Below are 86,519 nucleotides of genomic sequence, written 5' to 3'. Positions count from 1 at the left end.
CTCCTTCGGAGTCAAACACTTTTTTCAGCGTTTTCATCCGGCGGGATGAATTTCTTCACTCCCTGCTGAGCCGTCTGCGTTGCCGCTTTGCCGTCTCAGTGGTGGCGCATTATAGGGAGTTCATTTCAACTGACAAGCGCTAATTTGCAGTTTTCTTTCAACCGCTCACTTTCCAGGCGATGCGTGGTAAAAAGCAGCAAATTCTTACGTAGCGAGCATAAAAAACGGGCCCGAAGGCCCGTTTTAAGCAGAACGCATTACTGATGAGCAACGATCACATCGTCCTTCACATCCATTTCGATGGTTTTTCCCGGAACTAAAGCACCAGAAAGAATTTGCTGTGCCAGCGGGTTCTCTATCTGCTGCTGAATAGCACGCTTCAAAGGTCGTGCGCCATAAACCGGGTCGTAACCATTTGCGCCAAGTAGCTTGAGCGCCGTATCGGAGATATGCAGTTTGTAACCGCGCTCCTCCAAACGTTGATACAAACGCTGCAACTGAATCTGCGCAATAGAAGCAATATGCTTCTCGCCAAGCGGGTGGAACACCACCATGTCATCAATACGGTTAATAAACTCAGGGCGGAAATGCTGCCCAACAACCGACATCACGACCTCTTTCATTTCCGGATAATCCAGCGAACCAAAACGTTCCTGAATCAAATCGGAACCGAGGTTCGAGGTCATGATGACCACCGTATTGCGGAAATCAACGGTACGGCCTTGACCATCGGTTAAGCGCCCATCATCCAACACCTGCAAAAGAATGTTGAACACATCAGGATGCGCTTTCTCGACTTCGTCCAGCAAAATCACTGAATAAGGACGACGGCGCACCGCTTCCGTCAAATAGCCACCCTCTTCATAGCCGACATAACCCGGAGGCGCACCGACCAAGCGAGATACCGAGTGTTTTTCCATAAACTCGGACATATCTATGCGCACCATCGCGTCATCGCTATCGAACAAGAAGTTAGCCAGCGCTTTGCACAGCTCGGTTTTACCTACGCCAGTTGGTCCGAGGAACAAGAACGAACCAATCGGACGATTGGGATCCGACAAACCAGCACGACTACGACGAATCGCGTTGGATACCGCTTCCACCGCTTCATTCTGGCCGATAACGCGCGCATGCAATTCTTGCTCCATGCGCAGTAACTTCTCGCGCTCACCTTCCATCATGCGGGCAACAGGAATACCGGTCCAACGCGCCAGCACATCCGCAATCTCCACATCCGTTACACGATTGCGTAACAGCTTCATGGTTTTGCCTTCAGACTGCGTGGCGATCGCCAATTGCTTTTCGAGCTCCGGAATTTTGCCGTACTGCAACTCAGACATCTGACCAAGATCGCCAACACGACGCGCTTGCTCCATGGCCAAGCGTGCTTGCTCAAGTTCAGCCTTGATATTCTGCGTGCCGGTTAAAGAGGCTTTTTCCGCTTTCCACTCTTCTTCCAGCTCCGCATATTCGCGCTCTTTCTGGTCGAGCTCGCTCTCCAGCATTTCCAGACGCTTCAAGCTGGCATCGTCAGCTTCTTTCTTCAACGCCTGCTGCTCCAGTTTTAACTGGATGATGCGACGCTCAAGGCGATCAAGCGACTCAGGTTTGGAATCCATCTGCAAACGAATGCTGGATGCCGCCTCATCAATCAGGTCAATCGCCTTATCCGGCAACTGGCGATCGGAGATGTAACGATGCGACAGCGTTGCCGCAGCGACGATCGCCGGATCGGTAATTTGCACATGATGATGCAATTCATAGCGCTCTTTCAGCCCACGCAAAATCGCAATGGTGTCTTCAACGCTCGGCTCGGCAACAAACACTTTTTGGAAACGACGTTCAAGCGCCGCATCTTTCTCGATGAACTGACGATACTCATTTAACGTAGTCGCACCAACGCAATGTAGTTCACCGCGCGCCAATGCAGGCTTGAGCATGTTGCCAGCATCCATGGCGCCGTCAGCTTTACCCGCACCGACCATGGTATGCAATTCATCGATAAACAGAATGACGTTGCCCTCCTGTTTCGCCAAATCGCTGAGCACACCTTTTAGACGCTCTTCAAACTCACCACGATATTTAGCACCCGCCACCAGCGCACCCATATCCAGCGCCAGCACACGACGGCCTTTCAGCCCTTCCGGTACTTCGCCATTGATAATGCGCTGTGCCAAACCTTCGGCGATGGCTGTTTTACCCACGCCTGGTTCACCAATCAGCACCGGATTGTTTTTGGTACGGCGCTGCAGCACCTGAATGGTGCGGCGAATTTCTTCATCACGACCAATTACCGGATCGAGCTTGCCTAGCTCTGCACGCTCCGTCAGATCGATGGTGTATTTTTTCAAAGCCTGACGCTGATCTTCAGCCCCTTGATCGTTCACGCTATCTCCTCCCCGGATTTGCTCGATGGCCTTAGAGAGTTTTTCCGCTGTCGCTCCCGCTGATTTCAAGAGATCAGCAAGCGAGCCACGTGAATCGAGGGCCGCCAAAACAAATAATTCTGATGATATAAAGTTGTCGCCGCGCTTTTGCGCCAGCTTGTCGCACAGATTGAGTACCCGAATGAGATCGGCGGATGGCTGCACATCACCATCTGTACCTTCAACTTGCGGCAGACGATTGATCGCTTGTTCGATACTGGTACGCAGACCAGCAACATCGGCTCCCGCTGCGCTGAGCAACGGACGCACCGATCCGCCTTCCTGATTGAGCAATGCGCTCATCAAATGAAGGGGTTCAATGAATTGATTATCTTGTCCCAGAGCAAGGGACTGTGCATCGGCAAGTGCCAGTTGAAATTTATTAGTAAGACGATCCAGACGCATAATTCCTCCCATTACAGGTCAAAATGCTACTGGAGATTAAATGAGGTCATCCCTCAAATTTTTCAAGGTTAATGACCTGAGTTGTGAGCAAAAAATACGCTAACTGGACCGTCTTGTGGCGTAAGGTTATCTCAGCCAAACCAAAGTTGCCATACGCCCGGTGATTCCGTCGCGTCGGAAGGAGAAAAAATCAGCAGATTGCTGGAAGGTACAACGTGAGGATGCCGTGATGGAATGAACGCCTGCGGCCTGAAGACGTTGGCGCGCTAAAAGCCAAATATCAGCAAAGTATTTTTCACCCACAGGGTGAAAAGCCGCTTTTGCCTGCGCATCAACCGCCATAAATGCCGATCTGACTTCTGCCCCAACCTCAAATGCTTGTGGACCAATGGCCGGCCCCAGCCATGCATGGATATCTGCTGGCGGGCAATGAAATTGCGCCAATGTCTGTTCCAGCACACCATTGCACAGACCACGCCAACCAGCATGCGCAGCGGCGACTTCACTGCCGTCTTTGCTGCAAAACAGTACCGGCAAGCAGTCCGCCGTCATCACCGCACAAACCACGCCGCTTTCACGCGTGATGGCGGCGTCAGCACGAGGAACCCGCTCATTAGCAGGCAAACGCACAACGTCCTGACCATGAACTTGGTCGAGCCATTGTGGCATTGCCGCTAATGCCAGCTGTTCAACTACAAGTTGGCGATTCTGCACAACGTGCGCTTCAACATCACCGACATGCGTGCCGAGATTCAATGAATCCCATGGCACAGCACTCACTCCACCTAAGCGCGTGGTGGAACATGCCCGAACACGCTGCGGTGCAGGCCAGTTCGGGATGATCCATTCACTCATAGCCAATCCATCTGATCGCGGAATTCGTGAGTATCGGCTTTCAGCGCATCAATCAAATCGACCATATCTTGCGGCAACGGCGCATGCCATTCCATCTCGATACCGGTAATCGGATGATAGAGACGTAACATCGTGGCATGCAGCGCCTGACGATCAAAGCCACGTAACGTGTTGATGAACGCTTCAGATGCGCCTTTAGGTGGACGTGGACGGCCGCCGTACAGCGGATCACCCACTAGCGGATGGTTGATATGCGCCATATGCACACGAATCTGGTGCGTACGACCGGTTTCCAAACGCAGACGCAAACGCGTATGAGCGCGGAAATGCTCCATGATGCGATAGTGCGTGGTTGCCGGTTTGCCCATCGGATGCACCGCCATATGCGTGCGTTTAGTCGAGTGGCGCGCCATCGGCTGATCCACGGTTCCGCCCGCCGTCATGGTACCAATCGCGACTGCTTCATATTCACGCGTAATTTCGCGCAGTTGCAGCGATTCAACCAAATGCGTTTGTGCTGGCACGGTTTTCGCCACCACCATTAGGCCGGTGGTATCTTTATCCAGGCGATGGACGATACCAGCACGTGGCACATCCATGATCGGTGGAAAATGATAGAGCAGCGCGTTAAGCACTGTGCCATCAGGATTGCCGGCACCTGGATGTACCACCAAGCCGCGCGGTTTGTTGATCACTAAGATATCGTCATCTTCATAAACGATATCCAGTGGGATATCTTGCGCTTCCCAGCGTTGCTCTTCTTCGATTTCAGCATCAATCGAAACCTGCTCACCGCCAAAAACTTTTTCTTTTGGTTTGTCGATGATGGTGCCGTTGACGCTGACGCGACGCTCAAGAATCCATTCTTTTATGCGAGAACGTGAATAATCAGGGAACAATTCTGCCAAAGTCTGATCTAAGCGTTGTCCAAGTTGTGCTTCGGACACCGTTGCGGTGAGTTGAACTTGTTGTGCCATATACAGCTTCTTCGTTAACGTTGGGTTTTCACGGCGATGCCGTTTAATATAATGTGCTATCGTACCTGGTCATAACCGGGAGCTATACGGACAGCTTCTGCTACAACACTTTGAGGATAATCATTTCGTCATGACGCGTATGAAACATCTGGTGGCTGCTGCCACACTGAGCCTGAGCCTGGCGCTTGTGGGTTGTTCCAGCTCATCGGATCCAGTCCCAGACAGCCCGCCGTCTGAAATTTATGCCACGGCCCAGCAAAAGCTGCAGGACGGTAACTTTAAAGCGGCGATTAAGCAACTGGAAGCATTGGATAACCGCTATCCGTTTGGTCCTTATTCGCAGCAAGTACAACTGGATTTGATCTACGCGTATTACAAAAATGCCGATCTGCCACTGGCGCAAGCCGCTATCTCGCGCTTTATGCGTCTGAATCCAACCCATCCAAACATCGACTATGTCATCTATATGAAAGGTCTGACGGATATGGCGTTGGATGATTCTGCGCTACAGGGCTTCTTCGGTATCGATCGTTCTGATCGTGATCCGACGCACGCTCGTGATGCTTTCCGTGACTTCTCGCAATTACTGCGCGGCTATCCGAACAGCCAATATGCTGCGGATGCGCAGAAACGTTTGGCATTCCTGAAAGAGCGCCTGGCGAAGTATGAACTCTCGGTGGCGCAATTCTATACCAAGCGCGGTGCCTATGTCGCTGTTGTTAACCGCGTGGAAAGTATGATGAAGGATTATCCGGATACCGCAGCGACTCATGAAGCGCTGCCATTGATGGAAAATGCTTACCGCCAACTGCAGTTGACGGCTGAAGCAGACAAAGTGGCAAAAATCATTGCGGCTAATAGTCAGTCCTGATTTTACAGCCACAAAAAAGCAGCCCAAGTGGCTGCTTTTTTTATGTCTGCTAAGCGAGAAATCGTTAGAAACGAGCTTTCATCGCTCCGGTTATCCAGTCGATAGTGCGCCCTTCTCTCATATCCTTCAAGCAATTCCCGCCACTTTCCCGGCCTTTCTCACAATTCCCTGGCATTGACAAAAAGTGACATTTCTATGTGATCTTGATCACACATTTTCTTAATATCCACGGTATGCTGGACCTACCCACACGGAAATGACAGAGAGGTTTAACTATGATTCTGAACATTACCAGCAAACAAATGGAAATCACCGAGGCCATCCGCAATCACGTTGAAGAACGCCTCGCCAAGCTGGAAAAATGGCAAACACATCTGATAAACCCTCACATAGTGTTATCGAAAGAGCCGAAAGAATTTGTGGCAGATGCCACCATCAATACGCCGAACGGCACGCTGGTCGCCAGCGCTAAACACGATGATATGTATACGGCCATCAATGACTTGATCGCCAAGCTGGAGCGACAACTTAATAAAGCGCAGCACAAACCCGAAGCCCGTCGCGCCAACAGCAGTGTTAAAGATTTTCTTCCAACGGAATAAACAGACATCTTCAGTAACGCGCCTGCGGGCGCGTTTTTTATTGACAGCTTTTAATCTCAGCGGTTACTCTCAAGCCACTTTAGTTTTGGAAACAACCATGAAACATATCCCGTTCTTCTTCGCATTCTTTTTTACCTTCCCCTGATTGGGAGGCGATTCGTCATGTGAAAATGAATGCGAAGACGAACAACAAAGCCTCCCAAATGGGAGGCTTTTTTATTGGACATTTTACAGGTGAGCCTTATGAATCCCGAAAATCCGCTGCTGGCATTACGCGATAAAATCAGCGCTGTTGATGAAAAGTTGTTAACGCTGTTGTCGGAGCGCCGCACCTTGGCTGTTGAAGTCGCTCAAGCCAAACTGGCTACTCATCGCCCGATACGTGATGTTGAACGTGAACGTGCCCTGCTGGAAAATCTGATCTCATTAGGCAAGAAGCACCAGTTGGATGCGCACTACATCACGCGCCTATTCCAGTTGGTGATTGAGGATTCGGTGCTCACTCAGCAAGCGCTATTGCAAAAGAACCTCAATCATCCTCATGCGCACACACCTCGCATTGCGTTTCTCGGCCCGAAAGGTTCTTACTCACATCTGGCCGCGCGCAAGTATGCCACGCGTCATTTCGATTCTATGGTTGAGATGGGTTGCCTGAAATTTCACGACATTATTCATCAGGTGGAAAGCGGCCAGGCGGATTACGCAGTCATGCCGATTGAAAACACTAGCTCCGGCTCAATCAATGACGTTTACGATCTGCTGCAGCAAACCACGCTTTCGATTGTCGGCGAGCTAACCATTCCGATTGAGCATTGTGTCCTGGTGAATGGCAGCACCGATCTCCAGCAGATTGAAACGGTTTACAGCCATCCACAGCCTTTCCAGCAATGCAGCCAATTTATCAATCGCTTCCCGCAATGGAAAATTGAGTACACCGAAAGCACTGCGGCGGCGATGGAAAAAGTAGCCGCGATGAATTCGCCAAAAGTGGCCGCCTTGGGCAGTGAAGCGGGCGGTGAGCTATATGGATTGCAGGTGTTGGAACGTAATCTGGCGAATCAGCAGCAGAACCACACGCGCTTTATTGTGCTGGCGCGTAAAGCGATTGAAGTTTCAACTCAGGTCCCGGCTAAAACCACATTAATCATGGCAACCGGCCAGCAAGCGGGCGCACTGGTTGAAGCGCTGATGGTATTGCGCAATCACAATTTGATCATGAGCAAACTGGAAAACCGCCCAATCAACGGCAATCCGTGGGAAGAGATGTTTTACATTGATGTGCAGGGCAATCTGCAATCCGAAAACATGCAGTTGGCGTTGGCAGAACTCAGCGGCTTAACCCGTTCGTTGAAAGTGCTCGGCTGCTATCCTGGCGAGAATGTGGTACCGGTTGAACCGCGCCTGTAACAAAAAAGGCATCCTCACGGATGCCTTTCTATTTATTGCCGACTATCGTTGGCCGAACGCAGCATGCTTCTGCTTTCTAGCAAGAAGCGTTTCGCATAATCACCGAACCAATGTTCGACGCGCTCAAAACTATCAATGAACGCCTGCTTATTGCCCTGCTCCAGCAACTTAATCGCATCACCAAAACGTTGATAATAACGTTTAATCAGCGCCAGATTACTCTCGGATGACATGATGATGTCAGCATAGAGCTGAGGATCCTGCGCAAACAGCCGCCCAACCATCGCCAGTTCGAGGCGATAAATGGGTGACGACAACGCCAACAGTTGATCAAGATTGACGTTCTCTTCTGCCAGATGCAGACCATAGGCAAAAGTGGCAAAGTGGCGCAGCGCCTGAATAAAGGCCATGTTCTGGTCGTGCTCAACCGCGCTGATGCGATGCAAACGCGCGCCCCAAACCTGAATCTGCTCAAGGAACCACTGATAGGCTTCTGGCTGACGGCCATCACACCAAACCACGACTTGCTTCGCCAGGCTGCCGCTATCCGGTCCGAACATTGGGTGCAGACCCAAAACCGGCCCCGTATGCGCAGCCAACATCGCTTGCAACGGGCGATTCTTGACGGATGCCAAATCAACCAAGATGCAATCATCCGGCAGCTTTGGTAGCTCGCCGATGATCTGCTCAGTCAAATGGATCGGCACGCTGATGATTACCATGCCAGCATCTTTCAGCAGTTCATCGGAACGATCCCAGTCGCCTTTATCCAGAATGCGGACTTGATAACCTGACAGCGTGAGCATCTTTTCAAACAGACGCCCCATCTGCCCGCTACCACCGACGATCACTACCGGACGTAAGGTTGGGCAAAGCGTTTTGAAGCCTTTATCGTTTTCGTGTGCGTAGGATTCACGCATCAACCGACGCAGAACATCCTCAATCAAATCCGGTGAAACGCCGAGCGCTTCCGCTTCCTGACGACGCGAAGCCAGCATGCTGGCCTCGCGTTCAGGCACATAAATCGGCAAACCGTAGCGGCTTTTCACTTCCCCCACTTCGGCTACCAGCTCCAATCTTTTCGCCAGTAACCCAAGCAGTGCTTTATCTACTTCATCTATTTGATCGCGTAGCGCGGTCAGTTCAGCCACCATGACTCATTACACCTCGTGTGACAGACGCGCCGACAGCACTCCCTGCAGATCCTGATGGATTTCACGCAGCAAGGTTTCGGTGGTTTCCCAGTTGATGCAAGCATCGGTCACGGAGACACCGTATTTCATTTCGCTACGTGGCTGTTCAGAAGACTGGTTGCCTTCATGAATGTTGCTTTCCAACATCAGGCCAATGATGGAACGGTTTCCATCTTTAATCTGCGCAATAGCCGATTCGGCTACGCCAGGCTGACGACGATAGTCTTTGTTAGAATTACCATGGCTGCAATCTATCATTAAGGCCGGACGCAGTCCCGCTTTCAGCATCTCTTTTTCACACTGCGCAACATCTTCAGGGCCGTAGTTTGGCGCTTTACCACCGCGCAAAATCACGTGTCCATCTGGATTGCCTTGAGTTTGCAGCAGGCAAACCTGACCCGCCTGATTGATGCCGACAAAGCGATGTGGCATCGCCGCGGCGCGCATCGCATTGATCGCGGTACCCAGGCTGCCATCAGTGCCGTTCTTAAAGCCAACCGGCATGGAAAGACCAGAGGCCATTTCACGGTGGGTTTGTGATTCAGTGGTACGCGCACCGATTGCAGACCAGCTGAACAGATCGCCAAGATATTGCGGGCTGTTTGGATCCAGCGCTTCGGTGGCCAGCGGCAAGCCCATTTCCACCAAATTGACCAGCAACTGACGCGCGATGTGCAGACCCGCTTCCATATCAAACGAGTTATTCATGTAAGGATCGTTGATTAGCCCCTTCCAGCCGACGGTGGTACGAGGTTTTTCAAAATAAACGCGCATAACGATGTACAGCTGATCCTTCAACTGTTCAGAGATAGATTGCAACTGACGAGCGTATTCAAGTGCCGCTTCGGTATCGTGAATAGAACAAGGACCACAAACCACCAGCAGGCGTGGATCGCGGCCCGCAATAATGTCGGCGATAGTTTGGCGAGAAGATGCAATCTGCGCTTCCTGCGCCGCAGTGAGCGGGAATTTGGCTTTCAGCTCTTGCGGAGTGATCAGAATTTGTTCGTCGGCGATATGCACATTGTTCAGCGCGTCTTTTTGCATGATAGCGATCCTTTTTACTCGTTTATGCGGTTTGGGATCCTCACTGAGGATTGCGCTTACTTTATCACAGGATGTAAATCATGCAATCCATACATGTACACTTTTATTACCATGAATAAAAATACCCCACATAAAAATAAATATTTTGTTATTATTCAATACATTAACAACCAGAAGGCACCCCTTTAACGTAAACTTAAGTTTACATCTAATTTGTTTTTTAGCACGCTTTATGACAGTCGCCACGCTAACATTCTGTTATTAGATAATTTTCAGGAATAGGATGGTGGGTATTCTGATGGCCTCCATAGGCCCTTTTATCTGCAAGTGAACATGAGGTGTGGAGCAGTCAATACCGTAATCTACCCATTAAAAAGTCCATAAAAAAAGGGGCTGGCCCTTAGGCCAACCCCTTGTTTGCTATTAACTTTGAGAAGTCGCTTACGCGCCAAGACGCTCTTTGATACGAGCTGACTTACCGGTACGCTCACGCAGGTAGTACAGTTTGGCTTTACGCACAGCACCACGACGTTTAACAGCAATGCTGTCAATTACTGGAGAGTGAGTCTGGAAGACACGCTCAACACCTTCGCCGTTAGAAATTTTGCGAACAGTGAATGCAGAATGCAGACCGCGGTTACGAATAGCGATAACCACGCCCTCGAATGCCTGCAGACGCTTCTTAGAACCTTCTACGACCCATACTTTCACTTCCACGGAATCACCCGGACGGAATGAAGGTACGTCCTGCTTCATCTGCTCTTGTTCAAGTTGCTTGATAATGTTGCTCATAATTAAATCTCTTATCCTGGGTAAACTGATAGTGAGGGAAGATTACTCTCCCGCCTCATCGTTTTGTTGCTGCTGATGTTCCCGTTGGAACTCATTTAGCAACCGTGCTTGCTCTTCAGTCAGAGCCAGGTTTTCCAGAAGTTCAGGTCTTCTTAGCCAGGTACGGCCCAACGACTGTTTCAGGCGCCAGCGGCGAATATCAGCATGGTTGCCCGACAGTAACACTGGCGGAACTTCCATCCCTTCTAACACTTCAGGTCGGGTGTAGTGCGGGCAATCCAGCAAACCATCCGAGAACGAATCCTCATCGGCTGACGCTTGCTTCCCCAACACGCCAGGAATAAACCGGGCAACTGAGTCGATCAACGTCATTGCTGGCAGCTCACCGCCACTGAGTACGTAATCACCAATTGACCATTCTTCATCAATTTCAGTGTGAATCACGCGCTCATCTATCCCTTCGTAGCGACCGCACACCAGAATCAACTTCTGGTTGGTCGCCAGTTCGCAAACGCCCTGTTGGTCCAGTTTGCGCCCCTGAGGTGAAAGATAAATCACCTTAGCACCTTCTCCCGCCGCCGCTTTCGCTGCGGAGATGGCGTCCCGTAAGGGTTGCACCATCATCAACATTCCCGGTCCGCCGCCGTAAGGACGATCATCCACGGTACGGTGCCGGTCGTGCGTGAAGTCACGAGGACTCCAGCTTTGAATGTTGAGCAGGCCATTTTTTACTGCCCGGCCAGTTACCCCGTACTCGGTAATAGCGCGAAACATCTCTGGAAACAGGCTAATAACACCAATCCACATCGCGTTCGCCGTTACGTTACCGGATTGTCCGGAGATCAAAAACCAGGATCCCAATCTACTTCAATAAGGCCAGTAGAGAGATCGACTTTCTTGATAACCTGTTCATCAAGAAACGGAATTAACCGCTCTTGCGCACCGAATGCATCCTTCAGGTTTGCCTTAACGACGAGAACGTCGTTCGATCCGGTTTCCATCAAATCAATGACTTTGCCCATCTCGTAGCCTTCAAGGTTCACTACTTTCATACCCATAAGGTCTTTCCAGTAGTAATCACCATTTTCCAGCACTGGCAGCTGCGTGGAGTCAACCGTGATTTCGCAATTGGTTAACTGTGCCGCAGCGTCCCGATCGTCAATGCCTTTGACTTTGATGATCAGGTCCTGATTGTGGTGCTTCCAGCCCTCGAGTTCGACCTGCTGCCATTTACCGGCGCGCTGGATGAACCAAGGTTGGTAGTCGAAGATGCTTTCAGCGTCTTCAGTGGAGGAAAACACTTTGAGCCAACCTCGAATTCCGTAAGCTGCGCCCATTTTGCCCAATACGATTGGGTTAACGGGAGGCTGCCCGGCAGGTTTAATGCTCATGCTCACCACCGTGACAGATTAAGCTGCTTTTTTTGCTTCTTTGATCAGCGCGTTAACGCGATCAGAAAGCGTTGCGCCCTGGCCAACCCAGTGCTCAATACGGTCCAGATCCAGACGCAGACCTTCAGCCTGACCAGACGCGATCGGGTTGAAGAAACCTACGCGCTCGATGAAACGACCGTTACGAGCATTGCGGCTGTCAGTTACGACGACCTGATAGAACGGACGCTTTTTCGCGCNACCTTCAGCCTGACCAGACGCGATCGGGTTGAAGAAACCTACGCGCTCGATGAAACGACCGTTACGAGCATTGCGGCTGTCAGTTACGACGACCTGATAGAACGGACGCTTTTTCGCGCCGTGACGTGCCAAACGAATTGTTACCATAACATCCTCATTAGTTAATAAAGCGCTCGGGCCCCATCGAGGAACGGGGCCCGAGCGCGATATAAAAAGCCCGAAAATTTTACTCATTTTGGCGCAAAAAGCAACCTGAGTGTGTTAAATATCCGGCTTTATCGGCGGTCGCCTTAGCGACCAGGGAATCCAGGTGGCATCATGCCTTTCATGCCACGCATCATTTTTGCCATGCCACCTTTCTTCATTTTCTTCATCATGCGCTGCATATCATCGAACTGTTTCAGCAGTCGATTGACGTCCTGCACCTGCATGCCTGAGCCCAGCGCAATACGACGTTTACGCGAACCCTTAATAATCTCTGGCTTCTCACGCTCTTTGCGTGTCATCGAATTGATGATGGCTTCCATGCGTACAAGTACTTTGTCATCCATCTGCGACTTCACGTTATCCGGCAGTTGGCCCATGCCCGGCAGCTTGCCCATAAGACTTGCCATGCCGCCCATGTTGCGCATCTGCTTTAACTGCTCAAGGAAATCGTTGAGATCAAAACCGTCGCCGGTTTTCAGTTTCTTCGCCAGCTTCTCAGCCTGGTCGCGGTCAACTTTGCTCTCGATATCTTCGATCAGCGACAGGACATCGCCCATGCCGAGAATACGCGAGGCGATGCGCTCTGGATAAAAAGCTTCCAGCGCTTCGGTCTTCTCGCCCATCCCCATAAACTTGATCGGTTTGCCGGTGATATGACGAATTGACAGCGCCGCACCACCACGCGCATCACCATCGACTTTGGTCAGAATCACACCGGTCAGCGGCAGCGCTTCGTTGAAGGCTTTCGCGGTATTGGCGGCATCCTGACCAGTCATGGCGTCGACTACAAACAGGGTTTCTACCGGATTAATCGCGGCGTGCACCTGTTTGATTTCATCCATCATCGCTTCATCGACGTGCAAACGGCCGGCTGTATCCACCAGCAGCACATCGTAGAATTGCAGTTTGGCTTCTTTCAGCGCGTTCTGCACAATGTCGACCGGCTTTTGGCTGAGATCGGATGGGCAGAAATCAACGCCAACCTGCTGAGCCAACGTTTCCAACTGTTTGATCGCCGCAGGGCGATAGACGTCAGCAGAAACGACTAACACTTTCTTCTTGTGCTTCTCGCGCAAGAATTTACCCAGCTTGGCAACACTGGTGGTTTTACCGGCACCTTGCAGGCCCGCCATCAGCACTACCGCCGGCGGCTGCGCGTTCAGATTGAGCGCATTATTTTCCGCGCCCATCGCTGCAACCAATTCGTTGCGCACGATTTTGATGAACTCCTGGCCTGGCGTCAGGCTTTTGTTCACATCGTGGCCAACCGCGGCTTCTTTAACGCGGTTAATAAATTCACGCACTACCGGCAGCGCAACGTCCGCTTCCAGCAATGCCATGCGCACTTCGCGCAGTGTGTCTTTGATGTTGTCTTCGGTCAGCCTTCCGCGGCCGCTGATATTGCGCAGGGTTTGCGACAAACGATCGGTTAAATTATCAAACATGCTCTCTCACTTAGAACCGTAGCGAGGCCGCCCTTGGCGACACAATGCGGCGGATTATAACACGAAGACACGGCGATCTCTGCAATTGACCTTCAGATCGTTTGGAGCCTGCTGCTGCTGGCGCTATACTGCTTTTTTCCTTATCTGACCGATACCTGAAAGGATCTATGTTCGTTTTCGCGATCGTGGCGCTGTTCGCCTACTCCCTCAGTCTTGCATTGATCATTCCTAGCCTGCTTAAACGCAACGGCGGCTGGCGTCGCTTTGCTGTGCTCTCCGCCTGCGTGGCGTTGATTGCCCACGCGGTTGCCTTACAACAGCGCATTTTTGCAGTTGATAATGGGCAAAACCTCAGTTTACTGAATATTGGTTCGCTGGTGAGCTTGCTGATCTGCGCCATCATGACCATTGTGGCTTCACGTAATCGCGGCTGGTTGTTACTGCCCATTGTTTATGGCTTTGCCTTGATTAACCTGGCCTTTGCCACTTTTGTGCCAAACGCCTTTATTACCCATCTGGAAACCACGCCAGGCATGATGATTCACATCGGCCTGTCGCTGTTTGCCTATGCCACGCTGATTATTGCTGCGCTCTACGCGTTGCAACTGGCGTGGATTGATTATCAGCTCAAACATAAGAAGCTGGCGTTTACTCAGGACATGCCGCCGTTGCTCAGCATTGAGCGCAAAATGTTTCACATTACGCAAATTGGTGTGGTGCTACTGACGCTGGTGCTGTGCACCGGCCTGTTCTTTATGCACAACCTGTTTAGCGCTGAAAATGTGGATAAAGCGGTTCTCTCCATCATTGCCTGGTTTGTTTATATTGTTCTGCTCTGGGGGCACTATCACGAAGGCTGGCGCGGACGCCGTGTTGTCTGGTTTAACTGCGGCGGTGCGCTGCTGCTAACCATGGCCTACTTTGGCAGTCGCGTGCTGCAGCACCTGCTCACCTCTCACTAAGGATTTTGTGTTGGAACACGTTTCAACCACCACGCTGATCATTACGCTGGTCATCATGGTGCTGGTCTCTGCCTATTTCTCCGGTTCAGAGACTGGCATGATGACGCTCAATCGTTACAAACTGCGCCACAAAGCGAAAAGCGGCAATCGCGCTGCTCGCCGCGTAGAACGCCTGCTGCGTCGTCCCGATCGTTTAATTAGCCTGGTTTTAATCGGTAATAACCTCGTCAACATCCTCGCTTCTGCACTCGGCACCATTGTTGGCATGCGCTTATATGGCGATGCAGGTGTAGCAATCGCCACCGGTATTTTGACTTTTGTGGTGCTGGTATTTGCCGAAGTACTGCCAAAAACCGTGGCCGCGCTTTATCCCGAAAAAGTCGCTTATCCCAGCAGCGTGTTATTAGCGCCACTGCAATATGTGATGCTGCCGCTGGTATGGCTGCTGAACACCATTACGCGCATTTTGATGCGTATGGTTGGCATCAAAACCGATGGCTCAATCAGTTCGGCGCTAAGTAAAGAAGAGCTGCGCACCATCGTGCATGAGTCACGTTCGCTGATGTCGCGGCGTAATCAGGACATGTTGCTGTCAGTGCTTGACCTCGAAAAAGTCAGCGTGGATGACATCATGGTGCCGCGCAATGAAATCGTCGGCATCAACGTCAATGACGATTGGAAGTCGATCGTGCGTCAACTCAGTAACTCGCCACACGGACGCATCGTGTTGTTCCGTGATTCGCTGGATGATTGCGTCGGGATGCTGCGCGTGCGTGAAGCGTGGCGCATGATGACCGAGAAGAAAGAGTTCAACAAAGATCGCCTGCTGCGTGCCGCCGATGAAATCTACTACGTGCCTGAAGGCACGCCGCTGAATGTGCAGCTGGTGAAGTTTCAGCGCAACAAGAAGAAGGTTGGCTTGGTGGTCGATGAATATGGCGATGTGAAAGGCCTTGTCACCATCGAAGATATTCTCGAAGAGATCGTCGGCGATTTCACCACTTCAATGTCACCGTCGTTGGCTGAAGAAGTGATGCCGCAAAATGATGGTTCAGTGCTGATTGAAGGCAGTGCCAATGTGCGAGAAATCAATAAAGCCTTTAACTGGATGTTGCCAGAAGAGGACGCGCGCACCATCAACGGCATGCTGCTGGAAGCATTAGAAGAGATTCCGCTGGTTGATACCCGCGTTACCGTTGGCGCTTACGATATCGATATTCTCGACGTACAGGACAATATGGTAAAGCAGGTGCGCATTACGCCGCATCAGGCACTGAAATCTTCGATTGGGTCTTAATCTTCACCAACAAAAACGCCGCGATATTCGCGGCGTTTTTCATGGTGTCATGCAAACTAGATGTGCAGCTCTTTCAGCTTCTCAGCAGGCAGCTTCAGATCTTCATTGCGGTTAACGCCAATGTCATGCGCCAACACATTGCGGGCGATCTGCTGTGCTTCGTCCAGCGAGTGCAGCTTGTAGCTACCGCACTGATATTCATTCAGTTCTGGAATCTGGCTCTGCTCTTTCACTTTCAGAACATCTTCCATCGCGCCTTTCCAGGCCTTCGCAACGCGCTGCTCATCAGGCGTACCAATCAGGCTCATGTAGAAGCCAGTGCGGCAACCCATTGGTGAGATATCCACGATTTCTACGCCATCACCATTTAGGTGATTACGCATGAAGCCTGCAAACAGGTGCTCCAGCGTATGAATGCCACGCTCAGTCAGAATTTCGATATTCGGACGGCAGAAACGCAGGTCAAAAACGGTGATGGTATCGCCATGCGGAGTATTCATGGTTTTTGCTACGCGCACGGCAGGCGCGCCCATGATGGTGTGATCAACAGTAAAACTATCCAGTAGTGGCATACGTCACCTCCTGTTTTGAGATTTTTTTTGAAACGATGAAACTTTTCTAATCGCCCAACGTCTGAATATATGAAAGACGCGCATTTGTTATCATCATCCCTGACAACAGAGATGTTAATTTTGGCCACATTGATGTGGCCATTTTCTTTTCTAGCCTTCGCGACCGTCAAGGTAACTTTCGAAATCCAGCGTGTCGCTCTGTTCCAGCTTCTCTTGCGCTTGTACCGATTCCAACGCCTGACGACTGAAATCATCTTCAGTCAGAATCTCTAATGGTTCTTCACACAACAGATGACGATACTGTTCCGCCAACGCCACGCCCGCTCCGGTCAAACCATTTTCTTTGATGGCATGAAGAATGCGCGCCGAATAGGTTAGCTCAGGATCGTCGAATGACGCTACCAGTTGATCGCAAACCTGTTGATATTGCGTGTCACCATGATTGCTGTCGAGCACTTCCGCGACGCGACGTAGGTCGGCAAACAGCGCTTTACCCACTTCTACCAGCGTATGCTCCGTCTCGCTACAACCGACCGCGATAACCTGGCCCGGCTTACGCCCTTCCATCACCACGCGATTCCAGTTCTTACGGGTACACAGCAGCTCATCGGCGCTCATCTCTGGCGCATCCGCTAAAGTACACCAAATCAGGAACAGATCGAGGAAGCGCGCCTGATTAGCATCAACGCCAATCGCCGAGAATGGGTTGATATCCAGCGAACGCACTTCAATGTATTCAATACCGCCGCGCAACAGCGCATCAGATGGGGCTTCGCCTGAACGCGTAACGCGTTTCGGACGAATCGGCGCGTACAGCTCATTTTCAATTTGCAGTACGTTGGTATTCAGTTGCAGCCAGTTGCCATCGGCATCTTTGGTGCCCATCGCCGCGTACTCTTCCGACGGCGTTTTGATCGCCGCTTTGAGAGCCGCCACATAACCTTCTAACGAGTTGAAAGTAATGCCCAAGCCGCTCTGTGATTTATTGGTATAACCGAGATCGCTCAAGCGCAGTGAGGTGGCGTGCGGCAGCCACAGCGTACCTTTGCCATCCGTTTCAAATGGCAATTTAGTCTCGCGGCCCTGCAAGAAGGAAGAACAGATCGCCGGCGATGCGCCAAACAGATACGGAATCACCCAACCGAAGCGGTAATAGTTGCGGATCAAACGCAGATAGCCGGCAGAGATAGTTTCCTTGCCGCTCTCCAAATCTTTTACATCCGCCCATTCCTGCCAAAACGACAGCGGCAGCGAGAAGTTGTAGTGCACGCCAGAAATAATCTGCATCAACGCGCTATAGCGGTTCTTCAGGCCCTGACGATACAGCGTTTTCATTTTGCCAATATTCGAGCTGCCGTATTGCGCCAGCTCAATGCTATCGACGTCATCAACGTAACCCGGCATGCTGAACGGCCACAGGCGCTCCTCGCCCAACTCACGCGCCACGTGGCGGTGAATATCGCGCAGGAAAGCCAATGAGCGATCAATGTCTTGATCAACTGGCGTGATGAACTCCATCAGCGTTTCGGCAAAATCGGTGGTGATCCAGTCGTGCTTAAGCGCTGAACCGAGTGATTCAGGGTGACCTGTGGTTGCAAGGTGACCATCGGGTTTTACGCGCAGTGATTCGCGCTCAATACCACGGCCGATACCCTTCAACGCGTCAGGATGCGCTTCCAACCAGGAAAGTGCTTTAGATACGTCCGGGATCACATTAACCTCCCGCTGTGCGAATAATTTATTTTTGTTCAGCATAATGTTAACCGTAGCCTCGAATCTGTGCGAATCAATGCCACCATTGCATTGTTTGTAATGTGGCGGTCGCGATAACGATATAACGCAGCGTTTTACCGATGGCGAGAAACAGCACCGCAGGTAGCCAGGCAAAGCGCAACCAACCTGCGAGCACGCAGAGTAAGTCGCCCACTACCGGCAGCCAGCTAAGTAACAGTGCTGCGGGTCCCAATCGGTGTAACCACGTCATTGCTGTGTTGTGCCATCGCCCTTGCTCTTTAAGCGGCATCAGGCGACCAAGAAGAATGTTGGTCAGGCCACCCAGCGTGTTTCCCACTGATGCGGCCAATAACAATCCATAAACTGAACCCTTCTGGGCGATCAGCAGTGCAACCAGCACCGCTTCCGAGCTTCCCGGCAACAGGGTTGCGCTCAGAAAGCTGCTGCCGAATAACGATCCATAGGTCAGAAATTCATTCACAGTAAACGGACATCAACGACATCCATGCCTGCTGCTTTTGCGGCTTGTACGCCAAAGTCAGCATCCTCAAACACCACACAGCGCTCGGGCGCGATGCCCATTAATTCAGCGCAGCGTAAAAAGGTATCAGGTTGCGGTTTATGGCGTTGAACATCATCAGCGCCGACTACCGCATCAAACAGATGATAAACACCCAACTCTTCGAGCAAGGCTTTTGCCAGACCGTGTTCACTGCCGGTGCCAACCGCCATCGGGCGACGACCATGATAGGCTTTGACCACCTCCATCAGCGGAAGCGGGCGCACGTCATCCAATAGCATTGCCTTGAGGGCCGCGGTTTTTTCCGCTGCCAGCAGATGGGGATCGTGCGTGGCGTTGTTCTGCTCAAGAATGAACTCCGCCAGTTGCCAGGTTGGAGCGCCATTAAAACTCACCATTTTGTCTTCATCCATGGTGAAACCGTAGCGGCTCAGCACCTGCTGCCAGGCTTTTCGATGTGTCGGCTCAGTATCCAGAATTGTGCCGTCCATATCGAAAATCAAGGCGTCATATTGGTCGTACATTGTCACTCCGTCCAGCACCACAAAATGAGCCATTACTTTAGCGTAATGCGCTCAGGTTGTCGCCAGGCGCGCTTAACCGCAAATGCTTTGAAAGCATTAGTAATTTTCGTTTTCGGAAAAAGGTCAGAGGGCAATACCGAGGATAAACGACGGTTAATTCAGTGGTTTTTGAGAATGCCGAGGTAATTGTTTTAGAGATCTGGAAAGGAGAAGCTAAAGATGGTGCATCCAGGAGGATTCGAACCTCCGACCGCTCGGTTCGTAGCCGAGTACTCTATCCAGCTGAGCTATGGATGCATTGAGATTTGTTGCAAGGAACTATCAGAAATAATCTTGAGGATGATACAAAGAATGGTGCATCCAGGAGGATTCGAACCTCCGACCGCTCGGTTCGTAGCCGAGTACTCTATCCAGCTGAGCTATGGATGCATTGAGATTTGTTTCACGGAACTATCAGAGATAATCTTGAGGATGATACGAAGAATGGTGCATCCAGGAGGATTCGAACCTCCGACCGCTCGGTTCGTAGCCGAGTACTCTATCCAGCTGAGCTATGGATGCATTGAGATTTTCTTACGATGGACTAACTGAAACAACCTGAGGATGATACGAAGAATGGTGCATCCAGGAGGATTCGAACCTCCGACCGCTCGGTTCGTAGCCGAGTACTCTATCCAGCTGAGCTATGGATGCATCGAGATAATTCTTGTACAACGCAGGGTGCTAACAACTCACCATGAAAGGAACTGCTCGTTCACTCTTACTTCATCTTTCCGAATGGTGCATCCAGGAGGATTCGAACCTCCGACCGCTCGGTTCGTAGCCGAGTACTCTATCCAGCTGAGCTATGGATGCATCGGAAATGGCGGTGAGGCGGGGATTCGAACCCCGGATGCAGCTTTTGACCGCATACTCCCTTAGCAGGGGAGCGCCTTCAGCCTCTCGGCCACCTCACCTTACGCGTTCTTCCGAACCGTGCTTCTGAACTTGTTTCTGCTCATCGGCACTGCGTGGCGCACATATTACTTTCCCGGACTTATAAGTCAAACATTTATTTCCAGCCATTTGCTTGATTGCACAAATGACACTCAATTTGGATGCTTTGACGACAAAAAGAGTGATTAATCAACAAAGAAAGTCGGTTGCAGCAGACAAAATAGAGAGAAAGAAGCTGAGGGGAAGAGAGAAATATTGGAGAAGAAAAGCAGAGAAAAGTCAGATTGAAGACTGAAAAGCGGTAGCGCCTCGCTTTATAGCGAGGCGCTGAATCCGTTAGTAACTCGTTTGCTGAGTTTTTTCGGCCTGGATGCGCTGATAAATCTCTTCGCGATGGACCGAAACTTCTTTAGGTGCGTTAACACCAATGCGGACCTGGTTACCTTTAACACCCAGCACCGTTACAGTCACCTCATCGCCAATCATGAGGGTTTCACCAACTCGACGAGTTAGAATAAGCATTCTTTGCTCCTTGAAAGATTAAAAGAGTCGGGCTTGTTCGGTCTCCCGGCCGTATCCATCATATAACGCTGAACAATGCCTATGACAAATACACCATTGTGCTTCGCCATGCCAATACATTCTGCTGATAGTTAGTTTAGCCGAAATACACTACATCAACCGGACTTTGTCATTACCTGGTGTGCATTGTGTTAAAAAAGCGCCAGAATTCGGGCTTCTGGCGCTTATCACAATACGAAGTTTTATGCGTTACAGTCGGTTACTAACCCATTCCTGCACGCCAGCTAGCGCGCCAGCCAGTGCCTGCGGCTCTGTTCCGCCGGCCTGTGCCATATCAGGGCGACCACCGCCTTTACCGCCAACCTGAGAGGCAAGTTCGCCAACCAGCTCACCGGCTTTAACACGGTCAGTAAGATCTTTGGTCACACCAGCAATCAGCGATACTTTGCCAGCATCCACTGTTGCCAACACGATAATGGCGGAACCCAACTGGTTCTTTAAATCATCGACCATGGTACGTAACATTTTTGGCTCAACGTTGCTTAATTCACTTACCAGCAACTTGGTGCCTTTAACGTCAACCGCTTTACTACTCAGTGAAGCGCTTTCCTGCGCTGCTTGCTGATCGCGAAGTTGTTGCAGTTCTTTTTCCAGCGCGCGAACGTGATCAACCAAGCCACGCACTTTTTCATTCAGATTACTGCTGTTGGCTTTCACCAGACCGGCCACGTCTTGCAGCTGTTGGCTCTGCGCATTGACTTGCGCCAGTGCACCTTCACCCGTTACCGCTTCAATACGGCGAACGCCTGCCGCGGTGCCTGATTCCGATTGAATGCGGAACAAACCGATATCACCGGTGCGCGCAGCATGTGTGCCACCACACAGCTCAACCGAAAAGTCGCCCATGCTAACTACTCGCACGCGTTGATCATATTTTTCGCCAAACAGCGCCGTTGCACCACATGCCTTCGCCTCATCCAAATCCATTTCTTTGGTTTGAATGAGCAAGTTGCGGCGAATTTGTGTGTTAACGATATCTTCAACATCACGGATTTGCTGCGGCTTCATCGCTTCGGTGTGCGAGAAGTCGAAACGCAAATATTTGTCATTGTTCAGTGAACCCTTCTGGCCCACATGATCACCTAACACTTCACGCAATGCTGAATGCATAAGGTGTGTTGCGGAGTGATTCAGAATAATGCGCGCGCGACGCACTTCATCGACTCGCGCATTCAGGCGATCGCCAATGCGTAATTGACCGCTGCTCAGCTTACCGATATGTCCAATGGCTTTGCCATACTTCTGAGTATCCAGCACGCTAAATTCAGCATTCTGCCCAGACAACACACCGGTATCGCCAACCTGTCCACCCGATTCGCCGTAGAATGGCGTTTTGTCGAGTACTACTACCGCATCCTGACCCGCGCTAATCTGCTCAACTTGCTGACCGTCAACGAACAGCGCTTCGACTACACCATCCAGTTGCAGATGGTCATAACCCTTAAATTCAGTGACGGCATCGATACGAATCACGTTGTTGTAGTCGGTACCAAAGCCGCTGGCTTCACGCGCACGCTGGCGCTGCTGCTCCATTGCCGCTTCGAAACCCGCCTCATCAATTTTTAGATTACGTTCGCGACACACGTCGGCAGTCAAATCCGCCGGGAAACCGAAGGTGTCGTACAGACGGAAGACGGTTTCGCCATCAAGCGTGTCGCCTTGCAGTTTCGCTAGCTCATCATCCAGTAGCGCAAGTCCACGCTCAAGCGTTTTAGCAAACTGCTCTTCTTCGTTTTTCAGTGCATTTTCAACATGCTTCTGCTGACGCTTCAGGTCTTCACCCGCTGCGCCCATTACCTCGATCAACGGAGCAACCAGCTTATAGAAGAAGGCTTCTTTAGCTCCCAACATATTGCCATGGCGCACCGCGCGACGAATGATGCGGCGCAATACATAGCCACGGTTCTCATTCGAAGGGATCACACCATCAGCGATCAGGAAAGCACATGAACGGATGTGGTCAGCAATCACGCGCAGCGACTTGTTGTCCAAATCGGTTGCACCTGTTACTTGCGCCACTGATTTGATCAGTTTGGCAAACAGGTCGATTTCGTAGTTGGAGTTGACGTGTTGCAACACCGCGGCAATACGCTCCAGCCCCATACCCGTATCAACCGACGGTTTTGGCAACGGTTGCATGGTACCGTCAGCCTGACGGTTGAATTGCATGAAGACGATGTTCCAGATCTCAATGTAGCGATCGCCATCTTCTTCCGGGCTGCCCGGTGGGCCTCCCCAGATATGATCACCGTGATCGAAGAAAATTTCGGTACATGGACCGCAAGGACCGGTATCACCCATTTGCCAGAAATTATCTGACGCATAAGCGCTGCCTTTGTTGTCGCCAATACGGATAATGCGCTCACGTGGCACACCAATATCGTTGGCCCAAATTTCAAAAGCTTCATCGTCAGTTTCGTAGACGGTTACCCACAGGCGCTCTTTCGGCAGCTTGAACCACTGCTCACCGGTCAGCAGTTCCCAGGCATAAGCAATCGCTTCTTTCTTGAAGTAATCGCCAAAGCTGAAGTTGCCCAACATTTCAAAGAAGGTGTGGTGACGCGCTGTATAGCCCACGTTTTCCAGATCGTTATGCTTGCCACCGGCACGTACACAACGCTGTGAAGTGGTCGCACGCGCATAGTCGCGTTTATCCTGACCAAGGAAAACGTCTTTAAACTGGACCATGCCGGCATTGGTAAACAGCAATGTCGGATCGTTGTTTGGTACGAGGGAGCTGCTAGCTACAACCTCGTGCCCCTTGCTATGAAAAAAGTCGAGAAACGCTTGACGGATCTCAGCAGTGCTCTTGCTCATAAAATTCCTGGAATCACGCTAACGAACGTTCCCTTTCGCTGGCAAACCATATCCATCCGGCCTACCGCTGACTGAGGAACAAAAAGTGGGAATAAGATAAATTTTCTTCAGTGGGAAGTAAAATCACATTGCCTTTCAGTCGTCAAAATTTCTGAAAACGGCCTGAATATCTTCCATCATAAAGCCTTTCGACATTAAAAAACGCTGTACCTTGCTTTTCTCGGCCCAGGTTTGTGGCAATGGATCGCCAAACTTTCGTTTGGCAAGGTCTGCAGCAGTTTGGCTCCAGTGTACTTCGGTATCAAACAGCGCCTGATTAATTTCATCTCGGCTAATGCCTTTTTGTTGCAACTCCATGCGCACACGCTGTGGGCCATAGCCTTTGCGAGCGCGGCTCTGGATAAAACGCTCGGTAAACCGTTGATCGTTAAGCCAACCACTTTCCTGGCACCAGTCGAGGACTTTTTCCAGCAACTCATCTGGAATTGGTGTGCTCTCCTGTTGCTTCAAATAAGCTGCACGTTGGGAAGAGAGTTGCAGCTTGCGCTTTAACTCTTCACGACTGTGATCGCGCTGAGAGAGGATACGCATAGCGCGATCCAGCAAACGCGAATATGTTGGCACCGGTGCCGCAGATGGTGATGATGACATGAGATCAACCTTGTTCTAACAGTCGTGCAGTGGCGCAGGGTAAAGCAAGAAGACGGCGAGGGAAAGTGCTGGCGGGGAAAAGCAAAACGGGAGCATCTCTGCTCCCGTCTATATTTTAGAAATCTTCGTTGGTTTCGCTGGCTTCTTCGTGGTCTGCAGCAAAGGCTTTTGAAGTCTCTTCCGCCACCGCATCGCCGCTCAACAGCAAGTCGCGCAGTTTCTTGTCAATTTCATTGGCGATGGCCGGGTTCTCTTTGAGGAAGTTGGTTGAGTTCGCTTTACCCTGACCAATTTTCTCACCGTTATAGCTGTACCACGCACCGGCCTTCTCAACCAGCTTGTGCTTCACACCCAGATCCACCAGTTCGCCAAAGGTGTTGATGCCTTCACCGTACATAATCTGGAATTCAGCTTGTTTAAATGGCGCAGCGATTTTGTTCTTCACCACTTTAACGCGGGTTTCGCTGCCCACCACTTCATCGCCCTCTTTAATCGCGCCAATACGACGGATATCCAGACGAACAGAAGCATAGAATTTCAGCGCGTTACCGCCGGTTGTGGTTTCTGGGTTACCGAACATCACACCAATTTTCATACGAATCTGGTTGATGAAGATCAGCAGCGTATTTGACTGCTTCAGGTTGCCCGCCAACTTACGCATTGCCTGGCTCATCATACGAGCGGCCAAGCCCATGTGCGAATCACCGATTTCGCCTTCAATTTCTGCTTTCGGCGTCAATGCAGCAACGGAGTCAACGATGATGACGTCAACAGCGCCTGAACGCGCCAGCGCATCACAAATTTCCAGCGCTTGCTCACCGGTATCCGGCTGAGAACACAGCAGGTTATCAATATCAACGCCCAGTTTTTTTGCATACACCGGATCCAGCGCGTGCTCGGCATCAATAAAGGCACAGGTTTTACCTTTACGCTGTGCTGCGGCAATAACTTGCAGCGTTAACGTGGTTTTACCTGAAGATTCGGGGCCGTAAATCTCAACGATACGTCCCATCGGCAAACCACCCGCGCCCAGAGCGATATCCAGGGACAGTGAACCGGTAGAGATGGTTTCGACATCCATTGAGCGGTCTTCACCCAAGCGCATGATGGAGCCTTTACCAAATTGCTTCTCAATCTGGCCCAGTGCGGCAGCTAAAGCCTTCTGTTTGTTCTCGTCGATCGCCATTTCCACTCCTAATCATGCTGGGTGAGCCGACATTATATATGTCGCTCGTTCTGTTGCCGCTAATTATACTGTACGCTCATACAGTATCAAGTTTTAATTTATCAGAAATTCATCAAGCAGCGTTTGTAGCGCAAAGGCTACTGATTGGCGGCGGACTGCGTCGCGGTCACCGGCAAAAATCTCGCGCTGAGTGAATACACGATTCTCAGGGCCGACAATCGCAAACCAAACCGTACCAACCGGCTTATCCGGTGTTCCACCATCGGGTCCGGCAATGCCACTCACAGCAATCGCGTATTCTGCCGTCGCCGCTTTACTGGCACCGCGCGCCATTTCACGCACAGTTTGCTCACTTACCGCGCCAAATTGCGCCAGCGTTTCGCCCTGAACCCCCACCATCTGCTGCTTGGCTTCATTGCTGTAAGTCACGAAACCACGTTCAAACCACGCTGAGCTACCGCTGATATCGGTAAAGACCTTAGCAATCCAGCCGCCAGTGCAGGATTCTGCGGCAGTCACTGTTGCTTCTTTTGCTTTGAGTTGTTCACCGATACGATGGCTCAACTGCTGTAACTGTTCATCGTTCATCGCCTTCTCCCGTTGTGGCGCTTCACGTTAGCAGTAAATGGAGCGCTGGAAAGCCCTTTTCAACCGCCAACAACCATTTCTGCGCACCAGATTCCAGTTATCTCAGCGCGTTTTCACAGCAACCATAAACAGACGCGGGAACGCTAGCAAAACCTGGCCGTCGCGGCGAATTGGATAAGCCGGGATCAATGCCTGATAATAATCATGCAAAAAAGCCGACTGCTGTGATTCATCTAAGCTGGCGAGGAAAGGACGCAATCCGGTGGCACGTAACCAAGTGATAATGCCTTGAGCATCGGCCATTGGGTGATAGTAAGTGGTGCGCCAGACATCAACCTCGCATCCTGCATCACTCAGCAAATCGTAGTATTGATCCGTGGTGAGTAGACGTTTGCGATCTGCCGCCTGCGGCGAAATCAGCGCCTGCCATCTTTCATTTGCCGCCACTTCTCGCATCAAACGGTGCGACGGTTCTTCAAGATTATCCGGCATCTGAATGGCTAACGCGCCACCTACTGCCAACTGCTGCACGAGATGTGGCAACAATGTGTGGTGCTCAGTCAACCATTGCAGCGAAGCGTTAGCATAAATGACGTGTTGAGGCTGCTCGGCTTGCCAATTGCGAATATCTGCCTGCTGAAAAAGGCAGGAAGGCAACCGTTCACGCGCCTGCACCAGCATAGCTTCAGAGCTATCAATACCGGTTATTTGCGCGTCAGGCCATGCTTGTGCCAGCAATTCTGTGCTGTTGCCAGGCCCGCAGCCAAGATCGGTGGCAAAGCGCACATCGGTAAGCGGGATACGCTGCAAGAGCTCGCGCGCCGGTCGGGTGCGTTCCGATTCAAACTGACGATACAGCTGTGGATTCCAATCTTGCATGGCAATGCTCCTGTCTTGGCTGAAGAGCCACACACTACCTTTTTTTCACAGATTGTTAGAAAGAGAAAAGTGCGAAATCTGACTTTTTATTTACGCCGGGGAGATGAGTGAATTGATATAAGAAGGCGTGAAATGTTGGGGTATTACGTGAAAAAAAACAGGACGGCGTGGTGCCGTCCCGCTATCAATTCTTTTTCACAAACTCAGACTTGAGTTTCATCGGGCCAAAACCGTCGATCTTACAATCGATATTATGATCGCCTTCAACCAGACGAATGCTTTTAACTTTGGTGCCGATCTTCAATGTGGAAGAGCTGCCTTTAACCTTAAGATCCTTGATAACAGTAACACTATCGCCATCAACCAGCAGATTTCCGTTGGCATCACGTACCACTAAATCATCAGAAGAATCATTGCCATTCATTGTCCAGATATGGCCGCATGAAGGGCAGTTTAGGTTATCGCCATCTTGCCAAGTGTAATCGGCCTGGCATACCGGGCAAGCAGGTAAGGTACTCATAAGCGCTCCTCAGAAGTCGGATGCGGCAAAGATAGCACCGCAAAAGGGGCGCTATCTTATACCCTTACACTTTGCAAGGACAGCATTAAAGCATGTTGCCCTGGCGCGCTTTCGCTACGGCCTCACCCAATTGCCATACCGCCATGGCATAGTGCGTGCTGTGGTTGTAGCGCGTAATCGCGTAGAAATTTGGCAAGCCATACCAATATTGATAGCTGGTGCCCAAATCCAGACGCAGCAAACTAGCCTGGTTATTTCCGTCTAGCGATCCTTGCGGCGTTAAACCACTTGCTGCCAGAGTGCTCACCGGATATTGAGTTTTGAATCCGTTCTCCAATCCCGGCGCCTGACCACTTGCAGGTACAGCGACATTTTCACCTGCACGCCAGCCATGTTCTTTAAAGTAATTGGCGACACTGCCAATCGCATCAACTGGATCCCATAAGTTAATGTGTCCATCGCCATTGAAATCAACGGCGTACTGTTTGTAGGAGGACGGCATAAATTGCCCATAGCCCATCGCACCCGCAAACGAGCCGCGCAGATCCAGCGGATCATCCTGTTCAGTACGAGCCATCAGCAGGAAGGTTTCTAACTCACCGCTGAAGTACGCAGCACGACGTGGATAGCTAAATGACAAGGTTGCCAACGCATCCAGCAAGCGGGTTTTACCCATTACTCGGCCCCAACGGGTTTCAACGCCGATAATGCCCACGATAATCTCCGGCGGCACACCGTAAACCTGCTGCGCACGTTGCAGCGCATCCTGATATTGGTTCCAGAATGCCACGCCATTTTGCACGTTATCTGGCGTGATAAACTTATTGCGATAGCGAATCCACGCGCCATTCGGACCTGTTGGTGGCGTGTAACTCGGCGCTTGCTGATCCATTAGGCGCAACACGTAATCCAGACGCTTCGCCTGACCAATCACCGCATGCAGTTGCTCACGGTTAAATCCATGTTTTGCCACCATCTGATCAATAAACTGCTCAGCCGCCGGATTACCGGCAAAATCGCCAAACATCGGCTGAACCGCATGGGAAGGCTCAAGCAAAAAACCGCCTTTCGGTGCAGGGACAACATCGGGTTGTTGATGAGTGGCAGGCTTACTGCTGCATGCAGCAAGCAGAGTGATAAGCGGAAGAAGAGCAACCTTAAAACGCATTAGATATCCATAAGCCAGGTGAAACCGGAAGCACTTATGGTAATCGTTCATCGAAGTGACATACAGAGCAATATCTTAAAATTTAACCATTTCAGGTTCGTTTCAGCCGATTGCAACGTGAATTTGCGAGACGGCTCCACGCTTTAACTTTTTCACCAAATATTGCTTTTTACGGCTTCACGCAATTTGTTATGGTCGGCAGCCAGAAAGCCCCTACTGGCGGATGAAGGTCATGCAGCAAAAATGGTAACATCGCGCTTTCGTTATCGCTTGAACGATAACGGTACATCCAGGCTGCGCCAGTCCAGCCTTGGTAATTAAAAGAATGAACGTTGAGTGAGAATGAGATGAAAGGAGCAGAGCAAATGGACTTTAGTGGCCATACGCCGATGATGCAGCAATACCTGCGCCTGAAGGCCGATCATCCTGACATCCTGCTGTTTTATCGCATGGGCGATTTCTACGAGCTGTTTTACGATGACGCGAAACGTGCCTCACAACTGCTCGAGATCTCTTTAACTAAACGCGGCGCATCTGCGGGCGAGCCGATTCCAATGGCTGGTGTGCCTTACCACGCCGTAGAAGGTTATCTGGCGAAACTGGTTCAACTTGGCGAATCGGTAGCGATCTGCGAGCAAATTGGCGATCCCGCTTTAAGCAAGGGGCCGGTTGAGCGCAAAGTGGTGCGCATTGTTACGCCGGGCACCATCAGCGATGAAGCCCTGTTGCAAGAACGTCAGGACAATCTGCTCGCCGCCATTTTCCAGAGCCAACGTGGATTTGGTTACGCGACGCTGGATATCAGCTCTGGACGTTTCCGCCTAAGTGAACCTGCTGACCTGGAAACCATGGCTGCTGAGTTGCAGCGTACCAATCCGGCAGAACTACTCTACGCTGAAGATTTCCAGGCAATGACGCTGATCGATCAACGTCGTGGCCTGCGCCGCCGTCCGCTGTGGGAATACGAAATTGATACCGCTCGCCAACAGCTAAATCTGCAATTTGGCACTCGCGACTTAAGTGGCTTTGGCGTCGAACAAGCGCATCTGGCTTTACGCGCCGCCGGATGCCTGTTGCAATACGTCAAAGATACACAACGTACTTCCCTGCCACACATCCGCTCGCTGAGCATGGAACGCCAGCAAGATAGCGTGATTATGGATGCCGCTACGCGTCGTAATCTGGAGATTACCCAGAATCTGGCTGGCGGAATTGAGAATACGCTGGCAGCGATACTCGACAAAACTGTCACGCCGATGGGCAGCCGCATGCTGAAGCGCTGGCTGCACATGCCACTGCGTGATGTCACGACGATTGCGCGTCGCCAGGAATCGATTGCGGAATTGCAATCGCTCAGCCAGGAATTGCAGCCGGTACTGCGCCAGGTAGGCGATCTGGAGCGCATTCTGGCGCGTCTGGCACTGCGTACAGCACGCCCGCGCGATTTGGCGCGTATGCGACATGCCTTCCAGCAGCTGCCAGAGTTGAACCAACAGCTTGCAGGCGTTGAATCCACCCAATTGATTAATCTACGTTCGCTGATGGGTGAATTTAACGAACTGCGCGAGTTACTGGAGCAGGCGATTATCGAATCACCGCCCGTTTTGGTGCGCGACGGCGGTGTGATTGCTCCGGGCTACAACGCTGAGTTAGATGAATGGCGAGCGCTGGCAGATGGCGCGACTGATTATCTCGACCGCCTTGAAATCCGTGAACGTGAAAAACTCGGGCTGGATACGCTCAAAGTTGGCTTTAATGCGATTCATGGTTATTACATTCAGGTCAGCCGTGGCCAAAGTCATTTGGTACCGATCCATTACGTCCGCCGCCAGACACTGAAAAATGCTGAGCGCTATATCATCCCTGAGCTGAAAGAGTATGAAGACAAAGTTCTGACCTCAAAAGGCAAAGCGTTGGCGCTGGAAAAAGGCCTCTACGATGAGCTTTTTGATCGCTTGCTGCCACATCTGGAAGCGCTACAAATCAGCGCAGCCGCGTTGTCAGAATTGGATGTGCTGGCTAACCTCGCCGAACGCGCCTGGACGCTGAACTATTGCCGTCCGGTGTTGCAAGGAAAAGCAGGGATACGGATCACCGCAGGTCGCCATCCGGTGGTTGAGCAGGTACTGAAAGAACCATTTATTGCTAACCCGCTATCGCTATCACCGCAACGACGCATGTTGATCATTACCGGTCCAAATATGGGCGGCAAAAGTACCTACATGCGTCAGACTGCATTAATTGCATTGATGGCGTGGATTGGCAGCTATGTGCCAGCTGAAGAAGCTGTGCTTGGCCCAATCGATCGCATCTTTACTCGCGTTGGCGCGGCAGATGATTTGGCTTCTGGACGCTCGACTTTCATGGTTGAGATGACGGAAACCGCCAACATTCTGCATAACGCCACCGAGAACAGTTTGGTGTTGATGGATGAAATTGGCCGCGGTACCTCGACCTATGATGGCCTCTCATTAGCCTGGGCATGCGCTGAAAGTCTGGCCAATCGCATCAAAGCCATGACTCTTTTCGCCACCCACTATTTCGAGCTGACGACATTGCCAGAAAAAATGGAAGGTGTGGTGAATGTGCATCTGGATGCGGTTGAGCATGGTGACACTATCGCCTTTATGCACAGCGTGCAGGATGGCGCTGCGAGTAAAAGCTATGGCCTAGCGGTTGCAGCACTCGCTGGTGTGCCGAAAGAAGTGATTAAACGCGCACGTAACAAGCTTAAAGAACTCGAAGCGTTATCGGGCAGTTCAGCCGCCTCAACCGTGGAAGGTTCTCAGATGCAACTACTGGTGGCAGAAACGTCTCCGGCGGTTGATGCCCTTGAAGCGTTGGATCCTGACAGCCTGACACCGAAGCAAGCGCTTGAGTGGATTTATCGCTTAAAGACGCTGGTTTAATGCTCGTCCCGCACAGAAGTTATGTTCTGTGCGGGTCATTCTCTCTTGTTGAAATTCATCCCACGGCGTTGAACGATATCGAAGCCAGCCGCGTTTTTAAATCACGCTATACCCGCCATCAACCACTAAGTTTTCGCCATTCACCATCGCCGCCTCTTTGCTGCTCAGATAGAGCACGGCCCCCGCGATCTCATCAGTTGTAGCGAAACGTCGCGCAGGGATTTTCTGTTTCATCTGCTCTGCCCTGTCGCCATGCCAGTAACGTTTACCCAATTCGGTTTCAACAACGGTAGGCGAAATAGCATTGGCCGTAATGCCAAACGGCCCCAGCTCGGCTGCCAGTACACGGGTGAAAGAAGCCATCCCTGACTTACTGGCGCAATAGGCCGCATGCTCGTTGAGTGCGATCACACTGGCTTGTGAGGAGATGTTGATCAGGCGACCAAATCCCTGCATTTTCATAAAGCGTGAACAATGCTGCGCAAGAAAGAACGGTGCGGTCATGTTAATCAGCATCGTGGCGTTCCAACTGGTGAGTTGTACTTCACCCACCGCTTCCAGCATGCCAATACCTGCATTATTGACCAAGACATCAATCCGCCCGAAGTCATGGTGAATTTGCTCAACCAACTCGCCTAGTGCATCGACGTTGGCTAAATCAAAAATATAACCTCGTGCAGAATTTCCCAGATTTTGGGCAGCAGATTTTATTTCTTCGGCACGATCGACCATCGCCACCTTTGCACCCGCTTCACTTAAGCAGCGAGCGATGGCATAGCCAATTCCCGATGCGGCACCAGTCACGATGGCAACCTGATTGTTCAATGAAAATAATGTCGTCATATTTTTATCCTTAAAGAGTGAAGTAATTATTTCGATTCAACAACTGCATTATTTAAAACGGTCTCGCTTTCTATTTTCGGTTGTGGATTACGAATAAAGAATGTCATTACTCCACCAATAAAATAGAGTGCAGAAAAAGTAATAATGACGTGTTCGATTTCGAATGAAAGACCAAACATCAGCGCCGCCACCGCAGGGCCAATAAGATTGCCAAATCCACCACCAAGATTTTGCACCGAAACCGCAGCACCTTTATGTTGTGGTGCCAGCATAGGAAAAATAGCGCCCATGGGTACAAAAGAAGTGAGAGTAAATGCTAATAGTAATGCGCAGACAATGGCCAAAGCTAGATTACCTGGAAAGAGCGAAGGTAAATAATAGAAAGCAGCCGTCGTTAAGGTGCAACCGAAGAAACCAAACCAGCGCATTTGGAAAATCCAGCCAATCCGATCGCCAATAATCCCCCAGAGAACATTAGTCACCGGTTGAACCAGGAAAAACACGCCCCAGATCGTTGCCCATTGTTGCGCTGAAAAGCCTAATTCACGTGTGAAATATATAGGCATGAATACCGGTAATCCAAATAGCGCAACATTACATAATATGCGTGTGATTAATGCCAAGAACATACTACGGTCTTCAAAGATCAAAGTGATACCACGCGAGACTTCGCGTAGTTTATCCTTGCGACTCACGTTGCCAATTCCAGCTTGCTGATCGCCTTGATTTTTAACCGTGAAGAAAATAATCGCCCCGCCCGCTGCCGCAAACAACAGAGAAAGCCATAAGGTGCTGATAAAGCCAATCTCAGGTACCAACACACCGGAAAGGAAGGACGCCGTGATGCCATAACCAATGGTGAACATCGACCATATCCAACCCGTAGCGGAAGCAAGCCGATGTGCCGGCGTACGTTGTACCACTAAAACATAAAACCCATAAAAGAACAGCGGATAGGCAAACCCACGTAATGTGTAACTGATTAGCATCCAGGTAAAGTTATTCTCGCTCACACCAAAATAAACAAATACCGCATGCAAAACGATCCACCAAACCGCGCCAGTCAGCATAATCTTTTTAGGACCATAAATTTCACTTACCGCGCCCGACAGCCAACTCGAAACTGCTGCGGTTAATGCATAAACAGTAAAAACCAGTGAGACTTGTTTTTCTCCATAGCCGAGATCGTAGAGATAGCGGGAAAGATGCGCGAGTTCGATGCCATCACCGGTCATAAATATGGCCATTGCGATGTAGCCCCACAATAGCGATATTGGCATGCCAAATATTACTCTGGAGTATTGTGATTCGACATTATTGCTTTGCACACTCATTATTATTTCTCCATGTTAAGTTCGTCACCTGAAAGCCCTGGTATTACAACGAGAAAAAACATGGCATAGCTTCAGGACGAAAACTTTTACAGGAGTGACACAGAAAGAGTAAACACGGCAATAATACGAAGAAAGTCATGCGTAATATTACAGTTATAGAAAAAGGAATCGTTAAAAATCATCATTATTAGATGGTTAATTAATATTATTTCGTTTGTATATTGTTGAGATTTGTAGCGCTCAATTTAACGGTTGCCGTTAAGAATGATGCCGACAAAGTGATAAAAGGGGACTTTAATAGAGGCATAAAAAAAGCGGTGGTTTTCACCACCGCCTTCTGTATCAACAACGTCGATATTTATTCGCGAAACAGTGCTTCAATGTTCAGGCCCTGAGTCTGCAGAATCTCACGCAGACGACGCAGACCTTCCACTTGAATCTGACGTACACGTTCACGGGTCAACCCGATTTCACGACCTACGTCTTCCAGCGTTGCCGCTTCATAACCTAACAGGCCGAAACGACGCGCCAGCACTTCACGCTGCTTAGCATTCAATTCAAACAACCACTTAACGATGCTTTGTTTCATATCATCGTCCTGCGTGGTGTCTTCCGGGCCGTTGTCTTTTTCATCGGCCAGGATATCCAGCAGCGCTTTTTCGGAATCTCCACCCAAAGGTGTATCAACCGAGGTAATACGCTCGTTGAGACGCAGCATACGGCTAACATCATCAACTGGCTTGTCCAACTGCTCGGCGATCTCTTCTGCGCTCGGCTCATGATCAAGCTTGTGCGAAAGTTCACGCGCGGTACGCAGGTAAACATTTAACTCTTTAACGATGTGAATCGGCAGACGGATGGTACGGGTTTGATTCATGATCGCCCGTTCAATTGTCTGACGAATCCACCACGTGGCGTAAGTTGAGAAACGGAACCCACGTTCTGGGTCAAACTTCTCTACGGCGCGAATCAAGCCGAGATTACCCTCTTCAATCAGATCCAGCAACGCCAGACCACGATTGCTATAACGGCGGGCAATCTTTACCACCAAGCGTAAGTTACTTTCAATCATGCGGCGACGAGAAGGAATGTCACCTCGCAATGCACGGCGCGCAAAGAAGACTTCTTCTTCTGCCGTCAGCAGCGGTGAATAACCAATCTCGCCAAGGTAAAGCTGCGTCGCATCCAAAACGCGTTGCGTCGCACCCTGTGACAACAGCTCTTCTTCCGCTACGTCGTTGTTATCACCAGGTTCGTTCTCAACGAGAGCCTTCTCATCAAAAACCTCAGCTCCGTTGTTTTCCTCGAATTCCGCATCTTCATGTAAATCGTTAACTTTCAGCGTATTCTGGTTCATTAGCGGCTCCTACCCGTGATCCAAGGGCAGAACCAAGGTTCTGCCGGATTATCGTTGCGGTAAATAACGCAACGGGTTTACGGATTTCCCCTTGTAACGAATTTCAAAGTGCAATCTTACTGAACTGGTTCCGGTACTACCCATGGTAGCGATTTTCTGCCCCGCCTTAACTTCCTGTTGTTCCCGGACCAGCATAGAGTCGTTGTGGGCGTAGGCGCTCAGGTAGTCATCATTGTGTTTGATGATGATTAAATTACCGTACCCACGGAGCGCGTTGCCTGCGTACACCACTCTTCCCGAAGCTGTGGCGACAACAGGTTGTCCACGCGAACCGGCGATATCGATACCTTTGTTTCCGCCTTCCGCAGCGGAGAAGTTATCGATGATCTTCCCATCAGTCGGCCAACGCCAGCTTCCCACTGGAGTTGTGCTGTTTGTCGTGCTGCTGACTGTAGGTGGTGCGACAACCGGAGCTGTGGTCGTTGCCACATTATTTGCTCCTTTCGACGGCAGCAATTTGCTACCCGACGAATTACCCGAATCATCAGAATACGTAATAACAGGTTGCTGTGCAACAGGGGTGGATTTAATTTGCGATTGGTTTGGCGTCGCCGGCACACCGCCCTGCGTTGCATCCGCTGCGGTTATCGCGTTGCCACCGGTAATGGTTTGACCGTTACCGTTGCCGACCTGCAAAGTTTGCCCGGCATTCAAGCCATACGGGGCTGCGATGTTATTGCGCTGTGCCAGATCGCGGAAATCGTTGCCGGTAATCCAGGCAATATAGAACAGCGTATCACCGCGTTTTACGGTATAAGTTTCGCCACCGTAACTGCCTTTAGGAATATTCCCATAATTGCGATTGTACACAATATGACCATTTTCTGTGGTCACATTATTATTGTCACTTACCATTCCACTGGACGGCTGCGCAGACGGTGTACCGCCGCTTAACATTCCGCCGCGTGGCATCGCGGGTACAGTACTGTTTTGCGACGACATCATGCCGCCGCTTGGGGCTGAAGCCATGCCGCCAGTTGGGGCTGATGCCATACCGCTATCGCTGTTGCTACCACCAATCTGGCTAATAGGTGCTTGTGTATTGTCGCCAGAACTACAGCCTGCCAGCCAAAAACCTACCAAAGAAAGTGCCGCCAAACGGCGTAATTGAAATGCTGTGCTTCCCATGCTCACTGATCCCCCGTGATGGCAACCCTGAATAAATGTGTAACGACGTTAACCGCATTATCCACTGCGCGTAACGTTATATACGGTTTTTAGCATTGATAAATAAGGATAGTAACAATATCAACTGTGCCGTGCCATGACACAGTTGTGAAGAATTGCGTAACGACGGCTCAGGCCAGATCGCCCTGCACCAAAGGGACGAAGCGCACTGGCTCGATGATTTCTTCAATCAATTCATCACCCTGGCGGCGTAGACGCTTTAACACTTGCTGATCTTCACCCACCGGGAGCACCATTTTGCCGCCTTCACCTAATTGCGCTATCAGTAAAGTCGGAATTTCAGGTGGAGCGGCGGTGACAATGATGGCATCAAACGGGCCGCGTGCCGGCCAACCTTGCCAGCCGTCGCCGTGACGCGTTGAGATATTGTGGAGATCGAGTTGCTTCAAGCGGCGTTTGGCCTGCCACTGCAACCCTTTGATGCGTTCGACGGAATAAACATGATTGACCAGATGCGCCAGAATAGCGGTCTGATAACCCGAACCGGTGCCAATCTCCAGCACGCGCGATTCAGGATTGAGCTCTAACAAGGCGGTCATACGCGCCACCATGTAAGGCTGTGAAATGGTCTGCCCGTTGCCAATCGGCAGCGCAACGTTTTCCCAGGCTTTGTGCTCAAACGCCTCATCGATAAAACGCTCACGTGGCACATCGGCGATGGCTTTCAATATCCATTCATCATGAATGCCCTGCGCGCGCAGTTGCTCCAGCAGCGTTTCGATGCGGCGATTCACCATGCCAGCTTTACCTCAGCCTGGATTAGCCAGTCACTTAACACCTGTTGCGCAGCGTGCGCGGTCAAATCCACGTGCAGCGCAGTAAGTGAAACATAGCCTGCATCAACAGCGGCGAAATCGGTATCGGGGCCAGCATCAAGTTTCTCGCCTGGCGGACCAATCCAATACAGCGGCTGACCGCGTGGATCTTCAGTGCAGATCACCTGATCAGCAGGATGGCGGCTACCACAACGGGTCACGCGAAAACCTTTGATGTCGGCCAACGGCAAATCAGGCACATTGATATTGAGAATGCGCCCAGTACGCAGCGGCGCATGTGATAAAGCTCGCAACAGTGTGCACGTTACCGCAGCGGCAGTATCGTAATGCTGATGTCCGTTAAGCGAAACGGCGAGCGCAGGCAATCCAAGGTGGCGCCCTTCCATCGCAGCCGCCACAGTACCGGAGTAGATCACATCATCGCCAAGATTTGGACCGGCATTGATGCCAGACACCACAATATCGGGACGCGGCTGCATGAGCTTGTTCACGCCAAGAAACACGCAATCTGTTGGCGTCCCCATTTGCACCGCAATGTCGCCGTTTTCATGGGTGAAGGTTCGCAGCGGCGTTTCTAAGGTCAGCGAGTTAGATGCGCCGCTCCGATTGCGATCGGGCGCAACCACCTGCACCTGCGCAAATTCACGCAAGGCACGCGCCAAAGTCTGAATGCCCGGCGCATGGATCCCGTCATCGTTACTCAGCAATATCCGCATCGTTACCTTCTTGTTGGAGAAGCTCACGCACCACGCTGGTAGCAAAACTGCCGGCTGGTAACCAAAACTGCATTTCCAGCGTCACGTCATCCCACCAATCCCAGCGCAGATCCTTTGGCACCACCAGCATCGCACGGCGAGCGGCATCAACACGCTCGCGCTCCAGCAGTGTAATCAATTCTTCCGCGCCTGCCAGGCTTTGCTGCTCGAAAAGCAGCGCATCGCCTTGTGGGCCCGCATCGCCACGGCCAGGCAGCGGCGCGGTGATGCGCAGTTGATGATGTTCAACCCGTTGTTGCACATCATCTAATTCTTCAGCCAGCGCGACAAACCAGCTGCCGCGTCCGGCGAGTTGAACCGCATCGCCAACATGTACCTTATCCAGCGCGCCGTCACGCTGCAAACGCGCACTGGTCACCTGATTAAACAGATGACTGCGCGTGGCTGACAACAGCAAACCTTTCATATTGCGATCGCGCGGACGAAAAGAATCCTTCGCCCACTGTTTTGCCTGGGTCAGGTTATTGCCGCCACGGCCAAAACGCTGCTCGCCGAAATAATTCGGCACGCCGCCTTGCTGAATCTGTTGTAAGCGTGCTTCGACTGCGTCGCGATCGGAAATCTGCCGCACGATTAAACGGAACGCATTGCCTGCCAGCGCGCCGGTGCGTAGTTTGCGCTTATGACGAATCACTTGCAGGATTTCCACGCCTTCCAGCTGGAAGCCCGCCAGATTCGGCATGCCATTTCCCGGCACACGGAAGCACAGCGTTTGTTCGGTCACCGCATGGCGATCTTTCATGCCGGCATAGCTAAGATCGCGTACCGGCACGCCGAGAAATTTGGCGATGGCTTCCGCGACAAAGCGTGTGTTGCAGCCAATTTTGCGGATGCGCACCAGCAACTGTTCCCCTTCACCATCGTAGGGATAGCCAAGATCTTCAATCACCACGAAATCTTCGGGATTGGCTTTGATCACGCCGGTTGCGCTGGGTTTGCCATGCAGGTAAAGCAGCTCACTCATGCCTGATCGGCCTTAATCAGCAGCGCCACGGCTTCACAAGCAATGCCTTCGCCGCGACCGGTAAAGCCGAGCTTTTCGGTGGTGGTGGCTTTAACGTTAACGTCGTCCATATGGCAGCCAAGATCTTCAGCGATATTGACGCGCATCTGTGGGACATGCGGCAACATTTTCGGTGCCTGCGCGATGATGGTCACATCGACGTTGCCGATGCGATAGCCTTTCAGCTGAATGCGGCGCCAGGCTTCACGCAGCAAACCACGGCTGTCCGCATCTTTGAACGCCGGATCGGTGTCCGGGAATAACTTGCCGATGTCGCCCATCGCCACTGCGCCAAGCAGCGCGTCAGTTAAGGCATGCAGCGCCACATCGCCATCTGAATGGGCGATAAAACCGTGTTCGAAGGGAATACGCACCCCGCCAATCACTAACGGACCTTCGCCGCCAAAAGCGTGAACGTCAAAACCGTGACCGATACGCATCATGCGCTCTCCTGTAACTGAATCTGGGTAAGATAAAAGGCCGCCAGCGCCAGATCTTCTGGCCGCGTCACCTTAATATTGTCGCTGCGTCCGCTCACCAATTCCGGATGATAGCCGCAATACTCTAGCGCCGACGCTTCATCAGTAATGGTAGCGCCTTCATTGAGTGCGCGCGTCAGGCAAGCGGTCAGCAGTTGATGAGGGAAAAATTGCGGTGTTAACGCGTGCCATAAATCTTCACGCTCAACGGTATGCGCAATGGCGGCTTTGCCTGGTTCAGCACGCTTCATCGTGTCGCGTACCGGCGCAGCCAGGATCGCGCCAACGTGGCTGTGCTCGCGCACCGCCAGCAAACGCGTTAAATCGTCGGGATGCAGGCAAGGACGCGCGGCGTCGTGCACTAACACCCAGCCGCTGTGAGGAATCGCTTGCAGGCCCGCCAGTACCGATTCGGCACGCGTGTCGCCGCCGGTGACACGTAAAATGCGGGAATCCTGCGCCAACGGCAGAGAATCAAACCAGCCATCATCATTGCTCACCGGCACCACCACCTGTTTTACCGCAGGATGGGCCAGCAGTCGCGCGACGCTGTGTTCAAGAAGGGTGAATTGACCAATGGTCAGATACTGTTTTGGGCAGGCAGCCTGCATGCGGCTGCCCACACCTGCGGCGGGCACCACGGCAATCACATCCGCATGGATCGGGCGCTGGTTCATGGCTTATCGTTGTTGATTTTGCGCAGCTTGTTGCGCGTTACGTTTGTTCTGGTCTGGCACCAGACGATAGAAAGTCTCACCGGGCTTAATCATGCCCAGTTCATTACGTGCGCGTTCCTCAATCGCTTCTGAACCGCCATTGAGATCGTCAATTTCGGCAAACAGCTGATCGTTACGCGCTTTAAGCTTGGCGTTATTCGCCTGTTGTGACGCGACGTCTTCGTTGACGCGCGTATAGTCATGAATACCGTTCTTACCCAGCCACAGGGAATATTGAAGCCATCCCAGCAGCACGAGTAGCAGTAACGTCAGTTTTCCCATCCCCGCCCCCTGAAAAACGGCCCAATCATCCCATAACTTGACGCAGGACTCCACAGCGGCAGCGAAAATGGCGTATACGCGCGTTTGTCTGCACAAATAATGACAGGGAGAATCGCCAGACGGCAGGTAAAGTTTTGTAACCTGCCGATGCGTTTGCACATCAGCTGGACGTTACCAACCAGAGAGAAATGAGAACAGCAACCAGAACAAGCAGATTACCACCGCCGTCGTGACAATCGCGCTCCAGAACAAATGTGTGCGGAACATCAGGCTAAGCACGATGCCAATCAGCACCGAAACCGGCAACAAGGCGAGGAAGAATGGCCAGGTGTAGAGGAAGAAGAACAGCGTGTTGGAGCCGTAGAGCACGAACGGAATCGCCAGTGCACACCAGTACGAGAGAAAGCCAATCACGCCGCCCGGCAGTGACGAGCGAGGCTCATCCGGGGTGCGTTCATCTTTACGTGCCAGCATGGGCGTTACGTTCTGCATAGAGATCCTGTTGACGCTAAGCGCGGCAAACCCGGGTGGATTTGCCGCTGTCGGTTCAGGATCTGATGATATCGCGGTGACGCAGCAGGTCTAACAATTGGCCGGTCAGTTTTGTAACCAATTGTTCGCCATTAAGGTGGATTTCGGGCTGTTCTGGCGCTTCATACACGCTATCAATGCCGGTGAAATTACGCAGCTCACCAGCACGGGCTTTTTTGTATAAACCTTTGGGATCGCGCGCTTCGCAAACTGCCAATGGCGTATCAACGAACACTTCGATGAACTGGCCGGAAGCCAGTAAATCACGCACCATTTGGCGTTCCGCGCGGTGCGGCGAGATAAAGGCCGTCAGCACCACTAATCCGGCATCAACCATCAGCTTCGCCACTTCACCTACGCGGCGAATGTTCTCTTTACGATCGTCATCGCTGAAGCCGAGATCACGGCACAGGCCGTGACGCACGTTGTCACCATCCAGCAAATAGGTGTTCACACCGGCGCGATGCAGCGCCTGCTCCAACGCGCCCGCCACAGTGGATTTCCCCGAGCCGGAAAGTCCGGTGAACCATAGCACCACACCTTGATGGCCGTGCTGCTGTTCACGTTCCTCACGCGTGACCGGATGATCGTGCCACACCACGTTTTCATCGTGCTGCGCCATTACTTGCCACCCAGCAGATCGCGTGCGTTCCAGTGTGGGAAGTGACGACGCACCAGCGCGTTAAGTTCCAGCTCGAAATCGCTGAACTGGCCCGCTGAAGCGCGCGCGTCAGTGAGCGGCTGATTGATCATGCCCGCGCCAACCGTAACGTTGCTGAGGCGATCAATGAAGATCATCCCGCCCGTCACTGGATTCTGGCGATACGCATCCAGCACCATCGGTTCGTCAAAGGTCAGTTCAACCAGGCCAATGCCGTTGAGCGGCAAGCTGTCGACGGTGTGTTTCTCCAGTGAGTTGATCTCAACCTGATGGATCACCTTCTCAACGCGAGCGCGGGTTTTCTTACCGGCGATCTTCACTTCATAGCTTTGGCCCGGCTGCAACGGCTGTTCCGCCATCCACACCACATCCACGTTGGCGGATTGCACCGCTTGCAATTCAGCCGCCGCATCCACCAGCAAATCGCCACGGCTGATGTCGATCTCATCTTTCAACACCAAGGTAATCGCTTCACCGGCACCCGCTTCTGGCAGATCGCCATCAAAAGTAACGATGCGTGAAACAGTCGATTCAACACCAGAAGGCAGCACTTTCACGCGCTGACCGACTTTTACCACGCCAGACGCCAGCGTACCGGCATAGCCACGGAAGTCGAGGTTCGGACGGTTAACGTACTGCACCGGGAAGCGCATTGGCTGATGATCGACCACGCGGTTCAATTCCACAGTTTCCAGCACATCAAGCAGCGTTGGGCCGCTGTACCACGGCATAGTGACGCTCGGCGTTGCCACGTTATCGCCTTCCAGCGCGGACATCGGTACAAAGCGAATATCGAGATCTTCCGGCAGCTGTGCCGCGAAATCGAGGTAATCCTGTTTGATCTGCTCAAACGTCTCTTGCTTGTAATCCACCAGATCCATCTTATTGATGGCGACCACCAAGTGCTTGATGCCCAGCAGCGTGGAGATAAAGCTGTGACGACGAGTTTGGTCCAACACGCCTTTGCGCGCATCGATCAGCAGGATCGCCAGGTCGCAGGTTGATGCGCCAGTAGCCATGTTACGCGTGTACTGTTCGTGTCCTGGCGTGTCAGCGATGATGAATTTGCGCTTCTCGGTGGAGAAGTAACGATACGCCACATCAATGGTGATGCCCTGCTCGCGCTCGGCCTGCAAGCCATCCACCAGCAGCGCCAGATCGAGCTTCTCGCCCTGCGTACCGTGACGTTTGCTGTCGTTGTGCAGCGATGACAGCTGATCTTCATAGATTTGACGCGTATCGTGCAGCAAGCGTCCAATCAGCGTACTTTTGCCGTCGTCGACGCTACCGCAGGTAAGGAAACGCAGCAGGCTTTTGTGTTGTTGCGCGGTCAGCCAGGCTTCTACCCCGCCCTGTTCGGCAATCTGTTGTGCAATAACGGTATTCATCTGCGTCTCCTTAGAAATAACCCTGACGTTTTTTCATTTCCATCGAACCGGCCTGGTCACGGTCAATCACGCGTCCCTGGCGTTCACTGGTGGTGGAGACCAGCATCTCTTCAATAATTTCCGGCAGCGTCTGCGCCTCTGATTCCACCGCGCCGGTCAGCGGCCAGCAGCCCAGCGTACGGAAACGCACCATGCGCTGTTTGATCACTTCACCGGGCTGCAAATCAATACGATCATCATCGATCATCATCAGCATGCCATCACGCTCCAGCACCGGACGCGGCGCAGCGAGATACAGTGGCACGATCTCAATGTTTTCCAGGAAGATGTACTGCCAGATATCCAGCTCGGTCCAGTTGGAGAGCGGGAACACACGGATACTTTCGCCTTTATTAATCTGGCCGTTGTAGTTGTGCCACAGCTCAGGACGCTGATTTTTCGGGTCCCAGCGATGGAAACGATCGCGGAACGAATAGATGCGCTCTTTAGCACGTGATTTCTCTTCATCACGACGTGCGCCACCAAACGCCGCATCAAAACCGTATTTGTTCAGCGCTTGCTTCAGACCTTCGGTTTTCATGATGTCGGTGTGTTTGGCGCTGCCGTGCACGAACGGGTTGATGCCCATCGCCACGCCTTCCGGGTTACGATGCACCAGCAACTCAGCGCCCATCGCTTTTACCGTGCGATCGCGGAACTCGTACATTTCACGGAATTTCCAGCCGGTATCAACATGCAGCAGCGGAAACGGCAGCGTGCCCGGATAGAAGGCTTTGCGCGCCAGATGCAGCATCACCGAGGAGTCTTTACCGATGGAGTACATCATCACCGGATTGCTGAACTCGGCCGCCACCTCGCGGATGATATGGATACTCTCTGCCTCCAATTGGCGCAGATGAGTAAGTCGATTTTGGTCCATAATTTTTCCTCAAGCCAAATTGACAACGGCGGACTCGCGAGCCGCCTGCTGTGCCGAATGTTGGAACCAGGCCAATTGCCCGTGCAAATTGACCACTTCGCCAATCACTAACAGTGCTGGCGTTGGCGCGGCGGCGGCCAGCGTTTCCAGTTGATCCAAGGTTCCAGTTAGAACCTGCTGATCCTGACGCGTACCGCGCCCAATCACCGCCACTGGCGTTGACGCCGCGCGCCCATGTTCGATAAGCCCGGCCGCGATTTCCGCCGCTTTCACCGTGCCCATATAAATCGCTAAAGTTTGTCGCGCGCGCGCCAGTGATGGCCAATCAATGCCTTCGCCGTCAGCGCGGCAATGTCCGGTAATAAACATCACGCTCTGCGCGTAATCACGATGCGTCAGCGGAATACCGGCGTAGGCGGTCGCACCCGCTGCCGCGGTGATGCCGGGCACCACCTGGAACGGAATGCCGGCGGCCTGCGCGGCCTGTAACTCTTCGCCGCCGCGACCAAAGATAAACGGATCGCCGCCTTTCAGCCGCACCACGCGCTTGCCTTGTTGCGCCAGCGTCACCAGCATTTGGTTGGTCTCTTCCTGCGGCACCGAATGCGCGCCAGCGCGTTTACCGACGCAGATGCGATCGGCATCGCGGCGCACTAATTCCAGCACGTCATCGCTGACCAGATGGTCATACAGCACCACATCCGCCAGCTGCATCACTTGTAAGCCACGTAGCGTTAATAAGCCGCTGTCACCCGGACCAGCGCCCACCAGCGTTATTTCACCTTGATTGTCGTTAGTGTTCTCCAGCTCGCGATCCAGCGTGCGGCGCGCTTCATGCACATTGCCCGCCGCCATCTGGCTGGCAAACAAGCCGTTAAACGCGCGTTCCCAGAAACGGCGACGTTCAGACATGCTGCGATAACGCTGCTTGACCTTATCGCGCCACTGTCCGGCGACTTCAGCCATCTGACCGAGATTGGCGGGCAACAGCGCTTCAATTTTTTCACGCAGCAAGCGCGCTAACACTGGCGCGGTGCCGCTGGAGGAGATCGCCACCACTAACGGCGAACGATCGACAATCGACGGGAAGATAAAGCTGCATTTCGGCTGATCGTCCACCACGTTCACCAGCTTGTGGCGCGCGTTGGCAGCGTCGAATACCTGCGCATTAAGCGCGTTGTCGTCAGTGGCGGCGATCACCAGAAATACGTTGTCCAGCTGTGCCGGATCAAAGCGGTGGGCGATCCATTCAATCGCCTCGATTTCCAGCAGCGCCTGCAGCTCATGGCCAAGATCGCGCGCGGCCACCAACACGCGCGCACCGGCGCGACGCAGCAGTTCAATTTTGCGCGCAGCGATTTCACCACCGCCGACAACCAGCACCGGACGGCTTTTGAGATCGGCAAAGAGAGGCAGATAATCCACGTTAACCTTGCTAGTTTTACAATAAGTTAACGCGACTATACGTCCCGCCCTTCAGACAGATGAAATTACGAATTGGAATGAGTAGTTACCGAATGGAATAACGACCCAGGATTGCTGATAACATTTTGTGCTTAACAAATGATATTGCTGGTGTTTCGGAGCAAATCAAATTGTGCAAGCGTCATCACAGTTTCATACTATCTCGGAATTTTTTTAGCATCACTGGATGTCAGAAAAGGACTATCACTATGTTTGCCACTTTCCGCCGCTGCGTGCTGGCAGCACTGATTGCGGGCGGTTTGCCTTTATTGGCTCAGGCTGCGAGCACCACCGCCGCGCCGGGGCATTATGCTGAACAGCAACTACGCCACATCGCCACCTATTTTCCCGGCCGCATGAGCGGCAGCCCAGCCGAGTTGCTCACCGCCGATTACTTGCAGCAGCAATTTAGCCAGCTCGGTTATCAAAGCAATACGCGCCAATTCAACACCAGCTACAACTGGACTGAGAAAAAAGGGCAAAGTCGGCCGCATAAAGTCACCGCCACCTCGGTCATTGCCGCGCGCGCCGGTGACGTGCCGCAGGAGATTCTGATTGTCACGCATCTGGATACCTGGACACCGCTCAGCCGCCATGAAGCGGACAACAATCTCGGCGGCCTACGCTTGCAAGGCGTGGATGACAACGCATCGGGTTTGGGCGTGATGCTCGAACTGGCGCAAGCGCTGAGTAAAACGCCGCTGCACTATGGCGTGCGCTTCGTGGCCCTGAGTGCAGGTGAAGCCGGTTTGCACGGCATGGACGACTATCTGACACGCATGAGCGATCAGGAGAAGAAAAACACCCTGCTGGTGATTGATCTCAACAGCCTGATCGTCGGCGATCATCTTTACTTTAATAGCGGCATTAACACGCCATCGGCGGTGCGCAAGCAGACCAGCGCGCGCGCTTTGCAGCTGGCGCATCGCTATGGAATCTCAGCGGCCAGCCACGCCATGACGGCACGCGATTATCCTGGCGTAAATCCGTTTGATAAAGCCGGTATGCCATTGCTCGACGTGACGGCGGCCAACTGGACGCTGGGCAACAAAGATGGGCAGCAGCAGCGTGCACGTTCCAGCCATTTCCCGGAGGGCAGCGTGCGCCATCAAACCGAGCGCGATAACCTTAATTACCTCGATCACTGGCTGCCTGGACGCATCACCCAACGCACGCGCGACAGCGTGAAGATTCTGTTGCCGCTGCTGACCGAACTCACTAACCCAACAACCTAAGGATTTACTATGTACGTGGTCTATTTAAACTATTTCCGTCCGGTTGAAGAAGTGGAAGCGTTACTCGAACCGCATGTGAATTGGCTGAATCGCTATTTTGACAGCGGCGTGTTTATTGCGGCAGGACGTAAAGATCCGCGCACCGGCGGCGTGCTGCTGGTGAAGGATATTGATCGTGCGCGGCTGGATACCATCCTGGCGGAAGATCCGTTTGTCGCGGTGGCGAATTATGAAGTGACTAAGGTGAATGTGACGCGCTCGGCAGCAGAGTTTGCGGCGTTGCAGGGGATTTGATAAAAAGGAGCGCATGAATGCGCTCCCAACGTTGTAGGGTCGGCAATTATGCCGGCCTGGTCAATCAACCTTCGTGTAACCCACACTCGCGCTTCAGGCCGAAGAAGCGGGTCTCTTCTTCTGCCATGCCCGGTTCCCACTTTTTGGTGGTATGCGTATCGCCAACCGACAGATAACCTTCATCCCACAGCGGATGATATTTCAGTCCGTATTGAGTCAGATACTGATGCACCTGACGGTTATCCCAATCAATGATCGGCAGAATCTTGAACACGCCACGCTGCACCGCTAGCACCGGCAAGCTGGCGCGACTGCCAGATTGATCGCGGCGCAGGCCAGCAAACCAGGTTTGCGCGCCCAGCGTTTCCAACGCGCGGTTCATCGGTTCAACCTTGTTGATCTGGTTGTATTGCTCAATCCCTTCGACGCCCTGCTCCCACAGTTTGCCGTAACGCGCTTCCTGCCACACCGGCGATGTCTCGGCGCGGAAGATCTGCAAGTTGAGATTGAGCTTCTCTGTCAGTTCATCAATAAAGCGATAGGTTTCCGGGAACAGATAGCCGGTATCGGTCAGGATCACCGGAATATCCGGCTTCTGCTGCGTCACCATATGCAGCAGAACCGCCGCCTGAATACCAAAACTGGATGACAGCACAAACGCGCCAGGCAACTGCTCTAAAGCCCAGCTGACGCGTTGCTCCGCAGAAAGCTTCTCCAACTGCACGTTGCTTTCTGCTAACGCCATGATGCGGTCAACTTTTGATGAACCATTCAGTGCTGCGAGATCGAGTACCGTCATACTGCCTCCGAGTCCCAAAAATCACGGGCGGGATCAACCACTGCTTTGATAATGCCCGCGCGAATCACGAAATCGCCGAAACCTTCATCGGCCTGACGTTCAGTGGCCCAGCGCGCCACCAGTTCGTCAATGCTGGCCAGAATCTCACCTTCGTTGATGTTTTCGCGATACATACGCGGAATGCGCGTACCGACGCGGTTGCCGCCGATGTGCAAGTTGTAACGGCCCGGCGCTTTGCCGACCAAGCCCAACTCCGCCAGCAAAGCACGGCCACAGCCATTCGGGCAACCGGTAACGCGTAACACTATGTGCTCTTCGCCGACACCATGCTTGTGCATGATCTCTTCCACTTTGGTGACGAACGACGGCAGGAAGCGCTCGGCTTCAGCCATCGCCAGCGGACAGGTTGGGAACGCCACACATGCCATCGAGTTTTCACGCTGCGGCGTCACCGCTTCCATCAAACCGTGTTCACGGGCGATGGCTTCGATCTGCGCCTTTTGTTTCTCTGGTACGCCCGCCACAATCAGGTTTTGGTTGGCGGTCAAACGGAAATCACCTTGATGGACTTTGGCAATTTCAGCGATGCCGCGTTTCAGCGGACGGCCCGGATAATCCAGCAAACGACCGTTTTCGATAAACAATGTCAGATGCCATTTCTTATCAATGCCTTTCACCCAGCCAATGCGATCGCCGCGCGTGGTAAAGGCATACGGGCGGGTTGGCTCGAAAGTGATGCCAGCGCGTTTTTCCACTTCGGCTTTAAACGTGTCCACACCGACGCGTTCCAGCGTGTATTTAGTCTTGGCGTTTTTACGATCGGTACGGTTACCCCAATCACGCTGTACAGTAACCACGGCCGCCGCCACGTCGAGAATCTTCTCAACCGGCAGGAAGCCAAACTCGCTGGCGGTGCGCGCATAGGTGGCTTTGTTGCCGTGATCAATCGACAACCCACCGCCGACTAACAGGTTAAAGCCAATCAGCTTGCCCTTCTCGGCGATGGCAATGAAGTTCAGATCGTTGGCGTGCAGATCCACATCGTTATGCGGCGGCACCACCACGGTAGTTTTGAACTTACGCGGCAGGTAGGTTTCACCGAGGATCGGCTCTTTATCGGTAGTGGCGACTTTCTCTTTATCCCACCAAATCTCCGCGTAAGCGCGGGTTTGCGGCAGCAAGTGTTCGGAGAGCTTTTTCGCCCACTCGTACGCTTCCTGATGCAATTCCGATTCCACTGGGTTCGAGGTGCACAGCACGTTACGGTTCACGTCGTTGGCGGTTGCCAGCGCGTCGAGTCCCACTTCGTGCAACATCTGATGCGTAGGCTTGACGTTCTTCTTCAGAATGCCGTGAAACTGGAAGGTTTGACGGTTGGTCAAACGGATGCTGCCGTAAATGGTTTTCTCGGTAGCAAATTTATCAATCGCCAGCCATTGGGTTGGCGTGATGATGCCGCCCGGTAAACGGCAACGCAGCATCATGGCGTGGCGCGGTTCCAGCTTCTGCGCGGCGCGCTCAGCACGAATATCGCGGTCATCCTGCTGGTACATACCGTGAAAACGGATCAGCAGGAAGTTATCGCCACTAAAACCACCGGTCAGGCCATCGTCGAGATCTTCAAGGATGGTGCCGCGCAGGTAGTTGCTCTGTTTTTTTAGACGCTCAGCGTCGACCAGCTTGCCTTCAACGACCAGCGGCCCAGGATGTTTTTCGCTCATTAGTAAACGTCTCGCTGATAACGGCGCTCAATGCGCAGCTCACTTAAAAATTCGTCAGCCGTTTCACGATCCATGCCGCCGTGTTCGACCACCACATCCAGTAATGCCTGCTCAACGTCTTTCGCCATGCGATTGGCGTCGCCGCAGACGTAAAGGTGCGCGCCTTCTTGTATCCAGCTCCACACCTCCGCACCTTTGGCGCGGATTTTATCTTGTACGTAAATTTTCTCGGCCTGGTCGCGTGACCATGCCAGATCAATGTTAGTCAGCAAGCCGTCTTTCACATACTTCTGCCATTCCACCTGATAAAGGAAATCATCGGTAAAATGCGGATTGCCGAAGAACAGCCAGTTTTTGCCGCCTGCGCCATCGTTATCACGCTGCTGCATAAAGGCGCGGAACGGCGCGATGCCGGTGCCCGGGCCAATCATGATCACTGGCGTTTCTGGATTGGCTGGCAAGCGGAAGTTGTCGTTGTGCTCAATGAAGACGCGGATTTCGCCATCTTCTTCGATGCGATCCGCCAGCCAGGTTGATGCGCCGCCGCCGCGCTGGCGACCGTCAATTTCGAAGCGCACGGCACCGACGGTGATATGCACTTCGCTTTCGGTTTCAGCCTGCGAGGAAGCAATCGAGTACAGGCGCGGCGTCAATGGACGCAACAGGCCGGTTAATTGCTCAGCGTTTAATTCGGTTGGCGCCTGACGCACCATATCGACAATCGGGAAGCTCTGCGCATAACTCTGCAACTTTGGCTTATCACCGGCCAGTTCCAGCAGCGCATCATTGCGCGACAACGCCGCGTACTGCTCGACGATCTGCGGCGTATTCACGGTGAGTTCGTAATGCTGTTGCAGTGCCTCGGCCAACGGCAAGGTTTTGCCCTGTACCTCAACCGGTTCGTCGCCTTTCAGCCATACCAATTGCAGCAGTTCCTGCACCAGCTCGGCATCGTTATCAAACCATACGCCCAGCGCATCGCCCGGCTGATAACGTAATCCAGAATCGCCCAGATCGATTTCGATATGTCGTACATCTTTATCCGAATCGCGTCCGGTGATTTTCTGGTTAAGCGCAAAGCTGGCCACCAATGGCTCTTCTTTGCTGTACGGGCTGCTATCGACCAGATTGACGCTGCCTGCTGCGGTGATCGCCGCCTGCGCAGGCGATTCACTCGGCACGCGAGCTTTGAGAATTTCAGTCAGTTGTTGACGCCAGGCCGTGGCCTGATCTTTATATTCAACATCGGCATCAACGCGATCCAGCAGACGTTCTGCACCCAACTCAGCCAGGCGCTCATCGAAATCTTTACCGGCTTTGCTGAAAAATTCATAAGAGGTATCGCCGAGGCCGAACACGGCAAATGCGGTTCCCTCGAACTTCGGCGCTTTCTTCGACAGCAGGAATTTATGCAACGCCACAGCTTCTTCCGGCGGTTCACCCTCGCCTTGCGTTGACGTCACCACCACCAGCAGCTTTTCCTGCGCGATTTGCTTGAATTTGTAATCGCCGGCGTTGACCAGATTGACGCCTAATTTGGCGGCCAGCAGGTCGTCACGCAGCTGTTCAGCCAGGCGACGCGCATTGCCGGTCTGCGAGGCGGAAATCAGCGTAATGGTTGGCGTTTCAGCCTGAACCGGCGCAGGTGTGGCGGCAGCGCCCGGCGTCTGATTGACCATGCCCCAGAAATAGCCGGAGAGCCAGGCCATCTGCGTGGTGTTGAAATCCGTGGTTGCCGCCTGTAAGCGCGCGAGTTGCTCCGGTGATAGCGGAAGCAGTGAACCTGGTGCCTGAGTCGTCATTGCGTTAAAAATTCCAGTGTCAGAAGGCCGGATCAAGATGTTGCGAAAGTATGGGTAGGTTACCGGGCTGTATATTAACGATTAAATACGCCTTCGACATATCAAATAACCAAAACGACTAAGTGGTTTTATCGGTAAAGTTAACCAGCAAAAGTGGTTAATCAAGCCGAAGATATTCAATAGGTTAATTAAGTGGTTGCCGATGCAAAGGCGCTAAAATGCCCTTTTCACGCGCAGCGAGTGCGAAAAATCTGCATTTCAGGTAGACTTCAGCGGTTTTTAAGTCTGAGAGCCATTATGTCTACCACGCTATTTAAAGAGTTCCAGTTTGAATCTGCCCACCGTTTACCGCATGTGCCGGAAGGTCATAAATGCGGACGTTTGCATGGCCATTCATTCCTGGTGCGATTAGAAATTACCGGTGAAGTGGATGCACATACCGGTTGGGTCATGGATTTTGCCGAACTGAAAGCGGCGTTTATGCCGATCTATGATCGCCTCGATCATCACTATCTGAATGATATTCCGGGTCTATCCAATCCGACCAGCGAAGTGCTGGCGAAATGGATCTGGGATCAGATGAAGCCGATTCTGCCTGAATTGAGCGCGGTGATGATTAAAGAAACGTGCACTGCGGGTTGTGTTTATCGCGGTTAATATGCCTTCATCTTTCACGCTGCAGGGGCGTTGGCTGCCTTTACTCACCTCAGTCACTTACTGATGTAAGCTCCTGAGGATTCGTTCAGTTGCCGCCTTCCTGCAGCGTGAAATATTCGGCCTATTACTTCATTTATCTGCAATTCATATCGTTGTCATCTTTATTAACTAGGTTGTTGTCTCCTTCATTAAAGATCAAGAGAATCAACAATGAACCTGGTTAAACGCCTTTCCCTGATTGCAGTTTTGATTTCCGCCTCTGCCGCTGTCCAAGCGCAAAACGTTCTCGATTTTCCACAGCCAGAAAAAGTGCCGGATGAGTTCTATGCGGTGACGGAGATTCCTGCTGGCGGGATGATCAAATATGAAACCGATGCCAAAACCGGCTTTATCGTCGCTGACCGCTTCCAGTCAATGCCGGTAGCCTATCCGGCTAACTACGGCTCACTGACCCAATCATTGGGCGGCGATGGCGATCCGCTGGATGTGATTTTCTACACCCGCGCACCGCTGCAACCGGGTACCTTGATCAAGCTGCGCCCAATTGGCGTGCTGAAGATGATTGATGGCGGCGAAGTGGATGACAAGATCGTCGCGGTGCCAACCAGCAAAATCGACCCAACTTACGACGACATCAAAGAGATGAGCGACCTGCCGAAAGTGGAGCAAGAGCGTCTGCAAGCGTTCTTCCGCGTATATAAGCAGTTGCCGGATGGCCGTAAGAAAGTCGAGCTGAATGGTTTTGAGGATACGGCGAAAGCCAAGACTGAAATCAAGCAGGCGTTCGACGCGTATAAAGCTAAGCAGTAAATTTGTTGTGGTCACCATAAATGGCGACCCTACAAAAAAGGCGTGATGCATTCATTAGGTGCGCATATTTGCGCACCTAATGAATCAGGCAATATTCAAATACTTGTGCGTCTGCATCGAAAGCCGCCAGTTGCGTGCGATACAGGTTTCAATGCACAGTTTGGTGGCGGCATCGCCACGACTGATGGGCTGCAATGCCACAATGCGTTTTTTATCGTCGTGCAAACCTGCCAACAGCGCATCCAACGCTTCCACATCACGCTCACGCGCCACCGGATGTTTAATTTCATCCGCACGTTGCAGCGCCTGCGGCAGAACGTCATAACCGCCGCGCATATTGACCTTCGGTGAAACTGTCACCCAGGTGGACTCTGAGCACTGTACTTCATGCGTGCCGCTGGTTTCGATCTGGCAGGCAAATCCCGCCGCTTCTAATTGTTCGGTTAGCGGACGCAGATCGAAAATCGCCGGTTCGCCACCAGTGATCACCACATGGCGCGCGGTCCAACCTTGACGCTTAATGGTGTCAATCAACATCGCCGCATCGGCGCTGCCCCACGCATCGCTTTCCACGGTTTTGACTAAAATATCGCCCAGCGACGTCTCCCGATCCGCGTGCTTTTCCCAGGTATGTTTGGTATCGCACCAGCTACAGCCCACCGGACATCCTTGTAAGCGGATGAACAGCGCCGGAACGCCGGTATAAAAACCCTCGCCCTGCAGCGTCTGGAACATTTCGTTAATCGGGTAGAACATTTTTTACTCACATCTAAAATTTCGAGGCGCAGATTATGGCAGATTTTCGCCATCGGTTCACAGCTGCTTCGTGCCAAATAAAAGCAAAAGCCCCGCACAAGGCGGGGCTCTATCACTAATGACGCGGCAGGTTATGCCGCATCACCAGACCATTACTGGCCTTTAACTTCTTTCAGACCGTTGAACGGAGCTTTGCTGCCCAGCGCTTCTTCGATACGAATCAGCTGGTTGTACTTAGCAACACGGTCAGAACGGCTCATAGAACCGGTTTTAATCTGGCCAGCCGCAGTACCTACCGCCAGGTCAGCGATGGTTGCATCTTCAGTTTCACCTGAACGGTGTGAAATCACCGCGGTGTAACCTGCGTCTTTTGCCATCTTGATTGCAGCCAGAGTTTCGGTCAGTGAACCGATCTGGTTGAATTTGATCAGGATGGAGTTAGCGATGCCTTTATCAATACCTTCTTTCAGGATCTTGGTGTTGGTTACGAACAGATCGTCACCCACCAGCTGGATTTTGTCGCCCAGCACTTTGGTCTGGTAAGCGAAACCAGCCCAATCAGATTCGTCCAGACCGTCTTCGATAGAAACGATTGGGTACTGTTTGGTCAGATCTTCCAGGAAGTGAGTGAACTCTTCAGAAGAGAAGGCTTTGTTGCCTTCGCCAGCCAGCACATATTTGCCGTCTTTGTAGAATTCAGACGCTGCGCAGTCCATCGCCAGGGTGATGTCTTTGCCCAGTTCGTAGCCTGCTGCTTTTACCGCTTCAGCGATAACAGCCAGTGCTTCGGCGTTAGAACCCAGGTTTGGCGCGTAGCCACCTTCGTCACCCACCGCAGTGCTCATGCCTTTCGCTTTCAGCACTTTAGCCAGGTGATGGAACACTTCTGAACCCATGCGAATCGCTTCTTTCAGGGTTGGCGCGCCAACTGGCTGAATCATGAATTCCTGGATGTCGACGTTGTTGTCGGCGTGCTCACCACCGTTGATGATGTTCATCATTGGCAGCGGCATAGAGTATTTGCCTGGGGTGCCGTTCAGTTCCGCGATGTGTGCGTACAGTGGCAGGCCTTTAGAAGCCGCAGCCGCTTTAGCCGCAGCCAGTGAAACCGCCAGAATGGCGTTAGCACCGAAGTTAGATTTGTTCTCAGTACCGTCCAGCTCGATCATGATCTTATCGATGTTCGCCTGGTCTTTGGCATCTTTACCGGTTACCGCGTTGGCGATTGGACCGTTAACAGCAGCAACCGCTTTGGTTACGCCTTTGCCCAGGAAACGAGATTTGTCACCGTCACGCAGCTCCAGTGCTTCGCGAGAACCGGTAGATGCACCTGATGGCGCCGCTGCCAGACCAACGAAACCGCCTTCCAGATGCACTTCTGCTTCAACAGTTGGGTTGCCACGGGAGTCGATGATTTCGCGACCGATGACTTTAACGATTTTGGACATTCGATTTTCCTCAGTACAAGTTAGTCAATCCTAAGACAAACAACGCGCGAAAAGTTCGCGCGCTGCTCGTGAAACTTACTTCGCTAACCGCTTCTGGTGCTCCTGCGCGGCTTTAACAAAGCCAGCGAACAGCGGATGACCATCACGCGGGGTCGACGTGAATTCCGGGTGGAACTGACAGGCTACAAACCACGGATGGTTCGGGATCTCAATGATCTCAACCAGTTGATCGTCGCCGGAACGGCCCGCAATGTGCAGACCCGCCGCTTCAATCGGCTTCAACAGCAGATTGTTTACTTCGTAACGATGACGGTGACGCTCAGTAATGACTTCAGAACCGTACAGCTGACGCACTTTGCTTTCTGGCGTCAATTGGCATTGCTGGCTACCCAAACGCATGGTGCCGCCCAGATCGCTCTGCTCAGTACGCTGTTCAACATTACCTTCTTCATCGCGCCATTCGGTGATCAACGCAACCACCGGATACTTACAGTCTGGCACAAATTCAGTAGAGTTCGCGCCTTCCATACCGGCCACGTTGCGGGCAAATTCCATCAGCGCAACCTGCATTCCCAGGCAGATACCCAGGTAAGGCACGTTGTTCTCTCGGGCGTATTGCGCCGTCATCATTTTGCCTTCCACACCGCGGTAGCCGAAGCCGCCAGGGATCAGAATAGCATCCAGATCTTTCAGTAATTCGACACCGCGCGTTTCAACATCCTGCGAGTCGATCAGTTTGATGTTCACGGTAACGCGATTTTTCAGGCCACCGTGTTTCAACGCTTCAATCACTGACTTATAAGCATCTGGCAGTTCGACATATTTGCCGACCATACCGATGGTCACTTCGCCGCCCGGATTGGCTTCTTCGTAAATCACCTGTTCCCATTCGGCCAGGTTCGCTTCCGGCGCGTTCAGATTGAAACGCTTGCAGATGTAATCATCCAGGCCTTGCGATTTCAGCATGCCAGGGATTTTGTAGATCGAATCCACATCTTTCAGGGAAATAACCGCTTTCTCTGGCACGTTACAGAACAGCGCGATTTTAGCGCGTTCGTTGGCCGGTACAGCACGGTCAGAACGGCAAATCAGCACATCTGGCTGAATCCCGATCGACAGCAGCTCTTTCACTGAATGCTGGGTTGGCTTGGTTTTCACTTCGCCCGCTGCCGCCATGTAAGGCACCAAAGTCAGATGCATGTACATAGTGTGTTCGCGACCCACATCGACCGCCATCTGGCGAATCGCTTCAAGGAACGGCAGAGATTCGATATCGCCTACCGTACCGCCGATCTCAACCAGAACCACGTCATGACCTTCGCCGCCTTCAATGATGCGTTCTTTGATGGCATTGGTGATATGCGGGATAACCTGAATCGTGGCACCCAGATAGTCACCGCGACGCTCTTTGCGCAGCACTTCTGAGTAGATACGGCCAGTGGTGAAGTTGTTACGACGCGACATTTTGGTGCGGATGAAGCGCTCATAGTGACCTAAATCCAGATCGGTTTCGGCCCCATCATCGGTGACGAAAACTTCACCGTGCTGCGTTGGGCTCATGGTACCCGGATCGACGTTGATGTACGGATCGAGTTTCATGATGGTCACATTCAGACCACGTGCTTCTAGAATAGCTGCGAGGGAGGCTGCGGCAATGCCTTTGCCCAGAGAGGAAACGACCCCGCCGGTCACAAAAATATAATTCGTTGTCATGCTGAACCTGAGAGTTTAGGTTTAAAGACGGTGGAATAACCAAGACGGGAAAATAGTATACTTGAAGTCGTCTTAAGCCACAATTGATGAATCACACCATCGTCCTCCACAGGTAAGCCGGTAACATAGCGGATAGCATGGTGCGAAATGTTGATGTACGTCACAAAGTCACCGCAAGGCTGAATCGAGTAAGCTTAAGCGGCGAAATTATATGCAGCGCTGGAATAATCAGCAAAACAGACGACGTGCGTTAACCTTTGTTCTCCATAACTTTAACTTGCTGCCACGCATCTTCCATTTGATCCAGCGTGGCGTCATGCATGGTTAAACCTTGTGAGGCGATGATCGCTTCAACCTGGCGGAAGCGACGATCAAATTTGTCGTTGGCTTTCTGCAAGGCGATTTCCGCTTTGCTGCCTAAATGGCGCGATAAGTTAACGGTGGCGAACAGCAAATCGCCAATTTCCTCTTCCAGCTTGGCGTGATCAACCACCGCTTGCTGCGCTTCGTGCATCACTTCATCGATCTCTTCATGCACCTTATCCAGCACCGGACCGAGGTTGTCCCAATCGAAGCCAACGGTGTTGCAACGCTTCTGGATTTTGTGCGCCCGCATCAAAGCCGGCAACGCTTTGGGGATATCATCCAGCACCGAATGCTGCGACTTTTCCGCGCGTTCACTGTGTTTGATTGCTTCCCAGTTTTTCAGCACGTCGGCGCTGGTTGCCGCTTCGACATCGCCAAAAATGTGTGGATGGCGGCGTTCGAGTTTGTCGCTGATGGCGTTACAGATATCGTCAAAATTGAAGCGTTGTTGCTCATCGGCCATTTGCGCGTAGAACACCACCTGGAACAGCAGATCGCCGAGTTCACCGCGCAAATCGTCGAAATCTTCACGCTGAATGGCATCAAGCACTTCATAGGTTTCTTCCAGCGTGTAAGGCGCGATCGAGGCAAAAGTTTGCTGACGATCCCACGGACAACCGCGCTCCGGGTCGCGCAGGGTTTGCATGATGGTGAGCAGGCGGTTTAACGGTGTCATGGGAAATCCTTGGGGGCTGAAATGAAAAAAGGTCGCCATGAAAGACGACCCTGCGATGTTAGGCGAACGAGAAATCAATGCAAGCGGCGCGCGTCGATGATATCCGGCACCTGGTTAAGTCGCGCCAACACGCGGCCCAACACTTGCTGATTGTAGATCTCGATATCCATATCAATGGTGGCGAGTTGTTTCTTAGTATCGCTGCGGCTGGAAACGCCCAGCACGTTGACCTTCTCGTTAGCCAAAATGGTGGTGATGTCACGCAGCAAACCGCTGCGATCGTTGGCTGTGACGCGCACCACCAGCGAATAGCCGCTGGAGTAATCTTCGCCCCACACCGCATCAACAATACGTTCTGGCGCGTGCGACGTCAGTTCGGTGAGCTGGTCGCAATCAGCGCGATGAATCGAAATGCCGCGGCCTTGGGTAATAAAGCCGACGATGTCATCGCCCGGAATCGGCTGGCAGCAACGCGCAATGTGATGCAGCAAGTTGCCAACGCCTTCCACCACCACGCGGCCGCTCTCTTTACGTGCAGATGGCGCGTGCGATTTTTGCGTCAACAGGCGCAAAGCTTCGCGATCTTCCTCTTCGGCGCTCGGTTTATGCAGCTTGCCTTGCAGGAAGTTGACCATCTGATTGAGGCGAATATCACCGCCGCCAATCATCGCCAGCAACTCATCCTGCGAGCTGACGTTATAACGCGGCAACAGCAGCTTCTCCGCTTCGCGCATGCTGACATCGATCTGATCCAGCTCGTTTTCGAGGATCTGGCGACCAGCCGCGATATTTTTGTCACGATCCTGTTTGCGGAACCAGGCGTGAATTTTCGAACGTCCGCGGCTGGTGGTGATATAGCCCAGATTTGGGTTAAGCCAATCGCGACTTGGATTCGGCTGCTTCTGAGTGATCACTTCGATCTGATCGCCCATCTGCAACTGATAGGTAAATGGCACGATGCGCCCGCTGATTTTGGCGCCGATGCAGCGGTGACCGATATCGCTGTGAATATGGTAGGCGAAGTCGAGCGGCGTGGAACCGGCAGGCAGATCGACCACATCCCCTTTTGGGGTAAACACGTAAACGCGATCATCAAATACCTGGCTGCGCACCTCTTCCAGCATTTCGCCAGAATCGGCCATCTCTTCCTGCCAGGAAATCAATTTGCGCAGCCACGCAATACGACCTTCGTGCCCTGCCGCGCCACGCGCATTCGCCGCCGTTGGACCTTCTTTGTACTTCCAGTGCGCCGCTACGCCCAGTTCCGCATCTTCATGCATTTGACGGGTACGAATCTGGATCTCGACCGTTTTACCTTGTGGACCGAGCACCACGGTGTGAATCGATTGATAACCATTGGGCTTGGGATTGGCGACGTAATCGTCGAACTCATTCGGCAAATGGCGATATAGCGTATGCACCGTACCGAGCGCGCCGTAGCAATCCTGCAAACGCTCCGCGACGATACGCACCGCGCGCACATCGAACAGTTCGTCAAAAGCCAACGACTTCTTCTGCATCTTGCGCCAGATGCTGTAGATATGTTTTGGGCGACCGTAAACTTCTGCACGCACGCCCTCTTTCTGCATTTCGGCGCGCAAGTTATCGACGAAGTTTTCGATGTAGCCTTCGCGATCAATGCGGCGTTCATGCAGCAGTTTGGCAATGCGTTTGTATTCGTCGGGATGGAGATAGCGGAAGCAATAATCTTCCAATTCCCATTTGAGCTGACCGATGCCGAGGCGATTGGCTAACGGAGCATAAATATTGGTGCTCTCTTTCGCCGCCAGCACGCGCTCATCTTCCGGCGCGTCTTTCATTTCACGCAGATGGGCGATACGTTCCGCCAGCTTGATGACCACGCAGCGGAAATCTTCCACCATCGCCAGCAGCATGCGGCGCACGTTATCCACCTGCTCAGACGCCATCGAATCATTGTGAATGGCTTTCAGCTGGCGAATGGCATCCATGTCGCGCACGCCGTGCACCAGCATCACAATGCCTTTGCCGAATGCTTGCTCCAGATCCTCTTCGCTGACCACATCCGCGTTGGCGAGCGGGAACAGCAGCGCGGCGCGCAGGCTATCGTTGTCCATACTGAGCATGGTGAGAATTTCCACCATCTCAATGCCACGCCACAGCAGCAGAGCTTGATCAGGATGGTTGTGCGTCTCGGCTTCACAGTAGTGCCATGCATCCGCCAATCGTTGACAAGATTGCGGGTCTTTGATGTTTAAGCTGGCGATCCACTGGTCCAGGGCAAATTCGCCCGCCGTATTTAAATGCGCACTTCTAACCGCAACCATATCCTCTCCTGCCACAGCGATGTGGACATCGCTTATGTTTTGCTAAACAGCACCATGGACTCGAGATGGCTGGTATGAGGGAACATATCCAGCATCGCGACCCTTTCCAAATGGTAGCCCGCTGACAGTAATGTCTGACTGTCTCGTGCAAGTGTTGTCGGGTTACAGGAAACATAGACCACACGTTGTGGCGCAAGTTTAACCACATGCGCCATCACGCCCGCGGCCCCAGCACGCGCTGGATCCAGTAACACCTTGTTAAATCCCTGCGTCGCCCACGGCTGACGCGACACATCTTCTTCCAGGTTGTGCTGGAAAAAGCGAACATTCTTGAGATTATTCTGCTCAGCATTATACGCTGCCTGCTGCACTAATGCTGCAACGCCCTCCACACCTACAGCATTTTGTACGAACTTTCCTACTGGCAAAGTGAAGTTGCCCATGCCGCAAAACAAATCCAGCACACGATCGTCTGGCTGCAAATCCAGCCATTCAATGGCTTTGGCAACCATCTGCTGATTAACGCCGTCATTGACCTGAATAAAATTCTGCGGGCTAAAGCTGAGCGGCAAATTAAACGAGCGATAAAACGGTTGGCGATCGCTTAATGCCTGCAAACTGTCACTGCCATCAGCCAGATACAGCGCCACTTGCTGCTCATGCGAAAAGCGTTCCAGTTTTGCGCGATCGTCTTGGGATAATGCATCAAGATGACGCAACACCATCAGCGGGCCATTATCGGCCAGCACCAATTCAACGTGGCCCAAACGCTTCACCGCGTGGAGATCGCTCAGGCAACGGTGCAGAGGCTGCAATAACGCTTCAAGTTCGGGCACCAAAATCGGGCATTGCTTCAGTTCAACCAGATCGTTGCTGGCCGTCTGACGAAAACCCATGTGCAGTCGCTGCTGTTTAGGCTGCCACTGCAACCCCAATCGCGCACGACGGCGATAACCCCACGCATCGCCGCTGATGATTTCATCGACCTTGACCGGCAGCGGCGCTTCACGACTCAGCATGCGGCTTAAAGCACGCGCTTTGCTCTCTTCCTGTAGCGCCACCGAAGCGTGCTGCTGCTGGCAACCGCCGCACACGCCAAAATGCACGCAACGCGGTTTTTCTCGCTGTGGGCTAGGATTGAGAATCTTATTGGCTTTGGCGCGCGCGTACTGACGCTTGTCTTCCAGCACCGTAACTTCCGCTTGTTCTCCGGGCAGCGCGCCGCTAACAAATATCGCTTTGCCTTTATGCCGCGCAACACCTTGTCCAAATGGATCAAGGTCTTCAATGGTGACGGTGATGCGCTGCTTAGTCGTCACACGCTGTTTTGCGGAGTAAAATTGCGCCATAGTATTATGAAATCTCGACTTTATTGGGTGTGCCGCCGCTAATGGCGCTTGCACAGGGATAAAAAATGCCAGGAATCGCCAGGCCACAATTATGACCAAATACAGCCTGCGGGCGCGAATGATGATTTTAATATTGGCGCCAACGCTGATGATTGGCTTGCTGCTCAGCACCTTTTTCGTGGTGCACCGCTACAACGAATTGCAGCATCAGGTGCACGATGCGGGCGCCAATATTATCGAACCACTGGCGGTTTCCAGTGAATACGGTATGACGTGGCACAATCGCGATGCGATTCGCGAATTAGTCAGCCTGCTGCACCGTCGTCACTCCGATATTGTCCGTGCCATCACCATTTTCGACAACAACAATCACGTCTACGTCACCTCAAACAACAATCAAAACCTGTCTCTATTACAAAAAGAGGATATTTCAACGCTGGAGGATGGCATTTCGGTTGAGCGGCAAGGCAACGTGATGATTCTGCGCACGCCGATCATCTCTGAACGCTATTCGGTGGATGAACTGCCCGGCGAAGACGCCAAACCGGCCGGCAATCCGCTCGGTTATGTGGCGATTGAATTGGATCTGCAATCGGTGCGGCTGGAGCAGTACAAAGAAGTGTTCGTTGCCACGCTGCTGCTGCTGTTCTGTTTATGCATCGCCATGCTGTTCGCCTATCGCTTGATGCGCGATGTTACCGGCCCAATTCGCAACATGGTGTCAACCGTTGACCGTATTCGTCGTGGTCAACTCGACAGCCGCGTTGATGGCTACATGCTGGGCGAATTAAGCATTCTGAAGAACGGTATTAACGCGATGGCGATGTCGCTAACTGCTTATCACGAAGAGATGCAGCAAAACATCGACCAGGCGACTTACGATCTGCGTGAAACGCTGGAACAGCTGGAGATTCAAAACGTTGAGTTGGATTTAGCCAAGAAGCGCGCCCAGGAAGCCGCGCGCATCAAGTCCGAGTTCCTGGCGAATATGTCGCACGAGTTACGCACCCCACTGAATGGCGTGATTGGCTTTACCCGCCAGATGTTGAAAACCGGGCTGAGCACCAACCAGCACGACTACATGAGCACCATTGAGCGCTCGGCCAATAACTTACTTAGCATCATCAATGACGTGCTGGATTTCTCCAAACTGGAAGCCGGCAAACTGGTACTGGAATCGATCCCGTTCCCGCTGCGCGCCACGTTGGATGAAACGCTGGTGCTGCTGGCACCGTCGGCGCATGACAAAGGGTTAGAAATCACCGTCTGCCTGGAAAAGCAGGTACCCGATAACGTGATTGGCGATCCGCTGCGCTTGCAGCAGATTCTGATTAACCTGCTGGGCAATGCGATTAAATTCACCGAGCACGGTCACATCGATTTGCGCGTTGAACTGCGCAGCCTCAGCACCACGCGCGTCGAGCTGGAAATTCAGGTACACGATACCGGCATCGGCATTTCCGAGCAGCAGCAATCGCAACTGTTCCAGGCATTCCGCCAGGCCGATGCCAGCATTACACGACGCCACGGCGGCACCGGTTTAGGCTTGGTGATCACCCAGAAACTGGTGAGTGAAATGGGCGGCGAGATTGCTTTCCACAGCCGCCAGAATTCGGGGTCGACCTTCTGGGTACATATTCATCTCGATCTCAATCCCAACGCACCCGCCATTCCGCGCATGCTAGATGATTTGCGCGCCACGCCGCTGGCCTATGTTGAGCCGCATCTGGCGGTGGCAAAAGCGGTGCAGGAGATGCTGAGCATCACGCCGCTGCAAATTCAGCACTTCGCCAGCCTGGATGAGATGCCGGATAGCCACTTCCCGCTGTTGTTGATGGGCTTATCGGTGACCGATCCGCATCCCACCACGCTGCCGGATAGCTTTATTAAAAATCTGCGCAAAAGAGCAGATTCAGTGTTGCTGGCGCTGCCGAGCGAAATGATGCTGTTTGCCGACGATTTGCGCGCGCGCGGCATTGCTGGCTGTATCGCCAAACCGGTATCGTTGACACGTTTGTTGCCGATGCTATTGGATTTACATGATTGGCAAAGCGATGCGCAACCGCGCAGCGCACGCCAACCGTTAACGGTGATGGCGGTGGATGACAATCCCGCCAACCTCAAATTGATTGGCGCGTTACTGGAGGAACAGGTTCAGCACATCATTTTGTGCGATAACGCCGAGCAGGCGATTCGCCAGGCGCGTTTGCATAAGCTCGACGTGATTCTGATGGATATTCAAATGCCGGATATTGATGGCATCCGCGCCAGCGAAATCATTCGCAGCTTGCCGCTGCACGCCAACACGCCGATTGTCGCGGTGACCGCCCACGCGCTGGATGGCGAACGTGCGCAACTGATCAATGCCGGTATGAATGATTATCTGGCGAAACCTATCGATGAGGACAAGTTAAGTCAGTTATTGCAGCGTTACACGCCGAATCAGCCGGTGGCACAGCCGTTGGAGCCGGATGTTGCGCCATCGCTGGATTGGGCATTGGCGCTGCGTCAGGCGGCGAATAAAGCCGATTTGGCGCGCGATTTGCTGCAAATGCTGCTGGATTTTCTGCCGGAAGTGGAAGAGCGCGTGGAGAAGGCGATGGCCAGTAATGATGTGGTTGCCCTGCGCGAGATTATTCACAAGTTGCACGGCAGCGCCAGCTACAGCGGCGTACCGCGCCTGAAGCAATTGTGTCAGCAGTTAGAGAAGAGTTTGCATCAGGAAAGCGATATTGAGGCGCTGGAGCCGGAGTTGCTGGAACTGAGCGACGAGATGGCGAATGTGGCGCGTGAGGCGAGGAAGTTGTTGGCTTCATAAACTGTGCTCGCTGCCCTCACCCTAGCCCTCTCCCACACGTGGGAGAGGGAATGTTTAGGTGGAGATAAATTTTATATCTGTGCACCGATCAGCCCCTTCCCCCGCCTGCGGGGGACGGTTGGGATGGGGGACAGCGAGCACCTCACAAACCTTGCCCCGCCTTAAGCGTCGCGGCGACATTGCGTGCCGTCAGGCGCACATTTTGCGCCGCATTCGCCAGCGCTTCATCCAGCGTACAAATGCCAAACAGCACGCTGAATACCGCATCCAAGCCATGCTGATGCACCACACCAACATCCGCCGTCAAACTGCCGGCAATGCCAATCACCGGTTTGTTGAACTGCTTGGCCACTTTCGCCACACCAATCGGCACTTTGCCGTTGACGCTCTGGCTATCAATACGCCCTTCGCCGGTAATCACCAAATCGGCATCTTTCACCTGCTCGGCTAATCCTAACGCTTCAGTGACAATTTCAATGCCACTGCGTAATTCAGCGTGACAGAACGCATGCAGCGCCGCACCCATGCCGCCTGCCGCGCCACCGCCGGCGATATGCAGCACATCAATATCCAAATCGCGGTGAATGATCTTGGCGTAGTGCGCCAGCGCATCGTCGAGTTGTTTGACCAACTGCGGCGTCGCCCCTTTTTGTGGACCAAATATCGCCGAAGCGCCTTTGTCGCCGGTCAAGGGATTGGTGACATCGCAGGCCACTTCAAAACGACACTGCTTAATCCGTTGATCCAACTGTTGAATATCAATCCGCGCTAACTGTGGCAATGCGCCGCCACCGTAGGCAATCTCCTTTCCGTCGGCATCCAGCAAATGCGCGCCTAACGCCTGCATCATGCCGGAACCGCCATCGTTGGTAGCGCTGCCGCCAATCCCAATAATAAAGTGGTCGACATCGCGATCGAGCGCATCTTTAATCAGCTCGCCGGTGCCAAATGAGGTGGTAATCAGCGGATCGCGCTGCGCAGCGGGCACCAGTTCCAGCCCGCTGGCCGCCGCCATCTCGATAAATGCGGTGCGCTCATCGCCCGACAAACCATAGAACGCATCCACTGGCTTGCCGAGTGGTCCAGTAACCGTCAGCCGGACAACGTTTCCCTGCGTTGCCGCCACCATCGCTTCAACCGTACCTTCGCCACCGTCGGCGACCGGTATTTTCACGTAGTCAGCTTCAGGAAAGATTTCGCGGAATCCCGCTTCAATCGCCGAAGCTACTTCCAGGGCGGATAAACTCTCTTTATATGAATCCGGTGCGATGACAATTTTCATAGGCAATCCAGCGCGGTTGATGACGGAAATCCGTCCTGCGGAGGTAACGATCCACCCGGCATCCACTGACGCCGGGCAAGGGTATTACCGAGTGATCTCAACTTTCGCTAATTTTTCATAATAGCAGGCCAACGCGCTATGGTCGGAAGTGCCCTGCCCGTCCACTTTCAGCGCCTGCATCATCTCCATCACCGCGGCCGTCAGCGGCAGATGCGCACCAATCTCGTGCGAGGTATCCAATGCATTGGCCAAATCCTTGATATGCAAATCGATACGGAAGCCCGGTTTGAAGTTACGATCCAGCACCATCGGCGCTTTGGCATCCAGCACCGTACTGCCCGCCAAACCGCCGCGAATCGCCTGATACACCAACTCAGGATTGACACCCGCTTTGGTAGCAAGTGACAGCGCTTCTGACATCGCCGCGATATTGAGCGCCACAATCACCTGATTTGCCAGCTTGGTGACATTACCCGCGCCAATATCACCGGTGTGCACCACCGAACCGGCCATCGCTTTCATGATGTCGTAGCACTGGTCAAACACCGCTTTATCGCCGCCAACCATCACTGACAGCGTTCCTTCAATCGCTTTCGGTTCACCGCCGCTGACCGGCGCATCCAGCATCTTGATGCCTTTTGCCGCCAGCGCATCATGCACTTCACGGCTGGCTAATGGCGCGATGGAACTCATGTCGATGACAATCAAACCGGGCTTAGCACCGGCAATAATGCCGTGTTCGCCAAGGCAAGCTTCTTTCACCTGCGGCGAATTCGGCACCATGGTGATCACCACGTCTACCTGCTCAGCCACCTCTTTTGGCGATTTCGCCACTTTCGCGCCCAGCTCCACCAGCTCGGCTTCATTGCTTTCATGATGGTCACGCACCACCAGCGAATAACCGGCTTTCACCAGGTTTTTACTCATCGGTTTGCCCATAATGCCGAGGCCGATAAATCCAATTTTCATTGCCTTTCCTCTCAGTCAGTTATTTTTTAAATTTGTCACACAGCGCCTGCGTGGCGTTGCGGAAGACACCCAGATCGCTGCCAACCGCCACGAAACTGGCGCCCCATTCCAGATAGCGACGCGCATCGGCTTCCACCGGTGCCAGAATGCCGCTTGGTTTGCCCGCCGCTTTAGCGCGTTCAAACACGTGTTTAATCACTTTCAGCACTTCCGGATGTGCCGGTTGGCCGAGATAACCCAGCGCCGCCGAGAGATCGCCCGGCCCAACGAAGATGCCATCGACGCCATCGACAGCCGCAATCGCGTCAATGTTGTCGACCGCTTGCTGCGTTTCGATCTGCACCAGCACTGTAATGTTGTCGTTGATGGTGCTGTTGTAGTCCGGCAGCGTGCCGTACATGTTGCTGCGATGCGAAACCGATACACCGCGAATACCGGCCGGTGGATAACGGGTGGATGCCACTGCGCGCACCGCTTCTTCCTCGGTTTCGACAAACGGCACCAGGAAGTTGTAAAAGCCGATATCCAGCAAACGCTTGATAATGATGGGTTCATTGCACGGCGGGCGCACCACCGCGGCGCTGTGGCTGCCTTTCAGCGCCATCAGTTGCGGCACAAAAGTGGTGATGTCGTTTGGCGCGTGTTCGCCATCCAGCACCAGCCAGTCAAAGCCCGCCAGGCCCAGCACTTCGGTAGTTAGCGGATTTGCCAGCGCGCACCAGCTGCCAATCAAAGTTTCTCCAGCCAGTAAACGGCGACGAAAAGGGTTCGGCCAGGCATTGCTCATTGTCTTTACTCCTGTCGGTCACAGCAGGCTCCCGCGCGGGGAGCCGGAAAAGTTAGCGCACCAGGCACGGACGCTTGTTGTCGAAAGTCCAGTTCGGTACCAGATATTGCATGGCTTGCGCATCATCGCGCGCGCCCAAACCGTGTTTCTGATACAGCGCATTGGCCTGCATCACTTGATCCATATCCAGCTCAACGCCCAGGCCCGGTTTCTGCGGCACCTGCACCATGCCACCTTTGATTTGGAACGGTTCTTTGGTCAGGCGCTGATTGCCTTCCTGCCAAATCCAGTGGGTATCGATAGCGGTAATCGCGCCCGGCGCAGCGGCGGCCACATGCGTGAACATCGCCAGCGAAATATCGAAATGGTTGTTGGAGTGCGAGCCCCACGTCAGGCCGAAGTCGTGGCACATCTGCGCCACGCGCACCGAGCCTTGCATCGTCCAGAAGTGCGGATCCGCCAGCGGGATATCCACCGATTGCAGCGACAGCGTGTGGCCCATCTGACGCCAATCGGTGGCGATCATGTTGGTGGCGGTAGGCAAACCGGTGGCGCGACGGAATTCGGCCATCACTTCGCGACCGGAATAACCTTGCTCCGCGCCGCACGGATCTTCTGCATAGGCCAGCACGCCCTTCAGTTGCTTACCGAGCAGAATCGCTTCGTTCAATGACCAGGCACCATTCGGGTCCAGCGTCACGCGCGCCTGCGGGAAACGCTTCGCCAACGCAGTAACCGCTTCGGCCTCTTCGCCGCCGCGCAGCACGCCGCCTTTCAGTTTGAAATCATTGAAGCCATATTTTTCATATGCCGCTTCCGCCAAACGCACCACCGTATCCGGCGTCAGCGCTTCTTCATGACGCAGGCGATACCAATCACACTTGTCATTTTCCTGGCTTTGGTACGGCAGCGCGGTTTTCTTGCGATCGCCGACGTAGAACAGATAGCCGAGCATTTCAACGCGGTCGCGCTGTTGGCCATCACCGAGCAGCGATGCCACGTTGACACCCAAATGCTGACCAAGCAGATCGAGTAGCGCCGCTTCAATGCCGGTTACCACATGAATGGTGGTACGCAGGTCAAAGGTTTGGTTGCCACGGCCGCTGGAATCGCGGTCAGCAAAGGTGCTGCGCACCAGGTTGAGAATGTTTTTGTATTCACCAACAGTTTTCTGCACCACCAGCGCCGCTGCGTCTTCCAGCGTCTGACGAATCTTTTCGCCGCCCGGAATCTCACCCACGCCGGTATGTCCGGCATTGTCTTTGATAATGACAATGTTACGGGTGAAAAACGGCGAATGTGCACCGCTCAGGTTGAGCAACATGCTGTCGTGACCGGCCACCGGAATGACCTGTAGCGATGTGATTTTCGGTGTCTGACTCATTTCCTGCTCCTTAGACTTAGCCGCGACCAAATGCTGGACGCTTGCGGTCGAATGACCAATTGGGAACCAGATACTGCATGGCGGTGGCGTCATTGCGCGCGCCGACCGGCAGCGATTTGTACAACGCGTTGGCTTGATGCAGGCGATCCCAATCCAGCTCGACGCCCAAGCCCGGCTTATCCGGCACCGCGATTTTGCCGTTGCGAATTTGCAGCGGTTCTTTAGTCAGGCGCTGATCGCCTTCCTGCCAAATCCAGTGCGTATCAATGGCGGTGGGTTTACCCGGCGCAGCGGCGCCCACGTGGGTGAACATCGCCAGCGAAATGTCGAAATGGTTATTGGAGTGGCAGCCCCACGTCAGGCCCCAGTCGTCGCACAACTGCGCCACGCGCACCGCGCCGCTTAACGTCCAGAAGTGCGGATCGGCCAGCGGGATATCGACTGAATTGAGCATCACCGCGTGGTTCATCTCGCGCCAGTTGGTGGCGATCATATTGGTGGCGACCGGCAAACCGGTGGCGCGACGGAATTCCGCCATCACTTCACGGCCGGAGTAACCTTGCTCGGCACCGCACGGATCTTCAGCGTAAGTCAGCACATCGCCCATGCCTTTGCATAAGCGAATCGCTTCATCAAGCGTCCACGCACCGTTGGGATCCACTGTGATGCGCGCATCCGGGAAACGCTTTTTCAGTGCCGCCGCCGAGGCGATTTCCTGCTCGCCCGGCAGCACGCCGCCTTTGAGTTTGAAATCTTTGAAGCCATATTTGTCCTGCGCCGCTTCCGCCAGGCGCACCACTGCTTCAGGCGTTAACGCTTCCTGATGGCGCAAGTGATACCAATCATGGCTGGCACCTTCACCGGTCAAATAGGGCAAATCGGTTTTGCGGCGATCGCCGAGATAAAACAGATAACCCAGCACGGTAACTTCATCACGTTGCTGACCGGGGCCAAGCAATTCCGCCACCGGCACGCCGAGACATTGGCCGAGTAAATCCAGCAACGCGGCTTCCAGTGCCGCCACCGCGTTGACGCGCAGTTCGAACGTCCACGCGCCTTTGCCGAAGGTATCGAAATCCGCCGACTGATTGCCTTTGTGCACCTGCTGCACCAGACGATTCATGCGCGCAACTTGCTGGCCTTTAACCTGTGGAATTGCCTCAACCAAGGTTTGGTAAATGGTCTCGCCGCCCGGCGCTTCACCTACGCCGGTATGTCCGGCGCTATCGGTCAACACCACAATGTTGCGGGTGAAGCAGGCACTGTGCGCGCCGCCAATGTTGAGCAGCATGCTGTCGTAACCGGCAACCGGGATCACCTGCATATCGGTGATTATCGGCGTGCTTTGCGTAGTCATAATCCGTCCTTATGCTCGGGTTTTCAGTTCAACACGTTTGATATCGCCGGCAATCACCAGGAAGCTGAAGGCGGCAACAAACGCATGAATACCGACATAGACCAGCGCGCCTTCGAACGATCCGCTGGTGGCGATGATGTAGCCGATGGCGATTGGCGTAACGATACCGGAGAAGTTACCGAACATGTTGAACAGGCCGCCGCTCAAGCCGCTGATCTCTTTCGGTGCGGTATCGGCCATTACTGCCCAACCCAACGCACCAATGCCTTTGCCAAAGAACGCCAGCGCCATAAAGAACACCACCACCCATTCGGTATCGGTGTAGTTACACATCACCATTGAAATAGAGAGCAGCATGCCGAGCACAATCGGCGTTTTGCGCGCGATGTTCAGCGATCCGGTTTTACGCATCAGGTAATCGGAAATCACCCCGCCCAACACACCGCCCAGGAAGCCGCACACCGCCGGAATGGAGGCGACGAAGCCTGCTTTCAGGATCGACATACCGCGCGCCTGCACCAGATAGACCGGGAACCAGGTAATGAAGAAGTAGGTTAAGGCGTTGACGCAATACTGACCGAGGTAGATACCCAACATCATGCGTGAGGTCAGCAGCTGTTTGATTTGGTACCACTTCTCGCCCCAGCTCACTTTGCGCTCAGACTTTTTCGCGTCCATGTTGATCAGCGCGCCGCCCTGCTCCATGTACTCCAGCTCCGCTTTGTTCACGCCCGGATGATCGTTGGGATCGTGAATCACTTTCAGCCAGATGAAGCTGAGGATGATGCCCAAGCCGCCCATGAACCAGAACACATGCGCCCAGCCCACTTCTGACACCAGCCAACCCATAATTGGCGCGAAGATCACCGTGGCGAAGTATTGCGCCGAGTTGAAGATCGCTACCGCAGTACCACGCTCCTGCGCCGGGAACCACGCCGCCACAATACGGCTGTTGCCCGGGAAGGATGGCGCTTCGGCTAAACCAACCAGGAAGCGCAGCATAAACAGCGAAACGATGATGCCGAAGCCGCTGAACACGTCGACGAAGCCTTGCAGCAAGGTAAACAGCGACCAGGTAAAGATGCTCCAGAAGTAAACGCGTTTTGATCCGAAGCGGTCGAGCAACCATCCGCCAGGAATCTGACCAATAACGTAAGCCCATGAGAAGGCGGAGAAGATGTAGCCCAATCCAACCGAATCGAGACCGATCTCTTTGGACATCGCGGAACCGGCAATCGAAATGGTTGCGCGGTCACCGTAGTTGAACGAGGTGACGATAAATAACATCACCACAATCCAGTAACGGGCATTGGTGCGCTTTTGCACCGCTTCCGCTGTCTGGCTGTAACTATTCATGATGCACTCCTGAAATATAGCGAACGCTACATCCACTCTGACTGCATACACATCGCGTTGGGTATCAGAATGATGTTGGGTTAAACACGGCGATTTTTATATTGGCAATACGATGATGCGTCGTGACGAATAACCTAACGTCGAAGAACGAGAATCAGTATAGGAACAGCCTGGAGGCGAAACACTGGAAGAACGCATGAGGATTTGCGGAGTTTAACGCTGTTTTTATGGCATCTGCACATAACGCTGCGGCGTGGCTCACGGAACGGTTTTTTCCCTGCTGGATCTGCTCACTAAACCAACAGCTAACGGTCAGTTTGTGAGTCCCTTCACTTGCTTTTGGTTAAACGAACCAAATTGCCGGGATAAATCCCCTTAAAGCCAGTCAGTTGCACAATGTGCGCGCCCATTACCCTGCATATACTGAGGCTGGCAAAAAACGATGACGTGATGGAAGCATTTTAAACCGCACTGCTAAGTACAGTGCGACGAACTGGAAGGTGAGCAATGAACCGTCCTCTGACAGAAAAACCGCTGTATATCAAAGTCCACGATGACGATAACGTGGCGATTGTGGTCAACAATCAAGGTTTGCCGTCTGGCACACGTTTCGACGACGGCTTACAGCTGATTGAGCATGTGCCGCAAGGGCACAAAGTCGCGTTGAGCGATATCCCACAAAATGGGGCAATCCTGCGTTATGGCGAAGTGATTGGCTACGCGCTGCGCCCAATTGCCCAAGGTAGCTGGATCGAAGAATCGTTGGTGGCGCTGCCCGAAGCGCCGCCACTCAATAGTTTGCCGCTGGCCAACAATGTGCCGCCTGCCTTGCCGCCGCTGGAAGGCTACACCTTCGAAGGTTACCGCAACGCCGATGGCAGCGTTGGCACACGCAATCTGCTCGGCATCACTACCAGCGTGCACTGCGTGGCGGGCGTGGTGGATTATGTGGTGCAGATCATTGAACGTGATTTGTTGCCGCGCTATCCCAACGTCGATGGCGTGGTGGCGCTGAATCACCTTTATGGCTGCGGCGTGGCAATCAACGCACCCGCGGCGGTGGTACCAATTCGCACCATTCACAATCTGGCGCTCAATCCCAATTTCGGCGGCGAAGTGATGATCGTCAGTCTCGGCTGCGAAAAACTTCAGCCGGAACGTCTGCTGACCGGCACGCCGGATGTGCAAGCGATCTCCCTCGACGACAACGATATTGTGCGGTTGCAAGATGAGCGCCACGTCGGCTTTGGCGCGATGGTGGATGAAATCTTGCAGGTGGCCGAGCGCCATTTGAAAAAGCTCAACCAGCGTCAGCGCGAGACTTGCCCCGCTTCAGACCTGGTGATTGGCACGCAATGTGGCGGCAGCGATGCCTTCTCCGGCGTGACGGCCAATCCGGCGGTAGGATTTGCTTCTGATTTGCTGGTGCGCTGTGGCGCCACGGTAATGTTCTCGGAAGTGACTGAAGTGCGCGATGCCATTCATCTGCTGACGCCACGCGTGGTTGATGAAGCGGTTGGCAAACGTCTGCTGGAAGAGATGGCGTGGTACGACGATTATCTCAGCCAGGGACAAACCGATCGCAGCGCTAATCCTTCGCCTGGCAATAAAAAAGGCGGATTAGCCAATGTGGTGGAGAAAGCGCTGGGATCGATTGCAAAATCTGGCCGTAGCCCGATTGTTGAAGTACTGTCGCCGGGACAGCGTCCTACCCAACGTGGGCTGATTTATGCCGCGACGCCAGCCAGTGATTTTGTGTGTGGCACGCAACAAATGGCGTCCGGTATTACGTTGCAGGTGTTTACCACCGGGCGCGGTACGCCATATGGCTTAGCGGCGATTCCGGTGATCAAGATGGCTACGCGCAATACGCTGGCCGAGCGTTGGCATGATTTGATGGATATTAACGCTGGCACCATTGCTACCGGTGAAGAGAGTATTGAGCAGGTGGGTTGGCGCTTATTTGAGTTGATTCTGGAGATCGCTAGCGGCCGCAAACAGACGTGGTCCGACCGTTGGGGGATTCGTAATCAGCTGGCGGTGTTTAATCCTGCGCCGGTGACGTGATTTCCAGGTTGGCATAAATGCCAACCCTACGACGTTCTTGTAGGGTCGCCATTCCTGGCGACCTTAACAATTACAGCAACTTACCCCAGTTCTCCACCCATGGCGTGGTCACAGATTCTGGCTCAGGATCTTCCGTGGCATCCACCAGCAGCACATCGCCAATACGCTTGGCGCTCTGCTCCTGCAACGTGGCATCGAAAGTCTTACCGGCACCGCAGAAATTCTCGTAGCTGCTATCGCCCAGCGCAATCACGCCGTAGCGCAGCTCAGGCTGATAACCCACTTGATCACGGATCGCCACATACAAACGCGCGATGTTATCCGGGAAATCGCCTTGACCAGTGGTAGACGTCACAATCAACACCACGTCTTTGCTGTAGGCTTGCCAATCCGCCAATGACGGATCTTCAAACACTTTAACGTCGTGCCCCTGCTCTTCCAGCACCGGCTGCGCTTCTTCAGCAACCAGCAACGCATTGCCGTAAACCGTACCTGTAAAAATGCCAATCTTTGCCATTGTGATGCTCCTTTATTCTGTCGGCTTATCCTGGACTGCCTCATCGTCAAACTCAACCCTGGGAACATCAGGGATCTGATCCTGCCAGCCAAATTGCTCCAGCATGTTCTGCCAGACGCGATCCAATCCGGCGCGGATCATCAGCGGCTCGCCGGTAACCGGATGGGTAAAGCTGAGCGCACTGGCATGCAACATCAAACGATTCAGGCCAAAATGCGCCGCTGCACCGCGATTCTGTCGCAAATCGCCATGCGCGCTGTCGCCAATAATCGGATGGCGCAGATGCACCATATGACGGCGCAACTGATGCTTGCGGCCTGTGTGCGGCGCCATCTCAACCAAGGTATAACGCGCACTATTATACTTGCTGATGGCAACCGGCATTTCTACGTGGGCCAGCGCCTGATAATCGGTTACCGCCGGTTGCGCGACGGGCTCTTGCGTCGCGAACTTGTCGGCAATCTTGTCCAGCTCTTCCACCAGCGGATAATCCAGCGTGGCAGCGCCTTCCAGCCAGCCACGCAGCACAGCGTGATAGGTCTTCTGCATCTGATGATGCTCAAACTGTTGCGCCAGCAAATGCGCTACTTCGCTGGATAACGCCATCAACAATACGCCAGACGTCGGACGGTCAAGACGATGGACGGTGAAAACGTGCTGCCCGATCTGATCGCGCACCGTCTGCATCACCACCACTTTTTCATTACGATCAAGCCAACTGCGATGTACCAGCCAACCAGCGGGTTTATTCACCGCCACCAGCCATTGATCTTGATAAAGGATTTCGAGCATCAGATCGCCGCATCCTGGAACAGCGCATCAAACTTCACCAGCACCGCTTGCAATGCCGCATAACCCGCCGTGTCGTTGGGCAATGCCACTTCATAATAAGGTGCGATAGCGAAGTTTTTCGGCAGCGGCGCGTCGGCTGCAATCAACGCGTGGAAACGCGGGATGAAAACCCATTGCAACCATTGCAACGGTTCCATGGTATCGAGACAGAAAGGTTCGCTACTGGTGAAGGCTTGCGCCTCAGGGGATTGTGCTTGCCAGTGGCCGTGTTCGCGCATCACCGCTTCGACCTGTTGCAGGCGCTGAATAATCAATTGCGACGACATACGCCACCTCCAGAGAAAATTTGGGCGGCAAGCATATCATCAGTCGCGCCGGGCGCAAAAAAGCATAAAAAAAGGGAGCACTGTTGTTACAGTGCTCCCGGTTTTCGTTTGCAGCATTCCCGCCACTGCTGTGCTCCCTGCTCATCCATGACAACTGTTCCTGCGCTTTCCGTCGCTTGTCATCATGACATTGGTCCTTAGCATCCTGGCCCGCCACATTCCGCATGGCTCTCATTCTCCATCCTGGAGGTGTCCGTTACTCAATCCTGAGTGTCCTGCTTCGTCCTGAAGCCTTCCGTGTGCCGTAAACTCCGTTACGTTCCCGCCTCCTGGCTGACGTTCTCCTGAACATCTCTTTATCCCCAGCATCCTGCCAGTGGTAGCTATTCTGTCAGAAAGCATCGCAATAACAAGCCAGTAAGCGGCGTTAAAGGATCAAGCCATGTCTTGATTTTCGGATTGATACCATAAGTTCATGATTCACAATATTTTTACATCTCGGACGTCCAGAGCTCTGCAAAATGATCTAGCGATCTCGCACAGCATATGTGAGAGATCTCTCACAGCGCCTCGGCTAAAAATCTGCAACTCACCAACTAACCGGTTGTAAATCATTAAGAAATGTCTTAATACCAGGAGAAAGAATCTCACGCTTTTTAGTGCCAGGCTCCTCAACAATCACTTCGCCGGTAAGATTGCACACGGCGATCACTTCATTATCTGACTCGGTTGTGGCGATGAATAAGGTTGGACTCTGCCTTAAGCGACGCTTCATCACCAGATGACCAATCAGGTTCTCCTGCAAACGGGTGAAATCGTCTTCGCTCCACACTTGCAGCAAAGTAATCGGGCGATCAGCAAAGCGCACCGTCATGTCGCCGGCAAATTGCGTGGTGTAAAACGCAGTGATTTCGGGTTGCAGTTGAAGATCTAACGCGCGCTCAACCGCTTCTAATGTGGCAGGCAAGGTAAAGGGTTGTGGCTGCCATAACACGCGATCATCCAGCGTGCTAACAATACAATCGGATGGTACGCCCAACAGCTCGCTGCTGGCTGGCAAATGCCCGGCTTGTTGCTGCCATTGTTCAACATAGCGGGCGGTAAACTCACGCAGAGCGTCTGCGGTGTGCTGCATCATTCATATTCTCGCTGGTGTTGGGTTACACTTAGCCACTTTGATGGAATTTAGTGGTAACCGTTATGTCTTCTGAAAACCACGCTCAGGCATTAAGTGGCCTGACTTTAGGCAAGCCCACGGCTTATGTTGATCGCTACGATAACACGCTGCTGCAATCAGTGCCGCGCAGCCTGAATCGCGAACCGCTTGGGCTATATCCCGATAATCTGCCGTTTACTGGCGCAGATATCTGGACGTTATACGAACTCTCCTGGCTGAACAGTAAAGGCGTACCGCAAGTGGCGGTCGGCGAAGTGGTGCTGCGCGCCGATAGCCAAAACCTGATCGAGTCCAAGAGTTTCAAACTCTATCTTAACAGCTTTAACCAGACCATTTTCGCTGACTGGGGCGAAGTACGCCAAACGCTGGAACGCGATCTCAGCGCCTGCGCAGATGGTGAAGTCAGCGTTGCGCTGTTCCGCCTGAGTGAAGTGGAGGGCCAACCTATTGGTCATTTCAGCGGTGAAGTGATTGATGAGCAAGACATTGAAATCGGTGATTATGCCTTTAATGCCGATTATCTGGCGCAAGCCACCGGCAACGAATTGGTTGAAGAGACGTTAGTCAGCCATTTGCTGAAATCCAACTGTTTGATCACCAATCAGCCAGATTGGGGTTCAGTGATGATTCGTTATAAAGGCCCACGTATCGATCGCGAAGCCTTGCTGCGTTATCTGATCTCATTCCGCCAGCACAATGAGTTCCATGAGCAGTGTGTTGAACGCATTTTCAACGACGTTCAACGCTTTTGCCAACCCGAAGCGCTCACCGTTTATGCACGCTACACTCGCCGCGGCGGTCTCGACATTAACCCGTGGCGCAGCAACGTGCCCTTCTCTCCGGGATATTCCCGCCTGGTTCGCCAGTAATAGATTGCGAGACGCCTCGCAGGCCGCAGCACGGATGCGCGGTTCCTCTTGAGCATTCACGGCGGACAACGTTACTCTGTGGTAGGCGCAATTTCACACCCTGCGCTCCCAAGGATTTTCGTCACTGCGCTCAATAAGTTAAGCGCAGCGTCATCAGTCACGCATTTGCGTGTAAAGGAGTTCTCTTGATTACACATATCAGCCCGCTTGGCTCGATGGATCTGCTCTCCCAATTAGAAGTCGACATGCTGAAGCGCACGGCCAGCAGCGACTTATATCAACTGTTTCGTAACTGTTCCCTGGCAGTTCTAAATTCAGGTAGCCAAACCGACAGCAGCCAGGAATTACTTTCACGCTTTGAAAGTTTTGATATCAACGTGTTACGTCGTGAGCGCGGCGTAAAGCTGGAACTGATTAATCCGCCGGAAGAGGCATTTGTGGATGGCCGCATTATCCGCTCACTGCAAGCCAACCTGTTTGCCGTGCTGCGTGACATTCTATTTGTAAACGGTCAACTCGCCGCGACTGAACGCTGCCAGCCTGAAATTGAAGATTCAGCACACATCACCAACCAGGTTTTTTCCATCCTGCGTAACGCGCGTGCGCTGCACATTGGCGAATACCCGAATACCGTGGTGTGCTGGGGCGGCCACTCGATTAATGCGGTGGAATACCAATATTGCCGCAACGTCGGCACGCAAATGGGCTTACGCGAGCTCAACATTTGCACCGGTTGTGGACCGGGCGTAATGGAAGCACCGATGAAAGGTGCGGCGGTTGGTCACGCACAGCAACGCTATCACGACAGCCGCTTTATCGGTCTGACCGAACCGTCGATCATTGCCGCTGAGCCACCCAATCCGCTGGTCAATGAACTGATCATCATGCCGGATATCGAAAAGCGCCTCGAAGCCTTTGTGCGTATCGCGCATGGCATCGTGATCTTCCCGGGCGGCGTGGGCACCGCGGAAGAGTTGTTGTATTTGCTGGGGATTTTGATGAACCCGCATAACAACGATCAGGTACTTCCGCTGATTCTGACTGGACCAAAAGAGAGCGCCGACTACTTCCGCGTGCTGGATGACTTCATCGTTAGCACCTTGGGCGAAGCTGCGCGTAAGCATTACAAAATCATCATTGATGACGCGGCTGAAGTCGCGCGTCTGATGAAAAAAGCGATGCCGCAGGTGAAGGAATATCGTCGTGAAACCGGCGATGCTTACAGCTTCAACTGGTCAATTCGCATCGCGCCAGAATTGCAGGTGCCATTCTTACCAACTCACGAAAACATGGCGAACCTCAAGTTATTCCCCGATCAGCCTGCTGAGCTGCTGGCCGCCGATTTGCGTCGCGCCTTCTCTGGCATTGTGGCGGGTAACGTGAAAGAGATCGGCATTCGTGAAATTCGTGATAAAGGCCCGTACAAGCTGCATGGCGATGCCAATCTCATGCACCGCATGGATGAACTGCTGCAAGGTTTTGTCGCGCAGCAGCGTATGAAGTTGCCGGGCAGCGCTTACACGCCTTGCTACGAAATCATCAAATAACCTCCAGGAAGGCAGCCTGCGGGCTGCCGTTATCGCTATGTCGTTTCATCTTCTGATTATCGATGCGCTTAACCTGATTCGCCGCTTGCATGCGGTGCAAGGTTCACCGTGCCGTGATAGCTGCGTTGCGGCTCTGCATCAACTGTTGGGCCATACGCAACCGACGCATGTGGTTGCGGTTTTTGACAGCCATGAACGTTTACCGGGTTGGCGTCATCAGTTGTTACCTGATTACAAAGCTGGCCGTCCGCCGATGCCAGAGGATTTGCAGCAAGAAATGCCCGCGCTGCAAGACGCTTTCCGTTCCGTGGGGGTAAGTTGCTGGGTTGCCGATTTAGACGAAGCCGACGATCTCGCCGCCACGCTGGCAGTAAAAATGGCCAATGCAGGGCATCAGGCGACGATTGTCTCCACCGATAAAGGTTATTGCCAACTGCTGGCACCGAATATTCGCATCCGCGATTATTTCCAAAAGCGTTGGTTGGATGTGCCTTTTATCGAGCAAGAGTTTGGTGTCACGCCGGCGCAGTTGCCGGATTATTGGGGCTTGTGTGGTATCAGCAGCAGTAAAATTCCCGGCGTGGCGGGTATAGGCGCGAAAAGTGCCCGCGAACTGATGGTGCAGTTCGGCTCGCTGGATGCGATTTATCAGCGCTGGGATGACGTGCCTGGTAAGTGGCAAGGTAAGTTGCAGGAACAGCGGGAAATGGCGGAAGTGTGTCGCCAGGTATCGACGTTGAAGCAGGATTTAGTCTTGCAAGGCAATCTCAACACATTGAGATATCAAGCGAAATAGCAGTTCATGGATTGGTTCCGCCCATGTGAACAATTGAACCAGGTCACCATAAATGGCGACCCTACGAAAACCTGTCATGTGCAGCACCCGCTAGAGATCCTGCAAAATAATTTGTGCGACAGCAAGGCGGCAAGTTTGAGAGTCCCCGGGAGCATACATCAGTATGTGACCGGGGCGAGCAAACGCAGCCAACGCCGCTGTCGTGCAAAGTATGCAGCAGGATCAGCGCTCGTCGCGACGGCCGCCCACTGCCGCCCACAAACGACGAACGTGCACCGTCACTTCTTCGCGGTCATGATACAACTGGCGCGCCTGAATCTGGGCATTGATACCTTGCGCTTTCAGCGCATCATCAATCATTGCCAGATTCTGCGTCACTTCTTCATAACGCTTCTTCATTGGCAACTTCAGGTTAAAGATGGCTTCACGGCACCAGCCGTTTACCAGCCATTCAGTCATCAGGCTGGCAACGCGCACCGGTTTTTCCACCATGTCGCATACCAGCCAACTGATGTTGGTGCGCGGCGGACGGAATTTAAAACCATCTTCACGACAGTGTGTAACCTGCCCGGTGTCCATCAGGCTTGGCGCCATTGGACCGTTATCGACGGCAAATACCCACATGCTGCGTTTCACCAGTTGATAAGTCCAACCGCCGGGACATGCTCCCAAGTCAACCGCATACATACCGCTGGCGAGACGTTCATCCCACTCATCGGCAGGAACAAACACATGGAACGCTTCTTCCAGTTTCAGCGTCGAACGGCTTGGCGCATCGGACGGGAACTTCAAGCGCGGGATGCCCATATAGAACGGCGAGTTGTTTTCTGGCAGCGAATAGCCAACGTAGCAAGTACCTGGCGCAATAAAAAACACATGCACCACCGGACGTTTTGGCGTTTCGTAGTTGAGCAGGATGTTGCTTTCACGCAGGCTGGCTCGCAGCGGCACCGTTAACTTGCGGCAGAACTTGGTCAGCTCTTTGGCTTCATTGGTATCCGGCACTTCAACGCGTAGTTCACCGCCCTTTTCCACCACGCCAGTTAGCATACCAACAATCGGCGTGATGCGATCTTCCTGCGGCAAATCACGCAACAGTTCACCAACCACCAACATTTGACGCGCAAAGATCAACTCAGCAAACGGCAGCGTTTGGATCAGCTTTTCCGCGTGTTCCTGCTGATAGCATTCATACAAAACGTAGCCGGAATCCTCTTTCACACGCGGGAAGCCGTAAATTTCGCGCTCCGCGGCTTTGGCACTGATTTCTGCCGCACACTCTTTCTCAAATCCCGGACGGCAATAGAGTAAAACTTTATTCATGGCGATCTGCCTTTCGTTTCAGACGCAGCGCGCCAATCAACATCAAGAACCAGCCAATAAGGAAGCACAAGCCGCCCACTGGCGTAACAAAAACCCAAAACTTCATGTGCGACAGCGCCAGACAATAGAGGCTGCCGCTGAACAACACGGTACCGAGCGCCAGTGCAGCGCTACTCCAGTAAAACCAGATATTGGCGCGGCGTAGCATGGCAGCACCCAAGCCGATAATCGCCAGGGTGTGATACGCCTGATATTCAAGGCCAGTATGCACCCACGCCATTTCTGCGGGACCAAGCGATTTGCTCAATACATGCGCCCCGAAAGCACCAAACGCCACCAGCAGGAATCCGCTGATGGCGGCAAAAACAAACATCGCACGACTGGACATCAAACAATCCTCAAGGTATTGCGCACATCACTGTGCGGCCATCAATGCGTTAGTGATCGTAGCGAAAACGGAATTTTTCTTGTTCATTGGCCGCTTTTTCCAGGATCCACTGGCGAAAGGCGGCTATTTTACCCAGTTCTGCCTGGCTGTCATGACAAACCAGATAAAAAGCATTTTTACTGACCAATACGTCATTAAATGGACAGACCAGACGACCGGCTTCAATTTCACTCTGCGCCATCACATTATTCGCCAGCGCCACGCCCTGACCATGAATCGCAGCCTGCAACACCATCGCGCTGTGGCTGAAGATCGGACCTTGCTGCACATTAATATGCTGCAAGCCAAGCTGGCGAATATACGATTGCCAATCGCGACGCGACGCATCATGCAGCAAGGTGCAGTGCGCTAAATCAGCTGGCGATTTCAGCGGATGATCGCCGGTAAGCAACATGGGTGAGCAGACCGGCAACAAATATTCGGCGTACAATTTTTCCACCCGTAAGCCTGGCCAATTGCCGCGACCATAGAAAATCGCCACATCAACATCATCGGCTAATTTCTCCTCATCGCGGTCCACCGCCTGGATACGCACATCAATGCCCGGATAAGCCATATTAAAGCTAGAAAGGCGTGGCACCAGCCATTGAATCGCGAAACTTGGCAGCAAACTTACCGTTAGCGCACCTTTGGCGCTGCGCGCTTGAAGCTTACGCGTTGCATCGTTGATCGCGGAGAAAATCTCCTTGATATCTAAATAGTAGCTTTGCCCTTCTTCTGTCAGTAAAAGCGAACGATTCCTCCGGCGAAACAGCTTTAGACCGAGGAAATCTTCCAGAGATTTGATCTGATGGCTGACAGCAGCCTGGGTCACAAACAGCTCTTCAGCGGCTTTTGTGAAGCTCAAATGGCGGGCGGCGGCATCGAAGACGCGTAAAGCATTAAGCGGCGGAAGGCGTTTTGACATGGTTTTCCGTATCCGGATTTACAAGGTAATACTTCAACTTATACAAAGTCGCTACGTATTAGTTTTTTTAATCCGAGACATTATAATTTGTCCGTTGAGGAAGCTCCAGCAAATACCTATAGTTGCCGCACTTCCTGAGCCGGAACGAAAAGATTTCTAGAAACGTGCGAGAGATCGCAGACATTTGGAGAGCTTTTGGCTTGTGGTCGTGATGTTGTGTTTGCATTTTGATCTGACGATTGCAGATCAAGCTTTTAATTCCTGTAGATTTACCCTGTCTGTCCATAGTGATTTTAAATAGCACCGCAAATTGCGGTGCTTTTTTTTATCTAAAAAACAGACCTTACTGGCCCATCTCTACCATCTCTTTGACGTCAGAGCGGTTAATCTGTTGCTTGTTGCCATTGGCATCTTGATAGCTGATCATACCGGTTTCGTCATCAACTTTAGGTTTGCCATCCGCAACAATGGTGCGACCATCATTGGTGTGCATCACGTAATTGCTTGAACATGCGGCCAGGGTAAAGGCCATGGTGCACACGGCCAGCACTGCGGTGAGTTTATTCATCTTCTATCTCCTTGCAGATTGATTGCATTAAACCACCCGCATGCGCGTGCCAGCGTTGGCAACAGTGAAATCAACTATGAATAGCGATTCGTTATGCGGGTTTCGGTTCAAACCTTGCAATAATTAGCATAACGCGCTTTTCCAGCTTTGCCAGGCAACAGGCCAGCTTTCGTCCTGGTCTTAAATCATTAACAGTGGACTGAGTATGACGCTTTTTTCTCCCACCACCTTTCGCCAACAGTTTCCCGCGCTGAGCGATGCGGGCATCTATCTCGATAGCGCCGCCACCACGCTGAAGCCGCAAGCGGTGATTGATGCCACCGCGCAGTTCTACAGCTTAAGCGCAGGCACCGTTCATCGCAGCCAATTCGCCGCCGCACGTGCCTTAACTGAAAAGTACGAACAAGCGCGCGGGTTGGTGGCTCGCTTGCTGCATGCAGCTGATGACCGGCAAATCGTCTGGACGCGCGGCACCACAGAAGCCATTAATCTGGTGGCGAACAGTTGGCTGATGCCGCGTCTGCAAGCGGGCGACGAGATTGTGGTGAGCGAAGCTGAACATCACGCCAATCTGGTGCCGTGGTTAATGGTGGCGCAAGCCAGTGGTGCGAAGGTGGTGAAATGGCCGTTGGGCGCCGATCGGCTGCCGGATATCACACAACTGCCTGCGCTGCTTAATCAACACACTAAATTGCTGGCGATTGGACAGATGTCCAACGTCACCGGCGGCTGCCCGGATCTGGCGCAAGCCATTCAGCTAGCACATGCCGTCGGCGCGAAAGTGATGGTCGATGGCGCACAAGGCGTGGTGCATTGCCCGCCGGATGTGCAGGCGCTGGATATCGACTTCTACGCCTTTTCCGCACACAAACTCTACGGACCGATGGGCATTGGCGCGCTGTACGGCAAAGCCGAATTGCTGGAAGCCATGCAGCCGTGGCAAGGCGGCGGCAAGATGCTGACGCAGGTGGATTTCAACGGCTTCACACCGCAGCCAGTGCCGTGGCGCTTTGAAGCCGGAACGCCAAACGTGGCGGGCGTAGTGGGATTAAGCGCCGCGCTGGAGTGGCTGGCACACAATCACACCAATAAAGCCGAAATGTGGAGCCAGCAACTGGCAAGCCTGGCGGAAGAACAGCTCAGCGAGATCCCCGGTTTCCGCAGTTTCCGCTGCGGCAACGCCAGCCTGTTAGCCTTTGATATTGATGGTATTCATCATAGCGATATCGTTACATTGCTCGCTGAACAAGGCATCGCGCTACGCGCCGGACAGCATTGCGCGCAACCGTTAATGGCGGCGCTCGGCGTCAGCGGCACGCTACGTGTCTCATTCGCCCCCTATAATAATTTGCAGGACGTGGATGCGCTGGTGCGCGCCATGCACCATGCCGTGGACTTATTGAGTGAATAACATGACCGCAACCATGCTCGCCCCGCATCCGTTTGGCGATTTGATTACCGCAACCAGCCTGACGGAAAAATTCAGCCATTTTCATCAATGGGAAGATCGCTATCGCCAGCTGATCCAACTTAGCCGCCAGCTACCAGCGTTAGCGGAAGAACTTAAAACGCCCGATATCGAATTAACCGGTTGTGAAAATCGTGTCTGGCTGAGCAGCCAATTGTTGAATAACGGTACGCTGCACTTCTATGGCGACAGCGAAGGACGCATTGTGCGCGGTTTGCTTGCTGTGTTATTGACGGCGGTGGAAGGCAAAACGCCAGCCGACTTGTTGCAACAGGATCCGCTGGCGTTGTTTGATACTTTAGGCCTGCGCGCGCAGCTGAGTGCGTCACGCAGTAGTGGTTTACAGGCGCTGGCGGATGCGGTGAAACGCGCCGCGCAGTTGCACAATCAAGCGGCCTGACGCGCCGCCTTAACCAGAAACTTCTTCAGCGCATGGGAAACAGCCACAAAACCAAAGGTGGCTGTCACCATGGTTGCGGCACCAAATCCGGCAGCACAATCCATGCGTTTTGGCCCTTCGGCGGTTGAGCGTGAGGTACACACACTGCCATCGGGCTGCGGATACATCAGTGCTTCAGTCGAGAACACGCAGTCAATGCCAAGCTTGCCCTTGCTGTTCTTCACCACACCAAAATCGCCTTTCAATCGTTCACGCAGCTTCGCCGCCAGCGGATCCTGAATGGTTTTCGCCAGATCGCTAACCTGGATCTGCGTGGGATCGATCTGTCCGCCTGCGCCGCCAGTGGTAATCAGCGGGATCTTATTGCGGCGGCACCAGGCAATCAGCGCCGCTTTCGGCCGCACGCTATCAATCGCATCAATCACGTAGTCAAAACCAGCAGACAACAGCTCGGCAGTATTTTCCGGCGTGATGAAATCATCAATGCAGATCACTTCACATTCGGGATTGATGGCGCGCATGCGCTCGGCCATCACCTCGGTTTTCGCCTGCCCCACTTTGCCTTGCAAGGCGTGAATCTGGCGATTGGTGTTAGTGATGCACACATCGTCCATATCAATCAGCGTAATTTTGCCGATACCGGTGCGTACCAGCGCTTCCGCCGCCCACGAACCAACGCCACCAATACCAATCACGCAAAAATGCGCGTCGGCAAAACGCTGTAACGCGTCTTGCCCATACAGACGCGCCGTGCCGCCAAAACGTTGTCGCCAGGCGTCGCTAACCACAGTCATAACCAACCTTTCTTTATAGAGCGGGCCAAATGCCCGCCACCAACATTAATTAGAACCTAACAGCAGCGAACCGTTGTTGCCATTTTGTGGGTTGCTGAACACCGGTTGACCGGTGCCCGGCGCCGCTTTCAGCACCCAAACGCGACCATAATGATTGTAGAAACCGGCCAGGTGGGCAGCATCCGGGCCAACGCCCTGATAGATATCAAAATGCTGACCTTTAATCGCGCCGCCCACATCCAGCGCCACCATCAAACGCATCTCATATTTGCCATTGAATTTGCCCTTCTCATTCAACTGCGGCACTTCCGCCAGCAGCACGGTTCCAGCAGGAATCAATGAACGGTCGGACGCGACTGACGCTTTGGCAATCAGTGGCACCGCGCTGGCGCCGCGTACCGGAACATACTCTTCGGGTTTGAAGAACACGAAAGATTGGTTGGTTTCCAATACCGAACGCACTTCTTCCGGCGAATGCTCTTGCGCCCACTGGCGAATTGCCTGCATCGACATATCTTCGCGCTTCACTTCGCCGCGATCGATCAACTCTTTGCCGACGCTGTGGTACGCCCAGCCATTTTTGCCGCCATAACCAAAGAAACGCAGCGGGCGGCCATCACCAAAGTCGACGTAACCGCTGCCCTGCACATCCATCATAAAGTTATCAATCAGCGAATTGCTGTAAGCGATCACATAGCGATCGTCGAGACCGCCACTATAGATAGAAGCGCGGCTCGGCAATTTCTGCCCACGCGTGCGCGGCGGCATGCGGTAGATCGGATACTGGAACTCGCCCTGACGGGTATAACGCGCTTCAACCACTGGCGTGTAGTAACCGGTAAACTGTACGTTGCCGTAATTGTCGGTGCCTTCCATCTGATAGGCGTTCAAACCAAACTGGTTGAGCTGACGCGTATCGGCACCCGATAACAGCCAGTTTTGAATCGCGCTATATGTGCCGTTGTTACGACCGAACAGGCCAGACGATGCGGTTTGAATCTGCACCACCTGGTCACTAAAGTCTTTGCCATTCACCGGACGCCCTTTGGCATTCGGCTGATTGACCAGCCCGAGCGGTTGCTCCAGCTTGCCATCTATATATTGTTGACCGCGATCGGTCGGTTTGGAGCTACAACCCGCGAGTAGCGCGAGAAA

General features: G+C 52.9%; 80 protein-coding genes, 6 tRNA genes, 1 pseudogene and 1 other annotated feature (1 of these 88 cut by a window edge). Of the genes and pseudogenes, 18 read left to right on the top strand and 69 right to left on the bottom strand.

From position 1 onward, the window contains the following. Window positions 1-257 precede the first annotated feature (257 nt). From clpB to rluD, 3 genes are all read right to left on the bottom strand, one after another. Window positions 258-2,831 (bottom strand): ATP-dependent chaperone ClpB, encoded by a 2,574-nt coding sequence (gene clpB, locus ACPUC7_RS07590; RefSeq protein ID WP_494922373.1) that lies wholly within the window; start codon window positions 2,829-2,831, stop codon window positions 258-260. A gap of 126 nt (window positions 2,832-2,957) precedes the next feature. Further along, window positions 2,958-3,686, bottom strand: coding sequence for a purine nucleoside phosphorylase YfiH (yfiH, locus tag ACPUC7_RS07585; RefSeq protein ID WP_494922372.1), 729 nt, complete (start codon window positions 3,684-3,686; stop codon window positions 2,958-2,960). Then, complete coding sequence (gene rluD / locus ACPUC7_RS07580) at window positions 3,683-4,663, bottom strand: 23S rRNA pseudouridine(1911/1915/1917) synthase RluD (RefSeq protein WP_343554883.1); 981 nt, start codon at window positions 4,661-4,663, stop codon at window positions 3,683-3,685. Before rluD ends, yfiH begins: the two co-directional genes overlap by 4 nt. Before the next feature lie 130 nt (window positions 4,664-4,793). Here rluD and bamD point away from each other — a divergent pair, with 130 nt between their 5' ends. The 4 genes from bamD (at window position 4,794) to pheA (ending at window position 7,543) form a co-directional block, all read left to right on the top strand. Then, window positions 4,794-5,534: an outer membrane protein assembly factor BamD gene (gene bamD, locus ACPUC7_RS07575; RefSeq protein ID WP_343554878.1), complete on the top strand. Its 741-nt coding sequence runs from the start codon at window positions 4,794-4,796 to the stop codon at window positions 5,532-5,534. 275 nt (window positions 5,535-5,809) lie between these two features. Next, window positions 5,810-6,136, top strand: a complete 327-nt coding sequence (gene raiA / locus ACPUC7_RS07570; protein WP_008109009.1) for a ribosome-associated translation inhibitor RaiA — start codon at window positions 5,810-5,812, stop codon at window positions 6,134-6,136. Between the two features lie 96 nt (window positions 6,137-6,232). Continuing rightward, window positions 6,233-6,357: a sequence feature (Phe leader region), on the top strand. Continuing rightward, window positions 6,234-6,281 carry a phe operon leader peptide gene (gene pheL, locus ACPUC7_RS07565; protein WP_010723158.1) on the top strand — a complete coding sequence of 16 codons (48 nt, stop codon included), beginning with the start codon at window positions 6,234-6,236 and terminating at the stop codon, window positions 6,279-6,281. It overlaps the preceding feature by 48 nt. Window positions 6,358-6,379: 22 nt before the next feature. Next, window positions 6,380-7,543, top strand: a complete 1,164-nt coding sequence (pheA, locus tag ACPUC7_RS07560) for a bifunctional chorismate mutase/prephenate dehydratase (protein WP_494922371.1) — start codon at window positions 6,380-6,382, stop codon at window positions 7,541-7,543. A gap of 32 nt (window positions 7,544-7,575) precedes the next feature. Here the strand turns inward: pheA and tyrA are convergent, their stop codons facing one another. From tyrA to ffh, 8 genes and pseudogenes are all read right to left on the bottom strand, one after another. Further along, complete coding sequence (tyrA, locus tag ACPUC7_RS07555) at window positions 7,576-8,697, bottom strand: bifunctional chorismate mutase/prephenate dehydrogenase (protein WP_494922370.1); 1,122 nt, start codon at window positions 8,695-8,697, stop codon at window positions 7,576-7,578. A gap of 6 nt (window positions 8,698-8,703) precedes the next feature. Next, entirely contained in the window at window positions 8,704-9,783 is a 1,080-nt protein-coding gene (locus tag ACPUC7_RS07550) for a 3-deoxy-7-phosphoheptulonate synthase (RefSeq protein ID WP_343554861.1), read from the bottom strand. Window positions 9,784-10,224: 441 nt separating this feature from the next. Next, the gene (gene rplS, locus ACPUC7_RS07545; RefSeq protein WP_007893316.1) at window positions 10,225-10,575 is read right to left on the bottom strand and encodes a 50S ribosomal protein L19; all 351 of its coding nucleotides are present in this window, start codon (window positions 10,573-10,575) and stop codon (window positions 10,225-10,227) included. A 42-nt stretch (window positions 10,576-10,617) separates the two neighbouring features. Continuing rightward, complete coding sequence (gene trmD / locus ACPUC7_RS07540; protein WP_049852675.1) at window positions 10,618-11,382, bottom strand: tRNA (guanosine(37)-N1)-methyltransferase TrmD; 765 nt, start codon at window positions 11,380-11,382, stop codon at window positions 10,618-10,620. Window positions 11,383-11,417: 35 nt separating this feature from the next. Then, window positions 11,418-11,966, bottom strand: coding sequence for a ribosome maturation factor RimM (gene rimM / locus ACPUC7_RS07535; protein ID WP_494922369.1), 549 nt, complete (start codon window positions 11,964-11,966; stop codon window positions 11,418-11,420). Between the two features lie 18 nt (window positions 11,967-11,984). Beyond that, on the bottom strand, window positions 11,985-12,230 hold the full coding sequence (gene rpsP, locus ACPUC7_RS07530; RefSeq protein ID WP_494922396.1) for a 30S ribosomal protein S16: 246 nt from the start codon (window positions 12,228-12,230) through the stop codon (window positions 11,985-11,987). Further along, window positions 12,210-12,353: pseudogene (gene rpsP / locus ACPUC7_RS07525) on the bottom strand (30S ribosomal protein S16); the annotation flags it as partial. The gene rpsP (ACPUC7_RS07530) and the pseudogene rpsP (ACPUC7_RS07525), both read right to left, overlap by 21 nt. Window positions 12,354-12,496: 143 nt before the next feature. After that, on the bottom strand, window positions 12,497-13,858 hold the full coding sequence (gene ffh / locus ACPUC7_RS07520; protein ID WP_343554886.1) for a signal recognition particle protein: 1,362 nt from the start codon (window positions 13,856-13,858) through the stop codon (window positions 12,497-12,499). Window positions 13,859-14,025: 167 nt separating this feature from the next. Between ffh and ACPUC7_RS07515 the strand changes: the two genes are divergently transcribed. Both ACPUC7_RS07515 and ACPUC7_RS07510 read left to right on the top strand, forming a co-directional pair. After that, window positions 14,026-14,820 (top strand): cytochrome C assembly family protein, encoded by a 795-nt coding sequence (locus tag ACPUC7_RS07515; RefSeq protein ID WP_343554885.1) that lies wholly within the window; start codon window positions 14,026-14,028, stop codon window positions 14,818-14,820. A 10-nt stretch (window positions 14,821-14,830) separates the two neighbouring features. Then, window positions 14,831-16,117 carry an HlyC/CorC family transporter gene (locus ACPUC7_RS07510; protein WP_494922368.1) on the top strand — a complete coding sequence of 429 codons (1,287 nt, stop codon included), beginning with the start codon at window positions 14,831-14,833 and terminating at the stop codon, window positions 16,115-16,117. Between the two features lie 56 nt (window positions 16,118-16,173). On the opposite strand, the gene luxS is transcribed toward ACPUC7_RS07510, so the two are convergent. The 18 genes from luxS to mltB form a co-directional block, all read right to left on the bottom strand. Beyond that, window positions 16,174-16,689 carry an S-ribosylhomocysteine lyase gene (gene luxS / locus ACPUC7_RS07505; protein ID WP_494922367.1) on the bottom strand — a complete coding sequence of 172 codons (516 nt, stop codon included), beginning with the start codon at window positions 16,687-16,689 and terminating at the stop codon, window positions 16,174-16,176. A gap of 150 nt (window positions 16,690-16,839) precedes the next feature. Further along, window positions 16,840-18,444 carry a glutamate--cysteine ligase gene (gshA, locus tag ACPUC7_RS07500; RefSeq protein WP_494922366.1) on the bottom strand — a complete coding sequence of 535 codons (1,605 nt, stop codon included), beginning with the start codon at window positions 18,442-18,444 and terminating at the stop codon, window positions 16,840-16,842. A 31-nt stretch (window positions 18,445-18,475) separates the two neighbouring features. Next, window positions 18,476-18,904, bottom strand: a complete 429-nt coding sequence (locus ACPUC7_RS07495; RefSeq protein ID WP_343554690.1) for a YqaA family protein — start codon at window positions 18,902-18,904, stop codon at window positions 18,476-18,478. Then, window positions 18,901-19,467, bottom strand: a complete 567-nt coding sequence (gene yqaB / locus ACPUC7_RS07490) for a fructose-1-phosphate/6-phosphogluconate phosphatase (RefSeq protein WP_494922365.1) — start codon at window positions 19,465-19,467, stop codon at window positions 18,901-18,903. The genes ACPUC7_RS07495 and yqaB overlap by 4 nt, the downstream gene beginning before the upstream one ends. Window positions 19,468-19,687: 220 nt before the next feature. After that, a tRNA-Arg gene (locus ACPUC7_RS07485) sits at window positions 19,688-19,764 on the bottom strand. A gap of 55 nt (window positions 19,765-19,819) precedes the next feature. Beyond that, a tRNA-Arg gene (locus tag ACPUC7_RS07480) sits at window positions 19,820-19,896 on the bottom strand. A 55-nt stretch (window positions 19,897-19,951) separates the two neighbouring features. Further along, window positions 19,952-20,028, bottom strand: a tRNA-Arg gene (locus ACPUC7_RS07475). Window positions 20,029-20,083: 55 nt separating this feature from the next. Continuing rightward, window positions 20,084-20,160 (bottom strand) — tRNA-Arg (locus tag ACPUC7_RS07470). 85 nt (window positions 20,161-20,245) lie between these two features. Next, window positions 20,246-20,322: transfer RNA gene (locus ACPUC7_RS07465), tRNA-Arg, on the bottom strand. Window positions 20,323-20,330: 8 nt separating this feature from the next. Continuing rightward, window positions 20,331-20,423: transfer RNA gene (locus ACPUC7_RS07460), tRNA-Ser, on the bottom strand. A 316-nt stretch (window positions 20,424-20,739) separates the two neighbouring features. Next, entirely contained in the window at window positions 20,740-20,925 is a 186-nt protein-coding gene (gene csrA / locus ACPUC7_RS07455) for a carbon storage regulator CsrA (protein WP_004155916.1), read from the bottom strand. 249 nt (window positions 20,926-21,174) lie between these two features. Beyond that, window positions 21,175-23,802, bottom strand: coding sequence for an alanine--tRNA ligase (gene alaS / locus ACPUC7_RS07450; protein ID WP_494922364.1), 2,628 nt, complete (start codon window positions 23,800-23,802; stop codon window positions 21,175-21,177). 135 nt (window positions 23,803-23,937) lie between these two features. After that, window positions 23,938-24,453 (bottom strand): regulatory protein RecX, encoded by a 516-nt coding sequence (locus tag ACPUC7_RS07445; RefSeq protein ID WP_494922363.1) that lies wholly within the window; start codon window positions 24,451-24,453, stop codon window positions 23,938-23,940. 115 nt (window positions 24,454-24,568) lie between these two features. Next, window positions 24,569-25,639, bottom strand: coding sequence for a recombinase RecA (gene recA / locus ACPUC7_RS07440; protein ID WP_494922362.1), 1,071 nt, complete (start codon window positions 25,637-25,639; stop codon window positions 24,569-24,571). A 93-nt stretch (window positions 25,640-25,732) separates the two neighbouring features. Next, window positions 25,733-26,227, bottom strand: a complete 495-nt coding sequence (gene pncC / locus ACPUC7_RS07435; RefSeq protein WP_494922361.1) for a nicotinamide-nucleotide amidase — start codon at window positions 26,225-26,227, stop codon at window positions 25,733-25,735. A 102-nt stretch (window positions 26,228-26,329) separates the two neighbouring features. Beyond that, window positions 26,330-27,106 carry a trans-aconitate 2-methyltransferase gene (tam, locus tag ACPUC7_RS07430; protein ID WP_494922360.1) on the bottom strand — a complete coding sequence of 259 codons (777 nt, stop codon included), beginning with the start codon at window positions 27,104-27,106 and terminating at the stop codon, window positions 26,330-26,332. Window positions 27,107-27,290: 184 nt separating this feature from the next. Next, window positions 27,291-27,626 (bottom strand): zinc ribbon domain-containing protein YjdM, encoded by a 336-nt coding sequence (locus ACPUC7_RS07425; protein ID WP_343554697.1) that lies wholly within the window; start codon window positions 27,624-27,626, stop codon window positions 27,291-27,293. 85 nt (window positions 27,627-27,711) lie between these two features. After that, window positions 27,712-28,794, bottom strand: a complete 1,083-nt coding sequence (gene mltB, locus ACPUC7_RS07420) for a lytic murein transglycosylase B (protein ID WP_343554698.1) — start codon at window positions 28,792-28,794, stop codon at window positions 27,712-27,714. 365 nt (window positions 28,795-29,159) lie between these two features. On the opposite strand from mltB, the gene mutS reads away from it, so the two are divergent. Further along, complete coding sequence (gene mutS, locus ACPUC7_RS07415; RefSeq protein WP_494922395.1) at window positions 29,160-31,703, top strand: DNA mismatch repair protein MutS; 2,544 nt, start codon at window positions 29,160-29,162, stop codon at window positions 31,701-31,703. Between the two features lie 96 nt (window positions 31,704-31,799). Here the strand turns inward: mutS and ACPUC7_RS07410 are convergent, their stop codons facing one another. From ACPUC7_RS07410 to cysG, 15 genes are all read right to left on the bottom strand, one after another. Beyond that, the gene (locus ACPUC7_RS07410; RefSeq protein ID WP_494922359.1) at window positions 31,800-32,546 is read right to left on the bottom strand and encodes a GolD/DthD family dehydrogenase; all 747 of its coding nucleotides are present in this window, start codon (window positions 32,544-32,546) and stop codon (window positions 31,800-31,802) included. 26 nt (window positions 32,547-32,572) lie between these two features. After that, on the bottom strand, window positions 32,573-33,880 hold the full coding sequence (locus ACPUC7_RS07405) for an MFS transporter (RefSeq protein ID WP_494922358.1): 1,308 nt from the start codon (window positions 33,878-33,880) through the stop codon (window positions 32,573-32,575). A gap of 358 nt (window positions 33,881-34,238) precedes the next feature. Continuing rightward, complete coding sequence (gene rpoS / locus ACPUC7_RS07400; RefSeq protein ID WP_007893257.1) at window positions 34,239-35,237, bottom strand: RNA polymerase sigma factor RpoS; 999 nt, start codon at window positions 35,235-35,237, stop codon at window positions 34,239-34,241. A 48-nt stretch (window positions 35,238-35,285) separates the two neighbouring features. Further along, on the bottom strand, window positions 35,286-36,425 hold the full coding sequence (gene nlpD / locus ACPUC7_RS07395; RefSeq protein WP_494922356.1) for a murein hydrolase activator NlpD: 1,140 nt from the start codon (window positions 36,423-36,425) through the stop codon (window positions 35,286-35,288). 170 nt (window positions 36,426-36,595) lie between these two features. Beyond that, window positions 36,596-37,222: a protein-L-isoaspartate(D-aspartate) O-methyltransferase gene (locus ACPUC7_RS07390; protein WP_494922355.1), complete on the bottom strand. Its 627-nt coding sequence runs from the start codon at window positions 37,220-37,222 to the stop codon at window positions 36,596-36,598. Then, a complete protein-coding gene (surE, locus tag ACPUC7_RS07385; RefSeq protein WP_494922354.1) occupies window positions 37,216-37,977 on the bottom strand; it encodes a 5'/3'-nucleotidase SurE in 762 nt (253 codons plus the stop codon). Before surE ends, ACPUC7_RS07390 begins: the two co-directional genes overlap by 7 nt. Beyond that, window positions 37,958-39,001: a tRNA pseudouridine(13) synthase TruD gene (truD, locus tag ACPUC7_RS07380; RefSeq protein ID WP_494922353.1), complete on the bottom strand. Its 1,044-nt coding sequence runs from the start codon at window positions 38,999-39,001 to the stop codon at window positions 37,958-37,960. The genes surE and truD overlap by 20 nt, the downstream gene beginning before the upstream one ends. After that, window positions 38,998-39,480 carry a 2-C-methyl-D-erythritol 2,4-cyclodiphosphate synthase gene (ispF, locus tag ACPUC7_RS07375; protein WP_494922394.1) on the bottom strand — a complete coding sequence of 161 codons (483 nt, stop codon included), beginning with the start codon at window positions 39,478-39,480 and terminating at the stop codon, window positions 38,998-39,000. The genes truD and ispF overlap by 4 nt, the downstream gene beginning before the upstream one ends. Then, window positions 39,480-40,196 carry a 2-C-methyl-D-erythritol 4-phosphate cytidylyltransferase gene (ispD, locus tag ACPUC7_RS07370; protein ID WP_494922352.1) on the bottom strand — a complete coding sequence of 239 codons (717 nt, stop codon included), beginning with the start codon at window positions 40,194-40,196 and terminating at the stop codon, window positions 39,480-39,482. Before ispD ends, ispF begins: the two co-directional genes overlap by 1 nt. A gap of 3 nt (window positions 40,197-40,199) precedes the next feature. Then, window positions 40,200-40,517 (bottom strand): cell division protein FtsB, encoded by a 318-nt coding sequence (gene ftsB / locus ACPUC7_RS07365; RefSeq protein ID WP_007893240.1) that lies wholly within the window; start codon window positions 40,515-40,517, stop codon window positions 40,200-40,202. A gap of 171 nt (window positions 40,518-40,688) precedes the next feature. After that, entirely contained in the window at window positions 40,689-41,009 is a 321-nt protein-coding gene (locus ACPUC7_RS07360) for a DUF3561 family protein (protein WP_343554593.1), read from the bottom strand. A gap of 55 nt (window positions 41,010-41,064) precedes the next feature. After that, window positions 41,065-41,670 carry an adenylyl-sulfate kinase gene (gene cysC / locus ACPUC7_RS07355; protein ID WP_494922351.1) on the bottom strand — a complete coding sequence of 202 codons (606 nt, stop codon included), beginning with the start codon at window positions 41,668-41,670 and terminating at the stop codon, window positions 41,065-41,067. Beyond that, a complete protein-coding gene (gene cysN, locus ACPUC7_RS07350; RefSeq protein WP_494922350.1) occupies window positions 41,670-43,097 on the bottom strand; it encodes a sulfate adenylyltransferase subunit CysN in 1,428 nt (475 codons plus the stop codon). The genes cysC and cysN overlap by 1 nt, the downstream gene beginning before the upstream one ends. A 10-nt stretch (window positions 43,098-43,107) precedes the next feature. Beyond that, the gene (gene cysD / locus ACPUC7_RS07345; RefSeq protein ID WP_007893231.1) at window positions 43,108-44,016 is read right to left on the bottom strand and encodes a sulfate adenylyltransferase subunit CysD; all 909 of its coding nucleotides are present in this window, start codon (window positions 44,014-44,016) and stop codon (window positions 43,108-43,110) included. A gap of 9 nt (window positions 44,017-44,025) precedes the next feature. Continuing rightward, window positions 44,026-45,441: a siroheme synthase CysG gene (cysG, locus tag ACPUC7_RS07340; protein ID WP_494922349.1), complete on the bottom strand. Its 1,416-nt coding sequence runs from the start codon at window positions 45,439-45,441 to the stop codon at window positions 44,026-44,028. Between the two features lie 248 nt (window positions 45,442-45,689). Here cysG and ACPUC7_RS07335 point away from each other — a divergent pair, with 248 nt between their 5' ends. Both ACPUC7_RS07335 and ACPUC7_RS07330 read left to right on the top strand, forming a co-directional pair. Beyond that, window positions 45,690-46,715, top strand: coding sequence for an aminopeptidase (locus tag ACPUC7_RS07335; protein WP_494922348.1), 1,026 nt, complete (start codon window positions 45,690-45,692; stop codon window positions 46,713-46,715). 9 nt (window positions 46,716-46,724) lie between these two features. Next, window positions 46,725-47,009 carry a YciI family protein gene (locus ACPUC7_RS07330; RefSeq protein WP_494922347.1) on the top strand — a complete coding sequence of 95 codons (285 nt, stop codon included), beginning with the start codon at window positions 46,725-46,727 and terminating at the stop codon, window positions 47,007-47,009. A 64-nt stretch (window positions 47,010-47,073) separates the two neighbouring features. Here the strand turns inward: ACPUC7_RS07330 and ACPUC7_RS07325 are convergent, their stop codons facing one another. From ACPUC7_RS07325 to cysJ, 3 genes are read right to left on the bottom strand one after another with little or no spacing between them, the layout of a single operon-like run. Continuing rightward, the gene (locus ACPUC7_RS07325; RefSeq protein WP_494922346.1) at window positions 47,074-47,808 is read right to left on the bottom strand and encodes a phosphoadenylyl-sulfate reductase; all 735 of its coding nucleotides are present in this window, start codon (window positions 47,806-47,808) and stop codon (window positions 47,074-47,076) included. Next, on the bottom strand, window positions 47,805-49,529 hold the full coding sequence (gene cysI, locus ACPUC7_RS07320) for an assimilatory sulfite reductase (NADPH) hemoprotein subunit (protein WP_494922345.1): 1,725 nt from the start codon (window positions 49,527-49,529) through the stop codon (window positions 47,805-47,807). Before cysI ends, ACPUC7_RS07325 begins: the two co-directional genes overlap by 4 nt. Next, the gene (gene cysJ, locus ACPUC7_RS07315; protein WP_494922344.1) at window positions 49,529-51,331 is read right to left on the bottom strand and encodes an NADPH-dependent assimilatory sulfite reductase flavoprotein subunit; all 1,803 of its coding nucleotides are present in this window, start codon (window positions 51,329-51,331) and stop codon (window positions 49,529-49,531) included. Before cysJ ends, cysI begins: the two co-directional genes overlap by 1 nt. A gap of 297 nt (window positions 51,332-51,628) precedes the next feature. On the opposite strand from cysJ, the gene queD reads away from it, so the two are divergent. Continuing rightward, a complete protein-coding gene (queD, locus tag ACPUC7_RS07310) occupies window positions 51,629-51,988 on the top strand; it encodes a 6-carboxytetrahydropterin synthase QueD (RefSeq protein ID WP_494922343.1) in 360 nt (119 codons plus the stop codon). A 210-nt stretch (window positions 51,989-52,198) separates the two neighbouring features. Then, the gene (locus tag ACPUC7_RS07305; protein ID WP_494922342.1) at window positions 52,199-52,798 is read left to right on the top strand and encodes an inorganic diphosphatase; all 600 of its coding nucleotides are present in this window, start codon (window positions 52,199-52,201) and stop codon (window positions 52,796-52,798) included. Window positions 52,799-52,882: 84 nt separating this feature from the next. On the opposite strand, the gene queE is transcribed toward ACPUC7_RS07305, so the two are convergent. The 6 genes from queE to rlmD form a co-directional block, all read right to left on the bottom strand. Next, the gene (queE, locus tag ACPUC7_RS07300; protein ID WP_494922341.1) at window positions 52,883-53,554 is read right to left on the bottom strand and encodes a 7-carboxy-7-deazaguanine synthase QueE; all 672 of its coding nucleotides are present in this window, start codon (window positions 53,552-53,554) and stop codon (window positions 52,883-52,885) included. Between the two features lie 152 nt (window positions 53,555-53,706). Beyond that, window positions 53,707-55,002 (bottom strand): phosphopyruvate hydratase, encoded by a 1,296-nt coding sequence (gene eno / locus ACPUC7_RS07295; RefSeq protein WP_494922340.1) that lies wholly within the window; start codon window positions 55,000-55,002, stop codon window positions 53,707-53,709. Window positions 55,003-55,077: 75 nt separating this feature from the next. Next, window positions 55,078-56,715 (bottom strand): glutamine hydrolyzing CTP synthase, encoded by a 1,638-nt coding sequence (pyrG, locus tag ACPUC7_RS07290; protein WP_494922339.1) that lies wholly within the window; start codon window positions 56,713-56,715, stop codon window positions 55,078-55,080. A 250-nt stretch (window positions 56,716-56,965) separates the two neighbouring features. After that, entirely contained in the window at window positions 56,966-57,757 is a 792-nt protein-coding gene (mazG, locus tag ACPUC7_RS07285; RefSeq protein WP_494922338.1) for a nucleoside triphosphate pyrophosphohydrolase, read from the bottom strand. A gap of 74 nt (window positions 57,758-57,831) precedes the next feature. Beyond that, the gene (relA, locus tag ACPUC7_RS07280; protein ID WP_494922337.1) at window positions 57,832-60,063 is read right to left on the bottom strand and encodes a GTP diphosphokinase; all 2,232 of its coding nucleotides are present in this window, start codon (window positions 60,061-60,063) and stop codon (window positions 57,832-57,834) included. A gap of 32 nt (window positions 60,064-60,095) precedes the next feature. Continuing rightward, a complete protein-coding gene (gene rlmD, locus ACPUC7_RS07275; protein WP_494922336.1) occupies window positions 60,096-61,412 on the bottom strand; it encodes a 23S rRNA (uracil(1939)-C(5))-methyltransferase RlmD in 1,317 nt (438 codons plus the stop codon). Window positions 61,413-61,503: 91 nt separating this feature from the next. Between rlmD and barA the strand changes: the two genes are divergently transcribed. Continuing rightward, the gene (gene barA, locus ACPUC7_RS07270) at window positions 61,504-64,230 is read left to right on the top strand and encodes a two-component sensor histidine kinase BarA (RefSeq protein ID WP_494922335.1); all 2,727 of its coding nucleotides are present in this window, start codon (window positions 61,504-61,506) and stop codon (window positions 64,228-64,230) included. Window positions 64,231-64,372: 142 nt separating this feature from the next. Here barA and ACPUC7_RS07265 read toward each other — a convergent pair whose 3' ends face one another. From ACPUC7_RS07265 to ACPUC7_RS07240, 6 genes are all read right to left on the bottom strand, one after another. Then, the gene (locus ACPUC7_RS07265) at window positions 64,373-65,512 is read right to left on the bottom strand and encodes a glycerate kinase (protein WP_494922334.1); all 1,140 of its coding nucleotides are present in this window, start codon (window positions 65,510-65,512) and stop codon (window positions 64,373-64,375) included. Between the two features lie 84 nt (window positions 65,513-65,596). Continuing rightward, on the bottom strand, window positions 65,597-66,481 hold the full coding sequence (gene garR, locus ACPUC7_RS07260; RefSeq protein ID WP_494922333.1) for a 2-hydroxy-3-oxopropionate reductase: 885 nt from the start codon (window positions 66,479-66,481) through the stop codon (window positions 65,597-65,599). 19 nt (window positions 66,482-66,500) lie between these two features. Further along, complete coding sequence (gene garL / locus ACPUC7_RS07255; RefSeq protein ID WP_343554315.1) at window positions 66,501-67,268, bottom strand: 2-dehydro-3-deoxyglucarate aldolase; 768 nt, start codon at window positions 67,266-67,268, stop codon at window positions 66,501-66,503. A 52-nt stretch (window positions 67,269-67,320) separates the two neighbouring features. Next, window positions 67,321-68,652, bottom strand: coding sequence for a glucarate dehydratase (gene gudD, locus ACPUC7_RS07250; RefSeq protein WP_343554316.1), 1,332 nt, complete (start codon window positions 68,650-68,652; stop codon window positions 67,321-67,323). A gap of 16 nt (window positions 68,653-68,668) precedes the next feature. Then, on the bottom strand, window positions 68,669-70,009 hold the full coding sequence (locus ACPUC7_RS07245) for an enolase C-terminal domain-like protein (protein ID WP_494922332.1): 1,341 nt from the start codon (window positions 70,007-70,009) through the stop codon (window positions 68,669-68,671). Between the two features lie 9 nt (window positions 70,010-70,018). After that, complete coding sequence (locus ACPUC7_RS07240) at window positions 70,019-71,365, bottom strand: MFS transporter (protein WP_494922331.1); 1,347 nt, start codon at window positions 71,363-71,365, stop codon at window positions 70,019-70,021. A 507-nt stretch (window positions 71,366-71,872) separates the two neighbouring features. Between ACPUC7_RS07240 and garD the strand changes: the two genes are divergently transcribed. Beyond that, entirely contained in the window at window positions 71,873-73,432 is a 1,560-nt protein-coding gene (garD, locus tag ACPUC7_RS07235; protein ID WP_494922330.1) for a galactarate dehydratase, read from the top strand. Between the two features lie 70 nt (window positions 73,433-73,502). On the opposite strand, the gene ACPUC7_RS07230 is transcribed toward garD, so the two are convergent. The 4 genes from ACPUC7_RS07230 to syd all read right to left on the bottom strand — a co-directional run bounded on the left by ACPUC7_RS07230 (window position 73,503) and on the right by syd (window position 76,205). Then, complete coding sequence (locus ACPUC7_RS07230) at window positions 73,503-73,949, bottom strand: flavodoxin (protein WP_494922329.1); 447 nt, start codon at window positions 73,947-73,949, stop codon at window positions 73,503-73,505. A 12-nt stretch (window positions 73,950-73,961) separates the two neighbouring features. Next, entirely contained in the window at window positions 73,962-74,741 is a 780-nt protein-coding gene (gene truC, locus ACPUC7_RS07225; protein WP_494922328.1) for a tRNA pseudouridine(65) synthase TruC, read from the bottom strand. Further along, the gene (locus ACPUC7_RS07220) at window positions 74,741-75,067 is read right to left on the bottom strand and encodes a YqcC family protein (RefSeq protein ID WP_494922327.1); all 327 of its coding nucleotides are present in this window, start codon (window positions 75,065-75,067) and stop codon (window positions 74,741-74,743) included. Before ACPUC7_RS07220 ends, truC begins: the two co-directional genes overlap by 1 nt. 589 nt (window positions 75,068-75,656) lie before the next feature. Beyond that, the gene (syd, locus tag ACPUC7_RS07215; protein ID WP_494922326.1) at window positions 75,657-76,205 is read right to left on the bottom strand and encodes a SecY-interacting protein; all 549 of its coding nucleotides are present in this window, start codon (window positions 76,203-76,205) and stop codon (window positions 75,657-75,659) included. Between the two features lie 62 nt (window positions 76,206-76,267). Here syd and queF point away from each other — a divergent pair, with 62 nt between their 5' ends. The 3 genes from queF (at window position 76,268) to xni (ending at window position 79,456) form a co-directional block, all read left to right on the top strand. Further along, on the top strand, window positions 76,268-77,113 hold the full coding sequence (gene queF / locus ACPUC7_RS07210) for an NADPH-dependent 7-cyano-7-deazaguanine reductase QueF (RefSeq protein WP_343554325.1): 846 nt from the start codon (window positions 76,268-76,270) through the stop codon (window positions 77,111-77,113). Window positions 77,114-77,298: 185 nt separating this feature from the next. Then, window positions 77,299-78,660, top strand: a complete 1,362-nt coding sequence (gene ppnN / locus ACPUC7_RS07205) for a nucleotide 5'-monophosphate nucleosidase PpnN (protein WP_494922325.1) — start codon at window positions 77,299-77,301, stop codon at window positions 78,658-78,660. A 37-nt stretch (window positions 78,661-78,697) separates the two neighbouring features. Further along, complete coding sequence (gene xni / locus ACPUC7_RS07200) at window positions 78,698-79,456, top strand: flap endonuclease Xni (RefSeq protein ID WP_494922324.1); 759 nt, start codon at window positions 78,698-78,700, stop codon at window positions 79,454-79,456. 222 nt (window positions 79,457-79,678) lie between these two features. Here the strand turns inward: xni and rlmM are convergent, their stop codons facing one another. The 4 genes from rlmM to ACPUC7_RS07180 all read right to left on the bottom strand — a co-directional run bounded on the left by rlmM (window position 79,679) and on the right by ACPUC7_RS07180 (window position 82,702). After that, window positions 79,679-80,779: a 23S rRNA (cytidine(2498)-2'-O)-methyltransferase RlmM gene (gene rlmM / locus ACPUC7_RS07195; protein WP_494922323.1), complete on the bottom strand. Its 1,101-nt coding sequence runs from the start codon at window positions 80,777-80,779 to the stop codon at window positions 79,679-79,681. Beyond that, on the bottom strand, window positions 80,772-81,167 hold the full coding sequence (locus tag ACPUC7_RS07190) for a DUF423 domain-containing protein (protein ID WP_343554329.1): 396 nt from the start codon (window positions 81,165-81,167) through the stop codon (window positions 80,772-80,774). The genes rlmM and ACPUC7_RS07190 overlap by 8 nt, the downstream gene beginning before the upstream one ends. Before the next feature lie 49 nt (window positions 81,168-81,216). Continuing rightward, complete coding sequence (locus tag ACPUC7_RS07185; protein WP_007891745.1) at window positions 81,217-82,134, bottom strand: transcriptional regulator GcvA; 918 nt, start codon at window positions 82,132-82,134, stop codon at window positions 81,217-81,219. Window positions 82,135-82,477: 343 nt separating this feature from the next. Next, window positions 82,478-82,702: a YgdI/YgdR family lipoprotein gene (locus tag ACPUC7_RS07180; protein ID WP_007891746.1), complete on the bottom strand. Its 225-nt coding sequence runs from the start codon at window positions 82,700-82,702 to the stop codon at window positions 82,478-82,480. Window positions 82,703-82,907: 205 nt separating this feature from the next. On the opposite strand from ACPUC7_RS07180, the gene csdA reads away from it, so the two are divergent. Both csdA and csdE read left to right on the top strand, forming a co-directional pair. Then, window positions 82,908-84,113 carry a cysteine desulfurase CsdA gene (gene csdA / locus ACPUC7_RS07175; RefSeq protein WP_494922322.1) on the top strand — a complete coding sequence of 402 codons (1,206 nt, stop codon included), beginning with the start codon at window positions 82,908-82,910 and terminating at the stop codon, window positions 84,111-84,113. Between the two features lies 1 nt (window position 84,114). Next, entirely contained in the window at window positions 84,115-84,570 is a 456-nt protein-coding gene (csdE, locus tag ACPUC7_RS07170) for a cysteine desulfurase sulfur acceptor subunit CsdE (RefSeq protein WP_494922321.1), read from the top strand. On the opposite strand, the gene tcdA is transcribed toward csdE, so the two are convergent. Both tcdA and mltA read right to left on the bottom strand, forming a co-directional pair. Next, window positions 84,558-85,364 (bottom strand): tRNA cyclic N6-threonylcarbamoyladenosine(37) synthase TcdA, encoded by an 807-nt coding sequence (gene tcdA, locus ACPUC7_RS07165; protein WP_494922320.1) that lies wholly within the window; start codon window positions 85,362-85,364, stop codon window positions 84,558-84,560. The two genes, csdE and tcdA, sit on opposite strands and share 13 nt — an antisense overlap. 45 nt (window positions 85,365-85,409) lie before the next feature. Beyond that, window positions 85,410-86,519, bottom strand: the 3' portion of a protein-coding gene (gene mltA, locus ACPUC7_RS07160) for a murein transglycosylase A (RefSeq protein ID WP_494922319.1). Its footprint extends 39 nt past the window's final position; only the last 1,110 of its 1,149 coding nucleotides appear in the window; its start codon lies beyond the right edge, outside the window; it ends in the stop codon at window positions 85,410-85,412.

It is taken from the genome of Pantoea sp. CFCC18179, assembly GCF_059412405.1.
This window is presented reverse-complemented; position numbering and strand designations above follow the sequence as displayed.

Coding starts and splice junctions, on each gene's coding strand:
- ftsB (WP_007893240.1), bottom strand. CDS start 40,517: ATGGGAAAACTGACGTTACTGCTACTCGTGCTGCTGGGATGGCTTCAA.
- surE (WP_494922354.1), bottom strand. CDS start 37,977: ATGCGGATATTGCTGAGTAACGATGACGGGATCCATGCGCCGGGCATT.
- ACPUC7_RS07245 (WP_494922332.1), bottom strand. CDS start 70,009: ATGACTACGCAAAGCACGCCGATAATCACCGATATGCAGGTGATCCCG.
- pncC (WP_494922361.1), bottom strand. CDS start 26,227: ATGAACGATGAACAGTTACAGCAGTTGAGCCATCGTATCGGTGAACAA.
- ACPUC7_RS07410 (WP_494922359.1), bottom strand. CDS start 32,546: ATGACGACATTATTTTCATTGAACAATCAGGTTGCCATCGTGACTGGT.
- yfiH (WP_494922372.1), bottom strand. CDS start 3,686: ATGAGTGAATGGATCATCCCGAACTGGCCTGCACCGCAGCGTGTTCGG.
- ACPUC7_RS07390 (WP_494922355.1), bottom strand. CDS start 37,222: ATGGTGAATCGCCGCATCGAAACGCTGCTGGAGCAACTGCGCGCGCAG.
- ACPUC7_RS07550 (WP_343554861.1), bottom strand. CDS start 9,783: ATGCAAAAAGACGCGCTGAACAATGTGCATATCGCCGACGAACAAATT.
- csdA (WP_494922322.1), top strand. CDS start 82,908: ATGACGCTTTTTTCTCCCACCACCTTTCGCCAACAGTTTCCCGCGCTG.
- tyrA (WP_494922370.1), bottom strand. CDS start 8,697: ATGGTGGCTGAACTGACCGCGCTACGCGATCAAATAGATGAAGTAGAT.
- ACPUC7_RS07360 (WP_343554593.1), bottom strand. CDS start 41,009: ATGCAGAACGTAACGCCCATGCTGGCACGTAAAGATGAACGCACCCCG.
- garD (WP_494922330.1), top strand. CDS start 71,873: ATGAACCGTCCTCTGACAGAAAAACCGCTGTATATCAAAGTCCACGAT.
- ACPUC7_RS07305 (WP_494922342.1), top strand. CDS start 52,199: ATGAACCTGGTTAAACGCCTTTCCCTGATTGCAGTTTTGATTTCCGCC.
- csdE (WP_494922321.1), top strand. CDS start 84,115: ATGACCGCAACCATGCTCGCCCCGCATCCGTTTGGCGATTTGATTACC.
- ACPUC7_RS07330 (WP_494922347.1), top strand. CDS start 46,725: ATGTACGTGGTCTATTTAAACTATTTCCGTCCGGTTGAAGAAGTGGAA.
- eno (WP_494922340.1), bottom strand. CDS start 55,002: ATGTCCAAAATCGTTAAAGTCATCGGTCGCGAAATCATCGACTCCCGT.
- ACPUC7_RS07445 (WP_494922363.1), bottom strand. CDS start 24,453: ATGTCATCATCACCATCTGCGGCACCGGTGCCAACATATTCGCGTTTG.
- rplS (WP_007893316.1), bottom strand. CDS start 10,575: ATGAGCAACATTATCAAGCAACTTGAACAAGAGCAGATGAAGCAGGAC.
- csrA (WP_004155916.1), bottom strand. CDS start 20,925: ATGCTTATTCTAACTCGTCGAGTTGGTGAAACCCTCATGATTGGCGAT.
- yqaB (WP_494922365.1), bottom strand. CDS start 19,467: ATGTACGACCAATATGACGCCTTGATTTTCGATATGGACGGCACAATT.
- ACPUC7_RS07515 (WP_343554885.1), top strand. CDS start 14,026: ATGTTCGTTTTCGCGATCGTGGCGCTGTTCGCCTACTCCCTCAGTCTT.
- ACPUC7_RS07425 (WP_343554697.1), bottom strand. CDS start 27,626: ATGAGTACCTTACCTGCTTGCCCGGTATGCCAGGCCGATTACACTTGG.
- ACPUC7_RS07220 (WP_494922327.1), bottom strand. CDS start 75,067: ATGTCGTCGCAATTGATTATTCAGCGCCTGCAACAGGTCGAAGCGGTG.
- syd (WP_494922326.1), bottom strand. CDS start 76,205: ATGATGCAGCACACCGCAGACGCTCTGCGTGAGTTTACCGCCCGCTAT.
- cysI (WP_494922345.1), bottom strand. CDS start 49,529: ATGAGCGAAAAACATCCTGGGCCGCTGGTCGTTGAAGGCAAGCTGGTC.
- ACPUC7_RS07180 (WP_007891746.1), bottom strand. CDS start 82,702: ATGAATAAACTCACCGCAGTGCTGGCCGTGTGCACCATGGCCTTTACC.
- ACPUC7_RS07335 (WP_494922348.1), top strand. CDS start 45,690: ATGTTTGCCACTTTCCGCCGCTGCGTGCTGGCAGCACTGATTGCGGGC.
- ACPUC7_RS07190 (WP_343554329.1), bottom strand. CDS start 81,167: ATGTCCAGTCGTGCGATGTTTGTTTTTGCCGCCATCAGCGGATTCCTG.
- truD (WP_494922353.1), bottom strand. CDS start 39,001: ATGAGTGAGCTGCTTTACCTGCATGGCAAACCCAGCGCAACCGGCGTG.
- rimM (WP_494922369.1), bottom strand. CDS start 11,966: ATGAGCATTAAACCTGCCGGGCAGCCTCCCGTTAACCCAATCGTATTG.
- rlmD (WP_494922336.1), bottom strand. CDS start 61,412: ATGGCGCAATTTTACTCCGCAAAACAGCGTGTGACGACTAAGCAGCGC.
- gudD (WP_343554316.1), bottom strand. CDS start 68,652: ATGAGTCAGACACCGAAAATCACATCGCTACAGGTCATTCCGGTGGCC.
- rpoS (WP_007893257.1), bottom strand. CDS start 35,237: ATGAACCAGAATACGCTGAAAGTTAACGATTTACATGAAGATGCGGAA.
- tam (WP_494922360.1), bottom strand. CDS start 27,106: ATGCAAGATTGGAATCCACAGCTGTATCGTCAGTTTGAATCGGAACGC.
- ACPUC7_RS07405 (WP_494922358.1), bottom strand. CDS start 33,880: ATGAGTGTGCAAAGCAATAATGTCGAATCACAATACTCCAGAGTAATA.
- cysJ (WP_494922344.1), bottom strand. CDS start 51,331: ATGACGACTCAGGCACCAGGTTCACTGCTTCCGCTATCACCGGAGCAA.
- queD (WP_494922343.1), top strand. CDS start 51,629: ATGTCTACCACGCTATTTAAAGAGTTCCAGTTTGAATCTGCCCACCGT.
- ACPUC7_RS07325 (WP_494922346.1), bottom strand. CDS start 47,808: ATGACGGTACTCGATCTCGCAGCACTGAATGGTTCATCAAAAGTTGAC.
- ispD (WP_494922352.1), bottom strand. CDS start 40,196: ATGAACCAGCGCCCGATCCATGCGGATGTGATTGCCGTGGTGCCCGCC.
- rluD (WP_343554883.1), bottom strand. CDS start 4,663: ATGGCACAACAAGTTCAACTCACCGCAACGGTGTCCGAAGCACAACTT.
- ACPUC7_RS07265 (WP_494922334.1), bottom strand. CDS start 65,512: ATGAAAATTGTCATCGCACCGGATTCATATAAAGAGAGTTTATCCGCC.
- barA (WP_494922335.1), top strand. CDS start 61,504: ATGACCAAATACAGCCTGCGGGCGCGAATGATGATTTTAATATTGGCG.
- clpB (WP_494922373.1), bottom strand. CDS start 2,831: ATGCGTCTGGATCGTCTTACTAATAAATTTCAACTGGCACTTGCCGAT.
- garL (WP_343554315.1), bottom strand. CDS start 67,268: ATGAGCAATGCCTGGCCGAACCCTTTTCGTCGCCGTTTACTGGCTGGA.
- pyrG (WP_494922339.1), bottom strand. CDS start 56,715: ATGACAACGAATTATATTTTTGTGACCGGCGGGGTCGTTTCCTCTCTG.
- relA (WP_494922337.1), bottom strand. CDS start 60,063: ATGGTTGCGGTTAGAAGTGCGCATTTAAATACGGCGGGCGAATTTGCC.
- recA (WP_494922362.1), bottom strand. CDS start 25,639: ATGGCGATCGACGAGAACAAACAGAAGGCTTTAGCTGCCGCACTGGGC.
- nlpD (WP_494922356.1), bottom strand. CDS start 36,425: ATGGGAAGCACAGCATTTCAATTACGCCGTTTGGCGGCACTTTCTTTG.
- ACPUC7_RS07185 (WP_007891745.1), bottom strand. CDS start 82,134: ATGTCAAAACGCCTTCCGCCGCTTAATGCTTTACGCGTCTTCGATGCC.
- garR (WP_494922333.1), bottom strand. CDS start 66,481: ATGAAAATTGGATTTATCGGCCTCGGCATTATGGGCAAACCGATGAGT.
- queE (WP_494922341.1), bottom strand. CDS start 53,554: ATGTTCTACCCGATTAACGAAATGTTCCAGACGCTGCAGGGCGAGGGT.
- ACPUC7_RS07240 (WP_494922331.1), bottom strand. CDS start 71,365: ATGAATAGTTACAGCCAGACAGCGGAAGCGGTGCAAAAGCGCACCAAT.
- trmD (WP_049852675.1), bottom strand. CDS start 11,382: ATGTGGATTGGTGTTATTAGCCTGTTTCCAGAGATGTTTCGCGCTATT.
- tcdA (WP_494922320.1), bottom strand. CDS start 85,364: ATGACTGTGGTTAGCGACGCCTGGCGACAACGTTTTGGCGGCACGGCG.
- rlmM (WP_494922323.1), bottom strand. CDS start 80,779: ATGAATAAAGTTTTACTCTATTGCCGTCCGGGATTTGAGAAAGAGTGT.
- gshA (WP_494922366.1), bottom strand. CDS start 18,444: ATGCTGAACAAAAATAAATTATTCGCACAGCGGGAGGTTAATGTGATC.
- ACPUC7_RS07230 (WP_494922329.1), bottom strand. CDS start 73,949: ATGGCAAAGATTGGCATTTTTACAGGTACGGTTTACGGCAATGCGTTG.
- bamD (WP_343554878.1), top strand. CDS start 4,794: ATGACGCGTATGAAACATCTGGTGGCTGCTGCCACACTGAGCCTGAGC.
- raiA (WP_008109009.1), top strand. CDS start 5,810: ATGATTCTGAACATTACCAGCAAACAAATGGAAATCACCGAGGCCATC.
- mltB (WP_343554698.1), bottom strand. CDS start 28,794: ATGCGTTTTAAGGTTGCTCTTCTTCCGCTTATCACTCTGCTTGCTGCA.
- ffh (WP_343554886.1), bottom strand. CDS start 13,858: ATGTTTGATAATTTAACCGATCGTTTGTCGCAAACCCTGCGCAATATC.
- mazG (WP_494922338.1), bottom strand. CDS start 57,757: ATGACACCGTTAAACCGCCTGCTCACCATCATGCAAACCCTGCGCGAC.
- cysD (WP_007893231.1), bottom strand. CDS start 44,016: ATGGACCAAAATCGACTTACTCATCTGCGCCAATTGGAGGCAGAGAGT.
- pheA (WP_494922371.1), top strand. CDS start 6,380: ATGAATCCCGAAAATCCGCTGCTGGCATTACGCGATAAAATCAGCGCT.
- alaS (WP_494922364.1), bottom strand. CDS start 23,802: ATGAGCAAGAGCACTGCTGAGATCCGTCAAGCGTTTCTCGACTTTTTT.
- truC (WP_494922328.1), bottom strand. CDS start 74,741: ATGCTCGAAATCCTTTATCAAGATCAATGGCTGGTGGCGGTGAATAAA.
- ispF (WP_494922394.1), bottom strand. CDS start 39,480: ATGCGTATCGGTCACGGTTTTGACGTTCACGCTTTTGGCGGCGAAGGT.
- mutS (WP_494922395.1), top strand. CDS start 29,160: ATGGACTTTAGTGGCCATACGCCGATGATGCAGCAATACCTGCGCCTG.
- cysC (WP_494922351.1), bottom strand. CDS start 41,670: ATGGCGCAGCACGATGAAAACGTGGTGTGGCACGATCATCCGGTCACG.
- xni (WP_494922324.1), top strand. CDS start 78,698: ATGTCGTTTCATCTTCTGATTATCGATGCGCTTAACCTGATTCGCCGC.
- queF (WP_343554325.1), top strand. CDS start 76,268: ATGTCTTCTGAAAACCACGCTCAGGCATTAAGTGGCCTGACTTTAGGC.
- cysN (WP_494922350.1), bottom strand. CDS start 43,097: ATGAATACCGTTATTGCACAACAGATTGCCGAACAGGGCGGGGTAGAA.
- luxS (WP_494922367.1), bottom strand. CDS start 16,689: ATGCCACTACTGGATAGTTTTACTGTTGATCACACCATCATGGGCGCG.